General features: G+C 68.0%; 116 protein-coding genes, 1 tRNA gene and 2 pseudogenes (2 of these 119 cut by a window edge). 53 read left to right on the top strand and 66 right to left on the bottom strand.

Annotation, left to right across the window (positions count from 1 at the left end):
• From AC0685_RS04095 to purD, 5 genes are all read right to left on the bottom strand, one after another.
• Window positions 1-763: the 5' portion of an ESX secretion-associated protein EspG gene (locus AC0685_RS04095; RefSeq protein WP_340686230.1), read on the bottom strand. The gene continues 8 nt to the left of window position 1, outside the view; the window shows 763 of its 771 coding nt (coding positions 1-763); the start codon lies at window positions 761-763; the stop codon falls past the left edge of the window.
• A 4-nt stretch (window positions 764-767) separates the two neighbouring features.
• Entirely contained in the window at window positions 768-2423 is a 1656-nt protein-coding gene (locus AC0685_RS04090) for a hypothetical protein (protein WP_478224202.1), read from the bottom strand.
• A gap of 10 nt (window positions 2424-2433) precedes the next feature.
• Window positions 2434-3075: a DUF3558 domain-containing protein gene (locus tag AC0685_RS04085; RefSeq protein WP_478224201.1), complete on the bottom strand. Its 642-nt coding sequence runs from the start codon at window positions 3073-3075 to the stop codon at window positions 2434-2436.
• Window positions 3026-3412: a PE domain-containing protein gene (locus AC0685_RS04080; RefSeq protein WP_034312497.1), complete on the bottom strand. Its 387-nt coding sequence runs from the start codon at window positions 3410-3412 to the stop codon at window positions 3026-3028. The genes AC0685_RS04085 and AC0685_RS04080 overlap by 50 nt, the downstream gene beginning before the upstream one ends.
• 134 nt (window positions 3413-3546) lie before the next feature.
• Window positions 3547-4809 (bottom strand): phosphoribosylamine--glycine ligase, encoded by a 1263-nt coding sequence (gene purD, locus AC0685_RS04075; RefSeq protein ID WP_478224200.1) that lies wholly within the window; start codon window positions 4807-4809, stop codon window positions 3547-3549.
• Window positions 4810-5127: 318 nt separating this feature from the next.
• Between purD and AC0685_RS04070 the strand changes: the two genes are divergently transcribed.
• The gene (locus tag AC0685_RS04070) at window positions 5128-6246 is read left to right on the top strand and encodes a glycerophosphodiester phosphodiesterase (protein ID WP_478224199.1); all 1119 of its coding nucleotides are present in this window, start codon (window positions 5128-5130) and stop codon (window positions 6244-6246) included.
• A gap of 541 nt (window positions 6247-6787) precedes the next feature.
• Complete coding sequence (locus tag AC0685_RS04065; RefSeq protein ID WP_478224198.1) at window positions 6788-8326, top strand: amino acid permease; 1539 nt, start codon at window positions 6788-6790, stop codon at window positions 8324-8326.
• Here AC0685_RS04065 and AC0685_RS04060 read toward each other — a convergent pair.
• Both AC0685_RS04060 and AC0685_RS04055 read right to left on the bottom strand, forming a co-directional pair.
• Complete coding sequence (locus AC0685_RS04060) at window positions 8310-9530, bottom strand: MFS transporter (RefSeq protein ID WP_478224197.1); 1221 nt, start codon at window positions 9528-9530, stop codon at window positions 8310-8312. The genes AC0685_RS04065 and AC0685_RS04060 overlap by 17 nt on opposite strands.
• Before the next feature lie 111 nt (window positions 9531-9641).
• Window positions 9642-10577, bottom strand: coding sequence for a TIGR03564 family F420-dependent LLM class oxidoreductase (locus tag AC0685_RS04055; RefSeq protein ID WP_478224196.1), 936 nt, complete (start codon window positions 10575-10577; stop codon window positions 9642-9644).
• A gap of 122 nt (window positions 10578-10699) precedes the next feature.
• Here AC0685_RS04055 and AC0685_RS04050 point away from each other — a divergent pair, with 122 nt between their 5' ends.
• Window positions 10700-11125 carry an OsmC family protein gene (locus AC0685_RS04050; RefSeq protein WP_478224195.1) on the top strand — a complete coding sequence of 142 codons (426 nt, stop codon included), beginning with the start codon at window positions 10700-10702 and terminating at the stop codon, window positions 11123-11125.
• 68 nt (window positions 11126-11193) lie between these two features.
• Here the strand turns inward: AC0685_RS04050 and AC0685_RS04045 are convergent, their stop codons facing one another.
• Window positions 11194-12480 (bottom strand): adenylosuccinate synthase, encoded by a 1287-nt coding sequence (locus tag AC0685_RS04045; RefSeq protein ID WP_016338079.1) that lies wholly within the window; start codon window positions 12478-12480, stop codon window positions 11194-11196.
• Window positions 12481-12534: 54 nt separating this feature from the next.
• Here AC0685_RS04045 and AC0685_RS04040 point away from each other — a divergent pair, with 54 nt between their 5' ends.
• Window positions 12535-13215, top strand: coding sequence for a hypothetical protein (locus AC0685_RS04040; protein WP_478224194.1), 681 nt, complete (start codon window positions 12535-12537; stop codon window positions 13213-13215).
• 185 nt (window positions 13216-13400) lie between these two features.
• Complete coding sequence (locus tag AC0685_RS04035; RefSeq protein ID WP_340686219.1) at window positions 13401-14039, top strand: GmrSD restriction endonuclease domain-containing protein; 639 nt, start codon at window positions 13401-13403, stop codon at window positions 14037-14039.
• A 373-nt stretch (window positions 14040-14412) separates the two neighbouring features.
• Here the strand turns inward: AC0685_RS04035 and AC0685_RS04030 are convergent.
• Window positions 14413-15177 (bottom strand): annotated as a pseudogene (locus AC0685_RS04030) (FAD/NAD(P)-binding protein); the annotation flags it as partial.
• Window positions 15178-15281: 104 nt separating this feature from the next.
• On the opposite strand from AC0685_RS04030, the pseudogene AC0685_RS04025 reads away from it, so the two are divergent.
• The 3 genes and pseudogenes from AC0685_RS04025 to AC0685_RS04015 all read left to right on the top strand — a co-directional run bounded on the left by AC0685_RS04025 (window position 15282) and on the right by AC0685_RS04015 (window position 19363).
• Window positions 15282-16140 (top strand): annotated as a pseudogene (locus AC0685_RS04025) (LLM class flavin-dependent oxidoreductase).
• 447 nt (window positions 16141-16587) lie between these two features.
• Window positions 16588-17841 (top strand): MFS transporter, encoded by a 1254-nt coding sequence (locus tag AC0685_RS04020; protein ID WP_478224193.1) that lies wholly within the window; start codon window positions 16588-16590, stop codon window positions 17839-17841.
• 202 nt (window positions 17842-18043) lie between these two features.
• Window positions 18044-19363 (top strand): sensor domain-containing diguanylate cyclase, encoded by a 1320-nt coding sequence (locus AC0685_RS04015; protein WP_478224192.1) that lies wholly within the window; start codon window positions 18044-18046, stop codon window positions 19361-19363.
• On the opposite strand, the gene AC0685_RS04010 is transcribed toward AC0685_RS04015, so the two are convergent.
• On the bottom strand, window positions 19360-19941 hold the full coding sequence (locus AC0685_RS04010; protein ID WP_340688523.1) for a TetR/AcrR family transcriptional regulator: 582 nt from the start codon (window positions 19939-19941) through the stop codon (window positions 19360-19362). The two genes, AC0685_RS04015 and AC0685_RS04010, sit on opposite strands and share 4 nt — an antisense overlap.
• Before the next feature lie 134 nt (window positions 19942-20075).
• Here AC0685_RS04010 and AC0685_RS04005 point away from each other — a divergent pair, with 134 nt between their 5' ends.
• Complete coding sequence (locus tag AC0685_RS04005) at window positions 20076-21302, top strand: lipase family protein (RefSeq protein ID WP_478224191.1); 1227 nt, start codon at window positions 20076-20078, stop codon at window positions 21300-21302.
• Between the two features lie 68 nt (window positions 21303-21370).
• Here AC0685_RS04005 and AC0685_RS04000 read toward each other — a convergent pair whose 3' ends face one another.
• Window positions 21371-21778 (bottom strand): DUF3151 domain-containing protein, encoded by a 408-nt coding sequence (locus AC0685_RS04000; protein WP_007032496.1) that lies wholly within the window; start codon window positions 21776-21778, stop codon window positions 21371-21373.
• Between the two features lie 232 nt (window positions 21779-22010).
• Between AC0685_RS04000 and AC0685_RS03995 the strand changes: the two genes are divergently transcribed.
• Window positions 22011-23228 (top strand): hypothetical protein, encoded by a 1218-nt coding sequence (locus tag AC0685_RS03995; RefSeq protein WP_478224190.1) that lies wholly within the window; start codon window positions 22011-22013, stop codon window positions 23226-23228.
• Between the two features lie 94 nt (window positions 23229-23322).
• Here the strand turns inward: AC0685_RS03995 and fbaA are convergent, their stop codons facing one another.
• Together fbaA and AC0685_RS03985 are read right to left on the bottom strand one after the other, a co-directional pair.
• The gene (fbaA, locus tag AC0685_RS03990) at window positions 23323-24351 is read right to left on the bottom strand and encodes a class II fructose-bisphosphate aldolase (RefSeq protein WP_034312446.1); all 1029 of its coding nucleotides are present in this window, start codon (window positions 24349-24351) and stop codon (window positions 23323-23325) included.
• A gap of 83 nt (window positions 24352-24434) precedes the next feature.
• Complete coding sequence (locus AC0685_RS03985; protein ID WP_478224189.1) at window positions 24435-25256, bottom strand: LLM class F420-dependent oxidoreductase; 822 nt, start codon at window positions 25254-25256, stop codon at window positions 24435-24437.
• 50 nt (window positions 25257-25306) lie between these two features.
• On the opposite strand from AC0685_RS03985, the gene AC0685_RS03980 reads away from it, so the two are divergent.
• The 6 genes from AC0685_RS03980 to AC0685_RS03955 all read left to right on the top strand — a co-directional run bounded on the left by AC0685_RS03980 (window position 25307) and on the right by AC0685_RS03955 (window position 31150).
• Window positions 25307-26218, top strand: a complete 912-nt coding sequence (locus AC0685_RS03980) for an aldo/keto reductase (protein ID WP_478224188.1) — start codon at window positions 25307-25309, stop codon at window positions 26216-26218.
• A gap of 149 nt (window positions 26219-26367) precedes the next feature.
• Window positions 26368-27258 (top strand): SDR family oxidoreductase, encoded by an 891-nt coding sequence (locus tag AC0685_RS03975; RefSeq protein ID WP_478224187.1) that lies wholly within the window; start codon window positions 26368-26370, stop codon window positions 27256-27258.
• Between the two features lie 3 nt (window positions 27259-27261).
• Window positions 27262-27735, top strand: coding sequence for a pyridoxamine 5'-phosphate oxidase family protein (locus tag AC0685_RS03970; protein WP_125679571.1), 474 nt, complete (start codon window positions 27262-27264; stop codon window positions 27733-27735).
• Window positions 27736-27816: 81 nt separating this feature from the next.
• The gene (locus AC0685_RS03965) at window positions 27817-29286 is read left to right on the top strand and encodes a flavin-containing monooxygenase (protein ID WP_478224186.1); all 1470 of its coding nucleotides are present in this window, start codon (window positions 27817-27819) and stop codon (window positions 29284-29286) included.
• Window positions 29283-30149 (top strand): metal-dependent hydrolase, encoded by an 867-nt coding sequence (locus AC0685_RS03960; RefSeq protein ID WP_340686206.1) that lies wholly within the window; start codon window positions 29283-29285, stop codon window positions 30147-30149. Before AC0685_RS03965 ends, AC0685_RS03960 begins: the two co-directional genes overlap by 4 nt.
• Window positions 30146-31150: a PDR/VanB family oxidoreductase gene (locus AC0685_RS03955; protein ID WP_478224185.1), complete on the top strand. Its 1005-nt coding sequence runs from the start codon at window positions 30146-30148 to the stop codon at window positions 31148-31150. Before AC0685_RS03960 ends, AC0685_RS03955 begins: the two co-directional genes overlap by 4 nt.
• Before the next feature lie 4 nt (window positions 31151-31154).
• Here AC0685_RS03955 and AC0685_RS03950 read toward each other — a convergent pair whose 3' ends face one another.
• Complete coding sequence (locus tag AC0685_RS03950) at window positions 31155-31430, bottom strand: YciI family protein (RefSeq protein ID WP_340686204.1); 276 nt, start codon at window positions 31428-31430, stop codon at window positions 31155-31157.
• Between the two features lie 140 nt (window positions 31431-31570).
• On the opposite strand from AC0685_RS03950, the gene AC0685_RS03945 reads away from it, so the two are divergent.
• The 4 genes from AC0685_RS03945 to AC0685_RS03930 all read left to right on the top strand — a co-directional run bounded on the left by AC0685_RS03945 (window position 31571) and on the right by AC0685_RS03930 (window position 34616).
• Complete coding sequence (locus AC0685_RS03945) at window positions 31571-32146, top strand: SigE family RNA polymerase sigma factor (protein WP_007032484.1); 576 nt, start codon at window positions 31571-31573, stop codon at window positions 32144-32146.
• A 91-nt stretch (window positions 32147-32237) separates the two neighbouring features.
• A complete protein-coding gene (gene nagA / locus AC0685_RS03940; protein ID WP_478224459.1) occupies window positions 32238-33440 on the top strand; it encodes an N-acetylglucosamine-6-phosphate deacetylase in 1203 nt (400 codons plus the stop codon).
• Between the two features lie 18 nt (window positions 33441-33458).
• Complete coding sequence (locus AC0685_RS03935; protein ID WP_478224184.1) at window positions 33459-33839, top strand: hypothetical protein; 381 nt, start codon at window positions 33459-33461, stop codon at window positions 33837-33839.
• A gap of 54 nt (window positions 33840-33893) precedes the next feature.
• Window positions 33894-34616 (top strand): DedA family protein, encoded by a 723-nt coding sequence (locus AC0685_RS03930; RefSeq protein WP_478224183.1) that lies wholly within the window; start codon window positions 33894-33896, stop codon window positions 34614-34616.
• A 173-nt stretch (window positions 34617-34789) separates the two neighbouring features.
• Here AC0685_RS03930 and AC0685_RS03925 read toward each other — a convergent pair whose 3' ends face one another.
• Window positions 34790-36250 (bottom strand): FAD-binding oxidoreductase, encoded by a 1461-nt coding sequence (locus AC0685_RS03925; RefSeq protein ID WP_478224182.1) that lies wholly within the window; start codon window positions 36248-36250, stop codon window positions 34790-34792.
• 19 nt (window positions 36251-36269) lie between these two features.
• Window positions 36270-37754 (bottom strand): MFS transporter, encoded by a 1485-nt coding sequence (locus AC0685_RS03920; protein ID WP_478224181.1) that lies wholly within the window; start codon window positions 37752-37754, stop codon window positions 36270-36272.
• A gap of 88 nt (window positions 37755-37842) precedes the next feature.
• Between AC0685_RS03920 and AC0685_RS03915 the strand changes: the two genes are divergently transcribed.
• The gene (locus tag AC0685_RS03915; RefSeq protein WP_478224180.1) at window positions 37843-38370 is read left to right on the top strand and encodes a TetR/AcrR family transcriptional regulator; all 528 of its coding nucleotides are present in this window, start codon (window positions 37843-37845) and stop codon (window positions 38368-38370) included.
• 28 nt (window positions 38371-38398) lie between these two features.
• Here the strand turns inward: AC0685_RS03915 and AC0685_RS03910 are convergent, their stop codons facing one another.
• Window positions 38399-38821, bottom strand: a complete 423-nt coding sequence (locus AC0685_RS03910; protein WP_478224179.1) for a PPOX class F420-dependent oxidoreductase — start codon at window positions 38819-38821, stop codon at window positions 38399-38401.
• Between the two features lie 192 nt (window positions 38822-39013).
• On the opposite strand from AC0685_RS03910, the gene AC0685_RS03905 reads away from it, so the two are divergent.
• The 3 genes from AC0685_RS03905 (at window position 39014) to AC0685_RS03895 (ending at window position 42617) form a co-directional block, all read left to right on the top strand.
• Window positions 39014-39532, top strand: a complete 519-nt coding sequence (locus AC0685_RS03905) for a MarR family winged helix-turn-helix transcriptional regulator (RefSeq protein ID WP_125784806.1) — start codon at window positions 39014-39016, stop codon at window positions 39530-39532.
• A gap of 4 nt (window positions 39533-39536) precedes the next feature.
• Window positions 39537-41798: an MFS transporter gene (locus AC0685_RS03900; RefSeq protein WP_478224177.1), complete on the top strand. Its 2262-nt coding sequence runs from the start codon at window positions 39537-39539 to the stop codon at window positions 41796-41798.
• A 150-nt stretch (window positions 41799-41948) separates the two neighbouring features.
• The gene (locus tag AC0685_RS03895) at window positions 41949-42617 is read left to right on the top strand and encodes a DedA family protein (protein WP_125679558.1); all 669 of its coding nucleotides are present in this window, start codon (window positions 41949-41951) and stop codon (window positions 42615-42617) included.
• Between the two features lie 51 nt (window positions 42618-42668).
• On the opposite strand, the gene AC0685_RS03890 is transcribed toward AC0685_RS03895, so the two are convergent.
• The 7 genes from AC0685_RS03890 to AC0685_RS03860 all read right to left on the bottom strand — a co-directional run bounded on the left by AC0685_RS03890 (window position 42669) and on the right by AC0685_RS03860 (window position 48334).
• Window positions 42669-43082 (bottom strand): VOC family protein, encoded by a 414-nt coding sequence (locus tag AC0685_RS03890; RefSeq protein ID WP_478224175.1) that lies wholly within the window; start codon window positions 43080-43082, stop codon window positions 42669-42671.
• Between the two features lie 184 nt (window positions 43083-43266).
• Entirely contained in the window at window positions 43267-44013 is a 747-nt protein-coding gene (locus AC0685_RS03885) for an SDR family oxidoreductase (RefSeq protein ID WP_478224173.1), read from the bottom strand.
• The gene (locus AC0685_RS03880; protein WP_125679555.1) at window positions 44010-44657 is read right to left on the bottom strand and encodes a nucleoside/nucleotide kinase family protein; all 648 of its coding nucleotides are present in this window, start codon (window positions 44655-44657) and stop codon (window positions 44010-44012) included. The genes AC0685_RS03885 and AC0685_RS03880 overlap by 4 nt, the downstream gene beginning before the upstream one ends.
• On the bottom strand, window positions 44654-45523 hold the full coding sequence (locus AC0685_RS03875; protein ID WP_478224458.1) for a PfkB family carbohydrate kinase: 870 nt from the start codon (window positions 45521-45523) through the stop codon (window positions 44654-44656). Before AC0685_RS03875 ends, AC0685_RS03880 begins: the two co-directional genes overlap by 4 nt.
• A 5-nt stretch (window positions 45524-45528) precedes the next feature.
• The gene (locus AC0685_RS03870; protein ID WP_478224171.1) at window positions 45529-46335 is read right to left on the bottom strand and encodes an ATP-binding cassette domain-containing protein; all 807 of its coding nucleotides are present in this window, start codon (window positions 46333-46335) and stop codon (window positions 45529-45531) included.
• A complete protein-coding gene (locus AC0685_RS03865) occupies window positions 46332-47321 on the bottom strand; it encodes an ABC transporter permease (protein ID WP_034312398.1) in 990 nt (329 codons plus the stop codon). Before AC0685_RS03865 ends, AC0685_RS03870 begins: the two co-directional genes overlap by 4 nt.
• The gene (locus AC0685_RS03860; protein WP_478224169.1) at window positions 47318-48334 is read right to left on the bottom strand and encodes a substrate-binding domain-containing protein; all 1017 of its coding nucleotides are present in this window, start codon (window positions 48332-48334) and stop codon (window positions 47318-47320) included. The genes AC0685_RS03865 and AC0685_RS03860 overlap by 4 nt, the downstream gene beginning before the upstream one ends.
• A 113-nt stretch (window positions 48335-48447) precedes the next feature.
• Between AC0685_RS03860 and AC0685_RS03855 the strand changes: the two genes are divergently transcribed.
• The 3 genes from AC0685_RS03855 to AC0685_RS03845 all read left to right on the top strand — a co-directional run bounded on the left by AC0685_RS03855 (window position 48448) and on the right by AC0685_RS03845 (window position 51021).
• On the top strand, window positions 48448-49482 hold the full coding sequence (locus AC0685_RS03855; RefSeq protein WP_478224167.1) for a LacI family DNA-binding transcriptional regulator: 1035 nt from the start codon (window positions 48448-48450) through the stop codon (window positions 49480-49482).
• A gap of 88 nt (window positions 49483-49570) precedes the next feature.
• Entirely contained in the window at window positions 49571-50440 is an 870-nt protein-coding gene (locus AC0685_RS03850; RefSeq protein ID WP_034312391.1) for a LacI family DNA-binding transcriptional regulator, read from the top strand.
• A 47-nt stretch (window positions 50441-50487) separates the two neighbouring features.
• Complete coding sequence (locus AC0685_RS03845) at window positions 50488-51021, top strand: GNAT family N-acetyltransferase (RefSeq protein ID WP_478224165.1); 534 nt, start codon at window positions 50488-50490, stop codon at window positions 51019-51021.
• A 17-nt stretch (window positions 51022-51038) separates the two neighbouring features.
• On the opposite strand, the gene AC0685_RS03840 is transcribed toward AC0685_RS03845, so the two are convergent.
• Complete coding sequence (locus tag AC0685_RS03840; RefSeq protein WP_478224163.1) at window positions 51039-52055, bottom strand: glycoside hydrolase family 76 protein; 1017 nt, start codon at window positions 52053-52055, stop codon at window positions 51039-51041.
• A 73-nt stretch (window positions 52056-52128) separates the two neighbouring features.
• On the opposite strand from AC0685_RS03840, the gene AC0685_RS03835 reads away from it, so the two are divergent.
• Window positions 52129-54264, top strand: a complete 2136-nt coding sequence (locus AC0685_RS03835) for a molybdopterin-dependent oxidoreductase (protein ID WP_478224161.1) — start codon at window positions 52129-52131, stop codon at window positions 54262-54264.
• Window positions 54265-54334: 70 nt separating this feature from the next.
• Here AC0685_RS03835 and AC0685_RS03830 read toward each other — a convergent pair whose 3' ends face one another.
• The 6 genes from AC0685_RS03830 to AC0685_RS03805 all read right to left on the bottom strand — a co-directional run bounded on the left by AC0685_RS03830 (window position 54335) and on the right by AC0685_RS03805 (window position 59969).
• The gene (locus AC0685_RS03830) at window positions 54335-54988 is read right to left on the bottom strand and encodes a TrmH family RNA methyltransferase (RefSeq protein ID WP_478224159.1); all 654 of its coding nucleotides are present in this window, start codon (window positions 54986-54988) and stop codon (window positions 54335-54337) included.
• A 14-nt stretch (window positions 54989-55002) separates the two neighbouring features.
• A complete protein-coding gene (locus AC0685_RS03825; RefSeq protein WP_478224157.1) occupies window positions 55003-55395 on the bottom strand; it encodes a DUF2784 domain-containing protein in 393 nt (130 codons plus the stop codon).
• 118 nt (window positions 55396-55513) lie between these two features.
• Window positions 55514-56077, bottom strand: a complete 564-nt coding sequence (gene pyrE, locus AC0685_RS03820; protein ID WP_016338130.1) for an orotate phosphoribosyltransferase — start codon at window positions 56075-56077, stop codon at window positions 55514-55516.
• Between the two features lie 46 nt (window positions 56078-56123).
• Window positions 56124-58658, bottom strand: coding sequence for an FtsX-like permease family protein (locus AC0685_RS03815; RefSeq protein WP_478224156.1), 2535 nt, complete (start codon window positions 58656-58658; stop codon window positions 56124-56126).
• A complete protein-coding gene (locus tag AC0685_RS03810; RefSeq protein WP_478224154.1) occupies window positions 58658-59416 on the bottom strand; it encodes an ABC transporter ATP-binding protein in 759 nt (252 codons plus the stop codon). The genes AC0685_RS03815 and AC0685_RS03810 overlap by 1 nt, the downstream gene beginning before the upstream one ends.
• 70 nt (window positions 59417-59486) lie before the next feature.
• A complete protein-coding gene (locus tag AC0685_RS03805; protein ID WP_478224152.1) occupies window positions 59487-59969 on the bottom strand; it encodes a PepSY domain-containing protein in 483 nt (160 codons plus the stop codon).
• A 60-nt stretch (window positions 59970-60029) separates the two neighbouring features.
• Between AC0685_RS03805 and AC0685_RS03800 the strand changes: the two genes are divergently transcribed.
• On the top strand, window positions 60030-60710 hold the full coding sequence (locus AC0685_RS03800) for an MgtC/SapB family protein (protein WP_425341985.1): 681 nt from the start codon (window positions 60030-60032) through the stop codon (window positions 60708-60710).
• On the opposite strand, the gene AC0685_RS03795 is transcribed toward AC0685_RS03800, so the two are convergent.
• Window positions 60707-61474: an SDR family NAD(P)-dependent oxidoreductase gene (locus AC0685_RS03795; RefSeq protein WP_478224150.1), complete on the bottom strand. Its 768-nt coding sequence runs from the start codon at window positions 61472-61474 to the stop codon at window positions 60707-60709. The genes AC0685_RS03800 and AC0685_RS03795 overlap by 4 nt on opposite strands.
• 120 nt (window positions 61475-61594) lie before the next feature.
• On the opposite strand from AC0685_RS03795, the gene AC0685_RS03790 reads away from it, so the two are divergent.
• Window positions 61595-62728 (top strand): hypothetical protein, encoded by a 1134-nt coding sequence (locus AC0685_RS03790; protein ID WP_478224148.1) that lies wholly within the window; start codon window positions 61595-61597, stop codon window positions 62726-62728.
• Here the strand turns inward: AC0685_RS03790 and AC0685_RS03785 are convergent, their stop codons facing one another.
• The 4 genes from AC0685_RS03785 to AC0685_RS03770 form a co-directional block, all read right to left on the bottom strand.
• Window positions 62729-63439, bottom strand: coding sequence for a hypothetical protein (locus tag AC0685_RS03785; protein ID WP_478224146.1), 711 nt, complete (start codon window positions 63437-63439; stop codon window positions 62729-62731).
• Window positions 63440-63649: 210 nt separating this feature from the next.
• On the bottom strand, window positions 63650-66247 hold the full coding sequence (gene clpB / locus AC0685_RS03780) for an ATP-dependent chaperone ClpB (protein ID WP_478224144.1): 2598 nt from the start codon (window positions 66245-66247) through the stop codon (window positions 63650-63652).
• 89 nt (window positions 66248-66336) lie between these two features.
• A complete protein-coding gene (locus AC0685_RS03775) occupies window positions 66337-67521 on the bottom strand; it encodes an MFS transporter (RefSeq protein WP_478224142.1) in 1185 nt (394 codons plus the stop codon).
• A 75-nt stretch (window positions 67522-67596) separates the two neighbouring features.
• Window positions 67597-68061 (bottom strand): MarR family winged helix-turn-helix transcriptional regulator, encoded by a 465-nt coding sequence (locus AC0685_RS03770; RefSeq protein ID WP_478224140.1) that lies wholly within the window; start codon window positions 68059-68061, stop codon window positions 67597-67599.
• Window positions 68062-68331: 270 nt separating this feature from the next.
• Between AC0685_RS03770 and AC0685_RS03765 the strand changes: the two genes are divergently transcribed.
• From AC0685_RS03765 to AC0685_RS03750, 4 genes are all read left to right on the top strand, one after another.
• On the top strand, window positions 68332-69537 hold the full coding sequence (locus AC0685_RS03765) for a globin domain-containing protein (protein WP_340686177.1): 1206 nt from the start codon (window positions 68332-68334) through the stop codon (window positions 69535-69537).
• 457 nt (window positions 69538-69994) lie between these two features.
• A complete protein-coding gene (locus tag AC0685_RS03760; protein ID WP_478224457.1) occupies window positions 69995-71095 on the top strand; it encodes a globin domain-containing protein in 1101 nt (366 codons plus the stop codon).
• 160 nt (window positions 71096-71255) lie between these two features.
• Window positions 71256-72008, top strand: coding sequence for a lytic polysaccharide monooxygenase (locus AC0685_RS03755; protein WP_478224138.1), 753 nt, complete (start codon window positions 71256-71258; stop codon window positions 72006-72008).
• Window positions 71993-72601: a DUF305 domain-containing protein gene (locus tag AC0685_RS03750; protein WP_478224137.1), complete on the top strand. Its 609-nt coding sequence runs from the start codon at window positions 71993-71995 to the stop codon at window positions 72599-72601. The genes AC0685_RS03755 and AC0685_RS03750 overlap by 16 nt, the downstream gene beginning before the upstream one ends.
• A gap of 213 nt (window positions 72602-72814) precedes the next feature.
• Here AC0685_RS03750 and AC0685_RS03745 read toward each other — a convergent pair whose 3' ends face one another.
• The 7 genes from AC0685_RS03745 to AC0685_RS03715 form a co-directional block, all read right to left on the bottom strand.
• Window positions 72815-73243, bottom strand: coding sequence for a heat shock protein transcriptional repressor HspR (locus AC0685_RS03745; protein WP_340688519.1), 429 nt, complete (start codon window positions 73241-73243; stop codon window positions 72815-72817).
• A gap of 5 nt (window positions 73244-73248) precedes the next feature.
• Window positions 73249-74424 (bottom strand): molecular chaperone DnaJ, encoded by a 1176-nt coding sequence (gene dnaJ, locus AC0685_RS03740; protein ID WP_478224135.1) that lies wholly within the window; start codon window positions 74422-74424, stop codon window positions 73249-73251.
• 33 nt (window positions 74425-74457) lie between these two features.
• Window positions 74458-75228 (bottom strand): nucleotide exchange factor GrpE, encoded by a 771-nt coding sequence (gene grpE / locus AC0685_RS03735; RefSeq protein WP_478224134.1) that lies wholly within the window; start codon window positions 75226-75228, stop codon window positions 74458-74460.
• A complete protein-coding gene (gene dnaK / locus AC0685_RS03730) occupies window positions 75225-77096 on the bottom strand; it encodes a molecular chaperone DnaK (protein WP_478224133.1) in 1872 nt (623 codons plus the stop codon). The genes grpE and dnaK overlap by 4 nt, the downstream gene beginning before the upstream one ends.
• A 134-nt stretch (window positions 77097-77230) precedes the next feature.
• Entirely contained in the window at window positions 77231-78442 is a 1212-nt protein-coding gene (locus AC0685_RS03725) for an alpha/beta fold hydrolase (RefSeq protein ID WP_478224131.1), read from the bottom strand.
• Between the two features lie 85 nt (window positions 78443-78527).
• The gene (locus tag AC0685_RS03720) at window positions 78528-79199 is read right to left on the bottom strand and encodes a DUF4097 family beta strand repeat-containing protein (protein WP_478224130.1); all 672 of its coding nucleotides are present in this window, start codon (window positions 79197-79199) and stop codon (window positions 78528-78530) included.
• Between the two features lie 27 nt (window positions 79200-79226).
• Window positions 79227-79994: a DUF4097 family beta strand repeat-containing protein gene (locus tag AC0685_RS03715; protein ID WP_478224128.1), complete on the bottom strand. Its 768-nt coding sequence runs from the start codon at window positions 79992-79994 to the stop codon at window positions 79227-79229.
• A 161-nt stretch (window positions 79995-80155) separates the two neighbouring features.
• Here AC0685_RS03715 and AC0685_RS03710 point away from each other — a divergent pair, with 161 nt between their 5' ends.
• Entirely contained in the window at window positions 80156-80695 is a 540-nt protein-coding gene (locus AC0685_RS03710; RefSeq protein ID WP_478224127.1) for a YbhB/YbcL family Raf kinase inhibitor-like protein, read from the top strand.
• A gap of 76 nt (window positions 80696-80771) precedes the next feature.
• On the opposite strand, the gene AC0685_RS03705 is transcribed toward AC0685_RS03710, so the two are convergent.
• Genes AC0685_RS03705 through AC0685_RS03695 form a run of 3 tightly spaced genes read right to left on the bottom strand, consistent with a single transcriptional unit; the run spans window position 80772 to window position 82116 of the window.
• Window positions 80772-81206 (bottom strand): GNAT family N-acetyltransferase, encoded by a 435-nt coding sequence (locus AC0685_RS03705; RefSeq protein ID WP_478224125.1) that lies wholly within the window; start codon window positions 81204-81206, stop codon window positions 80772-80774.
• 22 nt (window positions 81207-81228) lie between these two features.
• Complete coding sequence (locus tag AC0685_RS03700; protein ID WP_126736128.1) at window positions 81229-81789, bottom strand: TetR/AcrR family transcriptional regulator; 561 nt, start codon at window positions 81787-81789, stop codon at window positions 81229-81231.
• Complete coding sequence (locus AC0685_RS03695) at window positions 81790-82116, bottom strand: DMT family transporter (RefSeq protein WP_125679527.1); 327 nt, start codon at window positions 82114-82116, stop codon at window positions 81790-81792.
• Window positions 82117-82268: 152 nt separating this feature from the next.
• Here AC0685_RS03695 and AC0685_RS03690 point away from each other — a divergent pair, with 152 nt between their 5' ends.
• The 3 genes from AC0685_RS03690 (at window position 82269) to AC0685_RS03680 (ending at window position 86249) form a co-directional block, all read left to right on the top strand.
• Entirely contained in the window at window positions 82269-84563 is a 2295-nt protein-coding gene (locus tag AC0685_RS03690) for a (Fe-S)-binding protein (RefSeq protein WP_478224124.1), read from the top strand.
• Window positions 84564-84722: 159 nt separating this feature from the next.
• Window positions 84723-85235 (top strand): DUF742 domain-containing protein, encoded by a 513-nt coding sequence (locus AC0685_RS03685; RefSeq protein ID WP_478224122.1) that lies wholly within the window; start codon window positions 84723-84725, stop codon window positions 85233-85235.
• 30 nt (window positions 85236-85265) lie between these two features.
• Complete coding sequence (locus AC0685_RS03680) at window positions 85266-86249, top strand: cation diffusion facilitator family transporter (protein WP_478224121.1); 984 nt, start codon at window positions 85266-85268, stop codon at window positions 86247-86249.
• On the opposite strand, the gene AC0685_RS03675 is transcribed toward AC0685_RS03680, so the two are convergent.
• Both AC0685_RS03675 and AC0685_RS03670 read right to left on the bottom strand, forming a co-directional pair.
• Complete coding sequence (locus AC0685_RS03675) at window positions 86243-86935, bottom strand: CAP domain-containing protein (RefSeq protein WP_478224456.1); 693 nt, start codon at window positions 86933-86935, stop codon at window positions 86243-86245. The two genes, AC0685_RS03680 and AC0685_RS03675, sit on opposite strands and share 7 nt — an antisense overlap.
• A 121-nt stretch (window positions 86936-87056) precedes the next feature.
• Entirely contained in the window at window positions 87057-87515 is a 459-nt protein-coding gene (locus AC0685_RS03670; protein ID WP_478224119.1) for a MarR family winged helix-turn-helix transcriptional regulator, read from the bottom strand.
• 73 nt (window positions 87516-87588) lie between these two features.
• Between AC0685_RS03670 and AC0685_RS03665 the strand changes: the two genes are divergently transcribed.
• Complete coding sequence (locus AC0685_RS03665) at window positions 87589-88773, top strand: FAD-dependent oxidoreductase (protein ID WP_478224118.1); 1185 nt, start codon at window positions 87589-87591, stop codon at window positions 88771-88773.
• On the opposite strand, the gene dcd is transcribed toward AC0685_RS03665, so the two are convergent.
• A complete protein-coding gene (gene dcd, locus AC0685_RS03660) occupies window positions 88770-89351 on the bottom strand; it encodes a dCTP deaminase (protein ID WP_125679521.1) in 582 nt (193 codons plus the stop codon). The genes AC0685_RS03665 and dcd overlap by 4 nt on opposite strands.
• Window positions 89352-89364: 13 nt before the next feature.
• Entirely contained in the window at window positions 89365-90570 is a 1206-nt protein-coding gene (locus AC0685_RS03655) for an oxygenase MpaB family protein (protein WP_478224116.1), read from the bottom strand.
• 111 nt (window positions 90571-90681) lie between these two features.
• On the opposite strand from AC0685_RS03655, the gene AC0685_RS03650 reads away from it, so the two are divergent.
• Window positions 90682-90752, top strand: a tRNA-Gly gene (locus tag AC0685_RS03650).
• Between the two features lie 94 nt (window positions 90753-90846).
• Here the strand turns inward: AC0685_RS03650 and AC0685_RS03645 are convergent.
• The 8 genes from AC0685_RS03645 to AC0685_RS03610 form a co-directional block, all read right to left on the bottom strand.
• Window positions 90847-92025 (bottom strand): tyrosine-type recombinase/integrase, encoded by a 1179-nt coding sequence (locus tag AC0685_RS03645; RefSeq protein ID WP_478224114.1) that lies wholly within the window; start codon window positions 92023-92025, stop codon window positions 90847-90849.
• Between the two features lies 1 nt (window position 92026).
• Complete coding sequence (locus tag AC0685_RS03640; RefSeq protein ID WP_478224112.1) at window positions 92027-92245, bottom strand: excisionase family DNA-binding protein; 219 nt, start codon at window positions 92243-92245, stop codon at window positions 92027-92029.
• 19 nt (window positions 92246-92264) lie between these two features.
• Window positions 92265-93887: a replication initiator gene (locus tag AC0685_RS03635; protein WP_478224110.1), complete on the bottom strand. Its 1623-nt coding sequence runs from the start codon at window positions 93885-93887 to the stop codon at window positions 92265-92267.
• Window positions 93887-94273 (bottom strand): hypothetical protein, encoded by a 387-nt coding sequence (locus AC0685_RS03630; RefSeq protein ID WP_478224108.1) that lies wholly within the window; start codon window positions 94271-94273, stop codon window positions 93887-93889. Before AC0685_RS03630 ends, AC0685_RS03635 begins: the two co-directional genes overlap by 1 nt.
• Complete coding sequence (locus tag AC0685_RS03625; protein ID WP_478224106.1) at window positions 94270-95844, bottom strand: FtsK/SpoIIIE domain-containing protein; 1575 nt, start codon at window positions 95842-95844, stop codon at window positions 94270-94272. Before AC0685_RS03625 ends, AC0685_RS03630 begins: the two co-directional genes overlap by 4 nt.
• 309 nt (window positions 95845-96153) lie before the next feature.
• Complete coding sequence (locus tag AC0685_RS03620; protein ID WP_478224104.1) at window positions 96154-96408, bottom strand: AMED_5909 family protein; 255 nt, start codon at window positions 96406-96408, stop codon at window positions 96154-96156.
• Window positions 96386-96634 (bottom strand): hypothetical protein, encoded by a 249-nt coding sequence (locus AC0685_RS03615; protein WP_478224102.1) that lies wholly within the window; start codon window positions 96632-96634, stop codon window positions 96386-96388. The genes AC0685_RS03620 and AC0685_RS03615 overlap by 23 nt, the downstream gene beginning before the upstream one ends.
• A 303-nt stretch (window positions 96635-96937) precedes the next feature.
• On the bottom strand, window positions 96938-97399 hold the full coding sequence (locus tag AC0685_RS03610) for a hypothetical protein (protein ID WP_478224100.1): 462 nt from the start codon (window positions 97397-97399) through the stop codon (window positions 96938-96940).
• 169 nt (window positions 97400-97568) lie between these two features.
• Between AC0685_RS03610 and AC0685_RS03605 the strand changes: the two genes are divergently transcribed.
• Complete coding sequence (locus AC0685_RS03605) at window positions 97569-98336, top strand: GntR family transcriptional regulator (RefSeq protein WP_478224098.1); 768 nt, start codon at window positions 97569-97571, stop codon at window positions 98334-98336.
• Between the two features lie 14 nt (window positions 98337-98350).
• Window positions 98351-99019, top strand: coding sequence for a YdcF family protein (locus tag AC0685_RS03600; RefSeq protein ID WP_478224096.1), 669 nt, complete (start codon window positions 98351-98353; stop codon window positions 99017-99019).
• Window positions 99020-99070: 51 nt separating this feature from the next.
• On the opposite strand, the gene AC0685_RS03595 is transcribed toward AC0685_RS03600, so the two are convergent.
• Window positions 99071-99523, bottom strand: a complete 453-nt coding sequence (locus AC0685_RS03595) for a hypothetical protein (protein ID WP_478224094.1) — start codon at window positions 99521-99523, stop codon at window positions 99071-99073.
• Window positions 99520-100086 carry a hypothetical protein gene (locus AC0685_RS03590; protein WP_478224092.1) on the bottom strand — a complete coding sequence of 189 codons (567 nt, stop codon included), beginning with the start codon at window positions 100084-100086 and terminating at the stop codon, window positions 99520-99522. The genes AC0685_RS03595 and AC0685_RS03590 overlap by 4 nt, the downstream gene beginning before the upstream one ends.
• A gap of 342 nt (window positions 100087-100428) precedes the next feature.
• Between AC0685_RS03590 and AC0685_RS03585 the strand changes: the two genes are divergently transcribed.
• The 5 genes from AC0685_RS03585 to AC0685_RS03565 all read left to right on the top strand — a co-directional run bounded on the left by AC0685_RS03585 (window position 100429) and on the right by AC0685_RS03565 (window position 102309).
• Complete coding sequence (locus AC0685_RS03585; protein ID WP_478224090.1) at window positions 100429-100656, top strand: hypothetical protein; 228 nt, start codon at window positions 100429-100431, stop codon at window positions 100654-100656.
• A gap of 358 nt (window positions 100657-101014) precedes the next feature.
• Entirely contained in the window at window positions 101015-101206 is a 192-nt protein-coding gene (locus tag AC0685_RS03580) for a hypothetical protein (RefSeq protein WP_478224088.1), read from the top strand.
• Window positions 101207-101272: 66 nt separating this feature from the next.
• Window positions 101273-101485: a hypothetical protein gene (locus AC0685_RS03575; RefSeq protein WP_478224086.1), complete on the top strand. Its 213-nt coding sequence runs from the start codon at window positions 101273-101275 to the stop codon at window positions 101483-101485.
• Window positions 101486-101520: 35 nt separating this feature from the next.
• Window positions 101521-101793: a hypothetical protein gene (locus AC0685_RS03570; RefSeq protein WP_478224084.1), complete on the top strand. Its 273-nt coding sequence runs from the start codon at window positions 101521-101523 to the stop codon at window positions 101791-101793.
• Window positions 101794-101820: 27 nt separating this feature from the next.
• On the top strand, window positions 101821-102309 hold the full coding sequence (locus AC0685_RS03565) for an N-acetyltransferase family protein (RefSeq protein ID WP_478224082.1): 489 nt from the start codon (window positions 101821-101823) through the stop codon (window positions 102307-102309).
• A 3-nt stretch (window positions 102310-102312) separates the two neighbouring features.
• Here AC0685_RS03565 and AC0685_RS03560 read toward each other — a convergent pair whose 3' ends face one another.
• Window positions 102313-102966 carry a hypothetical protein gene (locus tag AC0685_RS03560; RefSeq protein WP_478224080.1) on the bottom strand — a complete coding sequence of 218 codons (654 nt, stop codon included), beginning with the start codon at window positions 102964-102966 and terminating at the stop codon, window positions 102313-102315.
• 85 nt (window positions 102967-103051) lie between these two features.
• Window positions 103052-103453: a DUF4279 domain-containing protein gene (locus AC0685_RS03555; RefSeq protein ID WP_478224078.1), complete on the bottom strand. Its 402-nt coding sequence runs from the start codon at window positions 103451-103453 to the stop codon at window positions 103052-103054.
• Window positions 103454-103489: 36 nt separating this feature from the next.
• Between AC0685_RS03555 and AC0685_RS03550 the strand changes: the two genes are divergently transcribed.
• Together AC0685_RS03550 and AC0685_RS03545 are read left to right on the top strand one after the other, a co-directional pair.
• On the top strand, window positions 103490-103882 hold the full coding sequence (locus AC0685_RS03550) for a pyridoxamine 5'-phosphate oxidase family protein (protein WP_478224076.1): 393 nt from the start codon (window positions 103490-103492) through the stop codon (window positions 103880-103882).
• Between the two features lie 35 nt (window positions 103883-103917).
• Complete coding sequence (locus AC0685_RS03545) at window positions 103918-104445, top strand: GNAT family N-acetyltransferase (protein ID WP_478224074.1); 528 nt, start codon at window positions 103918-103920, stop codon at window positions 104443-104445.
• On the opposite strand, the gene AC0685_RS03540 is transcribed toward AC0685_RS03545, so the two are convergent.
• The 3 genes from AC0685_RS03540 to AC0685_RS03530 all read right to left on the bottom strand — a co-directional run bounded on the left by AC0685_RS03540 (window position 104442) and on the right by AC0685_RS03530 (window position 107162).
• Window positions 104442-104780, bottom strand: a complete 339-nt coding sequence (locus AC0685_RS03540; RefSeq protein ID WP_340686142.1) for an MmcQ/YjbR family DNA-binding protein — start codon at window positions 104778-104780, stop codon at window positions 104442-104444. The two genes, AC0685_RS03545 and AC0685_RS03540, sit on opposite strands and share 4 nt — an antisense overlap.
• Before the next feature lie 109 nt (window positions 104781-104889).
• The gene (locus AC0685_RS03535; RefSeq protein ID WP_478224072.1) at window positions 104890-106602 is read right to left on the bottom strand and encodes a bifunctional metallophosphatase/5'-nucleotidase; all 1713 of its coding nucleotides are present in this window, start codon (window positions 106600-106602) and stop codon (window positions 104890-104892) included.
• 83 nt (window positions 106603-106685) lie between these two features.
• A complete protein-coding gene (locus AC0685_RS03530; RefSeq protein WP_478224070.1) occupies window positions 106686-107162 on the bottom strand; it encodes a GNAT family N-acetyltransferase in 477 nt (158 codons plus the stop codon).
• Window positions 107163-107312: 150 nt separating this feature from the next.
• Here AC0685_RS03530 and AC0685_RS03525 point away from each other — a divergent pair, with 150 nt between their 5' ends.
• The gene (locus AC0685_RS03525; RefSeq protein ID WP_478224068.1) at window positions 107313-107960 is read left to right on the top strand and encodes a VanZ family protein; all 648 of its coding nucleotides are present in this window, start codon (window positions 107313-107315) and stop codon (window positions 107958-107960) included.
• Here the strand turns inward: AC0685_RS03525 and AC0685_RS03520 are convergent.
• Entirely contained in the window at window positions 107901-108077 is a 177-nt protein-coding gene (locus tag AC0685_RS03520) for a hypothetical protein (RefSeq protein ID WP_192747174.1), read from the bottom strand. The two genes, AC0685_RS03525 and AC0685_RS03520, sit on opposite strands and share 60 nt — an antisense overlap.
• Before the next feature lie 328 nt (window positions 108078-108405).
• Here AC0685_RS03520 and mug point away from each other — a divergent pair, with 328 nt between their 5' ends.
• From mug to AC0685_RS03505, 3 genes are all read left to right on the top strand, one after another.
• Window positions 108406-108957 carry a G/U mismatch-specific DNA glycosylase gene (gene mug, locus AC0685_RS03515; RefSeq protein WP_340686137.1) on the top strand — a complete coding sequence of 184 codons (552 nt, stop codon included), beginning with the start codon at window positions 108406-108408 and terminating at the stop codon, window positions 108955-108957.
• A 283-nt stretch (window positions 108958-109240) separates the two neighbouring features.
• Complete coding sequence (locus AC0685_RS03510; RefSeq protein WP_478224455.1) at window positions 109241-110041, top strand: response regulator transcription factor; 801 nt, start codon at window positions 109241-109243, stop codon at window positions 110039-110041.
• Between the two features lie 138 nt (window positions 110042-110179).
• Window positions 110180-111027, top strand: the beginning of a protein-coding gene (locus tag AC0685_RS03505) for an acyl-CoA dehydrogenase (RefSeq protein WP_478224066.1). The gene runs 997 nt beyond the window's last position; 848 of the gene's 1845 nt are visible here — the first part of the coding sequence; the start codon lies at window positions 110180-110182; its stop codon lies beyond the right edge, outside the window.

Genomic DNA, 111027 nt, shown 5'->3' with positions numbered 1-111027 from the left:
CGGCGACTTCCCGGATCCGGGTCGCCAGCAACTGGTTGTCCGCCGGGGTGATGGTCGCCCAATCCCGCCCGTCCCGGTTCCGCGCGACCTGGAACAGGTACCGTCCCGCGTCCGTGTCGTAGAAGGCGACCACGCTGTCCGCGCGCCGGGGACGGCCGTCGCGGCCCGCGCGTTCGACACCGAACTGGCCGCGCGCCTCCTGGCCGAGCAGCATGCCCGCCACCTCCTGGGCCTGCCAGAGGGGCACGTCCAGGTCTTCCAGCGCGGTGACCAGGGCTTTCGCGTCGCCGCGGGCGGCGGCGTCGGCCTGGACGAGGACGTCGTGCGGGATGCTGATCGACTGGCCGACGCCGGGGCCGAGATCACCCGCGACCGAGACCGCGGCCTCGGCGAGGGAGCTCTCCCTGGCGGGGATCAGCCACACCTGACCGGAGTCGATCACGCCGAGCAAGGCCTGGTTGCCGACGCTCACCGCCTGGCCCTTGATCTCACGGTCGGTCCACACCCAGACGTCGATCGCGACGCGGGGGTGCGCGAACAGGTTCAGCATGTCGACCAGCTCGCCCGACGCCTGGTGTCCCCGCGCGAGACCTCGCGCGCGCAGGGATTCCCAGGCCTCTTCGATCAGCGCCGCCCGCTCCGTGTGGGTCGTTCCGGGGCTCGGCACGTCGAGTGCGACATGGCGGCCGGGCAGCCGTTCGGCTTCCCAGAGCATTTCGAACTCGAGTGCGGACAGCACCAGGCTGCCGTTGTCGTTCGGCACAGGTTCAGCGCGCTTCCCGGTTGCCGTGGTCACCGATCACGTCCGGCGAAACCAGCCGCTCGTCGGTGAACAGATCCTTGTCGTCGACGCCGTAACGCCTGATGTGCTCCGCGTCCTCTTCGACGTCCTGGGTGGCCGCGCGCTCCATGAACTTCGACTCGGGCTTCGGCTGCTTCGCGCCGATCTTCTCCGAGCGCCGCATGGCCTCCTCTTCGGGAAGCTCGCCGATCGGGAGCTGGCGGGTCGGCTTCACGCCGCCTTCCTGACGGGGACGGCGGTCGCGTTCCCTGTCGCCGCTCAGCGCACCACCGGCGACACCGGCGCCGAGCGCCGCGGCACCGGCACCCAGGTCGCCCGCGGCCGGGCCGGTGATCTTCGGGACGGCGGGGAAACCGCGGCCGGATTCGTTGCCGGGGGCCATCGGCGCCTGCGGTCCGGAGCCGACCGAGCGGCCCTTGCCGAGCGCCTGGTCGCCGCCCGCGCCACCACCGACGTTGCCGAAGACACCGGGACCCGAACTGGAGCCCGGGCCCTTGCCGACAGCGCTGTCGAGACCGGGGCCGGTGCCGAACGCTTTGCCGACCGGCTGCGCCGACGTGGTGCTGTTCGGCGGCGCGCTGCCGGTGGACTGACCCGGCGGGACGTTCGGGGTGTTCGGCGCGCCCGGCGGAACGAACGGCGGCGAGGTCGGCGAGCCGGTGACCGGGTACGACGGCCTGCCCTGTTCGGGCTGCGGGGACGGCCGGTTCGGCGTCACCCAGCCGGCCCCCTGCGAGGGAGCCGGCCTCGACGTACCGGACGGCGTGGTCGGGGCGGCGGCCGCGGGAGCCGTGGCCCCGGCGTTCGGCGCCGACGCACCGGTTTTGCGTGCCGTCCCTCCGCCCATGGCGACGCCGTAGGCAGGGGTCGGCGCGTCGTAGGACGGCGCCTTCGGGTTGCCGACGGGCTGCGCGACCGGCGGCACGTACTTCGATTCGACGGCGGCCGACGCGGGCCGCACACTGCCGTCCGGGGTCAGGTCCGTGGCCGTGCCCGCCAGGTCGAGCGGGGCGGAACCACCACCCGCTCCGGCGGCCGTCGTGGTCTGGGTCAGGTTCATCGCCTGCGGGTCGGCCAGCGTGTCGGTCGACAGCAGGTTCTCGCCGCTCGTCTTGGCGTAGTCGTTCAACGCCTCCTGTGCCTGCGCCCGCGCGTTGTTCGCGGCGCTGACACTCTTGGCGTGGTCGGTCTCGAACCCGATGAGACTCAGGACGACGTCACCGATGGTCAGGCCGCCGGCGCCCTTCCGGACCACTTCCGGATCCGGGAGCTTGTGCAGGGTCCGGTTGAAGGCCTCACCCTGCGCGAAGATCATCTCCGCGGAGTGCGAGACCTTCGAGTTCGCGTCCTGGGAGAAGCCGGCCTGTTCGGTGAACACCTGACCGGCGGCACCACCGGCCTCGCTCTGCCATTCCACGCCGAGCTTGCCCAGCTCGTCACGCAGCGTCTTGTCGGTGTCCGCGAGCGCGCCCGCGACGGATTTCAACGCGTCGACGGCGATACCGATACTGCCGGTGCCGTCACCGCTGCGGAAGCGTTCGATCTCGGTCGCGATCCCGGTGTCGGTGTAGCCGTCGAACCGAAGATCGCGGAGCCTGCCCGCGAGGTCGGAAACGTTCACGCCGCCCTCCCTAGTTGCGTGCTTTCAAGGTCTGCAAAGCCGAATCGGCCGCCTGTGCGGACATTTCGCACAGCTGCGGCATGGTGAACGCGCCGGCGGTGACGGCGACCGCCCGCACCGCCAGCGTCTGTCCCTGAGCGACACCCACGAGCGTTTCGCAGTCGCCCGGCGTGCCGGCGTCACGGTGGTTCCGGATGGCCGGGAACCCGCCGACCGCCGTCGGTTCCGTCGTCATGCTGTTCTTGCGGCGCTTGCCGGTGAACCACTCTTCGACGTCCGCGGTGATCGTGCGGACGTAATAGCCATGGAAGGGCTGCGCGGCGTCCGAGTCGAGGACACAGGTCGGGCCGTCGATCGGTTCCGCCGCCGCGCGCGGTTTGCTGTTGATCTTGAGCTGGTCGAGCTGCGGATCGGTGAGCAGGGCACACGGATCGACGCCCTGCAGGCTCAGTTCGGCGGGCCTGGCAGGCAGTGCCGACGCTTTGGCGCCCTGCGTGGCCGAGGCCAGCGCGGGTTCGTCGGGGAACGCCTGCCCGCCCGTGTCCGTGGCGCATCCGGCCAGCACGAGGGTGAGCACCCCGCCGGTCACCAGCACACGAGGCCTACGCCCGGTGTACACCACGGTCCCCGAACGCGGCGGCCTTGTCCGCATCACTGGTCTTGTACTCCTTGGCCGCCGTGCGGAGCTGATTGACCAGGCCCCGCAGACCGGCCACGTACGCCCGGACCTGCGCGGCGTACGACTGGTCGCCGTCGGCCACGAGCTCGTTCCAGACGCTGGTCGCGTGCACGCTCACGGTGTCGTTGGCCGGAGTGTCGATCCGCAGCTGGTCGAGCCGCGTCATGAGCTTGTCCTGCAACGCGTCGACCTGCTCTTCGACGATCTTCGCCACTTCGAGCAGCTTCGACGGGTCGACTCTGATGTCGGCCACCGACGGTGGCGTCGGGACCGCCGACGTGAGGTCCTGGACCTTGCTCGATGCTGCCATTCCCCACCCCTTGGAAACACGCACGGTGACCGTTCGCCCTGTCGAGGCTACCAACGCCGATGTATCGAGCGCCTAAGCTTCTCAGGAAATACCGGGTTAGACGCACCGTTCGCCGGAGCGGTTCCGTCCGGAATTCACGAGACCGGGGTGGCGATCTCTCCCTTGGCGGCGAGCAGGGCGATGTCGGTGCGGTGGTGGGAGCCGGCCAGGTGGACCTTCTCGACCGTCGCGTAGGCGTCCTTGCGGGCGGCCTTCAGGTTCTTGCCGGTGCCGACCACCGACAGCACGCGGCCGCCGGAGGAGACGACGGCACCGTCGTCACGGCGGCGGGTGCCGGCGTGGAGCACGCCTTCGAGCTCGCCACCGGTGATGACGTCGCCGGTCCTCGGCTTGCCGGGGTAGCCGTCCGCGGCGAGCACGACGGTGACCGCCGCGCCGGAGTCCCACTCCAGCGGCGACAGGTCGGCGAGTTCGCCGGTCGCCGTCGCGTGCAGGACCTTGCCGAGCGGGCTGCGCAGCAGCGCCAGGACGACCTGGGTCTCCGGGTCGCCGAAACGGCAGTTGAACTCGATGACCTGCGGGCCCTCGGAAGTCAGCGCGAGACCGGCGTAGAGCAGGCCGGAGAAGGTGGCGCCGCGGTTGTCGAGCTCGTCGACCACGGGCTGCACGATGCGGGCGACGACGTCGTCGACCAGGTCCTTCGGCGCCCACGGCAACGGGGCGTACGCGCCCATGCCGCCGGTGTTCGGGCCCGCGTCGCCGTCACCGACGCGCTTGAAGTCCTGCGCGGGCAGCAACGGGACGACCGTGCGGCCGTCGACGAAGCAGAAGAGAGAGGCCTCCGGGCCGTCGAGGAAGGACTCCAGGAGCACCGGGTGCCCGCCGTCGAGCAGCATCAGGGCGTGCTTGCGTGCGACGTCGACGTCCGTGGTGACCACGACACCCTTGCCCGCGGCGAGGCCGTCGTCCTTGACCACCCAGGTGGGGCCGAAGCGGCCGAGCGCGGCGTCGAGGCGGGCCGGGTTGTCGACGACCTCGCAGTGCGCCGTCGGCACCTTCGCGGCCGCCATGACGTCCTTCGCGAACGCCTTCGAACCCTCGATCCTTGCCGCGGACGCGGACGGACCGAAGCAGGCGATGCCCGCCTTCCGGACCGCGTCGGCGACACCGGCCACCAGCGGGACCTCGGGACCGACCACCACCAGATCCGCCTGCCACTGCTTGGCGAGGGCGGAGACGGACTCGGGGTCGGCCGCGTCCACGCCGAGTTGTTCGGCCACCGCCGCGGTGCCGGCGTTGCCCGGGGCACAGGCCAACGCGGTGACGGAAGGGTCTTCCGCGACCGCGAGGACGAGTGCATGCTCACGGGCGCCGGACCCGATTACCAGTACGCGCACGACGCAAAGGGTAACCGGGCCGGAGACGCCCTGTCGGCGGAGCCACGTGAAACCCGCCCCGGCCGGAGGCCCCGCTATCGTGGCGGCGGGGCACCATAACGTCTGACCTGCGAAAACACGAACCTGACCCGGCGATGCGATCGCGGTCGCGGGTCACCGATCAACACAGCCCCGAACACGTCGCCGTCCTCGAGCGGGTGGTTCCATCCGGCGTTCACCCGGCGGTCAGCGCTCCGCCGGTCCGTCTTCGCCGTCCGGACGCCTCCTGCGTCAAGGGTTGCGCGGTACCCCGAGTTCAAGCGAAAGAGGTTACCCACCATGCGAAAGCGCCTGGGCGTGCTCGCCCTGTCCGGACTCGCCGTACTCAGCGTCACAGGGCTGGCAGGCGCTGCCGAGCCGAGCGCCCAAGATGTGTCGGCGCTGGCGAAGGGTCACGATGGTCCGGTGATCGTCGGACACCGCGGCGCCCCCGGCTACCGCCCGGAGCACACGCTCGCCTCGTATGAGCTCGCCTACCGCCAGGGCGTCGACTGGGTCGACGTCGACCTCGTGCCCACCAAGGACGGCCAGCTCGTCGCGCGGCACGAGAACGAGATCGGCGGGACCACCGACGTCGCGAAGCACCCCGAGTTCGCGAACCGGAAGACGACGAAGGTCATCGACGGCACGTCGTTCACCGGCTGGTTCACCGAGGACTTCACACTCGCCGAGCTGAAGACCCTGCGCGCGACCGAGCGGATCCCGCAGCTGCGGCCGAACAACAAGATCTACGACGGCCGCTACCAGATCGCCACCTACCAGGAGGTCATCGACCTGACGCGCCGCCTGGGCCGCGAACTGCGCCGTGAACTGGGGACGTACCCGGAGATCAAGCACTCGACCTACTTCTCCTCGATCAAGAACCCGACCGAGCCGAAGCTGGTCGAGCTGCTCAAGCGCAACGGGCTCAACCACCCGAAGGCGCCGGTGATCATCCAGTCGTTCGAGGTGTCGAATCTGATCGCGCTTTCGCGCCAGGTGCGGGTGCCGCTGCTGCAGCTGACTTCGGCGACCGGCGCTCCGGCCGACTTCGTCGCCAAGGGCGACCCGCGGACGTACGCCGACCTCGTGACGCCGGCGGGCCTGAAGGAGATCTCGAAGTACGCGGACTACCTGGGCCCGGAGAAGGCACAGGTCATCCCGGTGGTGAACGGCGCGCTGGGGCAGCCGACCAAGCTGGTCGCCGACGCGCACCAGGCAGGGCTGAAGGTCGGGCCGTACACGTTCCGCAACGAGAACAACTTCCTCCCGCAGAGCCTGCGCTCGTCGGCGAACCTCGCCGAATACGGCAACGCGTTCGCCGAGCAGGAGGCGTTCCTCAAGGCGGGTGTCGACGGGTACTTCGCGGACCACCCGGACACCGCGCTGGAGGCCGTGAAGGCGTTCCGGGGGCGCTGAGGTCTCGACCCAAGCAGCCAGGGCGCCGGTACCGGGTGGGTCCGGTGTTCGTGGTGCAGGTCAGCGGCCCTACGTGACGCCCGCCCCGGGACGCCGACTGTGTGGATTTTGGGGCGTTGGACGACCAGAAATCCACACAGTGCCCGACGGAGACGTGAGGGGTGTGTGGAAATAGAGACGCTCAACGTCCCGTTTTCCGCACACCCCTCACTCGCGGTAACACTCACCCGCCCACCAACCACGCCGAGTGGCCACATGAGGCGAAGGCGCGGTCCCCAGCGATCGATCGCGATTACCACGCCGCCTTTGCCCACCCCTGGAGAGCGCCCGAACCGCCACTCACGACCCACCCGGCCAGGGCTGATCGGCGGCCTCTCTACTCCCGTCGCCGTCCTTGCGCTGCGGCGGTGAGTGTCCTGAACGACCCTTTCCTGAAAGCTGGGGACGGGTTTCTTGACGGGACCTTGACATGCGCAGGTAGACGGGCCTAATTTCGGCGGATCTCAATGGTCTGTCCGCATACCTTTTAAGTGGGTGCCCGATGGATGTCTCTGACAAGCAGGCCGCAGAACCCGCCGACGAAGACAGCGCCCGGCTCCACCAACTCGGCTACGCGCAGGAACTCCGGCGCACGATGTCGGCCTTCTCCAACTTCGCCGTCTCCTTCACGATCATCTCGATCCTCTCCGGCTGCCTGACCCTCTACGGATTCGGCATGAAAACCGGCGGGCCCGCCGCGATGATCTGGGGCTGGCCGCTGGTCGGCCTCTTCGTCATCCTGGTCGGGCTGGGCATGGCCGAGGTCTGCTCCAGCTACCCGACCGCGGGCGGCCTCTACTACTGGGCGGCGAAGCTCGCCCCGCGCAACGGCGCGGCGTGGTCATGGTTCACCGGCTGGTTCAACCTCATCGGGCAGATCGCCGTCACCGCGGGTATCGACTTCGGCGCGGCGCTGTTCCTCAACGCCTTTCTCGACCTGCAGTTCGGCTTCGAGGCGACGCCGGGCCACACGATCCTGCTGCTGGCGATCATCCTCGTGATCCACGGACTGTTGAACACCTTCGGTGTCAAGATCGTCGCGCTGCTGAACAGCATCAGCGTGTGGTGGCATCTCGCGGGTGTGCTGGTGATCGTCGGGGTGCTGATCATCGTTCCCGAGAAACACCAGGACGCGTCGTTCGTCTTCGGCGAGTTCGTGAACAACACCGGCTGGGCGTCGCCTGTCTACGTCTTCTTACTGGGCCTCCTTCTCGCGCAGTACACACTCACCGGATACGACGCCTCGGCCCATATGACCGAGGAGACCAAGAACGCGGCGAAGGCCGGACCTCGCGGGATCATCAACTCGATCCTCGTCTCCCTGATCGCCGGCTGGATCCTGCTGATCGGCCTCACTTTCGCCATCCAGGACTATGAGGGCGCCGTCGGCTCCGAAACCGGGGTGCCGCCCGCGCAGATCTTCATCGACGCGACCGGCGCGACGACCGGCAAGTTCCTGTTGCTGATCTGCATCGGCGCACAGCTGTTCTGCGGAATGGCGTCGGTGACCGCGAACTCGCGGATGATCTACGCCTTCGCTCGCGACGGCGCGATCCCGGGTTCCAAGTTCTGGCACCGCATCAACAAGCGCACCCAGACTCCGACCAACGCGGTGTGGCTGGCCGCGGGCGGCGCGCTCCTGCTCGCCCTGCCGTACCTGTGGAGCGCGACCGCCTACGCGGCGGTGACCTCGATCGCCGTCGTCGGCCTTTACGTGGCCTATGTGATCCCGGTGTTCCTGCGGGTGCGCAAGGGCGACGACTTCGAACCCGGACCGTGGAACCTCGGCCGCTGGGGGAAGCTCGTCGGGACCGTCGCGACCGTCTGGGTGTGCTTCATCTTCGTGCTGTTCATGCTTCCGCAGGGATCACCGATCACCATCGACAGTTTCAACTACACGCCTATCGCCTTCCTTGTCGTACTCGGTGGTGCGGCGGTGTGGTGGTTCGCCTCGGCGCGCAAGTGGTTCACAGGCCCGAAGGTGCAGGGCTCCGAGGAAGAACTCGCCGCGGTGGAAAAGGAACTCAAGGAATTGGGGTAGCGGTCTCCTCCCGGGAGCGGCCGGCGCGGACTACGGTCACCGCGGCCGCTCCCAGCGCCCCGACTCCGGCGAAGGCGTAGAAACCCCACGGGTAAGCGATTCCGGCAGTCAGCAGCGCGCCGCCGAGGATCGGGCCGCAGATCGCGCCGACGCGGCCGACACCGGCCGCCCAGCCGATCCCGGTGGCACGCATGACGTCCGGGTACGTCTTGCCGATGTAGGCGTACACGAGCACCTGCGCGCTGAACACGAAACCGCCGGTGAGGAACACGGCCACGTACAGGCCGACAGCGGGCAGCTTCACACTCAGCAGGGCCAGGAACACCGCCGCCCCGAGGAACCAGAAGATCACCGCCGGCCGCACGCCGACCTTGTCCGCCACCCGGCCCGCGACGAGCAGGCCGACGACGCCGCCGAGGTTCAGCGTGAGCAGCAGCCCGAGCGCCGCGCCCAGCGGATATCCGGCCTGGCGCATGATCTCCGGCAGCCAGGTGTTGAGCCCGTAGACCAGCAGCAGCCCCATGAACGACGTCACCCAGAACGCGATGGTGGCGCGCAGGAACCCGCCGCGGAACAGCCCGCCGACAACCTGTGTCGCCGACTTCTCCTGCGTCTCCCGCGCCCGCTCGAAAGACTCGGATTCCGGCAGGTACTTGATCATCAGCGGTACCAGCACGAGCGCGGGCAGCGCGCCGGCCACGAACATCGCGCGCCAGCCGAGCGGCTGGATCAGCCAGATGCCGAGCAGGGCCGTGAGCACCGCGCCGACGTGGTAGCCGGTCATCACCGTGGTGGTCGCGCTGCCGCCCTTCCCCTTGCGGGCGTACTCGGTGACCAGCGCGATCGCCGTCGGCAGACAGCCGCCGAGACCCAGCCCGGCGAGGAAACGCAGCAGACCGAAGACGAACGCCGACGGCGAGATCGCGCAGAGCGCGGTGAACGCCGAGAAGGCCGTGACCGCGATGATCAGCGCCTTGCGACGGCCGATGAGGTCGGTGATCGTGCCGATCGCCATCGCGCCGATCATCATGCCGATCAGGCCGAACGTCGAGATCACCGACGCCGTGCCGGGTGTCAGGTCCCAGACGTGGTCACGGAGCAGCGCGGGCAGCACCGTGCCCAGGACGACCAGGTCGAATCCGTCGAGCAGTACCGCCGTCCAGGCGAGTGGGACCACCCACGAACGGGCCGCGGCAGGGGACATTGGAGACCTCCAGCTGTGTTCGCTATGCGCACGAGTATGCACAATCCGAACGCTGTGAGCAAGGCCACTGGGCCCCTGGATGTCCTGAACGCCCCTTTCATGACACGTGAGTCAGCGCTGGGCGAGGTCTCCGAGGACGCTCCAGGTGCGAAGCCGCTCTTCCGCGTTCCGGATACCGCTCTGCGTCGCGACGACCTCGGTCGCCCCGGCGTCGAAGTACCGCCGGATCTCGGCCGCGACGGTCTCCTCGTCCCCGGCGATCACCAGGTCACCGGCGGAATCCACGCCCTGGGCGTCGAAGATCGCGCGATAGGAAGGGATGTCGCGGAAGAAGGCGTACTGCCGGTCGACCTGGGCGCGTACGGCGCCGGGATCGTCGGTCACGACGACCGGGACCATCGCGATGATCCGCGGCGCCGGACGACCGGCGGCGGCCTTGGTGATCTCCGGGACGATGAGCCCGGAAAGGGCTTTCGGCCCGGCGAGGAAGGGGATCGTGCCGTCGGCGAGTTCGCCGGTGACTCGCAGCGCCTGCCGTCCCATCGCCGCGATGATCACCGGGATGCCCGAAGACCCCGCGACAGACAGCGAAGCCGCGAAGCCCTTGGCGTGCGCCCGGACCGTCTCGCCGCGGAAATCGACTTCGCCGCCGTCGAGCACTTGCCGAAGGATCGTGAGGTACTCGCGAAGGTGCTTGATCGGCGACGGGTACTCGATGCCGTACGCCGGTTCGAGCCAGTTCTTCGCACCGGTTCCGAGGCCGAGGACGAATCGGCCGCCGGTGGCGGCCTGTGCCGTCTGCGCGAGACCGGTGATCAGCAACGGATGTCGCGGGTAGATCGGGACGACGCCGGTCCCGACGGTGATTCCCGCGACCGCGCGCCCCGCGAGGGCGGCGACGGTGATCGCGTCGTGCTCCATCTGCTGCGAGAACCAGACGGACGTCAGGCCCGCGTCGGCGGCCTGCCGGGTCTGCGTGATGAGTTCGTCGACGATGTTGACGGCGTCCGCGGTGTCCCCGGACGGGAGTGCCACTCCGATGGTCATGTTCAACGCTAACCATGCTGCCTAAAGGATATTTCGCCGTTCACCAGTTGGGATCACGCGCGCGGATCCCGGTGTAGACCCACCCTGGGCGGCGTCCGACACCTCGATTTTGGAGAGACCCGATGTCGTTGACCGATGTCATCGAAGGAACCAAGACCGCCGTCTCGTTCAGCGTCGCCAACGCGCTGACCCCCGGAACCGCGACGCGGGTCGACGTGCGGGTGCGCGACCACTCGTTCGCCGTCGACGAGCCCGCCGCGCTCGGCGGCACCGACACCGCGGCGAACCCGGTCGAATACGCGCTCGCCGCGCTGGGCTCGTGCCAGGTGATCACCTATCAGTTCTGGGCGGCGAAGCTCGGTGTGCCGCTCGAAGGCGTGAAGGTGACCGTGGACGGCGACATCGACCTGCACGGGTTCTTCGGGTTCTCGGAGACTCGCCCCGCGGGCGCGGAGGTTTACGAGGACCTGAAGCGGCAGGTGGACGAACACTGCCCGGTGCTGGACCTGTTCCGGAACCCGACGCCGGTGAAGACCTCGCTCGCCTGAGACGCAAGGAAAGGTCCTTTCATTGCAGATTTTGCAATGAAAGGACCTTTCCTTGCACGCGCGAGGGGTCAGACGAACTCGTGCCGCACGATCGTCTGCTCGCGGCCCGGACCGACGCCGATCGCCGAGATCCGCGCGCCCGACAGCTCTTCGAGCCGCTCGACGTAGGCCCGTGCGTTGGCCGGCAGCTCTTCGAAGGTGCGGCAGCCCGAAATGTCCTCGAACCAGCCCGGCAGCTCTTCGTAGATCGGCAGCGCGTGGTGCACGTCGGTCTGCGTCATCGGCATGTCGTACGTCCGGAAGCCGTCGACCTCGTAGCCGACGCACACCGGCACCTTCTCCAGGCCGGACAGCACGTCCAGCTTGGTGAGGAAGTAGTCGGTGATGCCGTTGACCCGCACCGCGTAGCGCGCGATGACCGCGTCGAACCAGCCGGTGCGCCGCGAGCGGCCGGTGGTGACGCCGAACTCGCCGCCCTGTTTGCGCAGGTACTCGCCGGACTCGTCGTCCAGCTCGGTCGGAAACGGGCCGGAGCCGACACGCGTGGTGTAGGCCTTGAGGATGCCCAGCACGGTGTCGATCTTGCCGGGGCCGATGCCCGAACCCGCGCTCGCGCCGCCGGAGGTCGGGTTCGACGACGTCACGAACGGGTAGGTGCCGTGGTCGACGTCGAGGAGGGTGCCCTGCGAGCCTTCGAGCAGCACGGTCTCGCCGCGTTCGAGGGCCTGGTTGAGCTGGAGGCGCGTGTCGGCGATGCGGTGCGCGAACTTCTCGCCCGCGGCCAGCACCTCGTCGGCGACCTGGTTCGCGTCCAGCGCCTTGCGGTTGTAGACCTTGACCAGCACCTGGTTCTTGAACTCCAGTGCCGACTCGACCTTCTGCCGGAAGATCTTCTCGTCGAGCAGGTCCTGCACGCGGACGCCGACGCGGGCGATCTTGTCCTGGTAGCAGGGGCCGATGCCGCGGCCGGTGGTGCCGATCTTGCGGCTGCCGAGGTAACGCTCGGTGACCTTATCGATCGCCACGTGGTACGGCATGATCAAATGCGCGTCGGCGGAGATCAGCAGCTTGCTGGTGTCGACGTCGCGTTCTTCCAGCCCGGCGAGTTCGTCGAGCAGCACGCCCGGGTCGATGACGACACCGTTGCCGATGACGTTGGTGACGCCCGGCGTGAGGATCCCGGACGGGATGAGGTGGAGGGCGAAGTTCTGCCCGTCGGGAAGGACTACGGTGTGGCCCGCGTTGTTACCGCCTTGGTAACGCACGATCCACTGGACGCGGTCGCCGAGCAGGTCGGTGGCCTTGCCCTTGCCCTCGTCCCCCCATTGGGCCCCGATCAGCACGATGGCCGGCATGTGACACTCCAGGTGTTCGGCGACTGGTGGTTTGGCGCTGGTAAATGCCGGTGCATGAGCGTAACGGAGGGCCTTCGGGTGCGCGGAATAGTGGTGGTCTGTCCGGAGGGCGAGCCCACACTCCCGGAGATCGACGACGTCGAAATGGTGCACGTCCCGAGCCGCCCCGGCAAGGCGGATATCGACCCCTTGCTGGGGGAACACGATCATCTGGTGGTCGCGGGCACCGACGCGGACCTCGCGGCCGTCGCGCTGCGGCTGTTACGAAAAGAACAGCTCTCGGGCGTGTCGCTCGGCTTCGTGCCGTCGTCTCCGGACTCCGACGTCGCCCGTATCTGGAGCCTGCCGACGCAGCCGCTGCGCGCCCTCTCGCTCGCCCTGCGTGGCGAGGTCGACCCGGTGCCGCTGATCCGCGACGACACCGGCGGGGTGCTGGTCGGGCGCGGGGTGATCGGGATGATCCGCGGGGTGGCCTACTGCGACGAGCACACCGTCCTGCGCGGGCCCGCGCGCTCGATCGAGGTCGAGCCGGACACGAGCGGCCCAGGGCTGATGGTCCGGGTGACCAAGGGGACGCTGTTCAAACGGCCTTCGACGCATTACGCGCGGGCGTTCCAGCTCGGCTGCATCCCGACCCGGCCGAGCATCGACGGCGTCGCCCATCCACGCGCGATGAGCCGGTGGACCTGGTACCGGCACACCGAAGACCTCCGGCTGGTCCGCGGGCTGGACTAGCCCGTTCGGCTCAGAACCATCAGCTGGACTTTCCGAAGATTTTTCGGCGGCGGACACCCTGTCCTACCTGCTCGTGACACCCTCCGTTCACGAATAGCCAGCAGAGTGTCATCCGATGGTGTTGCGTGGGCCATATCCGTGCCGCATGGTGACCAGGTCCCCAAACCTGACACGGAGGCAGCAATATGCCAACTGCGCTTGCCGTTCGTCGCTCCTTCACCGTCCTCGCCGTCTCGGCGATCGTCTCCGCGGGCGTGGTGGGTGTCGCCGAAGCGACACCCCCGGGCATCCCATCGGCGGACACCGCCAAGACCCAGCTCGCCGCGCTGACCGTCAAGCCGGACGGTTCGTCGACCGGGTACAGCCGCGACAAGTTCCCGCACTGGTCCGACCAGGGCAACAGCTGCAACACCCGCGAGGTCGTGCTGAAGCGGGACGGCACGAACGTGCAGCAGGACAGCAGTTGCGCCGCCGTCTCCGGCAGCTGGTTCAGCCCGTACGACGGCGCCACCTGGCGCGCGGCGTCCGATGTGGACATCGACCACGTCGTCCCGCTGGCCGCCGCGTGGCGCACCGGGGCGTCGTCGTGGACCACCGCGCAGCGGCAGGCGTTCGCGAACGACCTCAGCGCGCCGCAGCTGATCGCCGTCACCGACAACGTCAACCAGGAGAAGGGTGACAAGTCGCCGGACGCCTGGAAGCCGCCGACCGTCGGCTACTGGTGCACCTACGCGAAGATGTGGACCACGGTGAAATACAAGTACAAGCTGAGCATCAAGTCGGCGGAGAAGACCGCGCTGACGGACATGCTCAACCGCTGCTAGACCTGCTCTGTCCGTGAAGGCCTCCTTCACTACCTTCAGAGTAGGGAAGGAGGCCTTCACGGACTTTCGGGGCTGTCAAGCGGAAAGGCGGGACGTTTCGCGGGCTGGGAGCCGAACTCAGTATGTGGGCGGGCCTCAAGGCCGTGATTAGCGTGAATCGGTCAGGCGCAAGCAAAAGCGCCCTCCCCGTTCCCGCTGGAGGCCACCCGGCGTCCCGTCCCGCCGCCACTTCCTTACTCGCGCTCACCGCACTTTTCGCCACCGCCTGCTCGTCCGCGGGCGGCTCGACGGGTGCCGACGCGGGGCCACCCAAACCCGGAGGCACGCTGCGCCTCGGGATCTCGTCGAGCCCGGACTGCGTCGACCCGGTCTCGCCGGGGAAACTCGCGCCGGAAGCGACGAAGACCCCGCGTTCCTCGTCCGCCGACACACGCGTTTCGGCGCCCAGGAAGGAAACGAGGCCGGCTTCCTGGAGGGCGAGCAGTTCTTCGAGCCGCCGCGGAGGCGGGCCGCTCGCGAAACAGGAGAAGAAGCCGAGGAACCAACCGTCCAAATCGGACAGTTGCGAAACCGCGTCGAACCGTCCGGTCCCCACCAGCGCGGGAAGCTGGCCCATCACGGACAGCAGTGCCGTGAACGCCCCGAGATCCGCGCTGTACTCGGGGTCCGCCCGTCGGCTCAAGTCGGCTTCGACGTACTCGCGCAGTTCCTTGCCGTACTCCTCCGCGGTGCCGAAGTCCTTGCCCGCCATGGGCCGGTCGAGACGATCCAGGTCCAGCCGGTCGTCCGGCGCCGGGATCGCTTCGCAGTGCCTCGAGTTCGGCGCGCAGGCTGTCGTCGATTCCGGTGTCGAGCCCGCCCGAGCGGACCAGCCGCGCCCACTCGATCAGTGACGGGCCCGGCCTGATCGGGCCGTGGATCCGCACGGTGTCGTCGGTGAAGACCGTGACGTCCTCGGGCATGGAGTTCATACGCAGCAACGGCGACTGTTCGTAGCGCCAGACCCGTCACGCCCCGGCGGAAAGGGATCGACGAGATGTGCCACCAGCCGCCGACCGCCGAGCAGTTCGGCGGCGTTGGCACCGAGCCGTTCGAGCACGCCCACCCCACGTGGACCGGCGCCGACCACCGCGAGCACATAGGGAAGGTCTGCGGTACTCACGAAGCCGAAGCCACGCCGGGATTCCGGGCGGCGTTCGGGTTCTCGAGGAAGTGGGGGGTCACGGACGAGAGGAACGCGCGATGCCGGTCGAATTCCTGGGCATCGGAGGCACCGACGACGGTTCGGAGACTCATCCGCGATCGGGTGCTGTTCGCGTACGGCTCCAGCGGGCCGGACCCGGTGCAGGCGGCCGCGTACGTCGCGTCGAAGCTCGACAAACTCCGGATCCTGTAGGCGCACCGGCCGAACGTCTCGTACCCGACCTTCGCGGCGAAGACGTTCGCCACGCTGGACCGGCCTTCGGACGGAAAGCTCACGGTGCACTTCATCACCGGCGGCAGCGACCACTACCGCTTCGCCGACTTCGTCCTCGACGTCGGTCCTGTGCGACGGCCACGCCCCGATGTGTCGTTCGGCGGGTCGTCCCCGGCGGCGTACGCGGCGGGCGGGGCGGAGGCGGACACCTTCTGCCTCTGGGGTGAGCCTCTCGCACAGACCGACGTCCCGCGGATCCAGGTCGCCTTCCGCCCGATCATCGCGCCGACCGAGGAACTCGCCTGGGAGAAGGCGTATCGCACGGTCGACGCCATGGATGGAGGGGGCCGGCAGCTGACCCGGCGGCCTTCGCTCACGAACCCGGAGAACACCGGCTCGCAGCGGCTCCTCGCGGTCGCCGCCGAAGGCGAACGGTTCGATCGGGCACTGTGGACCCCCACCGCGGCCGCGACCGGCGGCGCCGGGAACTCCAACGCGCTGGTCGGCACGCCCGAAACCGTCGCGCAGGCCCTGCTCGACTACTACGACCTCGGCGTCGACACCCTCTCCGCGCGCGGTTACGACACGATCGACTTCGGCCGTCACGTCATCCCCATCGTGCGCGAGGAGGTCGCCAAACGCGACGCGGCTTCGGCCCGCGAGGTGCTCGCGGTCGACGGTTGAGCCGCCACTGCACCGAATGGCGGTCGATCATCCATTCGGTGGAGCGCGTCGGTGCCGTCTGAGGGACCCGACGGTCGCGGAGCGGAGTCGGAACGCGTTCGCACACCATGCGAACACAAGCGGGCCCGGGGGTACCCGCGGCCGTCTTCGCGGCGCCGTACCTCCGAGCCGGGTGACGCGGCCGCGGCCGGTTCTTTCCCGGCGAAAGGCCCAAAGCCACCGAAAGCCGCAGGTCCGAGCCGAGGCACCGGTCACCGGGACATCTTCGCGAACGGCCGTGCGTCCACGAAAAAGATCTCCAACTCCAGAAACCCGGCGAAAGAACCTAGCCAATCACCAACAGTCAGGAGACACTTACGTGAACGAATGACGCTTCGTGACTAGCTCGTGACCGCGTTACTCTCGGTCACGAGTTTGTCGCGTAATAAGGACCCTATTGGGGGCAGCATGGCTTCGGCCGGACGGGTCACTTACCGAGAGGTGTTCGGTGTAGCCGAGTTCCGTTCGCTCTGGTTCGCCGAGCTTTTCTCGATCTTCGGTGATCAACTCGCCAGGGTCGCCCTCTCCGTCCTCGTCTTCACCGAAACCCGTTCCGCGACCCTGACCGGTCTCACCTACGCGTTGACCTATGCCCCGTCGCTGCTCGGCGGCATCTTCCTCACCGGGTTCGCCGACCGCTTCCCCCGGCGAACGGTGATGGTGACCGTCGATCTGCTGCGAGCGCTGCTGATCGCGCTGGTCGCGGTGCCGGTACTGCCGTTCTGGGTCCTGTGTGTCCTCGTCGGCGCCGTCTCGCTGCTGAATCCTCCGTTCAAGGCGGCCCAGCTGGCTCTGCTGCCGCAGATCCTCGAAGGCGACCGGTTCGTCGTCGGCATGGCGATCCGCAGCATGACCGTCCAATCGGCACAGCTGGCGGGATTCGCCGGCGGGGGTCTCCTGCTGACCGCGCTGGAACCCCATATCGCCCTCGCGCTGGACGCGGTCACCTTCGTGGTCTCGGCGCTGTTCGTCCGGTTCGGACTGGCGTCGCGCCCGGCCGCGGCGTCCGGCGAGAAGCGCAAGTCGTTCTTCGCCTCGATCGGTTCGGGCGGGAAGATCGTCTTCGCCAGCTCAGGGTTGCGTTCGCTGCTGCTGTTCACCTGGCTGATGGGCCTGCTGCCGGTGTACGAGGGCATCGCGGCGCCTTACGTCGCCTCGTCCGGCGGAGGCCCCGAGGTCATCGGCCTGCTGCTGGCCGCCGACCCGATCGGCAGCGTGATCGGCGCGTTCATCTACTCGCGCTGGGTGCCGGCACACGTCAGACCGAAACTGATCGGGCCGCTTTCCGCGCTGACGGCGATCCCGCTGCTGCTGTGCTTCCTGCAGCCGGGGCCGTGGGCGTCGATCGCCCTGTTCGTCGTGTCCGGCGGGCTGGGCACGGTCGCGCTCATGCAGGCGACGGCGTCGCTGACCCTCGCGGTCCCCGACGAAAGCCGCGCTCAGGTGATGGGCCTGTCGAACACCGGACTGACCACGACCATGGGTGTGAGCCCGCTGATCGGCGGCATCCTAGCCGACCAGACCGGCGCGCAGTCGACGGTCGGCTTCTTCGGTCTTGCCGGATTGCTGCTGACCGTTCCGCTGGCGGTGGCCTGGGGAAAGACACTCAGGGCGGCCCCGGAAAAGTGGATCGAGCATGACGACGCACGCGCGGAACATTGAGGTGCTCCACGCGTGGTCAATCCTGCGCAGCCGTGCGGCTGGCGCCCTGTGTCACTGCTCCTTACCGGCCATCGCTGGCACCTTTCCCTCGGTCTCTCAGAGAAAAGTACACACCTAGGGAGCTTGTCGACAGCCCGCAAGTCAGTGGAAGCTGTCGGTAAGTAGGGGGTTTCGGAGAATGACGCAACAGTCAGGGGGAAAGATGATCACATCGGAGGAACGCGCTGGACATCGTTCGGCTCTCACGGTAACGGCGTGGGAGCTTTGGAAGCGGCCCACGAACTGGATCACCTTCACGGGGCTGACGGTCGCGGCGATGCTCGCGCTGACCGGGATCTTCACCATGACCGTCGCGATCGAAACGTCGCAGGTCATGACCTGCCTGCTGCTCGCGGCACTGGCGATCGTGCAGGCCGAGGCGACCCGGCGGATCGAGCACCAGCGGCGCAGCCTGAGCATCACCCCGCACGTCAGCATGACGTCGGTCTGGGTCTTCCCCGGCGCGTTCATCCTGCCGCCGCAGCTCTCCGCGCTTCTCGTCGCGGTGATCTATCTTCACCTCGGTTTCCGCAGCTGGTCGGGGATTCGTCACGTGAATCCCCATCGGACTGTGGCGAACGCCACAACCATGACGATGTCCGCGTTCGCCGGCTGGGGGGCCGTGCAGCTCGTGGGTGACGCTTCAGTGACGGTCTCTTCGATCTGCTTCGCGGGCCTCGCCTTCTTCGTCGTCAACACCGCTCTCACGGGGATCGGGCTCTATCTGGCCGCCCCCGGCAAGGCTTCCGTCCCCAACTGCCTCGGCACCTGGGACGACAACATCCTCGAACTCTCCACGGTGTGCCTCGGCGGCCTGGTCATCGCGGCCCTTCCGTACCAGCCCGCGCTCGTCCTGCTGATCTTCCTGCCGCTGTACGTGCTGCAGCGTTCGGTGCTGATCAAGCAGCTGGAAGAGCTCGCGACCACCGATCAGAAGACCCAGCTGCTCAACGCGACGACCTGGCAGCAGGGCGCCATCCGCGAGGTCGCCCGCGCCGAGCGCGAGAACGGCCAGTTCGGCGCGCTGATGATCGACCTCGACCACTTCAAGAGCATCAACGACACGTACGGCCACCTCGCGGGCGACGACGTGCTCAAGGGTGTCGCGGCGCTGGTCAAGGCCGAAACGCGGACGCAGGACCTCGCCGGCCGCTTCGGCGGTGAGGAATTCGTCGTGCTCCTGACCTCGTCTTCGAAGCACGAGTCCGTCGCGGTCGCCGAGCGCATCCGGCAGCGCATCAGCGAAATGGTCATCAGGACCCAGGACAACGAGGGCAACCCCGTGGTCATCGAACAGCGGACGGCGTCGGTCGGCGTCGCGACGTACCCGCTCGACGGCCGGACGATCGACGAGGTCATGGCCTCCGCCGACGCGTCGGTCTACGCGGCCAAACGCAACGGCCGCAACCGCGTGGTCTCGTCCCCGGATCTGGCGTCGGTCGCCGACGTGGCTGGAATGCCTCTGGAGGCCGTCGCGGCCTAACGGAGTCTTTCCATCACGTCGGCGGCCTCGGTTCGAAGACGGACGACGCCGCCGACGGTGAATTCGGTGAGCAGGTCGATGAGCGCGTCCGCGTCGGGCGGCTCACCGTCCCAGCTCGCCTGGACGAGCGCCTCGGTCATCGCGAAGAACAGCGTGACCAGCGCCTTGTCCGCGCGGCCGGAGTCGACGCCGTGCCGGGCCCAGCGCTGCCTGCTCGCCTCGGTGTAGACGCCGGCGAGCCGTTCCCGCAGCCGGGTGAGGGCCGGGTCGCCCATGCGCTCCGCCTCGCGCAGGACGGGGAACGCGTCGGGGTTCGCCGCTACGAAGGCGAACATGTTGGCGTAGTTGGCGCGCGCCCAGGACCGCAGCTCGGGCTGAGAGAGGTCCAGGGCGGGTGCGCCGATCGCCTCGAAGGCCCGTTCCTCGATATCCGCGACGACCTGCGTGAACAACGTCGTGCGATCGCCGAACTGCTCGTAGACGGCCTGGCGGGACACGCCCGCGCGCCGGGCGATCTGCTCGATCGTCGCGGCCTGCGCGCCGTGCACCGCGAAGACACCGGCGGCCGAACTCAGCACCCGCGCGCGTTGCTCGCCGATCGGGAGTTTGCGGGGTCTCCCTCGCGGCGCCGGGCTTGACATTGTGCGCCACCTCACTGACTCTCTTTTTCGACACATCTGTCGAAAATGTTTGTGCTCAACGAGGAGCAAGCATGCGTCCAGGATCCCGGCGCGGTGTTTCCGCCGCCGTCTCAGCGGCCACCATCGCGGCCCTGCTGACCTTCGGGGCACCGCAGGCCACGGCCGCCCCGTCCTTCTACGATCCCCCGTCGCCGCTGCCCGCGGGTGCTCCCGGCGACATCATCCGGCACGAACCGTCCACCTTCTACGTCGATCCCGTGAAACTCATCAAGGCCGACGCGGACGTGCGGCGGATCATGTACCGCAGCACCGACACCCACGGCAAGGCCAACGCCGTGACCGGCACCGTCCTCACCCCGAAGAAGGCGTGGACCGGCGCGGGCGAACGGCCGGTCATCGGCTACGCGGCCGGGACGCAGGGCGTCGGCGACCAGTGCGCGCCGTCGAAAGCCCTCGCTGCGGGCATGGAGTACGAAGGCCCCTTCATCGCCGGGCTGCTGCTTCGCGGCTACGGCGTCGTCGTCACCGACTACGAGGGCCTCGGCACCCCGGGTGTCCACACGTACGTCAACCGCGCGGCCGAGGGCAACGCCGTCCTCGACTCGATCCGCGCGGCACAGCGCCTCCCCGAAGCGAACCTGCCGGACAACGGCCCGGTCGCGACCGCGGGCTACTCGCAGGGCGGCGGGGCATCTGCGTCGGCCGCCGAACTCCAGCCGTCGTACGCGCCCGAACTCAAGCTGAAGGGCTCGTACGCGGGCGCCGTCCCGGCCGACCTGGCCGAGGTCGGCAAGAACATCGACGGGCACTACGCCTTCGGGTTCCTCGGATTCACGCTGGTCAGCATGGACGCGGCGTACCCGGAACTGAACATTCCCTCTCTGCTGAACGCGAAGGGCGCCGAAGCGTTCGAGAAGGTCAAGCAGGAGTGCACCGGGGACGCGATCTTCGGACACGCCTTCACGCAGTCGAAGGACCTGACGAAGGACGGAAGGCCGCTGACCGCGTACCTCGGCGAAGAGCCGTACAAGACGCGAGTCGGCGAGCAGCTCATCGGAGCACGGAAGCCGGGCGCGCCGACGCTGGTCGTCCACAGCGCACTCGACGACATCGTCCCCTACGCGCAGGGACGGACCATGGCGCGCTCGTGGTGCGCGAAGGGCGCGAAGGTGCAGTTCTCGACTTCGCTGGTTCCGACGCACGTCGGCGGGGCGATCCGGGCTTTCCCGGAGGCTTTCGCTTGGCTTGAAGGACGCTTCGCGGGGCTGCCGGCCGTGGGGAACTGCGGCCTGTTCTAGGGCTCACCGAGTGCTATGAAAGGTCCCTTCCTTGCAAAATTTGCAAGGAAGGGACCTTTCATAGCGCGCTACTTGAGGCCGGTGGCTTCCGCGGCGGCGGGGTCCGAGTCGCTGAGGAAGGTCCGGCAGCGGTCGTACTCCTCGGTCTCGCCGATCTTGCCGGCGGCCTTGCCGAGGACCGCGAGGGAACGCAGGAAACCCTGGTTCGGGCGGTGCGACCACGGCACCGGACCGTGTCCCTTCCAGCCCGCGCGGCGAAGCTGGTCGAGGCCGCGGTGGTAGCCGGTGCGGGCGTACGCGTACGCGGCGACGGTCTCGCCGGCTTCGAGCGCCTTCTCGGCGAGGGCGGCCCACGCCTCGCTGTAGTCGGGGTGCTCGGCGGCGACGGCGGCCGGATCGGTCCCGGCGTCCAGCGCCGCCTGCGCGGCGGTGTGCTCGGGGAGATGCGTCGGCTGGGGGCCGAGGAGGTTCGTCATACGGGCCATTGTGCCCACCCCGTGTGACTAGAAGAACAGGCTCCCGAGAATGCCCCCACCGGCCAGCACCAGAGCGGCGACGAGGACCGCCGCGACGAGTCGTTTCGGCATCATGGCGGCACACCTTGCCCTGCTTCGCACGCCGACCGCAAATCAGCCACCCCTACGGGTGAACCCGGATTTTCGACCCCAAATGCTCATCCCGTGATCTGGAGCAGGGAAGATGGCCCGCATGACAAAGGCGACAGAAGTGACCGGGGACCTTTCGCCGGGTGTCATCCCCCGCAGCCCGATCGCGAAGACGAGGCTGTTCTTCAAGCTCCACTGGCACCGCGGCGCGCCGGGACAGGCGACGCCGGACTGGGTGCTGAACTTCTGCTACTCGATGTGGCTGGCGGCGTTCGCCTTCAAGCTGGTCGGCTCGTCGTGGGACATGTCGTGGCATTTCATGTGGCTGCGCGACGACCTCGCCCCGCCGCACCTGATCAACACCGTCGGCACGGTGATCATCATGGTGCTGGTGGCGATCCACAGCTACACCGGGATGGGCGCCGACCGGCGGTCCCTGCGGCTGATGCAGGTCGGGCTCGTGGTGTTCCTCATCGCGGCGCCGCTGGACGTCATCAACCACCGCGTCAACGGTCTCGACCTGACCGCGTGGAGCCCGTCGCACATGATGCTCTACATCGGAACGGGCATCATGCAGGCCGGAGTGATCATGGGCTGGCTGAAGTACGCGAAGCCCGGCCGCCGGCGCACCGGTGTCCTGATCGGACTGTGGGCGTTCTTCCTGGAGAACACCTTCTTCCCGAACGGTCAGCAGGAGTACGGCATCCTCGGCCTGCGCGCTTGGGAGCGCGGCACGCCCGAGGCCGAGCCCGAGCTGCTGAACTTCGCCGCCAACCAGATCGGGCATCCGGTCGATCGGGTGGCCGTCGAGTACTTCACGATGCCGATCGACGACTGGGTCTACCCGCTGTGGGGTATCGGCGTGATGGCGCTGATCTTCGCGCTGGCGCGGCACACCACCGGCTTCCGCTGGGCCGGGACGACGGTCGCCGCCGCCTACCTCGCCTACCGGCTGGTGATGTGGCCGCTGCTGCTCGGGATGGGCTTCCCGGTCTCGGTCGTGCCGTTCTACCTGCTCGCCGTCGGCCTCGCCGTCGACCTGGCGTTCCGCATCGGCCGCGGCCATCCGCTGCTGACGGCGGGCGCGGGCGCGCTGCTGGTGACGGCGTTCGGCTACGGGATGCTGTGGGTGCAGTCGCAGTTCCGGCCGTGGATCCTCGGTGACGCGCAGACGGAGTCTGCGCCGCCGGTGGCCTACTGGACGGCCGCGGTCTGCCTGGCCGGGGTCGGCGTGCTGTGGGCCGCCGCCGGTCCGGGGACGCGGGCGATGAACTCGCTGCTGGAGAAGCGCCGCGAGAAGACGACGCTCCCCGCCGCCTGAGGCTCTGAGTACGTGAAGGCCCCCTTCATTGCGCCTAGCGCAGTGAAGGGGGCCTTCACGTACTTCCGCATTTAGAGGACTAAATGCGTACTGGTCAGAGCTTCTTGCCCGCGGAGCCCAGCGACTGAGCGGCCTCGACGACGCGCGCGGCCATGCCGGCTTCGGCGGCCTTCAGGTAGCTACGCGGGTCGTAGACCTTCTTGTTGCCGACCTCGCCGTCGATCTTCAGGACGCCGTCGTAGTTCTTGAAGAAGTGGTCCGCGATGGGCCGGGTGAAGGCGTACTGCGTGTCGGTGTCGACGTTCATCTTCACGACGCCGTACGACACCGCCTCGCGGATCTCCTCCGGCAGCGAGCCGGAACCGCCGTGGAACACGAGCTCGAACGGCTTCGAACCGGCCGCGAGGCCGAGCTTCTTCGCCGCCGCCTCCTGGCCGCCCTTGAGCACGTCCGGGCGCAGCTTCACGTTGCCGGGCTTGTAGACGCCGTGCACGTTGCCGAAGGTCGCGGCCAGCAGGTAGCGGCCGTTCTCGCCGGAGCCGAGCGCGTCGATCGTCTTCAGGAAGTCGCCCTCGGCGGTGTACAGCTTCTCGTTGATCTCGGCTTCGACACCGTCTTCCTCGCCGCCGACGACGCCGATCTCGACCTCGAGGATGATGTTCGCGGCCGCGGCCTTGGCGAGCAGCTCCTGCGCGATCTCGAGGTTCTCGTCGAGGTCGATCGCGGAACCGTCCCACATGTGGCTCTGGAACAGCGGGTGCTGACCGTTCTTGACGCGCTCCGCCGAGATCTCGATCAGCGGGCGGACAAAGCCGTCGAGCTTGTCCTTCGGGCAATGGTCGGTGTGCAGCGCGACGTTCACGTCGTACTTGGCGGCGACGACCTGGGCGAACTCGGCGAGCGCGACCGAACCGGTCACCATGTCCTTGACCTTCTGGCCGGACGCGAACTCGGCGCCGCCGGTGGAGAACTGGATGATCCCGTCGCTCTCCGCCTCGGCGAACCCGCGGATGGCGGCGTTCAGGGTCTCCGACGAGGTCACGTTGATGGCCGGGTAGGCGAATTCGTTCGCCTTCGCCCGGTCGAGCATCTCCGCGTAGACCTCGGGGGTGGCGATGGGCATCGTTTACTCCTCCTCGAAGCAGGCTGGTGCACCTCTCGGCCGCATCGTACGAGGTCGGCCGGGAGGTGCCTACAGCCGTCGCGTCAGAGGAGGACCGCGGCGAGCGCCCGGTAGACCGGCAGGGGGTCGGAGTTCAGTACCTGAATGTTGACGTGGTCCGCCCCGGCCTCGATATGCGCGGTGACGCCGCGGGCGACCGTCTCGGCGTCGCCGTGCACGGCCAGCGCGTCGACCAGCTTGTCACTGCCCTCGCCCGCCAGGTCCTCGTCGGTGAAACCGAGTTTCCGCAGGGAGTTCGTGTAGTTGACGAGGCCAAGGTAGAACTTGACGGTGCCCCGCCCGATCTCGCGGGCCTTCGCCGGATCGGTCTCGAGGACGACCTTCTGCTCGGGCGCGAGCAGCGGCCCCTCCCCGAGGATTTCCCGCGCCTGGCGCGTGTGCTCGGGCGTCATCAGGTACGGGTGAGCGCCCGCCGTGCGGTCCCCTGCGAGTTTGATCACCTTCGGGCCGAGCGCGGCGAGCGCGCGGCCTTCGACTGGCACTCCGGCGGCGTCGAGCGCGTCGAGGTACTCGACCAGCGCCGTATACGGCTTCTTGAACTCCGCGGTGTGCTCGCGGTGCCCGGCGCCGACACCGAGCAGGAAGCGGCCCGGGTGTTTCGCTTCGATGCGCTTGTAGGACTCCGCGACCGTGGCCGCGTCGTCCTTCCAGATGTTGACGATGCCGGTGGCCACCTTGATCGTCTTCGTCGCGTCGAGGAGTTCCTCCGCTTTCGCGAGGTCACCCGCGGGCGATCCGCCGAGCCAGATGGCGCCGTATCCGAGTTCCTCCAGCTCGCGCGCGAGTCCGGGGGTGAACACGCTTTCGTGCTGCCAGATGCCGATCCTGCCGAGTTCGATTCCCATGTACCGAGGCAACACCGCGAGCGGGCGATGTCTTCCCTTAAGTTCGAGCCATGGCGAAACTCGGGAATACCGACCTCGACGTCCGTGGGATCAACCTCGGCGGCAACGTCTTCGGCTGGACCGCGGACGAGCAGCGGTCCTTCGCCGTCCTCGACGCCTACACGGCGGCGGGCGGCAACTTCATCGACACGGCCGACCTTTATTCGGCAGGCGGTTCCGAGACGATCATCGGCGAGTGGCTGGCCAAGCGCGGCCGACGCGACGACGTCGTCATCGCGACCAAGACCGGTATGTGGGAGGAGCGGAAGGGCCTGTCGGCGGCGAACATCGCGGCGGCGGCCGAAGACTCGCTCCGACGGCTCCGGACCGATCACATCGACCTCTACTACGCGCACATCGACGATCCGGACACCCCGATCGAGGAGACGCTGCGCGCCTTCGACGCGCTCGTGCGCGCGGGCAAGGTCCGTTACATCGCGGCGTCGAACTACTCGGCCGAACGGCTGAGCGAGGCACTGTCCATTTCGGATCGCGAGGGGCTGGCGAAGTTCGTCGCGCTGCAACCGCACTACAACCTCGTCGAGCGGGACTACGAGCGGGACCTGGCGCCGACGGTCGAGCGCGAAGGTCTGACCACGTTGCCGTATTTCTCGCTGGCCAAGGGTTTTCTCGCCGGGAAGTACCGGTCGAAGGACGACCTCGGCGACAGTCCGCGCGCCGCCCGCGCTTCGTCCTATTTGGACGAACGCGGCGAGCGGGTGCTCTCGGCGCTCGACGAGGTCGCGGAGTCCCGCGGCGTCCCGGTCGCCACCGTTTCCCTCGCCTGGCTGTTCGCGCGGCCGACCGTCACCGCGCCCATCGCGAGCGCCCGCTCGGTCGAGCAGCTGAACGACCTCCTGCCCGCCGTCGACCTCTCGCTTACCCCCGACGAGATCGACGCCCTCACCTCCGCCTCGCGCTGACACCCCCCGCATTTCGTCCTCTGAATGCGGTAGTTGGCACCACGAACTACCGCATCCAGAGGACGGAGCGCGGACTTACTTGCGGGTAGCTTACTCCGGGTAGGTTGAGGTACCGTCCGAAAGCCTTAGGGCTCGGACGAGGAGGCAACGTGGCCAAGAACAGCGTGAACGGCAAGGTCGTCCTGATCACCGGCGCCGCGAGGGGCATCGGCGCGGGACTCGCCGAGCGCCTGGCCGCGCAGGGCGCGAAGGTCGCACTGGTCGGCATCGAAGCCAAGGAACAGCAGGCGGTCGCCGACAAGATCGGCCCCAGCGCCCACGCCTGGGAAGCCGACGTCACCAGCTGGGACGACCTCGAACGCGCGACCGCGGGCGTCGTCGAACACTTCGGCGGGATCGACATCGTCATCGCGAACGCCGGCATCGCGACCTCCGGTTTCGTCCGGTCGGTGGATCCGGCCGCCTTCGAGAAGGTCATCGAGGTCGACCTCCTCGGCGTCTGGCGCACCTTCCGCGTCACCCTTCCGCATGTCATCGACCGCAAGGGCTACCTGCTCGCGATCTCCTCGCTGGCCGCGATCACGCACGCCCCGGGCATGGCCAACTACGCCGCCGCGAAGGCCGGCGTCGAGGCGTTCTGCAACAGCTTCCGCGCCGAAGTCGCCCACCTCGGCGTGAAGGTCGGCGTCGCGCACCCGACCTGGATCCGCACCGACCTCGTCGAGAGCGCCGACCAGCACCCGGTCTTCGGCAAGCTCCGCGCCGGCATGCCCGGCCTGCTCGGCAAGACCTATCCGCTGTCCGTCGCGCTCGACCACCTCCAGGCCGGGGTCAACAAACGCGCCCGCACCGTGCACGTTCCCCGCTGGGTCGGCGGTCTCAAGCTGATCCGCGCGTTCCTGCCGCCGATCATCGAGATCGGCGCCAAGAGCCGGATCAAGAAGGCCGACGCCGCGGCGCTCATGGACATCAAGGAGCGCGGCGCGTACGAATCTTCAGTGACCGGTCAGGCAGGCCGGGCCGCCACACGAAAGGGCTGACGTATGTCCCGTCGCGACCAGATCCGCATGTCACCTGACGAACTCGCCGCGTACCTCGACGAGCAGAAGGTCATCAACGTCGCGACGATCGGCCCGAACGGCCGCCCGCATCTGGCGCCCCTCTGGTACTACCCGCACGAGTCCGGCGTCGCGACCTGGACCTACGGCACGTCCCAGAAGGCGAAGAACCTCGAGCGCGACCCCCGCGCCACCGTGCTCATCGAGGACGGCGAAAGCTACGACAAGCTGCGCGGGGTCTCACTCGAAGCCGACGTCGAGGTCATCACCGATACGGCCGTGGTCACCCAGATGGGTATCCAGCTCATGCAGCGCTACGCAGGCGCGAAGCCGGGCGATCCCGTTCCGGACGAGCTCACGGGCTTCATCGGCAAGCAGGCCCCGAAGCGGATCGGGCTGATCTTCCGGCCGACCAAGATCGTGAGCTGGGACCACACGAAGCTCGGCGGCACATACTGACGGGTAGGTAGTACTAGCAAGTAACTGTTACTTGAGGTAACGTCATCTGGGCACGAACGCCTCGAAGTGGAGGATTGCCAGATGACCGAGCGATTCAAGGTCGTGATCGTGGGCACCGGTTTTTCCGGGCTCGGCCAGGCCATCCAGCTCGAAAAAGCCGGGATCTCCGACTACGTGATCCTGGAGAAGGCGGACGAAGTCGGCGGTACGTGGCGCGACAACTCGTACCCCGGCTGCGCCTGCGACGTGCAGTCCCACATGTACTCGTTCTCGTACGAGCAGAACCCGGACTGGTCGCGGTCGTTCTCACCCGCCCCGGAGATCTTCCAGTACCTCAAGGACGTCACCGACAAGTACCGGCTGCGGCGCAAGATCCGCTTCGGCGTCGAGCTCACCGGCGCGACGTGGGACGAGACCTCGCGCCGCTGGCACGTGCACACGAAGTCGGGTGAGTTCGAGGCGCGGTTCCTGATCTCGGGCGTCGGCGGCCTGCACATCCCGCAGGTGCCCGAGCTGCCCGGAATCGAGAAGTTCAAGGGCCAGACCTGGCATTCCGCGCAGTGGAACCACGAGTACGACCTTCGCGGCAAGAAGGTCGCCGTGGTCGGCACCGGCGCCAGCGCGATCCAGTTCGTCCCGAAGATCGCCCCCGAGGTCGACGAGCTGACCCTGTTCCAGCGCACGCCGCCGTGGATCATGCCGAAGCCCGACCACGCCATGCCGGGCTGGGCCAAGACCGCGTTCCGCCGGATTCCCGGCGTGCAGCGGCTTTACCGCAACGCGCTCTACTGGTTCCTCGAAGTGCGCGCCGTCGGCTTCAACGGCCATCCCGCGATCATGAAGGCAGGCGAGGTGATCGCGAAGCGCCACATCGGCAAGGCCATCAAGGATCCGAAGCTGCGCAAGAAGGTCACCCCCGACTACACCATGGGCTGCAAGCGGGTGCTGATCTCCAACGACTACTACCCGGCGATCAACCGGTCCAATGTGGACGTCAACACCGAAGGCGTGCGCGAGGTCAAGGCGCGCAGTGTCGTCGACGGGAACGGCGTCGAGCACGAGGTCGACGCGATCATCTACGGCACCGGCTTCAAGGTCACGGATGCCTTGGAATACCTGGACATCACCGGGATCGACGGCCGCGACCTCGCCAAGGAATGGGCCACCGAGGGGATGCACACGCACAAGGGCATCACCGTTTCCGGCTTCCCCAACCTGTTCTTCCTCCTCGGCCCGAACACCGCGCTGGGCCACAACTCCGTGGTCTTCATGATCGAGTCGCAGGCGCGGTACGTCGTCGACGCGATCAAGCTCGCCGATTCCCGTGGCGCCGCCGCGCTCGACGTCCGCGCCGGTGTGCAGGAGAAGTTCCAGCGCGAGATCCAGGACAAACTCGTCAAGGGCGTGTGGACCCAGGGCGGCTGCAAGAGCTGGTACCTCGACGCGAAGGGTGTCAACCGCACGATCTGGCCGGGCTTCACCTGGCGCTACTGGCTCGACACCCGCAAGGTCGACCCGAGCGACTACGAACTCAGCGGGAGGTCGTCGTGACGGACCACGAGCAGATCGTCCTGCACGCTCGCGACGTCGAATTCGACTGGGCGTCGCTGCCGATGCACTGGATTCCCGGCGAACCGCAGGCGACGCACACCATCAACGTGCTGCATCTGGCGCTGCCGGAGGGCGAACGCTGGTTCGTCGAGGTGTTCAAGCAGGCCGTGCCGCTGATCCGCGACGAGCGCCTCAAAGAAGACGTCCTCGGCTTCATCGGCCAGGAAGCCATGCACGCCGAGGCGCACGACGGCGCCGCCGAACACCTCGAAGCGGCGGGCGTCCACGTCCGGCCGTACATCGCGCAGATGGAGTGGATGTTCCGCCGCCTGCTCGGCGACCGCGAGCTTTCCGCCAAGCGGCGCGAGGAATGGCTGATCGAACGGCTCGCCGTCATCGCCGCGATCGAGCACTACACCGCTTTCCTCGGCCAGTGGATCCTCGACGCCGAAGCGCTCGACAAAGCGGGCGCCGACCCGACGATGCTGGACCTCCTGCGCTGGCACGGTGCCGAAGAGGTCGAGCACCGCTCGGTCGCCTTCGATCTGTTCATGCACCTCGACGGCCGCTACACCCGCCGCGTGCGCAGCATGCTCGTGGTAACGCCGGTGCTCGCCTGGGTTTTCCTGCGGGGCACCAGGTTCCTCATGAAGAACGACCCGACGCGGCCGGGCAAGACGAGTTTCCGGACCTATCTGCGCGTGGCGAAGCTCGGGCTCCTGCCGTCGGGCAAGCAGTTGCGGCGCGAGATCCGGCCGTACTTCCGGAAGTCCTATCACCCGACGGAAACGGGCAATACCGATCAGGCCGTCGCGTACCTCGCGAGTTCGCCGGCCGCGCTGGCCGCCGACGAACCCCAGTGACGCCGCCGACCCGGCCGCTGCGGCTCGACGGCAGCGGGCGGACCGACCGCGCGATGGCGGCCCTGACCGGTGTCGTCGCGCTGTACCGCAGGCTCAGCGGGGTGAGCGGCCGCCGTCGTCCGCCGGTGGTCGCCGTCGACCGTGATCTCCCGCTGGTCGTCGACGAGGTCCGTACCGAAGCCGACGGCGTCGCCGGCCTGCGGCTGGTGCACGAACACGGCGAACCGCTGCCGCGATGGCGGCCCGGCGCGCACATCGACCTTTCGCCACGGCCGGGGCTGGTCCGTCAGTACTCCCTGTGCGGCGATCCGGACGACCGCTCGGCCTACCGCGTCGGTGTCCGCCTGCTCGGCGAGGGATCGACGGCGGTGCACGCGTTGAAGAAGGGCGCCCGGATCACGGCGCGCGGCCCGCGCAACGCGTTCCCGTTCGTCGCGAGCCCGGCGTACCTGTTCATCGCGGGCGGTATCGGGATCACGCCGATCCTGCCGATGGTGCGGCAAGCCGCCGCGGCGGGCGCGGACTGGCGATTGGTCTACACCGGGCGCGACGAAGCCTCGATGCCATTCCTGGAGGAATTGTCCGAATTCTCCGACCGTGTCTGGATTCGTCCGGACACGGACTACGGGATCCCCGCTTCGGGCGCCGAACTTCTCGACGGCGCCCCAGAAGGCGCGCCGATCTACTGCTGCGGCCCGGTTCCGATGATCGTCGGCGTCCGCACGGACGCGGCACTGTGCGCTTCGGGACCGGTGTTCTTCGAACGGTTCTCGACGCCGCCGATCGTCGGCGGCAAGCCGTTCCGCGTCGAACTGGCCCGCAGCGGCAGGATTTTGGACGTGCCCGCCGACCGGACGACGCTCGACGTCCTGCGCGAAACCGTGCCCGGTATCGCGTATTCGTGCCGTCAGGGGTTCTGCGGGACGTGCGAACTGCCGACGGTGACCGGCGACCGCGTCCGGGTCTGCGTCGAACGCGAGCCGGTCACCCTCGATCTCTGAGCCGTCAGGGGATCCAGGCGCCGATCACGGGTTTGAACTCGCGCACCGTCCGCTCCGCGACGACACCTTCGAGGTGGTACGGGTCCTGGTCGATGATCTCCATCAGCGCCGCCTCGTCCGCCGCCTGGTACATCGAGATCCCGCCGGAGCCGTCGCCCAGCGGACCACCGAGCGCGACGACGCCCTGGTCGGCGAGGCGGGAAAGGAATTCCCGGTGCCGGGGGCGCACGTCCGCCAGCTTCTCCTGCACGTACGTGATCTCCACCAGGAACCAGGCCATCGACATCTCCAAGGTCGCTCCAACAGACGCCCCCAGCTTCTCAGGATCCGATCAGGCAGGACTCCCGCCCCACCCGATACGCTGATCGAGCGCCACGCACAGGTTGTGCTTCAAAGGGGTAAATGAACAGGTAGGGGTACATGCTCGAGGGCAACGCGGAACGCAGTGTCGAGGCGACCCTCGGCCACTTGCGCACCATGGACGGACCGGTCACGCCACCGCCGCCTGCGGCACCGCTGACCCTTGAGGATCTCTATCGCCAGCACCGGATGCGACTCGTCCGGCTGGCCATCCTGCTCGTGGACGAACCCGCGACCGCCGAGGACGTCGTCCAGGAGGCCTTCACCGGGCTGCACCGCAACTGGGGACGCCTGCGTGACGCCGCCGCGGCCGTCGGATACCTGCGCACCGCCGTGGTCAACGGATCACGCAGTGTGCTGCGCCGCCGCAAGACCGCACGCGAGTACGTCGCACCGCACGCCGTCAACGCGCGTTCGGCCGAAAGTCTCGCCATGCTGTCGAGTGAACATCAGGCCGTGGTGAGCGCTTTGTCCAAACTGCCCCCTCGCCAGCGCGAGGTTTTGGTCCTCCGTTACTACGGTGGGCTGAGTGAGGCCGAAATCTCCGAGGCCGCGGGGATCTCGAAAGGTACCGTTAAGTCAACCGCCAGCCGGGCGCTGGAGGCACTGCAGAAAGCGATGCAGTCACCGAACTGATGCCCGGCCTTCATCTCGACCGCTGGGTTGTGCCGCCATGCTTGGTCCAGACCAATATATGCTGGGGGGCGTGAGAGGCGCCGGAGATTTCGTGATCGTGGGCGGCCGGGTCGTCGCCCCGGACCGTGTACTCGACGACGGCTGGCTGGCTATCGCCGGCGGCAAGATCGTCCAAGTCGGTTCCGGGACACCCCCGGACATCGACCGCGTGGACGTCGACGGGTGCCTGGTCGTGCCCGGCTTCGTCGACACCCACTGCCACGGCGGCGGGGGCGGGTCGTTCTCCAGCGCGAACCCCGAGGAGCTGCTCCGCGCGGTCCGCGCGCATCGGCGGCACGGGACCACGACCATGCTCGGCAGTCTGGTCTCGGATCCCGTCCCCGTGCTCAGGGACCAGATCGCGGCCCTGCGTGAGCTGGTCCAAGAGGGTGAACTTGCCGGAATTCACCTTGAAGGACCCTTCATCTCGAAGGCGCGGTGCGGAGCGCACGACCCGGCGACGCTGATCGAGCCGGACACGGCGACGGTCAACGCGCTACTCGGCGCCGGCCGCGGCGACATCCGGATGGTCACCCTCGCCCCCGAACTGCACGGCGGGATCAAGGCGGTCCGGCAACTGGCCGAATCGGGCGTCATCGCCGCCATCGGGCACACCGACGGCGTCGAGGACCAGATCATCCCCGCGATCGACGCGGGCGCCTCCGTCGCGACGCACCTCTTCAACGCCATGCGGCCTCTCCACCACCGCGAACCCGGCCCGATCGGCGCGCTCCTCGACGACGAGCGCATCACCGTCGAGCTGATCTGCGACCTCGTCCACGTGCACCCGACCGTGCTGCGGCTGGCCGCGCACCACGCGGGCAAGGGCCGGACCGTGCTCATCACCGACGCCATGTCGGCCACCGACGCCGCCGACGGCAGCTACATCCTCGGCCGCCTCGAGGTCGACGTCCGTGACGGTGTCGCCACCCTGGCGGGCAACGGTTCGCTGGCGGGCAGCACGCTGACCATGGACGCGGCCTTCCGCAACATGGTCCGCGGGGCGGGCATCGACCTGCTCGACGCCGTCCGTGCGACCTCCGGACGCCCCGCCGAACTGCTCGGCATCGCCGACCGGACCGGCTCGCTGCGCGCCGGGCTCGCGGCCGACGTCGTCGTGCTCGACCGCGACCTGCGGCCGGTCAGGGTGCTTCGTCAGGGCGAGTGGGTCAAGGACGACGCTGCGGCTACATTGAGCGCCACGGCCCCGCTGAGCGGGGCGGTCGAAGGCGGCGTGTCGGTCAGCGACGGGTAGCGGCGAAAGGAGTCCCGGATGAGCGAGCCCAAGGACCCGGAGAAGCTCCTAGCCGACGCCCTGCGCGCTCAAGCCGTCTTCGCCCCTTCGGCGGAGCGGGTCTCCGAGACCACTGCGGACAAACCGGCTGAAACGGACACCGAGAGTAACCCCGGGGCTCCCGGAGAACACGAACTGCCGCTTCAGTACGGCCTGCTGTCCGGTGCCGGTGCCGGCTCGCTCGAACGGGAGCGCGTCGCGCTGGAGGATGCGGAAACGGCCAGGCTGGCAGAGCGTCCGACCCCGCCTCCGGCACCTTCGCCGAGCAGCCCGCCTCTGCCCGCGTACTGGGTGTTGTTGCTGGCTGTCCTGCTGGGGCTCGCAGCCGGCTCCGTGATCGGGCTGCTCACGCTGATCTGAGCCGCCCTCTCCCGCCGGGTCAAGGCACTCAGCGTCACCCTGTACCGTTTTGGTGTGATCCTGGCGCAGAACACCGTGACGACGATGGGCCTCCTGCCGGAGTGGCTGGACCCGCAGCACCTGCTCAGCGGACTGACCGTTCCGGTCATCACCGTGCTTTGCCTGATCATCTTCATCGAGAGCAGCATCTTCCCGGTGCTGCCCGGTGACTCCCTGCTCTTCACCGCGGGCCTGTTCATCGCGAACGGCTCGATCGAGGCACCGCTGTGGCTGGTGTGCGTGCTGGTCACGGTCGCCGCGCTGGTCGGCAACCTGCTCGGCTACGGCCTCGGCTGGAAGGTCGGGCCCTGGCTGTTCCGCAAACCGGACTCGAAGTTCTTCAACAAGAAGTACGTCGACCAGACACACGCCTTCCTGGAGAAGCACGGGCCGAAGGCGGTCGTGCTGGCGCGGTTCGTGCCGTTCGTGCGGACGTTCATCACGTGGATCGCCGGCATCGGCAAGATGGACCCGAAGAAGTACTTCACCTACACCGTCATCGGCGGCATCCTGTGGGCCGCCGGGATCACCGCGCTCGGTCACCTGCTCGGCGGCGTCGCGTTCATCCGCGACAACGTGGACGCGATCTTCATCCTGATCGTGCTGGTCTCGGTGGTGCCGATCGTGATCGAGTACCTGAAGGCGCGCCGCGAGAAGAAGCACGCGAACACCGCGACCGGCCTCGTCGTCGACACCGCCGAGGACGTCACTCAGCAGATCCCGCGCATCCGGGACTGACCCCTTACGAAGTGCCGTGAACGGTCCGTTACTTGCAAATTTTGCAAGTAACGGACCGTTCATGGCGTTCAGCGGTGTTCGGGCGAGCGGCTGTCCTGGGTGACCCGGCACCGCACTCGCGTGCTCAGACACGTAACTCGCGTGCTCGGAGACCGCACACACGAGTGCGGCCTTCAAGCACGTGAGTTCCGTGCCCAAGCACGCGAGTCACGCCGAGCGGACGATTCCCACAGACCTCGGCGTTCAGAGAGAGAGAACATCGAGCCCGGGTTGAAGAGGTTCCCCGGGTCCAAAGCCTGCTTGATCTGCCGGTGCACGCGGATGCCGACCTCGCCGATCTCCTTCGCGAGCCACTCGCGTTTGATCCGGCCGATGCCGTGCTCACCGGTGACCGTCCCGCCCAGCGACAGGCTGACGTCGAGGATCGCGTCGAAGGCCGTCCGCGCGCGGGCGAACTCCTCCTCGGAGTCGGGCGCGTAGACGATCGTCGGGTGCATGTTGCCGTCACCGGCGTGGCCGACGACGGCGATCCGCAACCCGACCTCTTCGCTGATCCGCTCGCAGCCGGCGATCAGCTCGGCGATGCGCGTCCGTGGCACGCAGACGTCGTCGGTCAGCCAGACGCCGTACATCTCCAGCGCGGTGAGCACGACCCGCCGCGCCTGCAGCAGCATCTTGCCCTCTTCGAGATCTTCGGTGGCGTAGGCCAGATCCGCGCCGCAGTCGACACAGATCTGTTCCAGCGCCGCGAGTTCCCGGCGAGCGACCTCGCCGCCGGAGTCGGATTGCGCGAGCAGCAAGGCTTTGCAGTCCGAACTCGTGCCGAGGTCGGTCTTGAGGTAGGCCTCGGCCGCCTTGATGGACGTCGCGTCCATGATCTCCATGAGCGACGGCACCAGCCCCTCACGCACGACTCGCGCGACGGCCTCGCCCGCGGCCTCCGTGCTGTTGAAAGCGGCGACGAGTGTGGCGGGCAGCTGCGGCAACGGTTTCAGCGCGACGGTCGCCTGTGTGATCACGCCGAGCGTGCCCTCACTGCCGACGAAGAGCCGTGCGAGGTCGTAGCCCGCGACCCCCTTCACCGTGCGGCGCCCGGTCTTCAGCACGGAGCCGTCGGCGAGCACGACTTCCAGCCCCAGCACGGAATCCGTGGTGACGCCGTACTTCACACAGCACAGGCCACCGGCGTTGGTGGACAGGTTCCCGCCGATGGTGCACCAGTCGTAGCTGGACGGGTCCGGCGGATAGAACAGGCCGTGCTTCTCCACCGCGTTGCGGAAATCGAGGTTCACCACGCCGGGCTGCACGACGGCGAGCCGGTTGCCTTCGTCGATCTCGACGATCCGGTCGAGTTTGGTCAGCACCAGCACGACACAGCCGTCGATTGCGTTCGCGGCACCGGACAGACCACTGCCGGCGCCGCGGGGCACGATGGGCACCTCGAACTCCGCACAGGCCTTGACCACGGCCTGCACACCCTCCACATCGGACGGCAGCACCACCGCGAGGGGTTTGCCGCTGGCGGCCAGCGGCATCATGTCGCGCGAGTAGGCGTCCGTGACGTCGGTGTCGGTGAGCACCGCGGCGTCGCCGAGACGCTCGCGGAGCCGGGTGACCAGGGCATGGTTGCTCATGCCCCCATCGTAAGCTCGATTAGATCCGCACTGCGGAAATTTTTTTCCGATCGAGCAGAATGAAGGCCTGGACGCCTGTATAGACGAGCACGGCCACACCCGCCCATGCGGTAACGTGCACCCCCTGGGTGAAGGCTTCGCGAGCCGATTCCAGGAGCGCCTGCCCCGCGGCAGGGTCGAGCTGCTGCGCCGTCGCGACGGCGCCGCCAAGCGTGTCCCGGGCGGATTCGGCCGTCCCCTCCGGCAGGCCGGACCGGTAGACCGCGGTCGCGACGCTGCCGAGGATGGCCGTGCCGAGCGCCCCGCCCAGCTCGAACCCGGTCTCGGAGATCGCCGAAGCGGCTCCGGCGCGTTCGGCCGGGGCGGCCGAGATGACCAGGTCGTTCGTCAGCGTCTCCGAGAGGGCGACACCGCCGCCGAGCAGCGTGAACGACACCACCACGTACGCGAGCCCGCCGCCGGACGACACCTGGGTCAGTGCGAGGAAGCCGACCGCCGCGACCAGGAGACCACCGCTGACCAGCAGCGATACCCGGATCCGCTTCGCGAGCCACGCCGCGAGGAGCGCTCCGGCGACACCGGCGACCGTCGCCGGGAGCATCCACAGCGCGGCGACGACCGGAGTCAGCCCGAGCACCAGCTGCAGGTACTGCGGCACCAGGAACAGCAGGCCGACCATGGCGAACACGCCGAGCATGTTCGTCACGACGGAGCCGCTGAAGGCCCGGTTCGAGAACAGCTTCAGGTCGAGCATCGGCTCGTCGAGGCTGTTCTGTCTGCGGACGAACACGACACCGAGCGCGAGCCCGATCACGACACTGACCGCGGCCTTCCAGGTGAAGCCGTGTTCGGCGACCAGCTTGATGCCGTAGACCACCGGCAGCATCGCGGCCAGCGACAGCAGCGCCGACAGCGGGTCGAAGCGGCCCGGCTTCGGGTCACGCGCCTCCGGCAACACGAACGGTCCGACGATCAGCAGCACCACCATCACCGGGACGTTGATGAGGAAGACCGAACCCCACCAGAAGTGCTCCAGCAGCCAGCCGCCGAGCACCGGCCCGACCGCCATCCCGCCGGAGAACCCGGCACTCCACACGGCGATCGCGATCCGGCGCTGTTTCGGGTCGGCGAAGATACTGCGGATCAGCGACAGCGTCGACGGCATCAGCGTCGCGCCACCCACGCCGAGCAGCGCCCTGGCGATGATCAGCATGAACGCGCTGGTCGAAAAGGCCGCGAGCACCGATGCGGCGCCGAAGGCCGCGGCACCCATGAGCAGCAGCTTGCGACGGCCGATGCGGTCACCGAGCGTGCCCATCAGGACCAGCAGGCCGGCCAGCATGAACGAGTAGATGTCGACGATCCACAACTGCTCCGCACCGGTGGGCGCCAGATCCTCGGACAGGAACGGCAGCGCGAACCCGAGCACCGTCATGTCCACGCTGATCAGCAGAACCGGAAGCACCAGTACCGCCAACGCCCACCACTGCTTGCGCCTCGCCATGGCGCACTCTCCTTTAGCTAAACCGTCTGGACGGTACAGTTACCGCCTCGTCCGAAGGTAAACCGTCCAGACGGTATAGTCAACTGATATGGCGAAGCCCACCGCGAAGGAACGCATCCTCGACTCCTACGAGGAGATCCTCATCGAGCAAGGCCCCGGCGGGGTCACCCTCGACGCCGTCGCCGCGCACGCGGGCGTCTCGAAGGGCGGCCTGCTCTACCACTTCGGCTCGAAGGAAGCCCTGGTGGACGGCCTGATGGAGCGTCTCGCCACCTTGTCGGACGAAGACCTCGAACAGGCACAGAAGGCGCCGGAAGGCGTCGTTTCCTGGTACCTGCGCACCGCCATCACCGACGTGACCCAGCGCAAGCCGCTGCACCGCACGACCATGGCGACGATCCGGATCATGCTCAACGAACCGCGGGTCGCCGAGGTCGTCCAGGTCTACAACCAGAAGATCCACGACCTGATCAGCGAGCACGTCGACGACCCGCTGACCGCCGAGCTGATCATCCTGGTGGGCGACGGCCTCTACCTGCGGGCGGCGCTCGGCCGGGACGACGCGAGCCCCCTGCTCGACCGGATCGACGAGATCAAGGCCCGCATCCAGCGCTGACGCGTTTCGTCCTCTGAATGCGGGGCAACTACATCCGCAGGCCGTAGACGCGCTCGATCGGGATGGTGAGCAGAACGCGCCGGTCGGCGACCATGGCGTCACGGAACTCGTCCCAGTCCGGATGCTCACCCCTGGCCCGCCGGTAGTGGTCCACCAGCGCGTCGACGGTCGCGTCGTCGCGCGAAGCGGCGGTCGGCGTGAGCACCGCCGGCCCCTCGACGACGACGTAGCCGTCGCCGCTCTCGGTCGACACGTGGAACGTCGCCCGCGGATCGCGCTGAAGGTTCTTCGTCTTGGCGCGCGGTGCGGTGATCGAGATCAGGATCGCGCCGGCGTCCGCGTCGTAGAGGTAATTGACGGTCGACAGCTGAGGCCTGCCGTCCCGCTTGATGGTGGCGAGGGTGCCGAAGTCGCGGGCGGCGAGGATCGCGAAGAGCGCGGAGTCGGTCATGACTCCATCAAAGCAAAAGTGCAGCTCAGGGCGAACCGGACAAACATGCACGAATAAATGTGCTTGCATGCGGCAACTAAAGTGTCATCCGACACACAACGTCACTTTCTCCTTGCGAAGCATCCTTAGGAGGAACATCCTTGCTCTAGGCAACTAGTTGCAGTGACCAAGCAACCGGCGAGAGAGACCACCATGACACCCACGACACCCGGCACCAGGTCGAAGGCCGACCTCGATCTGGCCGACACCCTCGGGCATGAGCTCGTGCGGCTCGTGCGCCTGGTCAACCGGGCGAAGTCCCAGGTGTCCAAGCAGGGACCGGACGGTATCGAGCGGGCCGCGTACGCGATCCTCTTCTGCCTCATCCACGTCGGGCCCCAGCGGACCAGCAAACTCGCCGAGTTCCTGCACTCCGAGATCTCGACCATCAGCAGGCAGTCGAGCTCTCTCGTCCAGCACGGGCTGGTCGAGCGCCTGGCCGACCCCGAAGACGGCCGCGCCTGCCTGCTCGCACCGACCGCCGAAGGGCATCGGGTGTTCGAGGAGAACCGCAAGCAGCGGAACCAGTGGCTCGCCGAGGTGCTCGGCGACTGGTCCGACGACGACCGGAAAACCCTCAACTCGCTGTTCCACCGGCTGAACGACGACCTCGAAAAAACATCTCCACAGTTCGCCGACCCCGCGTCGGCGTCGAAGGCCAAGGGGGCCTGAAGCAATGAGTTCCGCAGTAGAAAGTCCACCAGCCGTCGAAGAAGACGGTCCCCGGCTCAGTCACCGTCAGATCGTCACGATCCTGATCGGCCTGATGTCGGGCATGTTCCTCGCCGCGCTCGACCAGACGATCGTGGGCACCTCGATCGTCCGCATCGCGAACGACCTCAACGGGTTCGACCTGCAGGCCTGGATCACCACGGCCTACCTGATCACCTCGACGATCGTCACGCCGATCTACGGCAAACTGTCCGACATCTACGGGCGCAAGCCGTTCTACATCGCCGCGATCTCGATCTTCCTGATCGGCTCGGTCGCCTCGGCCTTCGCGACGTCGATGTACGAGCTCGCCGCGTTCCGCGCGATCCAGGGCCTCGGTGCCGGCGGCCTGATGTCGCTGGCGATGACGATCATGGGCGACATCGTTCCGCCGCGGGAACGTGCCCGCTACCAGGGTTACTTCCTCGCCGTGTTCGGTATCTCCACCGTGCTCGGCCCGGTGCTCGGCGGGTTCTTCGCCGACTTCGACACGCTCGGCACCGTCTTCGGCTACCAGATCGACGGCTGGCGCTGGGTCTTCCTGATCAACGTGCCGATCGCGATCGTCGCGCTGTTCGTCGTCGCCCGCGTGCTCAACGTGCCGCACCAGCGCCACGACCACAAGATCGACTGGTGGGGCGGGCTCGCGCTCATCGTCGCCGTCGTCCCGTTCCTGATCGTCGCCGAGCAGGGCAACAAGTGGGGCTGGGGCTCGCAGAACGCGATCATCTGCTACGTCATCGGCGCCATCGGCGTGGTCGCCTTCATCTTCATCGAGAAGCTGATGAAGGACGCGGCGCTGATCCCGCTGCGGCTGTTCAAGAACTCGACCTTCACGGTCGCGATCATCGGCGGCGTCATCGTCGGTGTCGCGATGTTCGGCGCGATCATGATGATCCCGCAGTACATGCAGGTGGTTCAGGAGTTCTCGCCGACCGAGTCGGGGCTGCTGATGATCCCGCTGATGGCGGGCATCATGAGCGGTTCGATCATCTCGGGCCAGATCACCAGCAAGACCGGCCGCTACAAGGTGTTCCCGGTGGTCGGCACGCTGCTGATCGCAGGAGGCGCGTTCTTCTTCGCGCAGGTCGAGTACAACAGCGCGCTGTGGCACCCGCTGGTCGCGGCCGCGATCATCGGGCTCGGCCTCGGTGCCTGCATGCAGACGCTGATCATCGCGGTGCAGAACGCGGGCCCGCGCAGCGACATGGGCGTCTCGACCGCTTCGGCGACGTTCTTCCGGCAGATCGGTGGTACCGCGGGTGTCGCGGTGTTCCTGACGATCCTGTTCAACGTCCTGCCGGGCAACATCACCAAGGCGTTCGGCGGCAACGCGCCGACCGGTGAAGGCGCCGCGGCACTGGGCGACCTCACCACGAACACGAGCGGTATCGCGAACCTGCCCGAGGCCATCAAGACCCCGGTGCTGATCGGCTTCACCGAGTCGATCACCACGGTGTTCTACGTGGCGGGCGCGGTCGCGCTGCTGGCGACGCTGGTCCTGATGTTCATGAAGGAGATCCCGCTTCTCGGCGGCTCGGCTCCTTCGGCGGCTTCGGCTCTCGAAGGCGGCGAAGCGCTCCTCGAAGAGGACGACGCGCCTGTCGAAACGGCGTCCGAGAAGACGGTCGTGACCGCGCCCGTCGAGGCGGGCAAGCACGCGATGACCAACGGGAACGGGGCATACCGGGCCGGATCCGCTCAGATCAGCGGGCATGTCCGCCGGGACGACGCCACGAACGTCGCGGGTGCGGCGCTGACCCTGATCGACCACAACGGCAATCAGGTGGCCAGGACGCACACGAACGAGAACGGCGTCTACTCGTTCGCCGGCATCGTGGGCGGGCGGTACACGCTCGTCGCCAGCGGCCGCTGGTTCCGGCCGGTCGCGGCGACGCTGACCGCCACCGGAGCCGGGGTGCTGCGTCACGACTTCGAGCTGGTCAGCACGATCCTGCTGAGCGGTGTCGCCCGCACCGACGGTGACCGGGTGGTGCCGGACGCGCGGATCACCGTGCTCGACTCCTCGGGTGGCGTCGCCGCCGTGGCGAGGACCGACGCGGAGGGCAACTACACGGTCAGTGACCTGCCCGCCGGGACCTACACGGTGATCGCCAGCGGCTACCCGCCCGCGACCAGCCGGGTGGAGCTGTTGGGCGGCGACCAGGCCGAACATGACGTCCGGCTGAGCTACGACCAGGCGCTCGACGAGCTTGTCGAGCACTAGTCCGGCTTGCGATGAAGGGGCCTTTCATCGCGAATTTTGCGATGAAAGGCCCCTTCATCGCACGTGCGGAGCGCATGACCGGACCTTTCGGACACCCCGATTCCACGGTTCGGCCGCATGCGGTTCGCGAAGTACACGTAGGCTCGCGTCGTGAGTGAGGTGTACACCGAGGCCGCGGGCATCGGCGTGAGCTGGCTCGACACCGCCGGGCCGGTGCTCGTCTGGGTGATCGTGCTGAGCTTCATCTTCGTGGAGTGCGCGCTGATCATCGGGCTTTTCCTGCCCGGCGACTCCCTGCTGTTCGCGGCCGGGGTCGTCCTCGCGCAGCACGGCTCCGACCTGAACGCGTGGCTGCTGTCGGCCGCCGCACTGCTGGTCGCGATCCTCGGCAACCAGGTGGGGTACTACATCGGGCGGTCGACGGGCACGAAACTGATCGCGCGCCGCGGCGGCAAGGTACTGAACCGGCACAACCTGGACCGCGCCAGGGCCTTCCTGGATCGCAAGGGTTTCTTCGCCATCGTCGCCGCGCGCTGGATCCCGTGGATCCGCACGCTGGCGCCGCTGATCGCGGGGACCGCGCGGATGGATCCGCGCCGGTTCGCGCTCGCGACCGCGCTCGGCGGGCTGCTCTGGGTACCGACGCTGGTGCTGCTCGGCTACTACGGCGCCGGCCTGCTGGACCAGCTTCCGTGGGTGAAGACGGTCGCGCTCTGGGTGAGCGTCGCGTTCTTCGTGGTGGGCACGGCCTACGGCGTGATCCGCTACCGCCAGGAGATGCGGCGTCCCGCCGAGGAGACCGAAGAGAGCACTGCCTAATCCATCCATGCCCCCGCCGCCGCCCTCAACGGAGGAGCTGCGCTCCCACGCCTACAACTCTGGATCGGCCCAGATCTCCAACTGGATGCCGTCGGGGTCACGGAACACGATGACCGACGAGCCTTCCAACGTCCGGGAACCCTTCGACGGCGAGTAGACGACGCCGTATTCCGAAAGCCGCGCTTCCCATTCGGCCAGCTCCGAACGCGAAGAGACCTTGAACGCCACGTGGTCCAAACCTGTCCGCCGTTCGTCGAACCGCGGCCGCTCGGTGTCCTGGTGCTCGACGAGTACCACCGCGAAACCCTCGCTGGGCGACCTGAGCACGACCTTCCGCAGACCCGTTTCGGGGTCCTCACGACGCGTGAACTCTTCGAGTTCGAGCACTCGGGCGTACCAGGGCACGCTCCGGTCCACATCGGTCACGGTGAGTGCCAGGTGGTGCACAGACATGAGCTTGGACATCGGGGATGACCGTCCTGATCAAGAGCTTGGGGGCGCCACCAGGGTGACACAGGCGCCTCGGGCCACGAGGTGATCCGCCGACTTCCCACATGAATCGTGATATCCGCCGGGAAACAGTGTTAAAAAGTGGCTGAACCGCACGCGGAGCCGATATCGCCCCGTGACCGCGCCGTGGCCCTGGGTCTCAACGCCCTCCGCCGACGGTCAGCACCGTCCCGGTGGTGTACGACGCGGCCGGGGAAAGCAGCCACAGCACGGCTTCCGCGACTTCGCCGGGTTCGCCCGCCCGTCCCATCGGAATGGTCGGCGCGATCCGCTCCATGCGATCGGGCATTCCCGCCGCGGCGTGCAGTCCGGTGTGGATCATGCCCGGTGCGACGGCGTTGACCCGGATGGATTCTTTCGCGACTTCTTGCGCCACGCCGTAGGTCATCGTTTCGACGGCCGCCTTGGTGCCCGCGTAGTGGACCCATTCCCCTGGCGAACCGGTCCGCGCGGCGGTGGAGGACAGCGTCACGATCGCGCCGCCGTCACCGCCGTACCGAGTCGACATCCGGCGGATGCCCTCGCGGACGCACAGGAAGACACCCGTGATGTTGACCTCGACGACACGACGGACGACATCGACGTCGTACTCGTCGAAGCGGCCCGGTGTGTTGCCGGTGATGGCCGCGTTCGCGACCAGCCCGGCGAGCGGGCCGAGCTCGACGGCGGCGTCGAACAGGGCCACCACGTCGTCTTCGGATGCCACGTCGCCGCGCTGGGTGATCGCCCGGACACCGTGTTTCCGGACGTGCGAGGCGACATCCTCGGCCGCTTCGGCGTCACCCGCGTAGTTGACGACGACGTCGTAACCGCGCGCGGCGGCCAGTTCACAGACCGCCGCGCCGATGCCCTTGCTGCCGCCGGTGACGACGAGAACACCACTCATATGGCGAAGTTAACCAGCGGGAGGTTCTCGAGAACCAGGTCGGCCCGGCTGCTGGTGGACGCGATCAGATCGGCGTTGCGCTGGTCGGAACCGAGCGCGCGGCGACGCGCTTCGACCAGCGAACGGCCGTAACGGCGGTGCCGCGAGACGAGCCGCTCGATGCGCTCGGGCTCGTCCGGCGCGAGGAACCACGACTCGGCGAGGATGGGCTTCACGCCGCTCCACGGGTCGTCCTGCATGAGCAGGTAGTTCCCCTCGGTGATGACCAGCGGGACGTCCGGCGTGACCGCGACGGCGCCGGCGATCGGCTCCTCGATCTCCCGGCGGAACTCGGGTGCGTAGACCGTCTCGCGGCCTTCGGCGAGCCTGCGCAGCAGGTGCACGTACCCGGCGGCGTCGAAGGTGTCCGGGGCGCCCTTGCGCTCCACCCGCCCGAGCCGCTGCAGTTCCACCTGCGCCAGGTGGAAGCCGTCCATCCCGACCACCGCCGCCCTCGTGCCCAGCGCCTTGGCCAGGCCCCAGGCCAGCGTCGTCTTGCCGGACGCGGGGGCGCCGACGATGCCGAGCACACTGCGCTGTCCCGGCTTCGCCAGCGTCTGAGCCCTGCTCAACAGGTCCTCGAACACCGGAGGCATGGCTGTCATGGCTGTCCCTCTCCCATCTTCGCGACCGCGGCCGTCCACGACCTCGGTCCTTCATGCCGCACCCGTTCGGCGGCCACCTCGTTGGCGAACGCGATCCAGCCCGGAACGTCCCCCTGGTCCCGGGCGACCGCGTACGCGAAAGCTCCGTGCCAGACGTCGCCCGCGCCCAGCGTGTCACGCGCCTGGGTGACAGGGACGGGGACGGCACCGGATCCGTCCGCCGTCGACCAGCGCACCGGATCGGGGCCCGCGGTCGTGATCACCACGGGCACGCCGTGCTCGCGCGGGTCGTCCCCGCGGTACAGCGACGAGCACGCGGCGACGTCGACGAGCGGCAGGAGTTCGGGGAAGACCGGCTTCCAGCTCCCGGCGTCGAGTACCACCGGCACCTTCCGCTCCCGCGCCCAGCGCGCGACCGCCAACGCGACCTCCGGATGGTGCCCGTCCAGGAGCACACACCCGGGCATTTCGTCCTCTGAATGCGGTAGTTGCGCGTGCAAGGACCGCATCGAGAGGACTGAATGCGTGGAGGCGTGGGCGTTGCGCGAGACGACGGTGCGTTCCCCGTCGGAGTCACGGACGACGATGGCGCTGATCGCGGGCGGATCGGGCCGTTCGGGATAGAGGTCGACCAGGTCGACGCCGTGCGCTTCGAGGTCCGTTCGGGCGAGTGCCGCCAGCGGGTGCGCACCGGCGACCGTCAGCAGCGTCGCTTCGGCGCCGAGCGCGGCCACGGTCACCGCCGCGTTCGTCGCCGGCCCCCCGGCGGCGACGTCCATCGACAGCGAACGCACCTTCTCGCCCGGCGCCGGGATCTCGGCGACGCGCTGAACCTGGTCGACGGTGCACAGGCCCGCCAGCAGCACCCGCACTACAGCCCCGTGTGGACGGCCGACGCGACCTCTTCGACCTCGCCGTTCTCACCGATCTTCAGTGCACCCGTGAGCAGGCCGACGACCTGATTCATGGTGTGCGTCTTCGGCGAGACCACCGCGACGCGCTTGCCGAGGCGGTGCACGTGGATGCGGTCGGCGATGTCGAACACATGCGGCATGTTGTGGCTGATCAGCACCACCGGCAGGCCGCGTTCGCGGATACGGTTGATCAGGTCGAGCACCTTGCCGGATTCGGCGACGCCGAGCGCGGCGGTGGGCTCGTCCATGATCACCGCCTTGGTGCCGAACGCCGCCGCCCGCGCGACCGCGACACCCTGGCGCTGCCCGCCGGACAACGTCTCCACCGGCTGCGTGATGGACTTGATGTTGATGCCGAGCTCGTCGAGGATCCGCTGCGCGTCGGCCCGCATGGCCGCCGTGTCCAGCTTCCGGAACAGCTGCCCGAAGAGATCCTTACGCCGCTTTTCCCGGCCGAGGAACATGTTCGACGCGATGTCGAGCGCGGGCGCGACGGCGAGATCCTGGTACACCGTCTCGATCCCGTAGTGGCGAGCGTCCAAAGGGGACTTGAAGTGGACGGTCTGACCGTCCACTTTGATCTCACCGGAATCCGGGATCACCGCGCCCGAAAGGGCTTTGATGAGGCTCGACTTCCCGGCGCCGTTGTCGCCGACGACGGCGAGCACCTCGCCGGGGAACAGCTCGAAATCGGCACCGTCGATGGCGGTGACCCGGCCGTAGCGTTTGACCAGGCCCTGCGCGGACAACGTGGGTGTCGTCATGACTGCCGCCTCCTCGCGAAACGGTCGACGCAGACAGCGCCGATGAGCAGGGCACCGGTGGCGACGTCCTGGTAGAGCGCGTCCACGCCGAGCTGGGTCAGCCCGGACCGCAGGACCGCGACGACCAGCGCGCCCATCATCGTGCCGAGTACGGAACCCCGGCCGCCGAACAGGCTCGCGCCGCCGAGCACCACCGCGGTGATGGAGTCGAGGTTGCCGAGCTGGAAGGCGTTCGGGTCGGCGTTCGGCACGCGGCCGAGCGCCTGCCAGGCGGCGATCCCGACGATCACGCCGGCGACGATGTACACCGAAAGGATCGTGCGGTTGACCTTGATCCCGGACAGCCGCGCGGATTCCGGCGCGTTGCCGACCGCGTAGACGTGCTTGCCCCACGGCGTCCGCGTGAGCGCGTACCAAAGTCCCAGGTACATCAGCAAAGCGAGCGTCATGCCGTAGGTGATCGGGATGCCGCCGAACAGGTACCGGCGGGTGCCGAGCCATTTGAGCAGTTCGTCGGCGACCGGGACGGCCTGCCCGCTCGCGAACAGTTTGGCGGCCGCGGTGAGCACGGTCAGCAGACCGAGCGTGACGATGAACGGCGGCAGTTTGATCCGGGTGACCAGCGAGCCGGTGACCATGCCGATCACCACCGTCGCCACGATTCCCAGCAGCAGCGCCCAGATCCCGGAGACGCCGCCGACCACGAGTTTCGCCATGATCAGCGTCGCGAGCACCATCGCGGCCGCGTTGGCCAGGTCGATACCCGCGGTCAGGATGATCAGCGTCTGCCCGAGGGCGAGTGTGCCGACCACCAGGGACTGTTGCACCACAAGGGAAAGGTTGTCGAGATCGAGGAAGGTGTCCGTCGAAAGGGAGAACACCACGATCGCGACGAGCAGGGCCAGGGCGGGCCCGACGGCGGGCGCGCGCAGGAAGAACTCACCGATGGACGGGCGTTCGTTGCCTTTCAGGGTTGCGGTCGTCACTTCGTCCCCCAGCAGTTCTCGAGGCCCCACTTGGTGTCCTGGCTTTCCACGCCGGGGATCGGCTTGTCGGTGATCACCGCGGATCCGGTGTCGACGAACCCGCTCGGCTTCTTGCCGGTCTTGGCGTACTCGACGGCGGCGAGGACACCCTGCTCGGCCATCTTCTTGGGGAACTGCATGACCGTGGCGGCGTACTGGCCGTCGCGCACGTTCTTGACGCCTTCGCAGCCGCCGTCGATCGAGCCCATCACGATCTGGTTCACCAGGCCGCGGGCCTGGAGCGCGGCGTAGGTGCCGCGGCCCATCGGCTCGTTCATCGTGTAGACGGCGTTGATGTCGGTGGTGCGCTGCAGCAGGTTCTCCACGCCCTGCTGCGCGAGGCTCTGGTCGCCGTTCGCGGGCGTCTTGCCCTTGATCTCCGGCGACGCGTCGGTCAGCCCGATGCCCTTGAGGAACCCGGTGTGCCGCTGGGTGTCCACTGTGGACCCGGCGGTGCCGTCCACCATGAACAGCTTCGGCGGCTTGCCCGCCAACGCGGCCTTCACGTAGGCGCCCTGCCGACGTCCGGCCTCGAAGTTGTCCGTGGCGAAGGTGGCGTCGACGGCGGTGTCCGGTTCGGTCGCCGTGTCGAGCGCGATGACCAGCACCCCGGCCTTGCGGGCGCGGTCGATGGCGTCGAGGACGCCGGTCGAGGAGCTCGGCGTGATCAGGATGGTGTTCGCACCCTGCTGCATGAGGTTCTCGATGGCCCGGACCTGGCCGTCGTTGTCGCCGTCGAACTGGCCGGCGAGCGCGCTGAACTCCGCGCCGTTCGCCTCGGCGGCGGCCTTGGCGGCCGCTCTCAGTTCCACGAAGTAGGGATTGGTATCGGTCTTGGTGACCAGGCCGACCTTGGCCTTGCCACCGTCGCCCGCGTTCGAACCGCCACCCCAGTGGCGTTCGACGGTGCACCCGGCCGAGGTCACCGCGAGTGCGGCGGCCATGGCGAGCGCGGCGAGACTGCGCTGTCTCATGGGGATGCCCTCCGATTCAAGGCTGTCCGTGATGGACCGGAAGGTAGACAGGGTTATGCTCACTCGCAAGCGTTTGCGCAAACGCTTGCCAGCTGACTTTCCGAGGATAGGTAATGCCGCCGTCTCGCTCGTCCCGTCCCACCCAACGCGACATCGCCGAGCTGGCGGGAGTCTCGATCACCACCGTTTCCCACGTGGTCAACGGGACGAGGGCGGTGGCCGAGGACACCAAACTGGCGGTCCTCCGCGCGATCGAGCAGACCGGCTACACCGGCGACGCCATCGCCCGCTCGCTGGTGACCGGCGGGACGCGGTCGATCGGCGTCGCGATCTCCCTCATCGCGAACCCGTACTTCGCCGTCCTGATCCAGGCGATCGAACGCGAAGCCGCGCTGGCCGGGTACACGGTCCTGCTCGCGGACACGCACGACACCGTCGACACCGAACGTGAGACCGTGCGGACCCTGCGTTCGCGCCGGGTCGACGGGCTGCTGATCACGCCGTCGCCGGGCGACGGATCGGTGATCGGCGAACTCGTCTCGCTCGACGTCCCGACCGTACTCATCGACCGGCTCTCCACCCGCACCGACGTCGACCAGGTCGGCGCGGAGAACATCCAATCGACGTCCGCGCTGACCGCGCATCTGGCGTCGCTCGGGCATCAGCGGGTCGGCATGATCAGCGGCACCGCGGGCCTGAGCACCAGCGAGGAGCGCATCCTCGGCTATCGCCTCGGGCTCGGCCGCTCGGGTTTGACCTGGTCGGAGGAGCTGGTCGCGTGCGGCCAGTCCTCGCAGGCGGGCGGGGCACTCGCGCTGAGCACGCTGCTCGCGCTGCCGGAGCCGCCGACGGCGCTGGTGGTCGCCAATGACACCATGATGGTCGGGGTGCTGCACGAGCTTCGGCGCCGAGGCCTGCGGGCGGGCGTCGACCTCCCGGTGGTGGTCTACGACGACGTCGAATGGGCCGATCTGGTCGATCCGCCGCTGACCACGATGGCGCAGCCGATCGAGGAGATAGGCACACAGGCGGTACGCCTGCTGCTGGCCCGGATCAACGATCCGGCACGCAAGGCCCAGACGATGCGGATTCCGCCTACGCTCCGCCATCGCGCGTCCTGCGGATGCGCTCTCGTTCACTCACATTGATGATTGTTGGGAGACTTTCCGGTCTCGCCGCCGAGCGACGCTCCGTCAGCCGTTACCGTCGTTCAAGCTCGAATGAAGGCGTGGAGCGATGACCGCACTGTCCCCGGCGTTACCCCTGTGGGAGGACACCCCTGTCACCCACCGGTTCGGGGTGGCCATGGCGATGCACGCGAACCCGTATTCGGGTGAACTCGTCCGCGCCATCCGCCGCGCCGCACGCCGTCACGGCTGCGAAATCACCCTCGCCGACACCGGCGACAGCGTCGCCGAAGAAGCCGCGGTCATCCGCGCGCTGCGGGCCGACCGCGTCGACGGTGTCCTGCTCGTCCCGGCGGCAGGCGACGAAGCGGTGATCAACGGACTGGTCCGGATGGGTGTGCCGACCGTGCTCGTCGACCGGATGGCCGGCCGCAACGACGTCGACCAGGTCGGCTCCGAGAACATCCAGGCCGTGTGCGCGCTCGTGCGGCACCTCGCCGGGCTGCGGCACCGCAAGATCGGCTTCATCTCGGGCGAAGAGGACATGACCACCTACGAGGAGCGGGCGCTGGGCTACCGGCTCGGCCTCGGCCGCTCCGGCCTCCGATGGACGTCGCAGCTGGTCGCGTGCGGGCAGTCGACCCCGGGCGGAGCCGCCGCCGCGACGGCGAAACTGCTCGACAGCTGGCCCTCGCCGACCGCGCTCGTGGTGGCGAGCGAGGCGATGATGATCGGCGTCCAGTACGAGGCGCACCGGCTCGGCATCCGGATCGGGCGTGACCTCGCGATCGTCGGCTACGGCGACATGGAGTGGGCGGGCCAGGTGACCCCGGCGGTCACCACGATGGCGCAGCCGATCGAGGAGATCGGGCGCAAGGCCGTCGAGCTCCTGCTGGCCCGGATCACCGACCCTGAGCGACGACCCGAATCCGTACGGCTCGCGCCGCGCTTCATACACCGTCAGTCGTGCGGCTGCTGAGTCACAACTCGCTGGTCAGAACGCCGCCGCCGGGTGAAGATGGCGGAATGACCGACCTGTGGACCGTGCACACCGCCGACCTCGAAGCAGGCGTGCTGAAGGCGGCACGCGCTCTGCTGGACGACGCGTTCGACGGCGATTTCAGTGACCACGACTGGGAGAACGCGCTCGGCGGCATGCACACGCTGGTGTGGGAGAGCGGTGTGCTGATCGGGCACGCGTCACTGGTGCAGCGGCGGCTCGTGCACGACGGACGGGTCCTCCGGACGGGTTATGTCGAGGCGGTCGCCATCCGGTCGGATCACCGGCGGCGCGGCCACGGCGCCGCGATGATGGACGCCCTGGAGCGGGTCCTGCGGAAGGCGTACGACCTCGGGGCCCTTTCGGCGTCCGACGAGGCACTGGAGTTCTACGCGTCGCGGGGCTGGCTGCTGTGGCGCGGTACTTCGTCGGCCATGACACCTTCGGGTATCGAGGCGACGAAGGAGGACGACGGGTCGATCCACGTGCTGCCGGTGGGGGTCACTCTCGATCTGGACGGGGAGATCACCTGCGATTGGCGGGCGGGCGACGTCTGGTAGCTACCGCATTTAGTCCTCTAAATGCGGTGTTCCAGGGTCGCCGCGGCTTCGAGCAGCATCCACGCGCTCACCTGGACGGACAGGTCGCGTTCGGGAGCGCCAGCGGCCAGGGGCAGCGAAGGCGCCGGAGTCGCCCAGTCGGTGCTGAAGAGCGGCCCGTGCGTTGTCTCGGTGGCACCGGACCAGCAGGCGTCAGCCGACCGGATGACCAGTTCGCGCGCGATCCCGCTCGGCAGCAGCGGTGCCGCGAGCGCCAGATACCGGGCCAGGATCCCGGCGAACAGGCCGCCGTCACCACCTTCCTGCCCCCGGATCACCCCGTTCGGCGCGACATGTTCCGCAACGGCCTGGATCGTGCGCCCCACCCTGTCCACTTCGGACAGTTCGAGGCAGGCGCCGAGGTAAACACCTTGGCAGTACGTGAAAATATGCCTGACTAGTTCCCCGCTGCCGACCCGCAGGCCGTCCCACACCAGTCCGGAATCCGGGTCGACGAGCCGCTCGGTCATCCAGTCGGTCAGACCACGAGCGTGCTGCGTGGCGCCTTCGCGGGCGTGGAAGATCGCGGCCGGGCCGTTCGCGGGCGCGTTCTTGAAGTCGTCGCCGACGCGCCACCAGATCCCGCCGCCCGCGTCGTCGGTCCAGCCTTCGCGCAGCCGTGAGCTGATCGCCTCCAGTCCGCCGCGGACGTCCAGCCCGAGATGTCCGACGCGTTGCAGCGCGAGACCGAGCCAGGCGATGTCGTCGTAGTAGTCGTTGATCCACTTGCCGAAGTTGCGCAGCCGCACGGACACCACGAATCGGTCGATCAGCTTCAGCCGATGCGGTGAAGGGTCCCGCAGCTGGGCGTCGACGAGAGTGTCCAGCACGTGTGCCTGCCACCAGTAGTTCCAGTGCCAGTGGACGCGCTGCCCCGCCGACGGCGGCCAGCCGCTCCGGCCGAGCACGGTCCCGGGCAGCCCCCACACGCGGCGCAGATGCCGGTCGCGGATCGCGCGCTCGGCGATCGCGGCTCGGTCGGCGAGAGCAGTCATCGCGCCATCATCCCTTGCCCGCCGACATACCGCTCAGTATGTTGGGAGGACTCCCGAACCCGCGAGGTGCTTCATGACCACGGCGCACGTGACCTGCCCGCTCTGCGAAGCCACCTGCGGGCTGGAGGTGACGATCGACGAGAAGAGCCTGGTCACCCGCGTGCAGGGGGACCGCGAGGATGTCTTCTCGCAGGGCTACATCTGTCCGAAGGGCGCTTCGCTCGGCGCGCTGCACCATGACCCGGACAGGCTCACCGCGCCGCTGGTGAAACGCGACGGCGAGTTCGTCGAGGTCACCTGGGACGAGGCGTTCGCCGAGATCGACCGGCGGCTCCGGCCGATCATCGACGAGCACGGCAGGAACGCCGTCGCCGTCTACTCCGGCAACCCGACGGTGCACAACGCGGCGTTGGTGCTCTACGGCCGCGTGTTCTTCAAAGCCTTGGGCACCAGGAACTTCTACACCGCGACCACCGTCGACCAGATGCCGAAGCACTTCTCCTCCGGCTACCTCTTCGGCGACCCGCAGACCATTCCCGTCGCCGATCTGGACCGCACCGAACACCTGCTCATCCTGGGCGCGAACCCGTTGGTGTCCAACGGAAGCCTGATGACCGCCCCGGACACCCGTGGGAAGCTGCGCGGGATCCAGAAGCGCGGCGGCAAGATCGTCGTCCTCGATCCGCGCCGCACCCGGACCGCGCAGCTCGCCGACGAGCACCACGCGATCCGGCCCGGCACCGACGCGCTGTTCCTGTTCGCGCTGGTCAACGTCCTGTTCGCGGAGAACCGCGTCCGTCCCAGTGAGCACGTGAACGGTGTCGACGAAGTCCGTGCCCTGGCGGAACCCTTCACCCCGGAGGCGGTCGCGCCCGCGACCGGGATCGACGCCGCCGAGATCCGCCGCATCGCGCTCGAACTCGCGGACGCCGGGCGCGCCGCGGTGTACGGCCGGATGGGGACGACGACGCAGTCGTTCGGCACCGTCGCGAGCTGGCTGGTCGACGTCGTCAACACGCTCACCGGCAACCTCGATCGCGAAGGTGGCGTGATGTTCCCGCTGCCCGCCCTCTGGCGGCCGCGCCGGTCCTCGCCGTTCACCAGCGGCCGCTGGACGAGCCGGGTGCGCGGGTATCCCGAGGTGCTCGGCGAGCTGCCGGTGGCCACGCTCGCGGACGAGATCGAGACACCCGGCGAAGGCCAGGTGCGGGCGCTGGTGACCATCAGCGGCAACCCCGCGCTGAGCACGCCCAACTCCGCGCGGCTCACGGAAGCGTTGCGGCAGCTGGACTTCATGGTCTCGCTGGACGTATACCTCAACGAGACCACGCGGCACGCCGACGTCATCCTGCCCGGGCCGTCACCGCTGGAGCGGCCGCACTACGACGTCGCGTTGTACGCGCTCGCCGTGCGCAACGTCGCGAACTGGACACCCCGGACGCTGGAAACCGAGATGCCGCAGGAATGGGTGACCCTGCTGCGGATGGCGGGAATCGCCGCCGGCCAGGGCCCGGACGTCGACGTCGCGGCCTTCGACGCGATGGTCGCGGGCGAAACGGCGCGGCGCACCGGCGTCGACCTCGCGCTCGCCGAAGGCCGCACAGGGCCGGCGCGGATGATCGACCTGATGCTGCGCGGCGGACCGTACGGCCTGAACCTGGCCGATCTCGAAGCCGCCCCGCACGGCGTCGACCTCGGCGCGCTGAAACCGCGGTTGCCGGAGGCGCTCGCCACCGCGAGCGGGAAGGTCGAGCTGGCGCCGGACGCGATCACGAAGGACGTCCCCCGCCTGCGCGCGGAGCTGGACAAGGCGCCGGACGGCGGGCTGCTGCTGATCGGACGGCGACACCTGAGCTCGAACAACTCGTGGATGCACAACCTGACGCCGCTGGTGCGCGGCGGGAACCGGTGCACCGTCCAGGTGCATCCGGACGACGCCTCCCGCCTCGGGCTGACCGACGGCGGACTCGCGGCGGTGACGTCGCGGGCGGGGAAGCTCGAAGCGCCGGTGGAGGTCACGGCCGACGTCCGGCCCGGCGTGGTGAGCATGCCGCACGGCTGGGGCCACGACCTCGACGGCACGCGCACGCGGGTCGCGGCCGCGCACGCCGGGGTCAACTCGAATCTGGTCGCCGACGAGACCCTGCTCGACGTCCCGTCCGGGAACGCCGTGCTGAACGGCATCCCGGTGGAGGTCACCCCCGTCTAGCCGCATTTCGTCCTCTGAATGCGGTACTTGCACACGCAAGGACCGCATTCAGAGGACGAAATGCGGGAGATCACCAGGCCTGGGACAGGTCGGCGTGCTGCCGGATCCAGGCGTGCATGACGATCCCGGCGGCGACGCCGGCGTTGATCGAGCGGGTCGTGCCGAACTGCGCGATCGAGACGACCAGCGCCGCCGTCTTCTGCGCCTCGGCCGAAAGACCCGGCCCTTCCTGGCCGAACAGCAGGACACACTCGCGCGGCAGTTCGGCGGTCTCGACGGGCTGCGAGCCGGGAGTGTTGTCGACGGCGACGACGGCGAGCCCCTCCGTCGCGGCGAAGGTCAGCAGCCCGTCGACATCCTCATGGTGGAGAAGGTGCTGGTAACGGTCGGTCACCATGGCTCCGCGCCGGTTCCAGCGCCGCCGCCCGACGATGTGCACCGCGGCGGCGGCGAAGGCGTTCGCCGTCCGGACCACGGTGCCGATGTTGTGGTCGTGCTGGAAGTTCTCGATCGCCACGTGGAACGGATGCCGACGGCTGTCCACATCGGACACGATGGCCTCGCGCCGCCAGTACCGGTACGGGTCGACGACGTTGCGGCGGTCGCCGTTGGCCAGGAGTTCGGGGTCGTAGCGCTCGTCCGAAGGCCAGTCGCCCTCCCATGGACCGACGCCGACCTCTTCCTTCGCCACCCATTCGGTGGGACCGGCTTCTTCCGAGTTCACCCGAGGATTGTCACTCAGCCCATGCTGACGCGGTGCGCCGGTGCGTCCCCGTCGTGGTGGCGGTGACGCCGGCGCTGGTACGCGCCGATGTAGGAGATGATCACCGTCGCCATCGCGATCACGACGACGAACGGCAGCGACGAGCGCGGGAACACGGTGTCGTAGAGGTAGTAGGCGTTGAAGCCGCCGGGTAGGTCGCCGAGGCCCTGCTGATGCCGGAAGTAGTTCTCGGCGGCCGTCAGCGGGCACGGCCAGGGGAAGACGTTGACGAGGACACCCCATGCGGCGAAGAACACATGCACGAAGATCACCTTCGGCCACCGCCACGCGAGGAAACCACCGAATCCGATGAACAACAGCGCGAAAATATGCACCGCGACTGTCACGTTCGCCAGGAAACCCGCCACCTCAAGCCCCCTTTCACACCCCTACCTGCGACGTTACCCCTTTCGGATTGAGAAACGCTCACGAAAAAACGGGGCATCCTCCGTTCGCACGGAGGATGCCCCGTTCGGGACGTTTTACTCAGGACAGACCGAGATCGTCCTTGTTCAGAATGTAACGGTATTCGAGGCCTTCCTTCTCGATGGCCTCGCGCGCTCCGGTGTCCCTGTCGACGACGGTCGCGACGCCGACCACGTTGGCTCCAGCCTCGCGCAGAGCCTCGACGGCGGTGAGCACGCTGCCACCGGTGGTCGAGGTGTCCTCGACGGCGAGCACGCGCTGTCCCAGCACCTCGACGCCTTCGATCCGGCGCTGCATGCCGTGTTCCTTGACGGCCTTCCGGACGACGAACGCGTCGAGCACGACACCGTCGGTCGCCGCTGAGTGCAGCATCGCCAGCGCCACCGGGTCCGCGCCGAGGGTCAGACCGCCGGCGGCGACGTAGTCCCAGTCGTGCGTGAGCTGGCGAAGCAGCTTCCCGATGAGCGGAGCGGCCGCGTGATGCAGCGTCGCCCGCCGGAGGTCGATGTAGTAGTCGGCCTCCTTGCCCGAGGACAAGGTCACCTTGCCGTGCACGACGGCGAGTTCGCCGACCAGTCTCGCCAGTTCGAGTTTCGCCGCTTGATCAACACCGGGGTACGCCACGGCCGAGAGTCTTACACACGGCCCGCCGGGTCCTTCGACGGTAGCTCTAGTCATTGCCTGCCGTCGCCGCGTCGACGGCCTGGCCCCGCGTCGCCGCCCAGGCCGGGACCAGGGTCGCCACGAGCGCGAGCGCCGCGGCGGTCCCGATGATGGTCAGGTAGATCAGCGGGGAGCCCATCGGCAGCAGGGAATCGGTCGCCACCAGGCAGAACGGGACGATCGAGCCCGCCGCGACGACGGTGCCGAGCACGATCCCGACCAACGCGACGAGCCCGCCTTCGAAACCGGCCATCCGCAGCACCTGCGCCCTGGTCGAGCCGGTGAGCCGCTGGAGGCCGAACTCGCGGCGCCGCCGGACGGTCGCCATCACGAGCGTGTTCGCGACCGAAATCACCGTGTAGGCGATGATCATCCCGACCAGCAGATAGTTCACCCACGCGCCGACGGCCTGGTCCTTGTCGTGCGCCGCGACGAGCGCCGCCCGGTCGCCGACGGACACCGGCAGCCCGGCCGTCGCCTCGCGAAGCCGCTCGGTGAGCGCCGCCGGATCGACGTCCGGAGCGGCGCGGACCAGCATCTGCGGGGCGAGCCCGGCGGTGGTGTGCGGGGCCAGCAGACCGGCCGGGAGCAGCAGGCTCTCGAAACCGGGCCGCTGGCTGGTCACCGCGACGACCTCGACGTCGACCGGGGTGCCGTCCCCGAGCCTCAGGCTGAGCGTGTCCCCGACGCCGCGGCCGAAGTCCTTCGCGAAGACCTCGGGCAGCGCGATGGTGTTGCCGGTCAGCGCCTTCAGGTCACCCTGAGTCACTTTGGTGTCGGTCGTCGCGCCCGCGCCGGAAGCGGTGAGGCCGACCGCAGGACGGCCCTCGTCGGAGGAGTCGTACGGGTTCTCGAGGAACACGCTGCTGGTGACGTACTCGGACGCTCCGGCGACCCCGGGCACGGCCTGGATCCGCTGGACGAGGTCCGGGGACAGCCCGCCCGTCGCGGAGACGATCACGGCGTCGGCGCGGACGTCTTCGGTGAACGCCTGGTTCGCCAGCTCCTGCTGGGTGGTCTGCAGGTAGATGTTCGCGGTCGCGATCCCGACGGCGAGCATGATCGGGGTGACCGCGCCCGCCGCCCGGACGATGCCCGCGCGGGTGTTGAGCACGGCGAGCCGGGCGTCGATGCCGCCGAGCAGGCGCATCGGCCACTGCAGGATCGCCGTCATCACCTTGGCGACACCGGGGGTGATCATCGCGACGCCGAGCGCCCAGAGGATCACCGCGGGTCCGGCGGTGCTGGCCGCGATCGGGCCGGTCATCACCGCGACGGTCACGATGGCCAGCGCGGTGCCGCCGCCGAAGCAGAGCACGGCGACGATGACGCGTGTCGGGGTCAGCCAGCGGCGGGTGACCGCGGCCTCGGCGAGCGCCTCGGTCGGCCGGATCTTCCCGGCGCGGCGGCCCGCGAAGAAGGCGGCGATGAACACCGCGAGCATCGCGGCCCCCGCGCCGACGACGGCGGGCAACCAGCCCTGGTAGAACCGCAGCACCGCGGGCACCACCCCGTTCTCGACGAGCTGCCCGAACAGCCACTCGCCAAGGAACGGGCCGAGTACCGCGGCGAGCGCGGTGGCGAGCAGGCCGACGGCCAGCGCTTCGCCGAGCACCATGCGCCGGAGCTGGCGCGGGGTCGTGCCGATCGCCCGCATCAACGCGAGTTCGCGCGAACGCTGCTGGGTGGACAGGCTCAGTGTGCTGGCTACGACGAACATCGCGACCATCACCGAGAGCCCGCCGGACACCGCGGCGATGACGATCAGGTTGGAGCCGCTCGAATCGGCTTCGGGGAACTCCGCGACACCGCGGTCGATGCCGGTCAGGACGTTCGCCCCGGTCGCGACCTCGGCGACTTTCGCCCGCACCGCCTCGACGTCCGCACCCGGCGCGGTGAAGACGCCGATCGCGTCGGCCTTGCCGGGGTGACCCGAGAGCCGGGCGGCGTCGGCGGCGGAGAAGAACACGGCGGCCTGGGTGATCGAACGCGGCGCTCCGGCCACTCCGGCGACGCGGAACGATTCGGTCTTGCCGCGCGCGGCGACCTCGACGAGGTCACCGGGCTTCGCTCCCGACGCGGATTCGACGACCACCTCGCCCGCCGCGGGCGCGGCACCCGCGGCCAGCGCGTACGGGGTCAGGACGGCGGAGTCCCAAGCGTGGCCGAGCCCGGGCTTGCCGCCCGCCGCGAGCGGGAAGCTCACTTCAGCGACGACGTTCGAGACGCCGGGGACGGACCGCAGCCGCGTGACCAGCCCTTCGTCGAGCCGGACGCGCTCGGAGAGCCGCGCGTCCTCGAACTTGCGCTTGTCATCGGGTTCGAGAGCTGCCGGATCTTCCTTGGGCAGCGCGAAGGTCTGGCCGCCGGTGACGAGGATCGGGGCGGCCGCGAGCCGTTGCGGTTCCGCGTTGCTGCGGATCCCCGTCTCCATCAGGCCGCCGCAGGAGGCGACGATCAGCGCGCCGAAGAAGACGGCGATGAAGGTGCCGATGAAGCCGCCCTTGCGCAGGCGCAGGGTCCGGAAGGCGAGTCGCAGCATCACGCACCCGCCCTGACCGAGCTGCCCCAGGCACCCAGGTGGGTCATGCGCTCGGCGACGACGTCCGCCGTCGGCGCGTGCAGCTCGTCCGCGATCCGGCCGTCGGCGAGGAAGATGACGCGGTCCGCGTACGAGGCGGCCATCGGGTCGTGGGTCACCATGATCACCGTCTGGCCGGTCGTCCGGACGGAATGGCGCAGCAGCGCGAGAACCTCGGCGGCGGTGCGGGTGTCGAGAGCGCCGGTCGGCTCGTCGGCGAAGACCACCGCGGGCCGGGTGACCAGCGCCCGCGCGATCGCGACGCGCTGCGCCTGCCCACCGGACAGTTCGCCGGGGAGGTGCTTGCGACGGCCGGAAAGCCCCACGCGGCCCAGCATCTCTTCGACCACACGGCGGTCCGGCTTGGTGCCGGCGAGCTGCTGCGGGAGCGTGACGTTCTGCTCGACGGTCAGCGCCGGAAGCAGGTTGAAGGCCTGGAAGATGAAGCCGACCCGGTCGCGGCGCAGCTTCGTCAGCTTCGTCTCGCTCATCCCGGCCAGCTCCTGCCCGTCGAGCACGACGGACCCCGACGTCGGCCGGTCCAGCCCGGCCGCGCAGTGCAGGAAGGTGCTCTTACCCGAGCCCGAAGGTCCCATCACCGCGGTGAAACCGCCACGCGGGAACGCCAGCGTCACCCCGTCCAGAGCGACGACGCCCTTGCCGTATTCCTTGCGGACGCCGTCGAGCCGGACCGCGTCACCGTTCCACCCAGTGTTCATGGGAAAACACTAGGAATCCCAGGTCGGAAGCACCCTGGGGCGAGCGTGCGTCTCCTTGGTAGGGCGGGCCCTACCTCACCGCGCCGGTCCTGGCATCGACGTCGACGTCGTGCTCGATCCCCTTGCCGTCGCGGAGCCCGACCTCCCAGACGAGGGTGCCGTCGGCGGCGTGGTCGACCTCCATCTCGTCGAGCTCACCCGGCTGGCGTTGCTGCGCGGCCTGGAGTGCCTTGACCGCGTCGACACCCGCCTGCCCGACCTTCGCCAGGTCGTCGCTCGGCTTGGCGGTCTGCTGCTTGCCGAGGACCTGGCCGCCGTCCGGGCTCACGCGCACCTTGTGTTCCTGCCCGTGTGACGCGACCTTGATCTCCCACCCGTCGTTCGCGGGCTCCACGTCGAACACCCGCCCGTCGGGCAAAGCGCCTGCCGCCGCTTGGATCGCCTTCACCGGCTGGGCTTCGACCGGTCCCGGTACCGCCGGGGCGGGCGCCTGTTCGGTGGAACAGGCGGCCAGCGTCAGCACCACCGCGATGACAAGAAGTGATGACTTCATGATCCACGCGTACCCGCCCCGCACGGGCTCGAACCGTCGTCCGGCCGATGGCACCGTGGGGTGATGGTCTCGAACGGACAGGGCTGGCTCCAGATCGGTGAGCTGACGACGGCGTTCGCGCTGTCGGCGGCGATCGGGCTGGAACGGCAGCTCAGGGGCAAGAGCGCCGGACTGCGGACCCAGACCATCGTGGGCACCGCGTCCGCACTGATCCTTTTGGTCAGTAAGTACGGTTTCGGCGACATCCTCGCGACCGGGCAGGTCGTACTCGACCCGTCCCGGATCGCGGCACAGATCGTCTCCGGTGTCGGCTTCCTCGGCGCCGGGCTGATCATCACCAGGCAGGGCGCGATCCACGGGCTCACCACGGCCGCCGCCGTCTGGGAGACCGCGGCCATCGGCATGGCGGCGGGCGCCGGTCTGCTGGTGCTGGCGGTCGTGGTGACGGCCCTGCATTTCGTGGTGGTCCTCGGTTTCACCTGGCTGAGCGCGCATCTGCCCGGCGGCACGGGCACGACCAGGCTTCGCGTGAGTTACGTGGACGGGCAAGGTGTCCTGCGCGACCTGCTGGCGCTGTGCACGAGCCGTCGATGGTCGATCACGTCACTGCGGATCACCGGCGACCGTGACGGTGAGGTGACGGTCTCACTCGACCTCACCGGACCCGATCACGCCGCCGCGCCCACCGTGCTCGCCGCGACCGACGGCGTGCGCTCGATCGAAACCACCGATGACGATTAAGTTCGGCCCTTGCCGCCGAAACCGCCGCCGAGCTTCCGCAGCACCGCCCTGGGAAGCAGCCCGCCGACCGCGACGAGCACCTTGTACTGCAGGCTCGGCACCGAGATCACCTTGCCGCGGCGCAGATCCGCCAGGGCCTCGTCCACGACCTGCTCGACGCCGAGCCAGAACGCCTTCGGACCGGGCTTGTCCAGACCGGCCCGCTCGTGGAACTCCGTGGTGGTGAACCCAGGGCAGAGCGCCATCATGCGGATGTTCTCCGGCAGCGAGGCAGCGATGCCCTCGGTGAACGAAGTGACCCAGTTCTTGCTGGCCGTGTACGTCGAACCGCGGCCGCTGAAGAAGCCGGCGACCGAGCTGACGTTGATGATCGCGCCCTCGCCGCGGTCGATCATCCCCGGCAGCGCCGCACGGGTCAGCCGCAGGACGGCGGTGACGTTGACGTCCAGCTGACGCTGCAGCGCGTCCGGCGGGATGGTCCAGAAGTCGCCGTTGAGCCCGAAGCCCGCGTTGTTCACCAGGAGGTCCACCGGCGCTTCGGCCAGGCGGTCCTCGACCAGCGCGCGTCCGTCCACTTCGGACAGATCGGCGGGCAGGACCACGACGTCGACGCCGTGCGCCTCGACCAGTTCCGCGGCGAAGCCCTCCAACCTGTCGACGTCGCGGGCGACGAGTACGAGGTCGTACCCCTCGGCGGCGAGCCTGCGCGCGAACTGCGCGCCGATGCCGGCGGTGGCGCCGGTGATCAGGGCGGTCTGTGTCATATCGGGAACCTACTCCTCGGTCGGGTTCCGGGAACACGCTCGGATGGGGCAGGCGTGGGGGTCACCCACCGTGGGGATTTGACGTGCAACTGCCGAAGTCGGGAAGTATCGTCCGGCCCCATGGGGAAGCACAGCAGGCGCAAGCCGAGCTACCTGCCCAAAGTCGCGGCCGGCGCGGCGCCGCTGGCGCTGTTGCTCGCCGGTCCGGCCACCGCGCTCGCCACCCAGACCGACCCGTCGATCCCGCTTCCACTCGATCACCAGCGCGAAGGCAGCCTCGATCGCGGAGTCGGCTTCACCAGCGAAGGCGACACGACCGTCTTTCGCGGTTTCCTGACCAACACCGAGCGGAACGTCTTCAGCAAGGACCTCGGTGACGCGAAGACCGTCGCTGACGTCCGCCGCTCGGTGAGCGAGACCATCGAGACCCGCGACGGTGTCACGGCCCGTCCGGACAAGGTCGGCGCGCTCGCGGCGGCGAAGACTTCCGAGGCCGTCAAGCAGGGCCAGCGGGAAGCGCTGAAGGTCGATCGCTACGGAAGCGTCGTCGCCGGGAACGAGACCGAACTCGAACGGACCGGCGCACGGCTGACCGAGGTCGCGCTCGACCCGCGCACCGGCGTCCCCACCTTCGTCTCCGAGGACAGCCGCGCCCTTCGCGTGGCCGAGGGGACCTATCACGCCGTCCGCCCGCTGCCCGGGGTCGGCGTCATCAACGAGACGGAACAGCACACCGGCGGCACCCTCGACCGGGCCTTCCGGCTCGACGGCGGTTTCTCCGGCGACCTCGGCGGCGTGCTGGAGGCCGGGCGGTCGTCCGGGCACGCGGTCGACGTCGGCGACCTCGCCGCCGTCGGGTCGACCTCGGCGCAGCACGGCAACGGCCGGTTCAGCGGTGTCCTGCCGCTCGACGTCGGCTCGGGCGCGGGTTACGGCCAGGAGCACGCTCTCGGCGGCACCATCGGTCCGTCGTCCGGGCTGGTCACCACCGGGCAGAACGTGAATCTGGCGCAGCACGATGCCGGGCTCACCGGATCCGGTTCGCACACGATCAGCGGCGACCTCGGCATCGGGGAAGTCGCGTCCGTCCGCGGCACCTCGACGTCGTCCGTGCGCGGGGTACAGCCGACCACAGATCCCGCACAGGCAGGGCATCTGACGCAGTCCGGGACACTCGACCTGACCCTGCTCGGTCAGCCGGCGCACACCGGATTCATCGCCGGGGCGCTCCCGCTGGAGCTCAAGCGGTCCTGATCAGGCCTGGGGCTCGATGTCGTCGGCGGCCTCGGCCTGCCAGTGACGGCCAGGGGTCGAGGCGTTGTCGTACTCCTCGTCGAACGGGTCCACGATGTCGGCGATCTCGCCGAGGTCGCGCAGCAGCCGCTCGAGCCGCGACGGCCCGGCGTTCGGGGCGACGCTCGCGAGCACCCACTCGTTCTCCAGCCACGCCACGCCGACATCGCCGCCGAGCGAGTCCGCCGCGTCGACGAGATCCTGCGTGATCACCTTGCGCGCGCCCTCGGCGTCGTCCGCGAAGGCGTAGCGCTGACCGATCGGGCCGAGCATCTCGGGCATGTCCTGGCGCTGGAACGGCACACTGGACAGCCACATCTCCAGCGGCACCTCGTGCACGCGGTTGCACCGCACGGCGACCACGACCGCCGGGATCTGGCCCTCGGTCTCGATGTCGAAGATGAAGACGGGACGCCGCCCGTCGGAGGTGAAGGTGGACCCGGCGACGACGTTGACCGCCAGCTGGGCACCGAAGTACCCGATCGCGCCGTTGGACCACTGCCGCGGCAACCGTTCGTCCTCTTCGACGAACTGCCAGCCGCGCAGCTCGGCCCAGCGCATGCGCTCGCGATTGCGCGAGCCCTCCTTCGCCCGGTCGGCCGCGAGCAGCGCCAGCCCCGCCACCAAGGCGACGGCGGCGATGACGAACCAGATCCACGCCGGAATACCCACGACGGTCAGGGTATCCCCCTGCCCTCACCGGATGTGACCGCCGGGCGCCGTGTCGCGCCACCCCTTTCGGTGCCGCACCCGGGAAAGACCACGAAAGACGCGGCGAAAGGTCGACAAATCGCTGTGTCGCCAAGGCAATGAAGGGGTCTTTCATCGCAAATTCTGCGATGAAAGGCCCCTTCATCTCATTCGGCGGGTGACCGACCGGCCTCAGTCCACCCGGGTGACCGTCAGCGCCTCCGACGCCTCCTGGGCCGGGATGTCCACCCGCACCGTGTCGCCGTCCCGGATCTCACCGGCCAGCAGCTGTTTCGCCAGCTTGTCGCCGATCGCCGACTGCACCAGCCGCCGCAGCGGCCGCGCGCCGTAGATCGGGTCGAAGCCGTTCAGCGCGAGCCACTCGCGCGCCCCGTCGGTGACCTCCAGCGTCAGGCGGCGCCGCGACAGCCGCGTGGCGAGCCGTTCGATCTGGATGTCCACAATGGACGTCAGCTCGTCGGTGCCCAGCGCGTGGAAGACCACGATGTCGTCCAACCGGTTCAGGAACTCCGGTTTGAACTGCCGCTGCACCACCGACATCACCGCGTCGTTGCGCTGACGCTCGTCGAGCGACGGGTCGGCGATGGCCTGCGAGCCGAGGTTCGACGTCAGCACCAGGATCGTGTTGCGGAAGTCCACCGTGCGGCCCTGGCCGTCGGTGAGGCGTCCGTCGTCGAGCACCTGCAGGAGCACGTCGAACACGTCCGGATGCGCCTTCTCGACCTCGTCGAGCAGCACCACCGAATACGGCCGCCTGCGCACCGACTCGGTCAGCTGGCCGCCCTGGTCGTAGCCGACGTAACCCGGAGGCGCCCCGACCAGGCGCGCCACCGAATGCTTCTCGGCGTACTCGCTCATGTCGATCCGCAGCATCGCGCGCTCGTCGTCGAACAGGAACTCGGCGAGGGCCTTCGCCAGCTCGGTCTTGCCGACACCGGTCGGGCCGAGGAACAGGAACGAACCGGTCGGCCGGTCGGGGTCGGCGACGCCCGCCCTGGTGCGGCGCACCGCGTCCGAGACGACCTGCACGGCCTCCTTCTGCCCGATGACGCGCTTGCCGAGCTCCTCCTCCATCCGGAGCAGCTTGCCCGTCTCGCCCTCCAGCAGCCGTCCGGCCGGGATGCCGGTCCACGCGCTGACCACGTCGGCGACGTCGTCCGCGCTGACCTCTTCCTTGAGCATGACGTTCTGCTGGCTGACTTCGCTGGCCGCGGTCGCGGCCTCGAACTCCTTCTCCAGCGCGGGAATCCGGCCGTAGCGGAGCTCGGCGGCCTTGCCGAGGTCACCGTCGCGTTCGGCGCGTTCGGACTCGCCGCGCAGCTGCTCCAGCTGCTCCTTGAGTTCGCGGACGCGTTCGATCGAGCCCTTCTCGTTCTGCCAGCGCGCGGTCAGCGCGGTCAGCGTCTCCCGCTTCTCGGCCAGCTCCGAGCGCAGCGCGGCGAGCCGTTCCTTGGAGGCGGCGTCGTCCTCTTTGGACAGAGCCATCTCCTCGATCTCCATCCGCCGCACGGCGCGCTCGACCTCGTCGATCTCGACGGGCCGCGAGTCGATCTCCATGCGGAGCTTCGACGCGGCCTCGTCGACCAGGTCGATCGCCTTGTCCGGCAGGAACCGGGCGGTGATGTAGCGGTCGGACAGGGTCGCGGCGGCGACCAGCGCGGCGTCGGTGATGCGCACACCGTGATGCACCTCGTACCGCTCCTTGAGCCCGCGCAGGATGCCGATGGTGTCCTCAGTGGACGGTTCGCCGACCAGCACCTGCTGGAAGCGCCGTTCCAGCGCGGCGTCCTTCTCGATGTGCTGCCGGTACTCGTCGAGCGTGGTCGCGCCGACCATCCGCAGCTCACCGCGGGCGAGCATCGGCTTGATCATGTTGCCCGCGTCCATCGCTCCCTCGCCGGTCGCGCCGGCGCCGACGATGGTGTGCAGCTCGTCGATGAACGTGACGACCTCGCCCGCGGAGTCGGTGATCTCCTTGAGCACGGCCTTCAGCCGCTCCTCGAACTCACCGCGGAACTTGGCACCCGCGACCATCGAGCCGAGGTCCAGCGCCACCACGCGCTTGCCGCGCAGCGACTCCGGCACGTCACCGGCGACGATGCGCTGGGCGAGCCCTTCGACGATGGCCGTCTTGCCGACGCCGGGTTCACCGATCAGCACCGGGTTGTTCTTGGTGCGGCGCGAGAGCACCTGCACCACGCGGCGGATCTCGGTGTCGCGGCCGATCACCGGGTCCAGCTCGCCGGCGCGGGCGCGTTCGGTCAGGTCGACGCCGTACTTCTCCAGCGCCTTGAACGTGCTTTCCGGATCCGCGCTGGTGATCCGCGCGGAGCCGCGCACCTTGGCGAACGCCTCGCGCAGCGCGTCCGGGGTGGCGCCGTGCCGCTTGAGCAGCTCGGCCACCGGCCCGCCTTCGGTGGCGAGGCCGACGAGGAGGTGCTCGGTCGAGACGTACTCGTCGCCGAGTTCGGTCGCGAGCTTCTGCGCGTGCGTCAGCGCTTTGACGGCGTTCGTGTCGAACTGCGGGCTCGACACGGTGGCGCCCGTCGCCGACGGCAGCGCCGCGATCAGCGGCTCCAGCTCCTTGTGCACCTGCGCCGGATCGGCCCCGACCGCGGTCAGCAGCGGTGCGGTGAGCCCCTCACCCTGCGCCAGCAGGGCGCCGAGCAGGTGCGCGGCCGCCACGTGCGGGTTTCCCGCCATCGTGGCCGCCTGCGCCGCCGACGAGATCGCCTGCTGGGTCTTCGTGGTCGGGTTGAAAGCGTCCATCCCTCACCTCGTACTAGGTCCTGCGAAGTTCTTGTCGACAGGTACAACGTCAGCAAAGTTGAGTCTGTTCCGCTCAACCCTGAAAAGTTTCAGCCTCCGCTCGGGGAGACCGCCTCCACGGGCAGGCGGGGACCCACCCGGCCGAGGCCGACCACGGCCGTACAGGCGCACGCGGCCACGAGCACCCACGGGATCCAGACTGCCACGGAGAACAACGCCACGACGGCCGGAGCGATCACCGCCGCGAGCGTGAACGCGTACTGGAAGGCCGCCAGGTACCGGCCTCGCGCCTCCGGCGGCGCCGCGGCTTCGGCCAGCGCCCCGGACCGGGGGCCGAACGCGAGATCGCCCGCGGCCAGCACGAGGGTCGCACCGAGCAGGTAAACCGGCTGGAAGACCTTCGGCACGAACACCACCAGGAGGCACGCCAGGCACCACACCGCGAACAACGCCGAACCCGCACGCATCGCGGCGATCCGGGTCATCCTCCTGGTGAGCCGCAACGCGACGACTCCACCCAGACTGGTGACGACGGTGAGGAGCGCGATGATGGCCCCGGGAAGCCATCGAGGGCCTTGCAAGGCGTTGAACACGTACACGGGCATCCCGATGAGGAAGAAGTCCATCGTGAGCGCGAACAGCCCGCTGAACACGATGAGCGCCAGGTACGGGCGGTTCCGCCAGACCCGCGCGGGCCCCGAGCAGCGCGGCGAAGGCCGCGGGGCGGGCGTGACCAGCGTCGACAGGATGGCCGCGGCGATGACGAAGGTCGCGACGTCGACCATCACGGCGACGTACAGGCCCTCACGCCCGATCCACACCAGCAGTCCGGCCGCCGCGAGCCCGCCCAGCCCGAAGCCCGCGGAGCGCACCATCGCGGCTTCGGCGAACGGCCGGTCCTTCGGCCCTTCGCCCGCGACGTCGGCGATGAGCGAGAACTGCGAGCTGTAGAACAGCTGCTGCCCGGCCGCGAGCATGACGGACGCGCCGACGACGCCGGCGAACCCGTCGGCCAGCAGGAAAGCGCTTGCTCCGGCGGCCTGGAGAACGTGGGAACAGATCATCACCGTCCGCGGGCCGATCAGGTCGACGAGGCGGCCGGCGAGCGCGGGAACGAGCAGCCCGGCGAACGCGCCGAGCGTGACCGCACCTCCCGCCTGGGCGAGCGGCAAACCCACCACGCGGATGACGAAGACGAGGCCCAGCGGAAGGAAGAGTCCCGAGCCGAAGTTGTCGATACCCAACGCGACCAGCAACGCGACCCTGCTTCGCACACCTTCGACGCTACCGGCGTGACGGCGTCGCGAAAGGTCCGTTCAGTCAAGACCGGTGGGTAAGAACGGCCGCCGTCAAACGTCGCATGTCCGGGCGGACAGGGCCGCTCGGACGTCCGCGTTCATCTCCGCCAGCCGCGTGGTCAGCTCGAGGACCTTTTCGTCGTCCCAGTCACCGAGCGCGCGCTCCATGAACTCCAGATACCCGGCCCGCCTGCGCCCCAGTTCCGCACGCCCGCGCTCGGAGATGCTGATGATCGACGCGCGGCCGTCCTCGGGCGCGGGACGGCGGTCCACCATCCCCGCCGCGGACAGCTGGGAAATTTGACGACTTATGACCGAAAGGTCCACAAAGCGTCGTTTTGCCAATTCCGAAGGGCGCGCCTCGCCGTGCTTCGCCAGGTCCGACAGCAGCATCGCGGCCGCCGGATGCAGGCCGGGGTCGTCCTGCCAGGCCTGCATTATCCAGGCGTGCTGCAGCTGGGAGGCGGCCTTCAACTCACGCATCAATTCGACCCTGGCGTCGTCGGCGGAGCTCATCGGTGCCTCCTGGCTACTTGTACAGTACAACTGTATTGGGTGACACTTGCGTAAGACAACTATTTACCTCGTGAGATCCCCCACTGCCGACCGGTTTCGAGTACACCCGTCCGGAGCAACGATGCGGGCAAAAGGGCTCTCGGCAGCTAGTCTCGCGAGCGAGCCGGAACCAGCCGACCGGCCCGACAGCCACTGACCGGAGAGGTGAATGATCCGTGAATTCTTCTCCAGTGGACCCTCGTTCGTGAACCTGGGGAACCGTCTTCCGGCATGCGCTACCCGATCAGCGACTCCCAGCCCGTGACGGCCGACGCGGTCAGCCCGGTCCCGCGGTCCTCGGCGCCGCGCGAAGCCCCGCCCGCGGTCACCGCGATGGTGCGCCTCATCCGGGACACCTGGGCGAAGTCGGAGCCCTTCATCCCGGAGATATCCCAGTTCTTCTACGGGATGCTGTTCACCCTCGCGCCGGCGACCCGCGACTTCTTCCCGATCAACATGGAGGTCCAGCGCGGCAGGCTGGTCCGCGCGCTGGTCCACATCGTGCAGATGGTCGACCGGCCCGACGACCTCGTGCCGTTCCTGACCCAGCTCGGCCGCGACCACCGCAAGTTCGGCGTCATCCCGCGGCATTACGAGGCCGTCGGCACCGCGCTGCTCGCCTCGCTGAAGAACCACCTCGGTCCGGACTGGACACCGGAGGTCGAACGGGCCTGGGCGGAGGCGTTCACCATCGTCGCCCGCGCGATGCAGGAGGCAGCGGCGGCCGACGTCAATCCGGCGTCGTGGTCGGCCACCGTGCTCGAACACCGGCGGCTCACCTGGGATCTCGCCCTGGTCCGCGTCCAGCCCGAGTTCCCGGTGCCGTACCAGCCCGGTCAGTACATGAGCGTCGAAGTACCGCAGCGGCCACGGCTCTGGCGCTACCTGTCGCCGGCGAACGCGCCGCGCGAGGACGGCGGCATCGAGTTCCACGTGCGCGCCGTCGACGGCGGCTGGGTGTCGCGCGCCATCGTCAGCCACACGCAGCCCGGCGACGTCTGGCGGCTGGGACCGCCGCTCGGCAGGCTGTCCATCGACCGGACCGACGGCCGCGACGTCCTGATGATCGCCGGCGGCACCGGCATCGCGCCGCTGCGCGCCATCCTGGACGACCTCGCGCAGTGGGGCGAGAACCCGAAGGTCCAGTTGTTCTACGGCGGACCGTCGCGTGAGGACCTTTACGACCTCGACGAGTTGCGCGCTCTCGCGGCCACGAACCCGTGGCTCACCGTGACGCCGGTGGTCGAACACGGTGAAGAGGCCCCCGGCTGCGTGCAGGGCACGCTCGCGGAAGCCGTTACCCAGCAAGGATCCTGGCCGGGGCACCGGATCCTCGTCGCCGGCTCGCCCGCGATGATCCGCGCGACGGTGTCCCGGATGCTGGTCGCGGGCAGCGCGCTCGACCAGATCGCGTACGACCCCTTCACCATCGACTAGGCACTGTCCGAATGCGATTCCACAATGGGGATCAGTCACCGGACGCATACCGTTACGTGACCCGGTAATCACGGAGAAAAACCCACCCGATCGGCGGATCACGCTTTCCGGCCCCAGTGGCGAAAAACACTGGTTAGCAAGGAAAATCCCGCCTGCTTGATCACCTTTACTTAGTGCCAGACGGTGTTGACGGCGCGTATATCGTTTGCTCCGTTCGAGCGGGAAACAACCATTCGTGGATCCTTTCGCGACGTTCGGGCATACAGTCGGGACCCCTCGGGGGAACACGAGCACGATGACATCGGGTCTGGAGAATATGCCCGATCCAACTGGAGAAAATCGTTCACCCATGACTGCCGAAACAGTGAAGTACGAGCATCCACCGAGTCCGTCGAGATCTTCACCGATTCCCGTTCCACCCTTGATCGAAACACCGTCGGCGGACAAGACCGTCGCGATGGCCAAGCTCATCAGGGAGAGTTTCGCCGCCGTCGAAACGAAGGCCGAGGAGCTGTCCCAGTACTTCTACGGCGTGCTCTTCTCCGTTTCGCCGGATGTCAGGGCGTTGTTCCCGATCAACATGGCCACGCAGCGAAATCGTTTGCTGCGCGCACTCGTCTACGTCGTCCAGATGGTGGACCGGCCCGACGAGCTGGCCACGTTCCTCGGTCAGCTCGGCCGTGACCACCGGAAGTTCGACGTCGTCGGCCGCCATTACGACGCCGTCGGCGTCGCGCTGATCGCCGCGTTGAAAAGGTTCCTGAAGGACGACTGGACACCGGAACTGGAAGACGCCTGGGTCACCGCGTACGGCGTCATTTCGAAGCACATGCGCGAGGCCGCGAGCAAGCAGACCGGGCCCGCGTGGTGGAAGGCGACCGTCATCGAGCACCGCCTCGCCTCCCGCGACGTCGCCGTGGTCAAGGTGCGCACCGACCAGCCGCTCCCGTATCGGGCCGGCGGCTACGTCAGCGTCGAAGTCCCGCAGCGGCCGCGCATGTGGCGATACTTCTCGCCCGCCACCGCGCCGCACCAAGACGGAACGATGGAGTTCCACGTGCACGCCGTGCGCGGCGGCTGGGTCTCGCGCGCGATCGTCCACCACACCCGGTTCGGCGACGTCTGGCGCCTCGGTCCGTCGCTCGGCGCGCTTTCGGTGAACCACACGGAAAGACGTCCGCTGCTGATGATCGGCGGCGGCACCGGCGTCGCGCCGCTGCTCGCCCTGCTCGACGACATGTCGCGCTGGAAGAACAACCCTCCGGTGCACCTGTTCTTCGGCGGCCGCCGTCCGGAAGACCTCTACGCACTCGACGAACTCCGCGGGCTCACCGTCACCTGCCCTTGGCTGACGGTAACCCCGGTGACCGAGGAAGGCACCATCGCCGGTGGCGACCGCGGCACGCTGGCCACGGCGGTCACCCAGCGCGGCGCTTGGAAGGAGCGCGACGTGTACGTCGCCGGGTCACCGCCGATGATCCGGGCGACGATCGCGAAACTGCTCGCCGCGGGCACCGACCTGGAGCGGATCAAGTACGACCCCTTCACCCTGGACTGAACCGATGCGTCCTTCGTATTAGGCCGATCGGCTGTTCCACCTGGGCTTGACGCAGCAGTAGGTCAGTGAATCATTGACCGCGGTCACCGGCGGATTTATGGTCTAGACCACATTGCTCCCCCTCACGGGAACACCGTCGTTCCATCCCCCAGGAGCCGGCATGACCGTCAAACGCAAGCTCGTGGCAGCCGCCGCCGGTGCGATCCTCGCCCCGATCGCCATCGTGGCCATCCCGCAGGTGGCCAGCGCCCATGGCTACGTACTGTCCCCGCCCAGCCGCCAGGCGAACTGCGCCCAAGGCAAGGTTTCCGGCTGCGGTGCCATCGTCTACGAACCGCAGAGCGTCGAAGGCCCCAAGGGGCTCCGCAGCTGCAACGGCGGCGTTCCCGGATTCGCCGAGCTCAACGACGAATCGAAGCCGTGGCCCGCCGCGTCGGTCGGCAACAGCGTGACCTTCAACTGGAAGTTCACCGCCTACCACCGGACCACGAACTACGAGTACTACATCGGTGGCACCAAGATCGCCGACATCAGCGGGAACAACTCCGCGCCGAAGGACCCGACGTCGCACACGGTGAGCCTGAACGGCTTCAGCGGCCGCCAGAAGGTGCTCGCCATCTGGAACATCGCGGACACGCCGATGGCCTTCTACAGCTGCATCGACCTGCAGATCGGCGGCGGCAATCCGCCCACGACGAGCAACCCGCCGACCACCAGCAACCCGCCCACGACGTCGAACCCGCCGACCAGCACCACCAACCCGCCCACCGGCGGCACCTGGGCGGCCGGGACGTCCTACGCGGTCGGCAACACGGTGACCTACGGCGGCGTCACTTACCGGTGCCAGATGACACATACGGCGATCCAAGGCTGGGAGCCGCCGAACACACCCGCGCTGTGGACACGGCAGTGAAGCTGGCCCTCGTTCTCGTCGCCGGCCTCGTGGCCCTCGCGGGCTGCGGGGCCGGCGACGGCTCACCGCCCAACGCCGGCGCCCCGATCTCCCCGGTCCCCCAGTCGGCGGAGGCGTCCGCGGCGTACAACGACGCCGACGTGATGTTCCTGCAGATGATGATCGCCCACAACAACCAGGGCGTGGAGATCGTCAAACTGGTGAAGGCCAAGCAGGGGCAGAAGCAGGAGCTGACGAATCTCGCGGCCGCCATCGAGGCGACGCAGCAGACCGAGACCACCGACATGCGGAACTGGCTGAAGGCCTGGGGCAAACCCGAGACGGGTTCGGCGGATCCGCACGCGCACCACCATCACGGTGGCGACGGACTCACCGACAAGGGCCTCCTCGAAGCACTGTCCAAAAAGGATGGTGCGGAGTTCGGCCTCGACTTCGCCGACATCTTCGTCGCGCACCAGCACAACGGGGTCGCGCTGGCGAGGACCGAGCTGAAGGACGGCAAGAACCCGGAGGCGAAGGCGCTGGCCCAGCGGATCATGGACTCGCGCACCGGCGAGGTCCAGCAGATCCGGACCCTGGTGCCCGGCCAATAACGCATTTAGTCCTCTGAATGCGGGGTAAGGCGACACGCGCGCTGGGCTCAGGCTCCGCCACCTCCGCCTTGCGAAGAAGTACATGAAGGCCCCCTTCCTGCACCTAGGCGCGAGGAAGGGGGCCTTCATGTACTTGGCAAGGTGCTGCCGCGGTGGCGTTCCGGACCCCACCCGCAGCAGGTACCTCAAAGGTGACCCGGAGCATTCAGAGGACTAATTGCGTTTTCTGGGCTTCCAGACCACGAGTGCCGTCTGCTGCCGCAAGGGAACGAGATCCTTGCGGTAGGAGGCGTGCACGGCCGCGGCCGTCTGTTCGGCGGCGACGTACGCCGCCGTGAGCTCTTCGGTCAGTTCGGCGATTCGCGCGCGGAGCGCGTCGACCTGGTTCTCCAGCTCGATGATCCGCTTGATGCCCGCGAGGTTGACACCGTCCTCTTGGGACAGTCGCTGCACTTCGCGCAGCAACGCGATGTCCCGCATCGAGTAACGCCGTCCACCGCCGGAGGTCCGGCCCGGCGACACGAGACCCTGGCGGTCGTAGGACCGCAGGGTCTGCGCGTGCAGGCCGGAAAGCTGCGCCGCCACCGAAATGACGAACACCGGGGTGTCCTCGTCCGCACCGTGCGGCAGCCCGCCGAACATCGTGCTCACCTGCCTTCGAGAAGTTCGGTGATCTCCGGTCGCGGATCGTGATCGGCCATGGCCTCCGCGTAGGCCTCCAGCGCTTCACGGGCCTTGTCGTCCAATTTGGCCGGGATGGCCGCCTGCAGGGTGACCAGCAGATCGCCCTGCGAGCCGTCGCGTTTCGCGATTCCCTTGCCGCGCACCCGGAGCACGCGACCGCTCGCTGTGCCCTGCGGCACCTTCAGCGAGACCTTGCCCTCGAGCGTCGGCACGGTGATCGTGCCGCCGAGAGCCAGCTCCGTGAAGGACACCGGCACGGTGATCGTCAGGTCGAGGTCCTTGCGCCCGAACACCGCGTGCGGAGCGACGTGCACGCGGACGTACAGATCGCCCGGCTGCGCGCCGCCACGGCCCGGTTCACCCTGGCCTGCCAGCCGGATCCGCTGGTCGTCGGCGACGCCCGGCGGGATCCGCACGGTCAGCGTGCGGGTGCGGGTGCTGATGCCCTCGCCCGCGCATTCCGGGCAGGGGTCGTCGATGATCGTGCCGCGGCCGCGGCAGTCACGGCACGGCTCCGAGAACGCGAACGCGCCCTGGCTCCGGCTGACCAGCCCGCTGCCCTGGCAGGTCGCGCACGTCCTCGGGGAAGTCCCCGGCTTCGCGCCGTTGCCGCCGCAGGTGGAACAGGTCGCCGGGCTCGACAGCCGCAGCGGCAGGGTCGCGCCCTTGACCGCCTCGGCGAAATCGATCCGGACGTCGGTCTCCACGTCCGCGCCGCGCTGCGGCCGGTTCGCCGTGGCACCGGCCGCGCCGCCGCGACGGCCGAAGAGCCCGCCGAGGATGTCGCCGAGACCGCCGAAGCCGCCCTGCTGCTGACCCGCCTGGCCGAAGATGTCGCCGACGTCGAAACCGCCGCCGCCACCGCCGGCCCCCGGGAAGCCGAAGCCGCCGGGACCGCCGGAGCCGAAGAGGCGCCGAGCCTCGTCGTACTCCTTGCGCTTGGACGTGTCGGAAAGAACGCCGTACGCCTCGGAGACCGCCTTGAACTTCTTCTCGGCCTCCGCGTTGCCCGCGTTGGCGTCGGGGTGGTTCTCCTTGGCCAGCTTGCGATAGGCCTTCTTGATCTCGTCCGCAGTGGCGTCGGAGGAGACGCCCAGCTCACGGTAGAAGTCCTTACCGATCCATTCCCGTGCACTCACCGAACGTCTCCTCCTTTCACGCCGTATCGCCGATCAGCGGTTGTTCTCATCGAAAAGTTCGCCCTCGAGCGGCAGCTCGCCACCGACGGGCGGGTCCACCGGGGCGTCCTGCGCCGACGGCGCGGGAGCCGCGCCCGGCTCGTGGTCGGTGACCCCGACCAGCGCCGCGCGCAGCACGCGTTCGCCGAAGCGGTATCCGCGGCGCATGACCGTGGTGACCGTCGGCCCGGTGACGTCCGGCGACGTGCTGTGCTGGACCGCCTCGTGGACGCTCGGGTCGAAGGGCTCGCCCTCGGCGCCGAACGGCTCGAGGCCCGACCGCTGCAGGCTGCCGACCAGCTTCTCGCCGACCGCCTTGAAGGCGCCCGTCAGATCGCCGTGCTGCTCCGCGCGCTCGAGGTCGTCGAGCAGCGGGAGCAGATCGTTGACGACCGACGCCTTCGCGCCGGAGACGACCTGCTCGCGGTCACGGTCGACGCGCTTGCGGTAGTTGGCGTACTCCGCCTGAAGACGCTGGAGGTCGGCGGTGCGTTCCGCCAGCTCCTTCTCCAGTCCGGTGGCCACCGACACCGAGTCGTCCACAATGGACTCCCCGAGGCCGGGGCCCGCGTGTGCGGCGGGCTCCGGCTCCGTCGGGACAGCCGGCTCTTCGGTCGGAGCGGCGTGCTTCGGACCATCCTTGGGCTCGGTCGCCGGGGCGGCCGTGCGGACCTCACCGGTCAGCGGATCGATCCGCCTACGGTCCCGCACGACCACCGGTTCGTCCGGGCCCCGGCCCTCGGTTTCGTCGTAGCGTCCGGTCACTTCTTGTCCTTCTCGTCCTCTTCGACGATCTCGGCGTCGACGACGTCGTCCGCCTTGGCCTGCGAACCGGCACCCGCGCCCGCCGCACCGGCGGCACCATCACCGGCGGCACCTTCGGCGCCCGGGGTGGCGTTGGCGTAGAGCGCGGTGCCCAGCTCCTGGGAAGCCGTGTTCAGCTTCTCGATGGACTCGCGGATCTTCGCCGAGTCGGTGCCCTTGAGCGCCTCGTTGGCCTCGTCGATCGCGGACTTCACCTTGCCCTTGAGCTCGTCGGGCAGCTTGTCCTCGTTGTCCTTGACGAACTTCTCGGTCTGGTAGACCAGCGTCTCCGCCTGGTTGCGGGTCTCCGCCTCCTCGCGGCGCTGCTTGTCCTCCTCTGCGTGCGCCTCGGCGTCCTTGACCATGCGCTCGATGTCGTCCTTCGGCAGCGCGGAGCCACCGGTGATCGTCATCGACTGCTCCTTGTTCGTGCCGAGGTCCTTCGCGAGGACGTGCACGATGCCGTTGGCGTCGATGTCGAAGGTGACCTCGATCTGCGGCACGCCACGCGGGGCGGGCGGGAGACCGGTCAGCTCGAACATGCCGAGCTTCTTGTTGTGCGCCGCGATCTCGCGCTCACCCTGGAACACCTGGATCTGCACCGAGGGCTGGTTGTCGTCCGCGGTGGAGAAGATCTCCGAACGCTTGGTCGGGATCGTGGTGTTGCGCTCGATGAGCTTGGTGAACACGCCGCCCTTGGTCTCGATGCCCAGCGAAAGCGGGGTCACGTCGAGCAGGAGGACGTCCTTGACCTCGCCCTTGAGCACACCGGCCTGCAGCGCCGCGCCGACGGCGACGACCTCGTCCGGGTTGACGCCCTTGTTCGGCTCGCGGCCGCCGGTCAGCTCCTTGACCAGCTCGGACACGGCGGGCATGCGGGTGGAACCACCCACGAGCACGACGTGGTCGATGTCGCCGACGGCGACACCCGCGTCACGGATGACGTTGTTGAACGGCTTGCGGGTGCGCTCGAGCAGGTCCGAGGTGATCTTCTGGAACTCGGCGCGGGAGAGCTGCTCGTCGAGGAACAGCGGGTTCTTGTCCGCGTCCACCGTGATGTACGGCAGGTTGATGCTGGCCGAGTTCGAGCTGGAGAGCTCGATCTTCGCCTTCTCGGCGGCCTCACGGATGCGCTGGAGCGCCATCTTGTCCTTGGTGAGGTCGATGCCGTTGGACGACTTGAACTTGTCGACCAGCCAGGTGACGATGCGCTCGTCCCAGTCGTCACCGCCGAGGTGGTTGTCACCGGAGGTCGCGCGGACCTCGACGACACCCTCGCCGATCTCCAGCAGCGAGACGTCGAACGTACCGCCACCGAGGTCGAAGACCAGGATGGTCTGTTCCTTCTCGCCCTTGTCGAGGCCGTACGCCAGCGCCGCCGCGGTGGGCTCGTTGACGATGCGGAGCACGTTCAGGCCGGCGATCTGCCCGGCCTCCTTGGTGGCCTGCCGCTGCGCGTCCTCGAAGTAGGCGGGGACGGTGATGACCGCGTCGGTGATGGTCTCGCCCAGGTACGCCTCGGCGTCGCGCTTGAGCTTCATCAGCACGCGGGCGCTGATCTCCTGCGAGGTGTAGGCCTTGCCGTCGATCTCGGTCTTCCAGTCGGTACCGATGTGCCGCTTGACCGACCGGATGGTCCGGTCGACGTTCGTCACGGCCTGGTTCTTCGCCGGCTGGCCGGTCAGCACTTCGCCGTTCTTGGCGAAGGCGACGATGGACGGGGTGGTGCGTGAACCTTCCGAGTTGGCGATGACCGTCGGCTCGCCGCCCTCAAGGACAGCGACGACCGAGTTGGTCGTGCCGAGGTCGATGCCGACCGCTCGCGCCATGGTGTGATCCTCCTGCTAGTTCGTGACCTGCACGTTTCGGCCCACCTTGAGTGGGCTCAACGCAAGTTGTATCGGGATGGTGGGGCTTCCGTCAAGCCGGACTTGAGTCACCCTCACTCAACCTTGCATCCGGCTCAACGTGCGGCACGATCGTCTTGTTCCCGGACTACCGGCAGACCGTGCCCGGAGCGGGTGTGACGCCGCTCGCAGTGTTCTCTATCGCGCGACCGCGCTCGCGCTGCCAGGGCGCACACCGCATGCACGTCACCTCCCGCCGAAGGCACCGGCCAGCCCGCGCACCCGCTCGCCATGTCCCAGAACTCCGAGTACCGCCAGCCGTGCGGCGAGAGGGTCTTCACCAGTCCCTGCATCGCCAGCATGTCGGCGTAGGAGGTGAACGGCGAGCCGAAGTCGTGACAGCCGATCGCACGATACGCGCCGTAGGACGGGTCGAGCTGGGAGTACGGAAGCAGTCCGTCCGCGTTCCCCGCCGTCGCGGCCTCGATCGCCTTCGCGAGGTCCGGCCAGAACGCGGGAAGGATGAGGCTGCCGTAGACGCCGGCCGCCATCTCCTCGGCGGTCACATTCCGCCCGAGCTGTTTCGACGGCACGCCACCGGGCGTCCGCATCAGCGCGTCGTAAGCGGCGAGGACGTCCTTGCCGCGAAGCGCGCAGTCTGCCGACGTCGTGCACCACTTCGCGAAGTCCTTGAGCGCACTTTCGGTCGCGACGGCCTCTTCGAGGATCGCCTGCCTGGTCGGCCGCGAGTGGTCGACCGCGCCGTCGAGCACCGTCGTCCGGACGCGCTTCGGGTACTTCTCCGCGTACACGGCACCGAGTTCGGAACCGTAGGAGACGCCGAGCCAGTTCACCTTCGGCTCGCCGAGGGCGACACGGATCGCTTCGATGTCGCCCGCGGCCCGCCAAGTGTCCACAGAGGACAATCCGGGACCGGTCCTGTTCAGACATTCGCCGCCCGAAGCGCGGTTGTGCGCGAGGAGCTTGTCGTAGTCCGCGCGGCTCCGCGGGAATCGGCTGATCGCCGGATCGTGCAGACCCGGCCCGCAGGTGATCGCGGGCCCGCTGTCGCCGACGCCGCGCGGGTCGAACCCGATGACGTCGAACCGCTGCCGCACTTCGGCCATTTCCGGCTGATCCAGCGCGAAACCGCGGCCGCCGTACTTCAGCACGGTGACACCGGCACCGCCCGGCCCGCCCGGATTGGTCAACAGCGAACCGACGCGCCGCGTGGGATCGGTCGCGGGCAGTTTCGCCAGCGCGATCGAAAGCCATCGCTCACCGGCAGGCTCGCGCATTCCAGTGTCGGCGCGTACTCGGTCGCGCACGGCTTCCAGTCGATCCCTGGCGCGGCGGACGCGGGCAGCGCGGAAAGCGGCAGCAGGGTCAGCGCGGTGATCGCGGCGAGCGTCTTCATACAGGCTTCACCGTGATCGAGCCGGTGCCGGCCTGGAGGTCGAGGACGTTCGCCGAACCCTGGTCCTGCCGGACGCCGCCGGTCTCGACCTTGCCGACCTCCGCCTTCGCGCGGACCTGGTACGCGCCGTCGGGAACGGTGACGACGACCTTGCCGACCTCCGCGTTCGCGGTGACCGCGCCCGGCTTCGCGAGACCGACCTCGATGTCGCCGGTGCCGGTGCGCAGGTTGACCGGCCCGGACGTGTTCATCACCTTGAAGTCGCCGACGTCGCCCTTCAGATCGACCGAGGCGGCGCGGGCGAGGGTGATCTTGCCGGTGCCGATGGACCCGGAGATCGCCAGCTCGCGCGGCACCACGACGTCGTAGTCCACGCCGCACTGCTGACAGCCGCCGAGGACCAGCGTGCCGTTCTCGACGCTGTACGTCTTGCCGGGATTCTTGCCGTTATAAGTCACTTCGCGGCGCAGCGAGACGGGCGCGCCGTCCTCGACCCGCAGCGTGACCGCGCCGACCGGGACGTCCACCCGGATCGCGGTGACCTGCTCGGTGACGGGCGCGCCGTCACTCAGTTTCTGCTGGAATTCCCCTGTGCAGCCGACGATCCCGAAGGCGGTCAGCGCGCCGAGAGCGAGCGCGCCGAGGACGCGCTTTTCTTTGTTCCCCATGAGAAAGTGTTTCCCCCGATAAGTCCGTCAGGCCGCTTTGACCTTGACGCTTCCGCTGTCGGTGTTGAGATCGAGCTTGTGCTGTGCCGAACCGGACTGGTTCACGTCGATGTCGCGGTGGCCGCTGCCGGTGCCGCCGGTGACGTTGTATTCGCCTGCCGGGACGGTGACCTCGACCGAACCGCTGTCGGTCTGCGCGGTGACGTCGGCACCCTTGACCAGTTCGAGTTCGATGCGGCCGCTGTCGGTGCGAGCCTCGACGTTGCCGCCGAGCCGTTCCCCCTTGATGGCACCGGAAGCCGCCCGCACGGTGACGGCCTGCCCGATATTCGCCAGTTCGACGCGGCCCGCGTCGGACCGGACCTTGACAGTGCCCGGCACGTCGGTGACGGACACGGCGCCGGAATCGACCGTGACGTCCACAGTGGACACTCCGGCGATGTCGAGCGCACCCGAGTCCAGCTTGCCCGAGACCGGGATTCCGGCCGGGACCACCACGTCGTAGCGGACCTCGCAGGTGGTGCCGCACCCGGCCAGGACCAGCGTGTCGCCTTCCACGCGGAAGGAGTCGCCCGGCTTGTTCCAGCGGTACTCGAACTCCTGGTGGATCCGGACTGGCCCCTCGCCGGTGCGGATCTTGACCCGGCCCTCGTCGTTGTCGATGCGCACGCTGCGGATCGGCTGGGTGACCTCCGAGGTGGCCTCCGCGTCGGACGGCCACCACCAGCCGAGGCCGGTGAGGACACCGACGCCGATCAACGCGATGCCTCCGATCGCGAGGAGTGGGCGCGCCATGGTCTTGAGTCCCTCCAGAGCAGGTTTTCGTGTAGCTCGACGCTAAGGGCAGCGCGGCGGGTTGGACATAGGGGTAACCCCCGGATTCATCCCTGAACCCGCACCGGGGTCCTCGGGGTCATAACCTGGCTCCGTCATCTGTTCGACGATCAGGAGGACGCATGCCGCAGGCACCCGATCCGTACGACTTCCTGCCCGATCTGCCTGCCTTCACCTTGAGCAGCACCGACATCGAGGAAGGCGGCTTCCTGCCGACGCCCCAGCTTTCCGGGATCTTCGGCGCGGGCGGCGAGGACCGTTCCCCGCAACTGTCGTGGGAGGGCTTCCCCGACGGGACCAAGAGCTTCGCCGTGACCTGCTACGACCCGGACGCCCCGACGGCGAGCGGGTTCTGGCACTGGGCGGTGTTCGACATCCCCGCGTCGGTCACGGCGCTGGCCGCGAACGCGGGTGACGAGACGGGCTCCGGTCTGCCGGAGGGCGCTGTCACCCTGAAGGGGGACGGTGGCGTGAAGCGGTTCCTCGGCGCCGCCCCGCCGCCCGGACACGGGCCGCACCGGTACATCTTCACGGTGCACGCCGTCGACGTCGAAAAGCTGGAAGTCGGCGAAGACGCCACGCCGGCTTTCCTTGGCTTCAACCTCTTCAGCCACGCCATCGCCCGGGCATCGCTCACGGCCCTGCACGAGAACAAGGGCTGAACCGGCTTTCCGTGAAGGCCTCCTTCCCTACTCTCAGGGTAGGGAAGGAGGCCTTCACGGACTTTGGCCGCTCTCGCTAGACCTGCCCGTTCGCCCGGTTCCGCTCCATGTACTGCCCCTCGGGCGGGTCGCCGAAGCCGAACCGCCGGTACAAACCGTGCGCGTCGGCGGTGTGCAGCATCCACCGGAACTCCGCACCCGGTCCGTTGTCGATCATCTCCCGGACCAGTTCCTTGCCGAGCCCCGCGCCGCGCGCCTCGTCGACGACGAAGACGTCCGCGAGGTACGCGCTGCCGATGGTGTCCGAGAACGCCCGCGCGAACCCGACCAGCCGGCCGCTCGAAGTCTCGTACGCGCCGACGACCCGCCACGCGTTCCGGAAGACCTTCTCGACCTGCTCGCGGTCTCGCCACTTGCCCCAGTAGACCTCGGTGGACAGGCACTTCCACACCACGTCGAGGTCCACCCGAGCCGGGTCGTCATCCAGTTCGTACGCGCCGACAGTCCTCATGATCCGAACGCTACCCAGCAGGTCAACGAGGTTTCAGCAGGTAGTCCACCACCGGCCGCAGCTCGTCGGCCGACGGCGGTTCGTCGTCGATGAGGCCCTGGATCAGCAGGCCGTCGATCCCGGCGAGGAACACCCGGAACGCGACCTCGTCGTCGTGCCGGACCATCGAGGTGAGCACGTCCAGCCAGCGCCGGGCGGCGGGCCGCAGTTCGGGTTTACGCGCAGCCAGCAGGTACAGCTCGTACTCCGCCATCGTCCGCCCGCGACGCGGGCCCAACGCCTCCGCGAGCAGACCGGCGACCTCCTCCGCGCCGCGGCTGCCCCGGGAGCGGGCGCGGTCGATCATCCAGTAAACCTCGGTCGCCATATCCCTCGCGCACGAGATGAGGGTGGCGATCAGCAGGTCGTCGAGGCTCGAGAAGTGATAGGTGGTCGAAGCCGTCGGCACGCCCGCCTCGGCGGCGACCGTCCGATGGGTGACACCGGCGACTCCGTCGCGTTCGATCACCCGCAGCGCGGCCGCGATGATCTCCTCGCGCCGCTTCTCGCCCCTGGCCTTCCGGCCGTCGACCTGGATCTTCACTTAGTGCGCGCCTCCTGCCTCGATCAACACGACACCGCCGATCACCAGCACCAGCCCGGCGATCACGGACAGGTTGACCGGCTCCTTGAAGAACACGATGCCGACGGCCGCCACCAGCGCGACCCCGGCCGCGGCCCAGATCGCGTAGGCGATGCTCACCGGAACGCCCGCCTTAAGCACGTACGCGAGCGCGACGAACGCGACGGCGTATCCGACGACCACGACGATCGACGGGCCCACCTTGCTGAAGCCCTCGGAAAGTTTCAACGACACCGTCGCGGACACCTCCGCGGCGATGGCCAAAGCGAGGAGAAGGTACGCACCCATGTCACAAAAACTACCTGGACGATCGTCTTAAAACAAAGAGAGGCGTACACCACATCGGTGGGACTTGGGCGCGGTCAGTGGGTTACCCATCAGTAAGAAGCATTAGTCTGCCTCCACCACCACAGCTTCACTCGGACGAAAGGCACCCGACGATGGGCGCTGTACAGCTGACGCTCGGCGGGATCGCGGTCCTGCTCGGCGTCGTCGCCTGGGGAATGTTCTTCGCGACCATCGCCCGCTTCGTGCGGGTGATCCGCCTCGGTCAGCCGGACTCGACCCGCAACGGCCCGTTCATCCCGCGCATGAAGACCCTGATCAAGGAATTCGCCGCGCACACCCGGATGAACAAGGTCAAGAGCGTCGGCCCGGCGCACTGGCTGGTCATGTGGGGCTTCCTGATCGGGTCGCTCGCCCTGTTCGAGGCGTACGGCGAGGTCTTCGTCCCGACCTGGGGCTGGCCCATCCTCGACGACTGGTCGCTGTTCCAGCTGCTCATGGAACTGCTCGGGGTCGGCACGATCGTCGGCATCCTGGTGTTGATCTGGGTCCGCCAGAAGAACCACCCGCGCCGCGCCGACCGGCAGTCCCGCTTCCAGGGCTCCAACTTCAAGTGGGCGTACTTCATCGAGGCCGTCGTGCTCATCGAGGGCATCGGCATCATCGGCGTCCGCGCCGCGAAGTCCGCGCTGAACGTCCACGAAACCCCGATCTGGGCCGCGTTCGTCTCGCACCCGATCGGTGAGCTGCTGCCCGCCAGCCCGAACCTGGTGTCGGTGTTCGCGTTCGTCAAGCTGATGAGCGCCACGATCTGGCTGATCGTCATCGCGCGCACGATGACCATGGGCATCGCCTGGCACCGGTTCAGCGCCTTCTTCAACATCTACTTCAAGCGCGAGGACGACGGCGGCGTCGCGCTGGGCGCGCTCAAGCCGATGATGAGCAACGGCAAGGTGCTCGACCTTGAAGAGGCGGACCCGGACGAAGACACCTTCGGCGTCGGCAAGATCGAGGACTTCAGCTGGAAGGGCTGGCTGGACTTCTCCACCTGCACCGAATGCGGCCGCTGCCAGTCGCAGTGTCCCGCGTGGAACACCGGCAAGCCGCTTTCGCCTAAGCTGCTCATCACACAGCTTCGCGACCACGCCTACGCGAAGGCGCCGTACCTGCTCGCGGGCGGCAAGCGCGACATGGCCGGCGACGAGGTCGGCTTGTCCGGCGACAACATGTACGCCGGTATCGACGTCCTCGCGATCGCGGAGTCCCAGAAGGCCCTCATCGGCGGCGACGGTGGCGTCATCGACCCCGAGGTGCTGTGGTCCTGCACTTCCTGTGGAGCGTGTGTCGAGCAGTGCCCGGTGGACATCGAGCACGTCGACCACATCGTCGACATGCGCCGCTACCAGGTGATGATCGAGTCCGCGTTCCCCAGCGAGCTCAACGGGATGTTCAAGAACCTGGAGAACAAGGGCAACCCGTGGGGCCAGAACGCCAAGGACCGGCTCGCCTGGACCGAGGACCTGGACTTCGAGGTGCCGGTGTTCGACGGCGACCTCGGCGACACCGAGTACCTCTTCTGGGTCGGCTGCGCCGGCGCGTTCGAGGACCGCGCGAAAAAGACCACGCGCGCCGTCGCGGAGCTGCTGCACATCGCCGGCGTCAAGTACACCGTGCTCGGCTCAGAGGAGTCCTGCACCGGTGACCCGGCCCGCCGCGCGGGCAACGAGTTCCTGTTCCAGATGCTGGCGCAGCAGAACGTCGAGATCCTGAACTCGGTGTTCGAGGGCCGCGAACGCAAGGCGCGCAAGGTGGTCGTCACCTGTGCCCACTGCTTCAACACCCTCGCGAACGAGTACCCGGAGCTGGGCGGCCAGTTCGACGTCGTGCACCACACGCAGCTGCTCAACCGCCTGGTGCGGGAGAAGCACCTGACCCCGGTGGCCCCGGTCGCCGAGGACGTCACCTACCACGACCCGTGCTACCTGGGCCGCCACAACAAGGTCTACGACGCTCCTCGTGAGCTCGTCGGCGCTTCGGGCGCGCAGCTGCGCGAGATGCCGCGGCACGGCGACCGCTCGATGTGCTGTGGTGCCGGTGGCGCGCGGATGTGGATGGAAGAGAAGATCGGCAAGCGGATCAACGTCGAGCGCGTCGACGAAGCGCTCGGCACCGCCCCCTCGAAGATCGCGACCGGTTGCCCGTTCTGCCGCGTGATGCTCACCGACGGCGTCACGGCGCGCCAGAGCGACGGACAGGCTAGCGAGAAGGTCGAGGTCGTCGACGTCGCCCAGTTGCTGCTGACCGCCGTCAAGCGGAAGCCGGAGCCGCAACTGGTCCCGGCGGGAGCGCCCTCTTTGGACGCCGTCTCGGACGCCGAACTCGACGGAAAGGCCGACGTGCCCACCGACGAAACGGCCACCGGAACCCCGCTGCCGGAGGAAGACAAGTAGAACGTCACAACCGGAGGGGGCATTCTCTCGCACATAATGCGAGAGAATGTCCCCTTTTGTTTTATGGCGTACGGACCATTCGGTCCCGTTACCCGTTCGGCGGTACACCGTGGCGATAGGCTGCAACGGATCCGAAAAAAAAGGGGGGCGAGGAAATCGATGGGCAACCGGCACGAACTCCGCTCGATCAAGGAACACCGGCTCGCGATGCCGGGATCGCCGACCGTTCGCCCGCCCGCCCGCGTCCCTTCGTCCGCGGCATTCGCCAGGATAGCCCAGGAAGCGACCATCCCCAGCATCCCGGCCGCCCGGCGGCCGCCGCGGCAGGAACGTCGTCGCACGCGCGTCCGCCCGTACGTCCGCACGGGCGGACGCACCCAGTCCAAACGGAACTTCGCGATCGAAGCGATGATTTCCATCCGGAACGACGCGCCGTGGAACGCGCCGGGGTTCAGCATCGAATTCCATTCCGTGAGATCGCTCTGCCGGCGTCCTACATCGGTCGCCGAAGTAGCCGCGTCACTAAGCGTTCCACTCGGCGTTGCAAAGGTCCTTTTGGGTGATATGGCCGAACTCGGTTTGGTCACCGTTCATGAAACGCAAGCTGAATTCGACGGTCATCCGGCACTCGCCTTGATGGAACGCGTCCTGCAGGGATTGCGTCGCCTGTGAGATCACCGCACTCGCACTACGCTACGCGAGGTGAGTGAAGAATCCGGTGACGAAAGCACCCTGACCGTGGTGCTGGCGGGTGGGGTCAACCTCGCCATCGCCGTGCTGAAACTGATCGCCGGGATCATCACCGGCTCCGGCGCGATGCTGTCGGAAGCCGCGCACTCGGTGGCCGACACGATCACCGAAGTCCTCCTGCTGACCGCGCTGAAACGGTCGGACCGCCCCGCCGACCGCGTCCACCCGTTCGGCTACGGCAAGGAGCGGTACTTCTGGTCGCTGCTCGCGGCGGTGTCGATCTTCGCCTCAGGCGCGATGTTCGCGCTCTACGAAGGCTTCTCGACGGTCTTCGGCGAAGCGACAGAGCAGACAGATCCGGTCGTCGGCTACGTCGTCCTCGCGATCGCGTTCGCCCTCGAGTCCGTCTCGTGGTTCCAGGCCGTGCGGCAGGTGCGGCGCGACGCCGCGGAGTCGGGCCAGAAGGTCTCGGTCTATCTGCGGATGATCGACGATCCGGCCCCGAAGACCGTCCTGTTCGAGGACTCGGCCGCGCTGATCGGCTTGCTGCTCGCGTTCGCCGGGATCGGGCTGCACCAGCTCACCGGCTCGCATGTCTGGGACGGCGCGGCGTCGATCGCGATCGGTGTCCTGCTCGCGCTGGTCGCCTACATGCTCGGGCGCACCAACCGCGGCCTGCTGATCGGCAGGCAGGCGGATCCGAGGCTGGTGCGCGGGGTCCGGGATCACCTGATGGGCGCACCCGAGATCGAGGCCGTCGTCGACCTGCAGACCATGCTGATGGGCACCGACCAGGTGCTCGTCTGCGCCCGCGTCGACTTCGACGATTCACTCGGCGCCGCGGAGGTCGAACGCGCCTGCGTCCGGATGGCGGCCGAACTGGCGGAGGCCTTCGGCGACGTCACCGAGGTGTTCATCGAACCCGTCCCGCGCACGGACGCCGAGCTGCGCGCGGCCGTGCTCGCCCGCTACGGCGACTGGGGCAAGGGTCAGTAGCCGAAGTTCTGCGTCCAGTACATGCCCTTGGTGTTGACGCCGACGCCGATCTTCTTCAGCTTGCAATTGAGGATGTTCGCGCGGTGGCCCTCGGAGTTCATCCAGGCGTCCATCACCTTGGCGGCGTTCGATTGGCCCTTGGCGATGTTCTCGGCACCGGGCTTGTCGTACCCGGCGGCACGGATGCGCTGGTCGAACGTGACGCCTTCCGGTGTCGTGTGCGAGAAGTAGTTGCGGGCCGACATGTCGTCGCTGTGGCCCTGCGCGGCGGCGGCGAGATGCGACTCGTTGCCCACCGGCGAGCAGCCGGCGTCGGCGCGCTCGGCGTTGACGAGGTCGATGACCTGCCCGGCGAGCGAGCTGTCCTGCGAACGAGGCGGCTCCTGAGCCTTGCTCGGAGTGGGCTTGGGAGCCTCGGAGGTCTGAGCGGGCGGCTCGGCCGCGGCGGAGGACGAACTCGGCGGCGCGGAGGAAGACGTGGGGGCGGCCGAAGACGACGTCGGGGCAGGCGAGCCGGACGCGGGGCCGCCAGGGGCCGGAGCGGACGTCTGGCCGAAGTAGGCGGGAGGCTTGGCGAGCGCGTCACCGGGCCTGCCCTTGGTGTCGGGCACGCTCAACGAGAGGTTGCTCAGCGCGGTGCCCTGGAACCGATCGGTCACCATCAGGTAGCTCGCACTGGCGATCACCCCGCCCAGCAGGACACTGAGCGTGACAAGCAGTAACCGGCTTCGTGTTCTATTGGGGGACACGGGGCCGAAAACTATCACGAACTGGTTACGGCAATACCCCCGAAAGTAGTAATACCGGTCAGCGGCCGAGACGGCCCGTGGAGTCGCGCGTGATCGCCGCCGCGTCGGCGAGGAACCGGATCACGGTCTCGAGCTCACCGTCCGTGTAGTTCTCGCAGGCCTCACGGACCGACTTCACCAGGTGGTCCCACAGCGGCGCGGCCGAGGCCATCATCGCCCCGTCGATCTCGATGAGGACCTTTCGCCGATCCTCGGGATGCGGTTTCCGGGTGACGATCCGCTTGCTCTCGAGCCTGTCGATGAGCGCGGTGATCGAGGCCGGCGCGAGCCCCGAGAGTCGCGAAAGCGCCTTCGGTGTTTGGGGCCCGAAGCGGGCGAGGTAGTCGGTCACCTTGCTTTCGACGGCCGAAAGACCGCGCTGCTCGGCGATCGCGGTGTGGAACATGACCGTCTCCGTCGACAGCGCTCGCGCTCCACCGAGGACTCGTTCGATCAGTTCCGCCCGCTCGCTTGACACGTCGACCAGCCTAGCGGAGTCTTTAGTTCGACGGAACGAATTAGTTTCTAAGATATTCGACGTAGTGAATGACATGGCGAAGGTACTGATCGCCGGCGGGGGTATCGCGGGCACGATCACGGCGATCGCACTGCACGAGACGGGCCACGAGCCGGTGATCCACGAGGCGTACGGCCGGACCGCCGAGGGCGTCGGCGCGTTCCTGACCCTCGCGGTGAACGGACTCGACGCGTTGGGCCCACTGGGCTTGAAAGGCCTGGTCAAGGGCCTGGGATTCGACACGCCACGGATCAGGATGCGGCTGGGCGACGGCCGCGAACTGGCCGACCTCGCGCTCGGTGGACAGCTCGAGGACGGCACCGTGAGCCAAACCGTGCTGCGCTCCGCCCTGTACATCGGGCTTCGCGACGAAGCCGTCAGACGCGGCATCGAGATCCGCTACGGCAAGCGTCTGGCCGACGCGCGCGAGACCGCTTCGGGTGTACTCGCGACCTTCGAGGACGGCTCGACGGCCGAGGGCGACCTGCTGATCGGCGCGGACGGGCTCCGCTCGCGGGTGCGGACGATCATCGACCCACGGGCGCCGTCACCGCGCTACGTGCCGCTGCTGAACACCGGCGGGGTGGCCGAGAGCCTGCGGCTGGACGACGAACCCGGCGTCATGCACATGACGTTCGGCAAGCGGCTGTTCTTCACCCACATCGTCCACCCGGACGGCGGCGTCTGGTGGTTCGCGAACGTGCCCCGGAAGCATGAGCCGTCTCCGGCCGACCTCGCCGTGCCGACCACCTGGCGAGAGGACCTGATCCGGCAATTGGCGGTGGACCGCACCCCGGCCGTCGAGATCGTGCGCGCGACGCGGGAGATCTACCGGCCGTGGGCGACGCACGACTTCCCGAGCGTGCCGGCCTGGCGGACGGACCGGATGGTCATCCTCGGCGACGCCGCCCACGCGACCTCACCGGCGGCGGGGCAAGGCGCCGCGATGGCCATCGAGGACGCCGTCACGCTGGCGCGATGCCTGCGCGACGTGCCCGCGATCCCGAAGGCGCTCGCCGTCTACGAAGGACTGCGACGCGAGCGCGTCGAAGCGGTCGTCGAGCGCGGCAAGCGCAACGGCGACTCGAAAGCGGCAGGGCCCATCGGACGGGTTATCCGGGACTTCTTCCTCACGCGGGCGTTCAAGAACCTGCCGGAGGAGGATCCGAACGCCTTCATGTGGCGGCATCGGATCGACTGGGAAGCCCCGGTCGCTTAGCGCCAGGTGTCGACGCGGTGGAAGTTCTTGTACGCGCGGCTCGGGGTCGGACCCCGCTGCCCCTGGTAGCGCGAACCGGCCTCGTTCGAGCCGTACGGGAACTCCGCCGCGCTGGACAGGCGGAAGATGCAGAGCTGACCGATCTTCATCCCCGGCCAGAGCGTGATCGGCAGGTTCGCCACGTTAGACAGCTCGAGGGTGATGTGGCCGGAGAAGCCCGGGTCGATGAAGCCCGCGGTGGAATGCGTGAGCAGCCCGAGGCGGCCGAGGGAGGACTTGCCCTCCAGACGGCCGGCGAGGTCGTCGGCGAGCGTGACGGTCTCGTAGGTGGAGCCGAGGACGAACTCGCCGGGGTGGAGGACGAAGGGGTCTTCGCCCTCCTTCTCGACCAGCGAGGTCAGCTCGTCCTGCTGGAGCTGCGGGTCGATATGCGTGTACTTGCTGTTGTCGAACACGCGGAAGTAGCGGTCGAGTCGCACGTCGATGCTCGACGGCTGGACCATCGTCGGGTCGAACGGGTCGACGCCGAGACGGCCGGCGTCGAGCTCTTTACGGAGGTCACGGTCGCTGAGGAGCACGCGGCCAGCGTAGTCAAGCGGCCTTCATGTGCCTGCCGTAGGTCGGGTCGAGCCCGAACACCTTGGTGACCTGCCGGAGATAATGGCGCCGTCCGGCGGCCCCGATCAGCTCCTGGAGCGCCGTCGCGCCCGGCACCACCCGCCGGACCGTCTCGGCGGCGAAGTTGACGCCCGCCACCGCGACCACGGTCGCCTGCGCGAGCGGATCGTCGGGCAGCTCCAGGAAGTCGGCGTTGGTCTTGCCCAGCAGGAGCCTGCTGATCGCCCCGTGCCCGGCGACCGAAACGTGCGAAAGGACCTTGCCGACCGCGCCCCGGCCCTCGCCGATCGCGGCATGGGACTTCATGAGCGCCGCGGCGAGCCGTTTGGAATCGTCGTCGGGGATGAACTCGGTGGTGGCGAGCAGCCACAGCAGACGCCAGGCGTCGTCCTCGCCGGCGGGCAGGAGTTCCTCGTCGACGCCCATCAGCCAGCCGACGTAACGCCAAAGGTGCAGGATGTCGGCGCGCTCGCGGGCGCTGTAGCGGAGCCCGAGTAGTTGCGTGCCGAAGACGTAGACGAGCGAGAAGAGCAGGAGCGTGCCCGCGGTCTGGACCTGGTTGACCGGCTTGTCCCAAGCGGCGTAATCCCAGTCCTTGCGGCGGTTCATGGCCGCGCGGACGTGCGCGTGCACGATCCGCACCCGCAACGCGGACTCGTACCCACGCCCGCCGGGCACCAGCGCGCCGGGCGTCGTCACGTGGATCCACCACGTCGCCGTCTCGACGAGGCGCCGCGCCGCCTTGTACTCGATCTCGCCGGTGCCGACGAGCGCCTTCGTGGCGCGCGACGCGAGGTAGCCGCCCATCAGCGAAACGTCGCCGAGCGGGAACAGACCGAGCAACCCGGCGCGCGTGATCGCACGGGCTCCGCGATCCAACCGGTCCGAATCGACCCAGTACGGCGTCGCCTCGACGTCGCGGAAGAAGGCTTCGAGCTCCTCCGGCGGACTCTCGACGCTGTCGATGCCTTGCCGCAGCGCCTGTTCGAACTGGCCTTGAGCACCCTCGCGCAACAGCGGCACCAGCACGTCGGCCGCCGGATCCTCCCGCTGCGCGAACCGCCGCAACCGGGCCACCTGGCGCTCGTCGCCCCTGATGTCGCCCTCGATGAACAACCTCGACGCGACCCGGAACCCGCCTTGACGGAACAGTTCGGGATCAGGCAGCCGCTCGCCCATCCGGATCACCTCCGAGGTCGACAACAAGTGTTGTCACTTTCGCGGGCGACGTCAAGGATGGGGTGGGGCTTGGCAAGGGGAGATCCGGACCATGTATGCTGGCCACGCACTGCGGATGTAGTTCAATGGTAGAACATCAGCTTCCCAAGCTGAATACGCGGGTTCGATTCCCGTCATCCGCTCTCACGCGAAAGCCCCAGGTCAGTGGATGTCCACTGAGGACCTGGGGCTTTCGCTTTGTCTGGCCGCTGGCGCTCGCGTGCCATTAACGTGCCATTAGCCGACCGGTACCGGTTGGCCGTCCTGATCTTCGTCGTCGTCCGGAGACGTGCCCTTGTGGTGTCGGTCGACGAGCTTGGACAGCCGGTCCGCGATCTGCGCGTCGGCCTCACTCGTCGCCCGCTGGTAGATGAGGGCCGCCCGCATGTCGTCATGCCCCATCCGCGCCATGAGGTCCTTGGTCGACGTGCCCGCTTTCGACGCCCAGATGTTCCCGGCGTGCCGCAGGTCGTGGAAGTGCAGGCCCTTGAGGCCCATCTTCTCCACGACCTCGACCCACTTCGTCCGCTGGCTGAAGTTCGGCCGACGTACCGCGTTCCCACCCCGCTCACCCGTGAAGAGCAGCGCGTCTTGCTCAGGCTTGACCCAGGTCTCCAGGTGACGCAGGAGGTCAGGCCGAACCGCCGCCGGAATGATCAGCGTCCGGACACCCGCCCTCGACTTGGGCGGCCCGACTACGAGCCCGCGACCGGGAACCTCGACCATCGCACGCGACACCCGTACCCAGCCCGCGTCTTCAGCGACGTCACATCGGCGCAGTGCTGTCACCTCACCCCACCGCAGCGACCCGAACGCGGCGAGGAGCACCAGAGCGCGGAAGCGCTCCGGCATCCGGCTGGCCAGGTCGAACACTTGGGCCACAGTGATCACCGGGCGTTCGTCCGGATTCTCGCGATCGGCCCCACGGACTCGACACGGATTACGAGGCAGGATCTTGTCCTCCTCCACCGCTGTATTCAGGATCGCCCGGAGCAGCCGATAGGACTTGGCCGTCACGGACTCCGAGACACCAACCGTCAGCCGGTCGGCACGCCACTGTCGAATGATCGCCGTGGACAGCTTGCCCAGCTCGACCCCGCCAAGCTCCGGCGCAATGTGCTTACGCAGCAACCATTTGTACAGCTCGACCGTGCGTGGACGAAGCCCTGGCCGTTGGGTGATCCACTGGTCCGCGTATTCGCCGAGCTTACGCTTTGCCCGCTCCGGGTCGATCCACTCACCTTGCGTGACCTGCGTTTCCGTCAGAGACAACCAGCGTTCGGCGGCCCGCTTCGTATCGAACGTGTCCGGCGCCGGTCGCATGATTCCGTCCGGACCGGGATAGCGAGCCTGCCACCGCTTGGACGGAAGTTGCCGAACGGTCCCGAAACCACGATGCCCACGCTTGTTCGCCATCTCAGGCCGCCCTTCCCAGGTCACGGCGGACCGATGCGCGTGTGATCGGCTCTACCCGCCCTGCCTGCATGAAGCTCTCCAGATCTGCGAGAGCGAGACGGACATGAACCCCCGCCTTGTGAAAGGCGATGCGTCGTTCGGCGATCAGTCGACGTACGAACCGGACGCCGGTATTGAGGTAGGCAGCCGCCTCTTCGACCGTCAGATACTTGGCTTCCATGTGTTCCCTCCCCCAGTTTCTAAGCAGCCACGCCCTGAGTTGCCGAAAGATCCGGCGGACTCTGCGCGGCGAGTAGTGCCTTGTCGTACTCGGCTTTCCAGGTGATCCGTTCAGAGATCGCGTGCATCACCAGGTGGTCCCGAGGAGGCACGTTCGCGTCGCCGGAGTCGACCTTGCGCCAGACCAGCCGCGCCGGGTCCGGTGCCGGTTTCTCGATCCCGACCGCCGCCAGCGCTTGCAGGACGAACGCTTTCCGGTCCGCCTTGTGGTCGACGAGCGTCTTCCCCGACCACTTGCGCGACACCAGCACCCGACGCCCTGGTAGCCCGAGTGTGGTCCGCCGGTGAGCCCGTCCCTTGCAGTGCCCCGGTGTGGTCTTTCCGTTGGCGCCCTTGGGGTTGATGCCGTAGAGCAGCCACACCGCGCACCGAGGCGAGCACGGCGTCACCGACAGTTCCGCGTGCAAGCGGTCGTGGTGATCCTTCTGCCGCACGGTGTCGGCTTCGACCACCTCACCGGTGGACTTGGTGAGGTACTTGGTCAGGTAGCCGATGTGCCGTCCGGCCTCTTCGGAGCCGCCGAGGATGCCCTTGGAGTGGACCTGTCGTCCGAAGGTGACCACGTGCGCCGGGTCTTCCACGGCCTCTATCGCGTCGTCCCAGTCGGTCAGCGGTTCGCGGGTGTCGGGGTCGACGAACACTCTGGCGTCGCCGTCCCAGAGCGGCATCCGGTCGACGTAGACGACCTGGTCATGGTCGGGCCACCAGACCTGGTGATAGGTCGCTTCGGTGACCTGCCGGATCACGTCATGCGGGACCGAGCCCCGGATAGCCGCGTGCAGGTGCGGTGCGGCTCGTCGTTGGGGTTCGACGGTGGCGAAGTACTGCGCGTCCCAGCCGACCACGCGCCGGAGGTTCTGCCACCACCGGTCCACCAGGGCCGAGAAGTGCACCGCGTCCCGAGCCGCCCGCCGGTAGTCATAGGTCGACGGATCGACCGGGGCGCCATCCGACCGGACCGGGCCGTAGGTGTCACAGGTGAGCGTGACGAACATCGACGGCCGAAACCTGCCCGCGTACTCGCGGCCCACAGTGGTCTTCGCGACCTTCCGGCGAGGCAGGTTCGGCGCGTCCTGCCGCCGCTTCGTTGACCGCTTCACTGCCTTCTTCGTGGGCAGGTCGATCGACGGGAGACGGCCGCGCATCCCGAGTTGCCGAAGTTCGTCGTCGACTCCCTGGATCTCCTCCCGCAGCTCATCGGCCTCCGCCTGGTCGCTCACTTCGCGGTAGGCGGCGACCAGGTCAGCCCGGAACGCCAATAGCTCCGTCTGCGTCTCAGTCGGCGACTCTGAGGTGAAGTCGGGTTCTTCGGTCATGTGCCAGCCTTCACGGCACTGGACCTGTCGAAGAGCCTTCGCTTTCCGAGCGCACGGCAGGCAGACCGATTCCACCGTCGAGCCGCAGGGAACGGGGACGTAGCGGAGTTCGCCAGTCTCGGTGTCGCCGACCTCCATCGTGAACGGCCGGACACAGACGCCGTGCTTCTCCGCCGTCGCCTTCACCACGTCCGACGCGAGAGGTGCCCGCATCCGAGCGGCCCGAGACTTGGCCGGCGGGGTCACCGCGGCTTCGTTCATGCTCATCAGGCGGCCACCTCCCCAGGCGTGCTCCACTGCCGCAGCACGAACACCGGCATTTCCTGCCGCATCCCCGCAGGCAGGTCCGGGAAGGTCGCTTCGTCGAACTGGGCACCGCCATAGACCACGACCGGGATGCCGCAGGGAGTCCGGCCCTGGACTTCCAGGTGCACGCTCCCGCCGTGGGGCACCCGCCAGATCGAGGCGGTCACGTTCTCCAGGGAATCCGCCCAGATAACCAGGCTCCGCGCCACGTCCGTCAGACCGTCGGTATCGAGCTGGACAGACACCGGGTCCGAGCCGAACCCGACCCGCACGGACGCAACCGGCGGAAAAGCGTAGGAGTCGAGGTGATCGCGGATCGCATCGAGGAACACCAGAACGCGGTTCACGCCGCCACCTCCTCTCCACCACGGCGAACAGGAAGGTCGATCACATGTGCACCGCCGTTGGTGACGTAGTTCTCCAAGGCTTTGACCGTCTCGTTCGGGACCCAGCCCGCACGGACCCGCAGCGGTTCGCGGATGCCTTCGCCCCAGATGTAACCGACCCCAGGGGCCGACTCCTCGATGCGATTCGCCCAGGCACCCCGTTCGTACGCGCCATCACCGAGGACCATCCCGACGTGCGTCTTCGAGGTGACGCGCAGGCAGACCCGCCGGGGGAACAGCTCACGTACCGGAACCGTGTCCTTGGTGGGTTCCTGCACATAGCCGCGCACCGTGTAGCCGAGCGCCCGACCTTGAGTTGTCAGGATCGCGACCCGTTCCACGATGGCTTCGCGGGTCTTTCGGTCGGTGTACTTGGTCAGTGCGCCGATCTCGTCGAACTCCAGCACCTCCAACGGGTTTTCCTTGGAGATCGGAACCTCACGAGTCAGCCCGGCAAACTCGCGCTTGCGGGACTCAAGACCGTCAAGCAGGTCGTCCAGGACCTCGATAGCTTCCTTGCCCGCAACCCCGTAGCGGGCGAAGATCCCACGTCCGTAAGCGAGTTCCATCCCCTTGGGATCGATCCCGGACACCCGCACCGTCCCGGCCCGGATCGCCGACGCAGCCGACACCAGCGGGCACCACATGACCGAGTTCTTTCCCGCCCCAGTGGCACCGGCAACGAGCATGTGTGCGCCAGGACCGGTCAGCGGCAGCCGCCAGTCCTTCCCGTACTCGGTCCGTCCGGCGAACACCCGCCGCAGATCCACGCCGTCGACGGCCACCAGGTCGGGCAACTCCGCGCACCCCACCGGCGCGGCGAGCAGGTCACGGCGCTGGAAGTCGAGCGAGACGACGTTGGGTTCCAGCTCCCGCACCTGGCACCGCGTGACCTTGCGAGCCACAGCCAAAGCGCGGGCAGCGTCGTCGAAGTCCTCCGGCTTCTGACCAGGCACGAGCCGGACCCGTACCTCATCCCACGACGGCCCCGACTTCACACCCAGCACCTTCGGCACCTGCACCGCAGCACCGCCCGCACTACGAGACACCGCCTTCCGGCTACGGCCGACCAGATTCACCGTCACTTCCACGGGCACGGTGCCGTCGGAGATGGACAGGCCGCAGGCGTGCAGCCAGCCGGGCAGTTTCCGGGCGTAGGTGAACCAGCGCAGCCACCACGCCCGCAGGAACCGGCCACAGCACCGGTCGAACGACACCCCGTCGAGCAGTCGCCACACCACCAGGACCACCCCAACCGAACCCGCCGTGATGGCCAGCGACGGCCTGCCGAGCCACAGCCACCACGCCGCCACCGCGACCACGCCGAGACTGGTTCGCCAGTGCGTGAAGACCTGTTTTCCCAGCCACCCCAACAACTTCACGGCCGACCACAGGGCGATGAAGACGACCGCAGCGGCAGCCAGGACTTCCGCGATCGTGGCCAGCGCGTGGCCGAGCTTGCGCAGCAGCCACACCACCACACCCAGCACCCCGCCGCCGACCAAGAGAAGACCGACCCCGTTCGCGTTCATCAGCGACCACCGCCGGTCAGATCCAGCGGCAGCATTCCCCGGCAGGGAGCACATTCGGTCTCGCCGGGCAGGAGCTTCGCGAACCGCTTACAGAGTGCGCAGCGCGTTCGGGTGACCCCGTCTAGCGGACGCTTGTTGCCATCGTTTAGCGTTGTCATTGTTCACTTCCAGAGGTTGTGGACAGCGCAGAACCGGCGAGGTTCCTAGGCCAGTTACCGGTTCTGCGCCTTACGGGACTTACAAAGCGCGTGAGGACGTGTTTGTACGCCGCACGTCCCCACGCGCGTTTTTCGCTCTGTCATTCAGTTTCTAGCTGGCTTCCGACTTCCCCTTTTGGATCTGCGCGGCCACCTCCTCGGCCTTCCGCTCCTCATAGCCCACCCAGTAACGAAGTTCGTGATGATGCCCTCGGTCCACATCAGACACAGCGCGGTACATGCGCGCGTTGGCCTGATGGAACTTCAGCCACGTCTCCAGGTTCGACCCCGGCTTCGGCCTGCGAGCCGAGGCGACCGCGTGCGCGTCCCGGAGGGTTTGCGGCTCATTCCGGCCGGGTTTCGTCATCGCGCACCGCCTGATGCTTGGTGAGGAGGACGGCCAGTTCGTCCGCGCTGTCGCGGATTTGGCGAAGGAGCCGGATGAACTCCGGCCACTCGGCCGGATCGGACGGCGGCAGGATCGCCAGACTGTCCGGATCCAGATAGATCACCAGCGCCGGATTCGCCGAACCAAATCCCTGCATCCCCGCGACCGCCTGCCGCCCCGGCTTCCACATCGCGTTGAACGCCACGGACCTGCCCTTCCTCGCTGTAAGCACGGACCTCCCAGGACCGCGCGTTCTCCTCGAACCCCTCGGCAGCCGCCGACACCGCAGCCAGCACCCACCACGGCAACCGGCTCTGGGCCACCAGCTCCCGCCAAGCCGCCGCAACCGCCAGGGAAGCCACGGCCATGTCATGCGCCGCCAGGGCGTCACCGGCCTGTCTGGTTCGCTGCGTCATAGCGCTGTAGTGGCGATACGCCGTCTCCCAGCTCTGGACCAGGTGCGGTGGAACCACGGCCACGCCCTGACTGCCAGGCACCGGGCCCGTCATCACGCCGCCTTGGGCGTGGACTCAGCAGCATTGGAAGCCCGGCCCGACTTCGACGCACCACCCGAAGCGGCGGCCTTGAAGCCAGTCGCGCGGAACACGTAGGACTGGTACTTGAACTCGCCCTGACCAGCCACCTTTGGCTCAGCCGTCAGGCCCTCCAGCTCGATCGGCCGCATACCCGGCAGCACCTCCGACGTCGTCGGCACCGGCTGCACATCCGCCAGGAACGTCACGTCGTAAGACGCGCGCTTGGAGTTGGTCTCGCTCGGGTCGGTGACCGTGGCCTTCCACTGCCGCTTGCCCGTCACTTCGTCGACCCGCTGACGAACAGGTCGGCCAGCGGACCTGTCCTCGCGCGACTGGTACTCGTTGTCCGGCGCGACCTCCCCCACCATCACCAGCCCCAGCGGGAACGCGGCATCAAAGTCGATCTCGAAACGGTGCCCCTTGCCGATCGCCATGTCGTCTGTCTCCTGTCGTCTCTGGAGCCCTAGCGGGCTTACACCTTGTTAGAGGTAGTTCTATTAAGCGCGTTCCCGCGCGAGTTGTCAATAGAACTATTTCTATCGGGCTCCGTAGACCATGATGGGGTGATACCGCTAGCGTTATCGACCGACGAAGGAGGACCAGGTGGGCACTGGGTACCGCGAGCTGGCCGCGATCCTGCGAGACGCGATCCAGCGGGGCGACTATGCCCCGGACACCACGCTGCCCAAGCAAGACGAGCTTGCCGACGAGTACGACGTCAACGTCAACACCGTCCGCAAGGCCGTTGGGGTCCTTGAAGCCGAAGGGCTGGTCACGCCGATCAGGCGACGCGGGACCGTCGTCCGGGCTCGACCGCCCATGAAGCGTTTGGGCAAGGACCGGTACGCGAAGAGTAAGTGGAAGTACGGCGATACCGTCGCCTTCGTCGCAGACCGCGAAGCTTCCGGCCGAGACTGGAAGCCGACCGACCAGACGCAGACCGTCGCCAAGGTCGAAGCTGACCGAGAAGTTGCGGATGCTCTCGGTGTCATGGTCGGATCGCCGGTCTACGCGCGGGCGCGACTGGTCAAGGACGCCGGCCAGCCCACCCACATGCTGACGAGCTACTACCGGCCCGCCGACGTCGAAGGCACCCCCATCGTCGACCCGACCCCCGGCCCCGCTGGACGAGGTGGCGGATTCCTGGTCCTCACCCTGCAAGGCCTTGAGCCGGACACCATGACCGAGACCTTCTACGCCAGGATGCCGACGCCCGACGAGGCCGAACAGCTCGAACTCCCCGCAGGCGAACCCGTCATGGTCCTGCAACGACGCACATACACCGGCGACGGCCGCGTGGTCGAATTCGCACGTGGCGTGCACGCCGCCAGCCGCTTCTCCTGGACCTACACTTTCAAGATCCCCGACTGACCCCGGAGACCCAGATGCCTGAGCGCTCGACCACCCTGCCGGACGACCTCCGCGCCGACGTTCAAACGCTCTGGGACTACCACGACATGCACCACGAACTCCGGCCCGCCGATGTCGGGATCGGACTCGGCAGCCACGATCTCGGGGTCGCAACCTTCACCGCGGAACTGTTCCACGCTGGCATGTTCCCGCTCATCGTCTTCACCGGGGCCAACGCCCCGACGACCGTCGACCGGTTTCCGCGCGGCGAGGCGGTGCACTACCGCGAACACGCGCTTGAGCTGGGCGTACCCGATGAGGCCATCCTGGTCGAACCCGAGGCGCGGAACACTGGGGACAACATCACGCTCACTCGGAAGCTTCTGGAGTCACGCGGCATCGAGGTCGGGTCAGTCATCCTCATCTCTCGGCCGTACCAGCAGCGACGCGCGTATGCGACCTGCAAGAAGCTCTGGCCCGAGGTCGACGTCATCTGCGCTTCCCGGCCACTCCCGCTAGATGAGTACATCGAGAGCATCGGCGACGTGGACCGCGTCATCAACATGCTTGTCGGTGACACCCAGCGCATCACCCTCTATGCCGAACGCGGCTTCGCCATACATCAGAAAGTTCCAAGGAACGTAACAAATTCCTACAATCGATTAGTCAAGGCAGGTTTCAGAAAACGCCTCATTCAACAATGAGAGCACGCTCGCCCGCCGGGCAAGTCTTTGAGTCGACCAGGAACACGAATCTCATCGCCAAATAGTCGTTGCTTCCGCGTCGAGATCTCCCTCATCTGCCAACTCAACTACGTCACCAATAGCAATCACGCTCTCATTCTCTGAAAGTTCCCTACCCGCCGAAGGATCGCGCCGCAGTGTCTCGTACCTCGTTTCCCATCTTGGCGGCTGAAAGACACTGCTTATTCCCCTAACCCCCTCAAAGTCGCCGCCAACATTGACCCTCTTTGAACGAAAAGTTCGAGCAATGCAGAGCTTTTCGGATACGCCCGCAACTCTCACTAGCACCTTAGCTTTCGCGACTACGCCAATTAGCTCACCCGAGTCCGGGTCAACGACCTGCACAGGATCACCTTTGACCCGAAAGACCATTCCCACAGTCACACCATGCTCAGACCCGCGATTGATAATCAGTTCTCGATCGCTGGTCACCTTGGCAACTTTGCCGACAATTTCAATTGTCATTGATCTATTTCCTTATCACCAGAGGCGGTCGGCAATCGAGCTTCCCTGGTCCGATACCGCTTTAGCTCGCGGTCGTAAACATCCTGAGCCAAGTCTCCCCAGTCCTCGATAGAAGTCGCAGTTGATTCGATTTCCGCCCTTAAGCTATGAGCAACAGAATCAAACCAGTCTGCTGTTCGCTGCGAGTCCTGCCGCTTGCCAGGCTCGGGCGGATTTCGAATTAAATCACTGTACGCTTCCACCCGCACAACCAAAATCCCTAAACGTGCAATCTGATCAAACTTTCGCCGTATCGCAGGACGCGCCTGATTTCGAACAGTCAACCGCGAAGAATCAATCGAGAGAATGCTCCCAAGCGCTGCTCCAGCGACCGCTGAACCAACCTGCATCGCCACTGTCCACTGCTTATTGAGGCTAGCAAAAACAAGCAAGGCCGCACACACGAGAATGACTGCGACCAGAACGAAAGCGAACAACTGTCGCTTCCATCGTGTCTCATCCGCAGTTCCTTCAGCCACGAACGCCATCTTCGCACGACCCGACCGCCAGATGAAGTCGAACACGCAGCACAGCAGCGAATGGCCACGCATCCGTGCTGCGACCAGCCCGCCGTCCAGCAAGGCGTTCGCTACAGATCGCCCGCATCTGCTACGGCACGAGCACCGGTCGCTGTCCAAACTTTGGTTTGCTTGCCGAATTTGGCTCTATGGGATCAAGGCGGCGCGCACGTCACCTCCCGTTCGTCGGCCCACCCGCTCGCGGGACGGACGGCCTGCCGCTCCGCTCCGGCCGCCGCCCGCCGGGTGGGCCCGCCGGACCCGTAGACCGCACAGCGCGCCGCCGCTGACGGCGATCAGCTCATCGGCCTAGTTACGCAGTCCAGTGTCGCTGGCAGGGTCGACCTCATGCCGACCTCAGACCGCACCGCAGCAGAGGCACACGCCGCAGCAGCACGCCAAGCCCTCGAACAGGGCAGAGAAAGCGCGGACCCGATCCGGCTGGCCACCGCCGAGGGACTCTTGGCGGTGTATCACCAGTTGAAGCACATGCAAGACGACTCGATCACCCTCCGGGGCGCAGCCGACCTAGTTGGCGCCATGGACACGCTCAGCCGCAAGCTTCCCGATCGCTAGGACCGCCACCCCGAAGCCGGATCATGACTACGGACGGTGGTGCCGGGTCAAGGCGGGAAAGCGTGCCTTGACCCGGCACCACCGTCCGCGTGCTGGCTTCGTATCGGGATGACGGGGGAGGTGTGGGTGGGACCTCAGCCATGCCATTAGCGTGCCATTAAGGCCGGTCAACCAAGGTCAATCGCGGCCACCCCGAGCAAGCGCCGCCCGCAGGTCAGGGCCACGTTCCAGCATGATCACCCTGGTTCCCAAGCTGAATACGCGGGTTCGATTCCCGTCATCCGCTCTCCCGCGAAAGCCCCAGGTCAGTGGATGTCCACTGTGGACCTGGGGCTTTCGCTTTGCCTCGGAGTACTCGATGACCGAGACCTTGCCGGACGATCTTCGCGCCGACGTCCAGACGCTCTGGGACTACCACGACATGCACCACGAACTCCGGCCCGCCGACGTCGGGATCGGTTGGCTTCAGAGAACGCCTTTTGCCTCAGGACTGGTGACTGTGTGGATTTTGGGACGTCAGATGTCCCAAAATCCACACAGTCCCGCGTGACCGGCCCTGTCGCGACCTGAGCCGAAGCCGGGGACCGTCCCTCGCTGAGCGGCTAGCTTCTGGCGCGTGCGGAAAATGTCGAGCGACAGTACGGCGGCCTTGCTGACCGTGCTGGCCGGGTCGCTGTTCCTTCCGCTCCTCCTGGTCGGCGGGATCTTCCTCATCGTCGGCTTGAACACGGGCAGCACCCCTGGGCCGTACACCGTCGTTTTCGCCAAGGCGGGTGACGAATGCGGGGCGACAGGGCAATATCTCGACGCGTCCACAGGGAACCGCTGAGATGTATGGGTCCGGGAGTGCTCCGGGACGCCTCGATGGAATTCCCCGGTTTCTCCCGCGAGCAGAACGACGAGGTTCGCCGCTTGCTGGCCACGTTGGCGGAAGACGGCGATCTGAGCGTTTTCGACCATCGTTCTGTCCAGGCCAAGATCGACGGGATCGCGGCCGGATTGCCGCCGGGGATCCGCGTCGAGCGGGAATCCGGCTCGACGCGGATCTGGATCGGCTCGGGTTTGACGGTCGCCGGCCTGCTCTTGCTTTCCGACTTCGTCTGGCGATGGCGGCAGAACCGCCGGACCGGTTGTTGATTTCCCAGCGTTGTTACCTTGCCGGGTATGGAGATCCGGGAATTCACCGAAGAGGACTGGGTGCAGGTCTGGCCGATCGTGCGCGAAGTCGTGCGGGCCGCGGACACGTACACCTACGACCCGAACCTCACCGAGGACGCCGCGCGCGCGAGCTGGATCCAGACGCCGCCGGGCCGGACGGTGGTCGCGGTCGAGGGCGGCCGCGTGTTCGGGACGGCCAAGATGGGGCCGAAGCGCGGCGGACCCGGGTCGCATGTGGCGACGGCCAGTTTCATGGTGGACAAGGAAGTTCGCGGCAAGGGCATCGGCGGTGCGCTGTGCGCGAACGCTCTGCGGTGGGCCAGGGAGCAGGGTTTCGCGGGGATGCAGTTCAACGCGGTCGCCGAATCGAACGTGGCCGGGGTCCGGATCTACGAACGGCTCGGGTTCGAGATCGTCGGCACGGTGCCGGGCGCGTTCGAGCACCCGACGCTGGGGCGCATCGGGCTGCACGTCATGTACTGCGACTTCGGCTGAGGGTCAGCCTTCGACGAGTTCCCAGGGGGCGCCGGCGCTCGGCCGGTCGTACACCTGGCCGGGCGCGGCGCTCAGCACCAGGGCGACGTCCGGGTACAGGGTGACGGCGTGCTCCATTTCGAGGGCTTCGACCTCGAAGTCCTCGTTCTCCGGCACCTGGAAGCCGACGAGCAGCCAGCTGCCGTCGGCCTCGCGGACGACCTGGCGCACGGCGCGGGCCGGGGCGGCGGGGTCGGTGGAGATCTCGGCGAGTTCGGTGCTCACGTGGACTTCTTCCAGCGGCGAGCCCGGATGCGTCCACGCGGCGAGGCGGGCGGCGCGCACCAGGAGGTCTTCCTCGTCGTCGTCCGAGTCGGCGACCGAGCTCAGCAGCCACGTGCGCCGTTCCGGATCCCAGTCGGCGGCCATGCCGGTGGGGAGGCCGGCCAGCGCGGCGATCTCCGGGATGAGCTCCACCGCGTCCCGCAGGGGCAGCGCGCCGAACGCGTCCTTGTTCTCCTCCATGTCCTCGGAGAACTCGTTGCCGTCGCTGATGAACCAGTCACCGTCGTCGTCGAGGACGACGAACGCGAGGTTCGACGGGTCCTCCACCAGCGACCGGGAGATGATCACCGGCGACTCGGGATCCTGACTCAGCGGCCAGTTCTCGCTCGACATGCTGGGCTCCCAACGGGGTTGTCCGGCTGTGGGGCACCATCCCACCATCTTCGGCGTTCCCGCCGCGCACCGGACCGGCGGAAGGTCATTCGCTGAGGTCGTACTCGTCGACGTCGAGCGCGGCGGCGGCTTCGGTGAGGAACGCGATGACGGCGGGCGAGAGATGCCAGCCGAATTCCTCGCCGCCGTCCCGGTGATGGAAGTAGCGCACCACTTGCAGCACCGCGCTCGCGCCTTCGTCCACCAGCCTCCGGATTTCCGGGCGGACGGGGGCGAGCCTGCCGATCACGCTCTCGATCTGGTCGTCGACCGGTTCCGGACCGCGATGCGTCACCTTCCAGGCGTGCATCCGCGGCAACCGGTGTTCGGCGGACCGCGAACCCAGTACCAGGACCTCGTCGGGCTCCATGCCGAGCCGCGCGGTGATCTCCCCGGCGGACACGGTTTCGCTCTTCAAGGCGAAGTAGCAGTACTGGTGGACCTTCATACGCCCGGCACCCTAGCTTTCGGGCAGGCTGACCAGGTGAAACGTGACCAATCGCTTATCGAACGTCTCGCGCGGGAGCGCAACGCCTGGTTGTGCACGCTCCGGGCGGACGGATCGCCGCACGTCACGCCGGTGTGGTTCGTGTACCTCGACGACGTCTTCTGGATCGGCAGCGGCGAGCGGAACGTGAAGGTGCGCAACGTCGGCAACGATCCGCGCGTCAGTCTCGCGCTGGAAGACGGTGACGCGCCGGTTGTCGCCGAAGGCCTGGTACGAGTCCATCGCGGAACGCTGCGCGCGGACGTTCTCGAGGCGCTGGCGGCGAAGTACGACGGCTGGGCGGCAGGCGAGGAGATCGAGCCGTTCGGCGCCAGGGTGCTGCTGGAAGTCCCCGTTAAGCGGTGGCTGCTCGCGGGTGTCGCCCAATAGTCTGGAAAGTCCGATACCGATCTTTGGGATGGACGATGCTGACCGGTGAACTGATCCGCTTGCGCCCACTGGAACCCGAGGACGCGGACACGCTGTGGCGCTGGCACAACGACCCGGAGGTCACGCGCTGGCTGACCGCGGACCACCCGGAATCCCTCGCCCAGATCCGCGAGCGCTTCGCCCACCGGAAGCCCAACAGCTTCAGCCAGGTGAACTTCGCGATCGAGAGCCTGGCCGTCGGCACGTTGATCGGCACCTGCACCCTGCGCGACGCCACGCCGGAAGGAGGCCGCGCGGAACTCGACATCTACCTCGGCGAGAAGGACCACTGGGGCGGCGGCTACGGCACCGATGCCATGCGCACGCTCTGCCGCTACGGCTTCGACATGATGCGGCTGCACATGATCGCGCTGTGGGTCGTGGTCGACAACGAGGCCGCGATCCACGTCTACAAGAAGCTCGGATTCCAGGTGGACGGCAGGCATCGGCAGTCGTTCCGCGGCCAGAACGGCCAGTGGCACGACGAGTACCTCATGAGCCTGCTCGAAGGCGAACTCCGCTAGTCGTTCAGTCCTTTCGTGAGCCTGGCGGGCGCCTTCATCCGCCAGGCCTCCTCGATGAGTTCGCGCAGCTGCGTCTTCTCGACCTTCTCCAGGTCGACGAGGATCGCGCCGTAGCCGTCGTAATGCGGCGTGGTGAAGTACGCGGGGTCGCCGGAGGCCAGCAGGGCCTCCTTCTCCGCGTGCTCGCACAGCAGCATCAGCCCGCCCTCGGCCTCGGTGCGCAGCCGGGCGAAGCTCTTGCCCGCGACCTTGAGCGATGGCGTGCGGTACGACGTGGACTCCTCGACCTCAGGCAGCCTGCCCGCCAGTTCCACGACTTCTTCCCAGGTCGTCATGGCGGCCATTGTGCCCTGGGTCACTGACAAAACCACCCCGTAGACGCCATGAAAGGTCCCTTCCTCGCAAATTTCGCAAGGAAGGGACCTTTCATGGCACTCGCGAGGGCTACGGCAGGACGGTGATCCGGTCCGCGGCGGGCGGAGCGATACCCGGGTGCGCACCGAAGTACGCGATCAGCGCGTCCAGGTCCACTGGACCACCCGACAGGTTGGTCCCCTTCGTGAACTCGGTGAAGCCGTCCCCGCCGGCGGCGAGGAAGTTGTTCACCGAAACGCGGTACGACGCCGCCGGGTCGATCGGCGTGCCGTCGAGCGTCAGGTTCGAGACGCGTGACCCCTGTGCCGCCGACGCCGAGTACGAGTACTTCAGTGACTTCGAGATCTGCAGGATCCGCACGACCCCGTTGGCCTGCCACTGCTGTTCGAGCACGTTCTTCAAGTCCGCCCCGGTGAGCGTGATCGTCTGCATGATGTTCGCGAACGGCTGCACGGCGAACGCCTCACCGTAGGTCACGACACCGTCGCCTTCGCCGGCGGGTGACGACGCGTAGGTGAAGTCCGTGCGGATCCCGCCCGGGTTCGTCATGGCGATCTGGGCGCCGTTCGACTTCGTGGCCTCGAGCTGGGCGTCCGCGATGACGTCGCCGAGCGGCGACTCGCCGGAGGCGGCGCCCTTGGCGCTCAGGTCCGCGGTGATGGTGCCGACCGCCTTGTTCGCGATCGGCGCGGCCTTGGTCTTGGCCTCGTCGATCAGGTCCTGCACGTCGCGATCCGGCTTGACGTCGTGGGTGACGATCTGGTTGTGCGCCTTGGTTTCGCCCCGGACGACGTCCAGGGTGCGGCGGTCGATCTTCAGGTCGACGACCGAGAGCAGGCGCCCGAACGACGCGCCCTGGATCACCGGGCGCGGATTGCCGGCAGGGTCGTTGATCACGCAGTTGTACTGCTGGTGGCTGTGCCCGGTGAAGATGGCGTCCACTGTGGACGTCACCTTCTGTGCGATCGCGGTCGCCGCGCCCGGTTTGACCTTGCATTCGTCCGGACCGGCGGTCTCGGAGTTGTCGCCCTGGTGCAGCAGCACGACCTGTGCCTTGACCCCGACCAGGTCGAGCAGCTTGGCGGTGCGGTCGATGGCCTGGACCTCTTCGCCGAACTTCAGGCCCTTGATCGCCTCCGGGGTGACGACCTGCGGCAGATCCTTCAGCGTCGCGCCGATGACGCCGATCGGGACGCCGCCGGAGAACTCGATGCTGAACGGCAGCAACACCGGGAAGCCGTTCTCGTAGTACACATTGGACCCGAGGAAGGGGAAGTTCGCGCCCTTGAAGGACTCGCGGAACTGGCAACCGTCGGTCGGGTGGCAGCCACCGTGCTGCATCCGGCGGAGTTCCTCGAGACCCTCGTCGAATTCGTGGTTGCCCACCACGGAAGCTTCGACACCGAGCTGGTTCAGCAGTTCGACGGTCGGCTCGTCGTGGAACAGCGCCGAGATCACCGGCGACGCGCCGATGCTGTCACCTGCCGAAAGGACGACCGAGTTGCGCGCTTCGCCGCGAAGCTTCTTCAGGTGCGTCGCGAGGTAGGCGGCGCCGCCCGCGTTGACGGTCGTGCCGTCGGGGAGCGTGACACGGCCGCTCGAACCGGACGGCGGTTCGAGGTTGCCGTGCAGGTCGTTGAAGGTGATCAGCCGGACGTCGGTGGTCGCCGACGCGGACGCGGACGCGGACGCGGGCGCGGCGACGGCGGCCAGCGCGGTCAGCGCGGTCAGCGCGGTCAGCGCGGCGCTGGCGACCACGGCCAGCCGGGCAGGGAGTTTCATGCTTCCTCCGATTCGCACGGCGGAGGAGTCTGCCTTGCGGATTTGACCTTCACCAGGGCAGAAAGCAGGACGATAGGCAAACGTCACACGGCGACAGGCAGATAAAGACGTTCGCGCCGCCGGGTGACGTCGTTCGGCATCGGCTCCAGTTCCCCCGTCGCGATGAATCCCAGCCGCAGGTACAGCCGCCGCGCGTGGTCGTTGTCCTCCGCGACGTGCAGCCACACCTCGCGCGCACCGCCTTCCTCGGCGGCCGACCGCACTTCACCCATCAGCTTGGTGCCCACCCCCCGGCGACGGGCTTCGGGCGCGACCCACATCGAGTAGAGGATCCAGCCGTCGTCCCGCGCCCGACCGGCGACGAGACCCACCGGACGCCCGTCGTCGAAGGCGGCGAACCAGACGTCCCCGGTCAGTTTCGCGAGCCACTCCTCGTCGGATTGCGCGCGTTCGGCCGCGGCGATCGAGCCGTAGTTCTCGGGCGTGTCCGTCAGGGCACGCAGGCGGACCTCACGGAAGACGTCGAGGTCCGCGGGGATGAGCCGTCGAACGAGCACCATCCGGGCAGAATCCCACGTCCACCGGCGGATCAGGGAACGAATATCGCCGATCGGCCAAGATCGGGGTCGGCCACTCGGCCGATCCGCCACCGGCAGCGGCGGCCCTTCGACCGAAGTGGCCGCACCCGCATGATCCATAACGTCGTGGTCATGACGAACGCACAGGTCACCGCCCTGCAGTACGGCTTGATCGGCTTCTTCGCGCTCTGGGCGACGGTACTGATCCCGCAGCTGATCGTCCTGCACGCGCGGTACGGCCGGGTGCGGCTTCGTCCCGTCCTGACCATGGCCGCCGTGCTGCTCTACACCACCATGACCCTGGCGGTGACCTTCCTGCCGCTGCCCGGCCCCGGCGTCAAACGGCTGAGTCAGACCGTGCAGCCGCACCCGTTCCAGTGGGTCACCGACATCCACACCGAACTGCTCAAGCACGGGCTGCCGATGGCCGACTGGTTCACCACCCAGACCTTCCAGCAGGCCACCATGAACGTGCTGCTGTTCGTCCCGCTCGGCTTCTTTGCCAGGACGCTCTGGAAGCGCGGCCTCATCGGCACGACGCTGATCGGGCTCGCCGCGTCGCTGCTGATCGAGATCACGCAGCTGACCGCGAACTTCGGCACCGCGCCCTACGTCTACCGGATCTTCGACGTCGACGACCTGCTCAACAACACCGGTGGCGCGATGCTCGGCTGGATCGCCGGGGCACTGCTGCTCAGCCTCGCGCGGAAGCCCGTTCCCTCAACGATCGAGATGCAGCCGCTGCGTGGCGAGCGGGTCGACCTCGCCCAGGTCCGCTAGCCTCGCCTGCCGTCGCTGGGCCGCGCGCCGCGCGGCCCGCCGGTCTTCCGCGATCACCAGCACGGTGGCCACCACGAAGATCAACGCGACCAGGCCGAGGATGAGCGAGAGCTGCAAAACGCCTCCTCGAATACGACCTTGTGTGCGAGATCACAAACAGTACGCATGTCGTGGTGACTTGACCACCCCTTGAGACGAATGCGGGTGTCCCAGGTCACGCCGGGGTCGCCGAGAACCACGTCCGGTCGCCGGTACACCAGCGCTCGAAGGTCAGGTCTGCCCTGTTCAGGGCGGTAGCCGGCGCCTCCGAGTCCAGCCGGCCTCGACCTCGCCGAGCCTGTCACGGACGGACGAGCACCCCGGCCATTGGATGCCCCAGTTCCAGAAGCCGTCGGCCGTGAACGCCCCCTGCTCCATACCCGCCAGCGTGCCGGAAACTGGCGGGGTGAGGACCAAGCCGACCAAGGACGAGCTTGCCGCCGCCTACGGCAAGACCATCGACGACGTCATCGCGCCCGATCTGGACGTGCTGTTCTGCGGGATCAACCCGGGCCTCTACTCGGGCGCGCTCGGCCTGCACTTCGCCAGGCCGGGGAACCGGTTCTGGCCCGCCTTGTACCGCGGCGGCTTCACCCCGCGCCTGCTCGACCCCAGCGAGCAGCACGAGCTGCTCGGCCTCGGCCTGGGCATCACGAACGTCGTCGCGCGGACGACGGCGCGGGCCGACGAGCTGACCCCGGACGAATTCCGTGAAGGCGGGCGCCTCCTCGCGGCGAGGGTCGCCGAATACCGGCCACGCTGGCTCGCCGTGGTCGGGATCACGGCCTTCCGGACGGCGTTCGGACTGCCGAAGGCGAAGATCGGCCCGCAGGACGGCGAGATCGGCGGGGCACGGGTCTGGGTCCTTCCCAATCCCAGCGGGCTGAACGCGCATTGGACGCCCGCGGCACTCGGAGACGAATTCGGCCGCCTTCGCACCGAAGTCCACTCTGAGTAGCGAACATGTCAAGTTCCGCCCTCGGCGGGCTCATTTGAGCAAGAGATCCACAACCAGCTGATACGCAGAGTTTGCCGCGACGGGGCGATACATCTATGAGGGGGATATCGCGTCACGTGCTCCGACCTACTGACTCGTAATAGTTACGAGGTGTCATCTCTGTCCGGTCCCGCAGGGGGGACCGGTTGACGAGGGTGACCACGCCGGGGGGCGGTGGTCACCGAATGGGCTTTCGAGTCCTCTCGTCCGGAGATGGCGGGGCAGGAAAACGGAGGGGTCCGTGATGCGAACCATCGAGCCGAACCGAACACAGGCCGGCAGGCCTGGCGGACTGTCACCAGGCGGCCGCGGCCTCGGCGTGGCCGCCGTCGATCCGATCCCGATCTTCTGCGAGGGCCTGAGCTCGCTGGTCCACCGCACACCGGGCCTGCAGTGGCTCGGGCACGCGACCAGCCATCACGCGGCGCTCCAACTGTGCGAACAGCTCAAACCGGACGTCATCGTGCTGGATTCGGCGCTCGACCCGAACTGCCACCTGTCCCGCCTGCTCAGCGGCGGCGACCCGGCCCTGGTCATCATCACGATGATCAGAGACACCAACCGCACCCAGCAGTACCTCGCCGCGGCGATCGCGGCGGGCGTGCACGCGATCGTGCCGCGGGCGACCGACGGGCGGCACCTGACCGAGGCGATCCGGCGCGCGCACAGCGACCGCCGCTACATCGACCCGACGCTGGCGGCGCTGACCGCGCGGCCGAAACGCCAGCCCGTGCTCCCGAAGCCGGGCGACGCCCCCAAACCGGCGACCGCGCGCGGCCTGATGCCGCTGTCCCGCCGCGAGTACCAGGTCCTGCAACTGGTGGCGGAAGGGCTGGAGAACTCCGGGATCGCGAAGATCCTGTTCCTGTCCGTGGAAACCGTGCGGACGCACGTCAAGAGCATCCTGCGCAAGCTTTCGGCCCGCGACCGGACACACGCGGTGACGATCGCGTTCCGCTCCGGCATCCTGGTCACGAACCCGGACGACGCGCACACGCCGGTCGAGCCGCCCACGACCACTTCGATCGCGCCGTCCTCCCGCTGAGCCCCCCGTATTGCTGATTTACACATCACAACAGTGGCCATTCACTTGCCGCCGGTTACCCACAGGTAATATCCTGAAGTTACCGGCGAGTAGGGGACGTGTGCCCGGCCGGGGAGCCGAACACATTGGAGTGACGAAATGGGCCACTACAAGAGCAACGTCCGAGACCTGGAGTTCAACCTCTTCGAGGTACTCGGCGTGCAGGACCGCCTCGGCAAGGGCGTCCTCGCGGAATCCGACGAGGAGACCGCCCGCGGCGTGCTGACCGAGCTGAACAAGCTCGCTTCCGGTCCCCTCGCCGACTCGTACGCCGACGCGGACCGCAACCCGCCGGTGTACGACCCGAAGACCTTCTCGGTGAAGATCCCCGAGTCGTTCAAGAAGAGCTACCAGGCGCTGATGGACGGCGAATGGTGGCGGCTGGGCCTGCCGAACGAGCTGGGCGGCTTCGGCCTGCCCCCGACCGTGCAGTGGGCCGCGGCCGAGCTGATCCTCGGCGCCAACGCGCCGCTGTTCATGTACATGGCGGGCCCGAACTTCGCCGGCATCGTCGACAAGAACGGCACCGACGAGCAGAAGCGCTGGGCGCAGATCATGATCGACCGCGGCTGGGGCGCCACCATGGTGCTCACCGAGCCCGACGCCGGTTCCGACGTCGGCGCCGGCCGCGCCAAGGCCGTCAAGCAGGAGGACGGCTCCTGGCACATCGACGGCGTGAAGCGGTTCATCACCTCGGCCGAGAACGACATGGTCGAGAACATCATGCACCTGGTGCTGGCCCGCCCCGAGGGCCCCGGCATCGAGACCAGGCCCGGCACCAAGGGCCTTTCGCTCTTCCTCGTGCCGAAGTTCCACTTCGACGGCGAGACCGGTGAGCTGGGCGAGCGCAACGGCGCCTTCGTCACCAACGTCGAGCACAAGATGGGCATCAAGGCCTCCACCACCTGCGAGCTGACCTTCGGCCAGCACGGCACGCCCGCCAAGGG

Source organism: Amycolatopsis sp. NPDC043889, from assembly GCF_056435645.1.
This window is presented reverse-complemented; position numbering and strand designations above follow the sequence as displayed.

Bases quoted from the DNA above. Each gene is read 5' to 3' on its own strand.
- AC0685_RS03560 (WP_478224080.1), bottom strand. From the start codon at position 102,966: ATGTCGAGCGAGAACTGGCCGCTGAGTCAGGATCCCGAGTCGCCGGTG.
- AC0685_RS03765 (WP_340686177.1), top strand. From the start codon at position 68,332: ATGCGCTACCCGATCAGCGACTCCCAGCCCGTGACGGCCGACGCGGTC.
- AC0685_RS03910 (WP_478224179.1), bottom strand. From the start codon at position 38,821: ATGACCGACTCCGCGCTCTTCGCGATCCTCGCCGCCCGCGACTTCGGC.
- AC0685_RS03710 (WP_478224127.1), top strand. From the start codon at position 80,156: ATGCCGCAGGCACCCGATCCGTACGACTTCCTGCCCGATCTGCCTGCC.
- AC0685_RS03690 (WP_478224124.1), top strand. From the start codon at position 82,269: ATGGGCGCTGTACAGCTGACGCTCGGCGGGATCGCGGTCCTGCTCGGC.
- AC0685_RS03580 (WP_478224088.1), top strand. From the start codon at position 101,015: ATGACCGAGACCTTGCCGGACGATCTTCGCGCCGACGTCCAGACGCTC.
- clpB (WP_478224144.1), bottom strand. From the start codon at position 66,247: ATGGACGCTTTCAACCCGACCACGAAGACCCAGCAGGCGATCTCGTCG.
- AC0685_RS04005 (WP_478224191.1), top strand. From the start codon at position 20,076: ATGCGTCCAGGATCCCGGCGCGGTGTTTCCGCCGCCGTCTCAGCGGCC.
- AC0685_RS04065 (WP_478224198.1), top strand. From the start codon at position 6,788: ATGGATGTCTCTGACAAGCAGGCCGCAGAACCCGCCGACGAAGACAGC.
- AC0685_RS03610 (WP_478224100.1), bottom strand. From the start codon at position 97,399: ATGGCGATCGGCAAGGGGCACCGTTTCGAGATCGACTTTGATGCCGCG.
- AC0685_RS04000 (WP_007032496.1), bottom strand. From the start codon at position 21,778: ATGACGAACCTCCTCGGCCCCCAGCCGACGCATCTCCCCGAGCACACC.
- AC0685_RS03795 (WP_478224150.1), bottom strand. From the start codon at position 61,474: ATGACACAGACCGCCCTGATCACCGGCGCCACCGCCGGCATCGGCGCG.
- AC0685_RS04035 (WP_340686219.1), top strand. From the start codon at position 13,401: ATGCCAACTGCGCTTGCCGTTCGTCGCTCCTTCACCGTCCTCGCCGTC.
- AC0685_RS03720 (WP_478224130.1), bottom strand. From the start codon at position 79,199: ATGGGGAACAAAGAAAAGCGCGTCCTCGGCGCGCTCGCTCTCGGCGCG.
- AC0685_RS03880 (WP_125679555.1), bottom strand. From the start codon at position 44,657: ATGACAGCCATGCCTCCGGTGTTCGAGGACCTGTTGAGCAGGGCTCAG.
- AC0685_RS03540 (WP_340686142.1), bottom strand. From the start codon at position 104,780: ATGACGACCTGGGAAGAAGTCGTGGAACTGGCGGGCAGGCTGCCTGAG.
- AC0685_RS03900 (WP_478224177.1), top strand. From the start codon at position 39,537: ATGAGTTCCGCAGTAGAAAGTCCACCAGCCGTCGAAGAAGACGGTCCC.
- AC0685_RS03965 (WP_478224186.1), top strand. From the start codon at position 27,817: ATGACCGAGCGATTCAAGGTCGTGATCGTGGGCACCGGTTTTTCCGGG.
- AC0685_RS03860 (WP_478224169.1), bottom strand. From the start codon at position 48,334: ATGAGACAGCGCAGTCTCGCCGCGCTCGCCATGGCCGCCGCACTCGCG.
- AC0685_RS04020 (WP_478224193.1), top strand. From the start codon at position 16,588: ATGGCTTCGGCCGGACGGGTCACTTACCGAGAGGTGTTCGGTGTAGCC.
- AC0685_RS03925 (WP_478224182.1), bottom strand. From the start codon at position 36,250: ATGAGCAACCATGCCCTGGTCACCCGGCTCCGCGAGCGTCTCGGCGAC.
- AC0685_RS03980 (WP_478224188.1), top strand. From the start codon at position 25,307: ATGGCGAAACTCGGGAATACCGACCTCGACGTCCGTGGGATCAACCTC.
- AC0685_RS03770 (WP_478224140.1), bottom strand. From the start codon at position 68,061: ATGAGCTCCGCCGACGACGCCAGGGTCGAATTGATGCGTGAGTTGAAG.
- AC0685_RS03915 (WP_478224180.1), top strand. From the start codon at position 37,843: ATGGCGAAGCCCACCGCGAAGGAACGCATCCTCGACTCCTACGAGGAG.
- AC0685_RS04045 (WP_016338079.1), bottom strand. From the start codon at position 12,480: ATGCCGGCCATCGTGCTGATCGGGGCCCAATGGGGGGACGAGGGCAAG.
- AC0685_RS03645 (WP_478224114.1), bottom strand. From the start codon at position 92,025: ATGGCGAACAAGCGTGGGCATCGTGGTTTCGGGACCGTTCGGCAACTT.
- AC0685_RS03640 (WP_478224112.1), bottom strand. From the start codon at position 92,245: ATGGAAGCCAAGTATCTGACGGTCGAAGAGGCGGCTGCCTACCTCAAT.
- AC0685_RS04050 (WP_478224195.1), top strand. From the start codon at position 10,700: ATGTCGTTGACCGATGTCATCGAAGGAACCAAGACCGCCGTCTCGTTC.
- AC0685_RS03950 (WP_340686204.1), bottom strand. From the start codon at position 31,430: ATGGCCTGGTTCCTGGTGGAGATCACGTACGTGCAGGAGAAGCTGGCG.
- AC0685_RS03815 (WP_478224156.1), bottom strand. From the start codon at position 58,658: ATGCTGCGACTCGCCTTCCGGACCCTGCGCCTGCGCAAGGGCGGCTTC.
- AC0685_RS03840 (WP_478224163.1), bottom strand. From the start codon at position 52,055: ATGACTGCTCTCGCCGACCGAGCCGCGATCGCCGAGCGCGCGATCCGC.
- AC0685_RS04055 (WP_478224196.1), bottom strand. From the start codon at position 10,577: ATGACCATCGGAGTGGCACTCCCGTCCGGGGACACCGCGGACGCCGTC.
- AC0685_RS03705 (WP_478224125.1), bottom strand. From the start codon at position 81,206: ATGAGGACTGTCGGCGCGTACGAACTGGATGACGACCCGGCTCGGGTG.
- AC0685_RS03760 (WP_478224457.1), top strand. From the start codon at position 69,995: ATGGCCAAGCTCATCAGGGAGAGTTTCGCCGCCGTCGAAACGAAGGCC.
- AC0685_RS04060 (WP_478224197.1), bottom strand. From the start codon at position 9,530: ATGTCCCCTGCCGCGGCCCGTTCGTGGGTGGTCCCACTCGCCTGGACG.
- fbaA (WP_034312446.1), bottom strand. From the start codon at position 24,351: ATGCCCATCGCCACCCCCGAGGTCTACGCGGAGATGCTCGACCGGGCG.
- AC0685_RS04070 (WP_478224199.1), top strand. From the start codon at position 5,128: ATGCGAAAGCGCCTGGGCGTGCTCGCCCTGTCCGGACTCGCCGTACTC.
- AC0685_RS03855 (WP_478224167.1), top strand. From the start codon at position 48,448: ATGCCGCCGTCTCGCTCGTCCCGTCCCACCCAACGCGACATCGCCGAG.
- AC0685_RS03600 (WP_478224096.1), top strand. From the start codon at position 98,351: ATGCCTGAGCGCTCGACCACCCTGCCGGACGACCTCCGCGCCGACGTT.
- AC0685_RS03870 (WP_478224171.1), bottom strand. From the start codon at position 46,335: ATGACGACACCCACGTTGTCCGCGCAGGGCCTGGTCAAACGCTACGGC.
- AC0685_RS03890 (WP_478224175.1), bottom strand. From the start codon at position 43,082: ATGTCCAAGCTCATGTCTGTGCACCACCTGGCACTCACCGTGACCGAT.
- AC0685_RS03595 (WP_478224094.1), bottom strand. From the start codon at position 99,523: ATGACAATTGAAATTGTCGGCAAAGTTGCCAAGGTGACCAGCGATCGA.
- AC0685_RS03905 (WP_125784806.1), top strand. From the start codon at position 39,014: ATGACACCCACGACACCCGGCACCAGGTCGAAGGCCGACCTCGATCTG.
- AC0685_RS03845 (WP_478224165.1), top strand. From the start codon at position 50,488: ATGACCGACCTGTGGACCGTGCACACCGCCGACCTCGAAGCAGGCGTG.
- AC0685_RS03635 (WP_478224110.1), bottom strand. From the start codon at position 93,887: ATGAGCATGAACGAAGCCGCGGTGACCCCGCCGGCCAAGTCTCGGGCC.
- AC0685_RS04040 (WP_478224194.1), top strand. From the start codon at position 12,535: ATGAGCGTAACGGAGGGCCTTCGGGTGCGCGGAATAGTGGTGGTCTGT.
- AC0685_RS03655 (WP_478224116.1), bottom strand. From the start codon at position 90,570: ATGGGCGAGCGGCTGCCTGATCCCGAACTGTTCCGTCAAGGCGGGTTC.
- AC0685_RS04080 (WP_034312497.1), bottom strand. From the start codon at position 3,412: ATGGCAGCATCGAGCAAGGTCCAGGACCTCACGTCGGCGGTCCCGACG.
- AC0685_RS03945 (WP_007032484.1), top strand. From the start codon at position 31,571: ATGCTCGAGGGCAACGCGGAACGCAGTGTCGAGGCGACCCTCGGCCAC.
- AC0685_RS03805 (WP_478224152.1), bottom strand. From the start codon at position 59,969: ATGAAGTCATCACTTCTTGTCATCGCGGTGGTGCTGACGCTGGCCGCC.
- AC0685_RS03570 (WP_478224084.1), top strand. From the start codon at position 101,521: ATGGAATTCCCCGGTTTCTCCCGCGAGCAGAACGACGAGGTTCGCCGC.
- AC0685_RS03920 (WP_478224181.1), bottom strand. From the start codon at position 37,754: ATGGCGAGGCGCAAGCAGTGGTGGGCGTTGGCGGTACTGGTGCTTCCG.
- AC0685_RS03535 (WP_478224072.1), bottom strand. From the start codon at position 106,602: ATGAAACTCCCTGCCCGGCTGGCCGTGGTCGCCAGCGCCGCGCTGACC.
- AC0685_RS04085 (WP_478224201.1), bottom strand. From the start codon at position 3,075: ATGCGGACAAGGCCGCCGCGTTCGGGGACCGTGGTGTACACCGGGCGT.
- AC0685_RS03665 (WP_478224118.1), top strand. From the start codon at position 87,589: ATGGCGAAGGTACTGATCGCCGGCGGGGGTATCGCGGGCACGATCACG.
- AC0685_RS03530 (WP_478224070.1), bottom strand. From the start codon at position 107,162: ATGGTGCTCGTTCGACGGCTCATCCCCGCGGACCTCGACGTCTTCCGT.
- AC0685_RS03850 (WP_034312391.1), top strand. From the start codon at position 49,571: ATGACCGCACTGTCCCCGGCGTTACCCCTGTGGGAGGACACCCCTGTC.
- AC0685_RS03755 (WP_478224138.1), top strand. From the start codon at position 71,256: ATGACCGTCAAACGCAAGCTCGTGGCAGCCGCCGCCGGTGCGATCCTC.
- dnaK (WP_478224133.1), bottom strand. From the start codon at position 77,096: ATGGCGCGAGCGGTCGGCATCGACCTCGGCACGACCAACTCGGTCGTC.
- AC0685_RS04015 (WP_478224192.1), top strand. From the start codon at position 18,044: ATGATCACATCGGAGGAACGCGCTGGACATCGTTCGGCTCTCACGGTA.
- AC0685_RS03885 (WP_478224173.1), bottom strand. From the start codon at position 44,013: ATGAGTGGTGTTCTCGTCGTCACCGGCGGCAGCAAGGGCATCGGCGCG.
- AC0685_RS03620 (WP_478224104.1), bottom strand. From the start codon at position 96,408: ATGACGAAACCCGGCCGGAATGAGCCGCAAACCCTCCGGGACGCGCAC.
- AC0685_RS03545 (WP_478224074.1), top strand. From the start codon at position 103,918: ATGCTGACCGGTGAACTGATCCGCTTGCGCCCACTGGAACCCGAGGAC.
- AC0685_RS03625 (WP_478224106.1), bottom strand. From the start codon at position 95,844: ATGAACGCGAACGGGGTCGGTCTTCTCTTGGTCGGCGGCGGGGTGCTG.
- AC0685_RS03745 (WP_340688519.1), bottom strand. From the start codon at position 73,243: ATGTTCGGCGGGCTGCCGCACGGTGCGGACGAGGACACCCCGGTGTTC.
- AC0685_RS03555 (WP_478224078.1), bottom strand. From the start codon at position 103,453: ATGAAGGTCCACCAGTACTGCTACTTCGCCTTGAAGAGCGAAACCGTG.
- AC0685_RS03995 (WP_478224190.1), top strand. From the start codon at position 22,011: ATGACAAAGGCGACAGAAGTGACCGGGGACCTTTCGCCGGGTGTCATC.
- AC0685_RS03565 (WP_478224082.1), top strand. From the start codon at position 101,821: ATGGAGATCCGGGAATTCACCGAAGAGGACTGGGTGCAGGTCTGGCCG.
- AC0685_RS03510 (WP_478224455.1), top strand. From the start codon at position 109,241: ATGCGAACCATCGAGCCGAACCGAACACAGGCCGGCAGGCCTGGCGGA.
- AC0685_RS03695 (WP_125679527.1), bottom strand. From the start codon at position 82,116: ATGGGTGCGTACCTTCTCCTCGCTTTGGCCATCGCCGCGGAGGTGTCC.
- AC0685_RS03585 (WP_478224090.1), top strand. From the start codon at position 100,429: ATGCCGACCTCAGACCGCACCGCAGCAGAGGCACACGCCGCAGCAGCA.
- AC0685_RS03985 (WP_478224189.1), bottom strand. From the start codon at position 25,256: ATGGGAATCGAACTCGGCAGGATCGGCATCTGGCAGCACGAAAGCGTG.
- AC0685_RS03715 (WP_478224128.1), bottom strand. From the start codon at position 79,994: ATGGCGCGCCCACTCCTCGCGATCGGAGGCATCGCGTTGATCGGCGTC.
- AC0685_RS03525 (WP_478224068.1), top strand. From the start codon at position 107,313: ATGACGAACGCACAGGTCACCGCCCTGCAGTACGGCTTGATCGGCTTC.
- AC0685_RS03970 (WP_125679571.1), top strand. From the start codon at position 27,262: ATGTCCCGTCGCGACCAGATCCGCATGTCACCTGACGAACTCGCCGCG.
- AC0685_RS03835 (WP_478224161.1), top strand. From the start codon at position 52,129: ATGACCACGGCGCACGTGACCTGCCCGCTCTGCGAAGCCACCTGCGGG.
- AC0685_RS03810 (WP_478224154.1), bottom strand. From the start codon at position 59,416: ATGAACACTGGGTGGAACGGTGACGCGGTCCGGCTCGACGGCGTCCGC.
- AC0685_RS03685 (WP_478224122.1), top strand. From the start codon at position 84,723: ATGGGCAACCGGCACGAACTCCGCTCGATCAAGGAACACCGGCTCGCG.
- AC0685_RS03935 (WP_478224184.1), top strand. From the start codon at position 33,459: ATGAGCGAGCCCAAGGACCCGGAGAAGCTCCTAGCCGACGCCCTGCGC.
- AC0685_RS03790 (WP_478224148.1), top strand. From the start codon at position 61,595: ATGGGGAAGCACAGCAGGCGCAAGCCGAGCTACCTGCCCAAAGTCGCG.